Origin of the sequence: Mesorhizobium sp. M0243 (genome assembly GCF_040321775.1) — a bacterium.
Classification (GTDB): Bacteria; Pseudomonadota; Alphaproteobacteria; order Rhizobiales; family Rhizobiaceae; genus Mesorhizobium.
In genome coordinates, this window is the sequence record NZ_JAMYSF010000030.1 from 1 (window position 1) to 88,558 (window position 88,558).

General features: G+C 63.7%; 78 protein-coding genes, 1 other RNA gene and 1 pseudogene. 51 read left to right on the plus strand and 29 right to left on the minus strand.

Features of this window, described 5'->3' with window-relative positions:
• Positions 1 to 112: 112 nt before the first annotated feature.
• From NKJ11_RS28065 to NKJ11_RS28085, 5 genes are all read right to left on the minus strand, one after another.
• A complete protein-coding gene (locus tag NKJ11_RS28065; RefSeq protein WP_023813159.1) occupies positions 113 to 421 on the minus strand; it encodes a HigA family addiction module antitoxin in 309 nt (102 codons plus the stop codon).
• A gap of 9 nt (positions 422 to 430) precedes the next feature.
• A complete protein-coding gene (locus tag NKJ11_RS28070; protein WP_127267190.1) occupies positions 431 to 727 on the minus strand; it encodes a type II toxin-antitoxin system RelE/ParE family toxin in 297 nt (98 codons plus the stop codon).
• A gap of 109 nt (positions 728 to 836) precedes the next feature.
• Positions 837 to 1,520, minus strand: a complete 684-nt coding sequence (locus NKJ11_RS28075) for a class I SAM-dependent methyltransferase (RefSeq protein WP_352630881.1) — start codon at positions 1,518 to 1,520, stop codon at positions 837 to 839.
• A complete protein-coding gene (locus NKJ11_RS28080) occupies positions 1,517 to 2,815 on the minus strand; it encodes a BtaA family protein (RefSeq protein ID WP_352630880.1) in 1,299 nt (432 codons plus the stop codon). The genes NKJ11_RS28075 and NKJ11_RS28080 overlap by 4 nt, the downstream gene beginning before the upstream one ends.
• Positions 2,816 to 2,848: 33 nt before the next feature.
• Positions 2,849 to 6,676, minus strand: coding sequence for a hydantoinase B/oxoprolinase family protein (locus NKJ11_RS28085; protein ID WP_352630879.1), 3,828 nt, complete (start codon positions 6,674 to 6,676; stop codon positions 2,849 to 2,851).
• A gap of 195 nt (positions 6,677 to 6,871) precedes the next feature.
• Between NKJ11_RS28085 and NKJ11_RS28090 the strand changes: the two genes are divergently transcribed.
• From NKJ11_RS28090 to NKJ11_RS28120, 7 genes and pseudogenes are all read left to right on the plus strand, one after another.
• Complete coding sequence (locus tag NKJ11_RS28090) at positions 6,872 to 7,132, plus strand: hypothetical protein (RefSeq protein ID WP_081734943.1); 261 nt, start codon at positions 6,872 to 6,874, stop codon at positions 7,130 to 7,132.
• A gap of 157 nt (positions 7,133 to 7,289) precedes the next feature.
• Entirely contained in the window at positions 7,290 to 8,009 is a 720-nt protein-coding gene (locus NKJ11_RS28095; RefSeq protein ID WP_023813154.1) for a J domain-containing protein, read from the plus strand.
• Positions 8,006 to 8,761: an N-acetylmuramoyl-L-alanine amidase gene (locus tag NKJ11_RS28100; RefSeq protein WP_128303484.1), complete on the plus strand. Its 756-nt coding sequence runs from the start codon at positions 8,006 to 8,008 to the stop codon at positions 8,759 to 8,761. The genes NKJ11_RS28095 and NKJ11_RS28100 overlap by 4 nt, the downstream gene beginning before the upstream one ends.
• A 208-nt stretch (positions 8,762 to 8,969) precedes the next feature.
• Positions 8,970 to 9,695, plus strand: coding sequence for a lytic transglycosylase domain-containing protein (locus NKJ11_RS28105; protein WP_023813152.1), 726 nt, complete (start codon positions 8,970 to 8,972; stop codon positions 9,693 to 9,695).
• A 50-nt stretch (positions 9,696 to 9,745) separates the two neighbouring features.
• Positions 9,746 to 10,155, plus strand: an RNA gene (gene rnpB / locus NKJ11_RS28110) — RNase P RNA component class A.
• Between the two features lie 177 nt (positions 10,156 to 10,332).
• Positions 10,333 to 10,608, plus strand: coding sequence for a type II toxin-antitoxin system ParD family antitoxin (locus NKJ11_RS28115; RefSeq protein WP_023813151.1), 276 nt, complete (start codon positions 10,333 to 10,335; stop codon positions 10,606 to 10,608).
• Positions 10,605 to 10,905: pseudogene (locus NKJ11_RS28120) on the plus strand (type II toxin-antitoxin system RelE/ParE family toxin). Before NKJ11_RS28115 ends, NKJ11_RS28120 begins: the two are co-directional and overlap by 4 nt.
• 8 nt (positions 10,906 to 10,913) lie before the next feature.
• Here NKJ11_RS28120 and NKJ11_RS28125 read toward each other — a convergent pair.
• Positions 10,914 to 12,029, minus strand: a complete 1,116-nt coding sequence (locus NKJ11_RS28125) for a cystathionine gamma-lyase (RefSeq protein ID WP_023813150.1) — start codon at positions 12,027 to 12,029, stop codon at positions 10,914 to 10,916.
• A 410-nt stretch (positions 12,030 to 12,439) separates the two neighbouring features.
• On the opposite strand from NKJ11_RS28125, the gene mraZ reads away from it, so the two are divergent.
• The 23 genes from mraZ (at position 12,440) to NKJ11_RS28240 (ending at position 39,888) form a co-directional block, all read left to right on the plus strand.
• Positions 12,440 to 12,898: a division/cell wall cluster transcriptional repressor MraZ gene (gene mraZ, locus NKJ11_RS28130; protein ID WP_056582893.1), complete on the plus strand. Its 459-nt coding sequence runs from the start codon at positions 12,440 to 12,442 to the stop codon at positions 12,896 to 12,898.
• Positions 12,895 to 13,929 carry a 16S rRNA (cytosine(1402)-N(4))-methyltransferase RsmH gene (gene rsmH, locus NKJ11_RS28135; RefSeq protein ID WP_352775617.1) on the plus strand — a complete coding sequence of 345 codons (1,035 nt, stop codon included), beginning with the start codon at positions 12,895 to 12,897 and terminating at the stop codon, positions 13,927 to 13,929. Before mraZ ends, rsmH begins: the two co-directional genes overlap by 4 nt.
• 4 nt (positions 13,930 to 13,933) lie before the next feature.
• A complete protein-coding gene (gene ftsL, locus NKJ11_RS28140) occupies positions 13,934 to 14,332 on the plus strand; it encodes a cell division protein FtsL (RefSeq protein ID WP_128303489.1) in 399 nt (132 codons plus the stop codon).
• Positions 14,329 to 16,038: a peptidoglycan D,D-transpeptidase FtsI family protein gene (locus NKJ11_RS28145; protein WP_128303490.1), complete on the plus strand. Its 1,710-nt coding sequence runs from the start codon at positions 14,329 to 14,331 to the stop codon at positions 16,036 to 16,038. Before ftsL ends, NKJ11_RS28145 begins: the two co-directional genes overlap by 4 nt.
• 54 nt (positions 16,039 to 16,092) lie before the next feature.
• The gene (locus tag NKJ11_RS28150; RefSeq protein ID WP_128303491.1) at positions 16,093 to 17,547 is read left to right on the plus strand and encodes a UDP-N-acetylmuramoyl-L-alanyl-D-glutamate--2,6-diaminopimelate ligase; all 1,455 of its coding nucleotides are present in this window, start codon (positions 16,093 to 16,095) and stop codon (positions 17,545 to 17,547) included.
• Positions 17,544 to 19,001: a UDP-N-acetylmuramoylalanyl-D-glutamyl-2,6-diaminopimelate--D-alanyl-D-alanine ligase gene (locus tag NKJ11_RS28155; protein ID WP_352442236.1), complete on the plus strand. Its 1,458-nt coding sequence runs from the start codon at positions 17,544 to 17,546 to the stop codon at positions 18,999 to 19,001. Before NKJ11_RS28150 ends, NKJ11_RS28155 begins: the two co-directional genes overlap by 4 nt.
• Before the next feature lie 18 nt (positions 19,002 to 19,019).
• The gene (mraY, locus tag NKJ11_RS28160) at positions 19,020 to 20,102 is read left to right on the plus strand and encodes a phospho-N-acetylmuramoyl-pentapeptide-transferase (RefSeq protein ID WP_013530954.1); all 1,083 of its coding nucleotides are present in this window, start codon (positions 19,020 to 19,022) and stop codon (positions 20,100 to 20,102) included.
• 8 nt (positions 20,103 to 20,110) lie between these two features.
• Entirely contained in the window at positions 20,111 to 21,511 is a 1,401-nt protein-coding gene (gene murD / locus NKJ11_RS28165) for a UDP-N-acetylmuramoyl-L-alanine--D-glutamate ligase (RefSeq protein ID WP_128303493.1), read from the plus strand.
• Positions 21,511 to 22,662: a putative lipid II flippase FtsW gene (gene ftsW / locus NKJ11_RS28170; protein ID WP_128303494.1), complete on the plus strand. Its 1,152-nt coding sequence runs from the start codon at positions 21,511 to 21,513 to the stop codon at positions 22,660 to 22,662. The genes murD and ftsW overlap by 1 nt, the downstream gene beginning before the upstream one ends.
• Before the next feature lies 1 nt (position 22,663).
• Complete coding sequence (gene murG / locus NKJ11_RS28175) at positions 22,664 to 23,791, plus strand: undecaprenyldiphospho-muramoylpentapeptide beta-N-acetylglucosaminyltransferase (RefSeq protein ID WP_128303495.1); 1,128 nt, start codon at positions 22,664 to 22,666, stop codon at positions 23,789 to 23,791.
• On the plus strand, positions 23,788 to 25,194 hold the full coding sequence (gene murC, locus NKJ11_RS28180; protein ID WP_023813140.1) for a UDP-N-acetylmuramate--L-alanine ligase: 1,407 nt from the start codon (positions 23,788 to 23,790) through the stop codon (positions 25,192 to 25,194). The genes murG and murC overlap by 4 nt, the downstream gene beginning before the upstream one ends.
• Positions 25,191 to 26,156 (plus strand): UDP-N-acetylmuramate dehydrogenase, encoded by a 966-nt coding sequence (murB, locus tag NKJ11_RS28185; protein ID WP_031213597.1) that lies wholly within the window; start codon positions 25,191 to 25,193, stop codon positions 26,154 to 26,156. Before murC ends, murB begins: the two co-directional genes overlap by 4 nt.
• Positions 26,157 to 26,469: 313 nt before the next feature.
• A complete protein-coding gene (locus NKJ11_RS28190; protein WP_352442238.1) occupies positions 26,470 to 27,396 on the plus strand; it encodes a D-alanine--D-alanine ligase in 927 nt (308 codons plus the stop codon).
• Positions 27,384 to 28,325 (plus strand): cell division protein FtsQ/DivIB, encoded by a 942-nt coding sequence (locus NKJ11_RS28195; protein ID WP_352442239.1) that lies wholly within the window; start codon positions 27,384 to 27,386, stop codon positions 28,323 to 28,325. Before NKJ11_RS28190 ends, NKJ11_RS28195 begins: the two co-directional genes overlap by 13 nt.
• On the plus strand, positions 28,322 to 29,629 hold the full coding sequence (gene ftsA / locus NKJ11_RS28200) for a cell division protein FtsA (protein ID WP_352442240.1): 1,308 nt from the start codon (positions 28,322 to 28,324) through the stop codon (positions 29,627 to 29,629). Before NKJ11_RS28195 ends, ftsA begins: the two co-directional genes overlap by 4 nt.
• Before the next feature lie 68 nt (positions 29,630 to 29,697).
• Positions 29,698 to 31,380: a cell division protein FtsZ gene (gene ftsZ, locus NKJ11_RS28205; protein WP_352611270.1), complete on the plus strand. Its 1,683-nt coding sequence runs from the start codon at positions 29,698 to 29,700 to the stop codon at positions 31,378 to 31,380.
• A 281-nt stretch (positions 31,381 to 31,661) separates the two neighbouring features.
• The gene (gene lpxC / locus NKJ11_RS28210) at positions 31,662 to 32,612 is read left to right on the plus strand and encodes a UDP-3-O-acyl-N-acetylglucosamine deacetylase (RefSeq protein ID WP_023813134.1); all 951 of its coding nucleotides are present in this window, start codon (positions 31,662 to 31,664) and stop codon (positions 32,610 to 32,612) included.
• 262 nt (positions 32,613 to 32,874) lie between these two features.
• A complete protein-coding gene (locus NKJ11_RS28215; protein ID WP_023813133.1) occupies positions 32,875 to 33,744 on the plus strand; it encodes an outer membrane protein assembly factor BamD in 870 nt (289 codons plus the stop codon).
• A gap of 219 nt (positions 33,745 to 33,963) precedes the next feature.
• Positions 33,964 to 35,637 (plus strand): DNA repair protein RecN, encoded by a 1,674-nt coding sequence (recN, locus tag NKJ11_RS28220; protein WP_352442242.1) that lies wholly within the window; start codon positions 33,964 to 33,966, stop codon positions 35,635 to 35,637.
• A 170-nt stretch (positions 35,638 to 35,807) separates the two neighbouring features.
• On the plus strand, positions 35,808 to 38,012 hold the full coding sequence (ligA, locus tag NKJ11_RS28225; protein ID WP_352794792.1) for an NAD-dependent DNA ligase LigA: 2,205 nt from the start codon (positions 35,808 to 35,810) through the stop codon (positions 38,010 to 38,012).
• The gene (locus NKJ11_RS28230; protein WP_352630875.1) at positions 38,009 to 38,701 is read left to right on the plus strand and encodes a DUF2461 domain-containing protein; all 693 of its coding nucleotides are present in this window, start codon (positions 38,009 to 38,011) and stop codon (positions 38,699 to 38,701) included. The genes ligA and NKJ11_RS28230 overlap by 4 nt, the downstream gene beginning before the upstream one ends.
• A 165-nt stretch (positions 38,702 to 38,866) precedes the next feature.
• Positions 38,867 to 39,595, plus strand: a complete 729-nt coding sequence (locus NKJ11_RS28235) for an AzlC family ABC transporter permease (protein ID WP_128303502.1) — start codon at positions 38,867 to 38,869, stop codon at positions 39,593 to 39,595.
• Positions 39,592 to 39,888, plus strand: a complete 297-nt coding sequence (locus NKJ11_RS28240; protein WP_057142891.1) for an AzlD family protein — start codon at positions 39,592 to 39,594, stop codon at positions 39,886 to 39,888. The genes NKJ11_RS28235 and NKJ11_RS28240 overlap by 4 nt, the downstream gene beginning before the upstream one ends.
• Before the next feature lie 325 nt (positions 39,889 to 40,213).
• Here the strand turns inward: NKJ11_RS28240 and NKJ11_RS28245 are convergent, their stop codons facing one another.
• The 3 genes from NKJ11_RS28245 to NKJ11_RS28255 form a co-directional block, all read right to left on the minus strand.
• Positions 40,214 to 42,058 (minus strand): aminopeptidase P family protein, encoded by a 1,845-nt coding sequence (locus NKJ11_RS28245; protein WP_352794793.1) that lies wholly within the window; start codon positions 42,056 to 42,058, stop codon positions 40,214 to 40,216.
• A gap of 146 nt (positions 42,059 to 42,204) precedes the next feature.
• Positions 42,205 to 43,077 (minus strand): 50S ribosomal protein L11 methyltransferase, encoded by an 873-nt coding sequence (locus tag NKJ11_RS28250; protein ID WP_352794794.1) that lies wholly within the window; start codon positions 43,075 to 43,077, stop codon positions 42,205 to 42,207.
• A gap of 10 nt (positions 43,078 to 43,087) precedes the next feature.
• Positions 43,088 to 43,666: an SCO family protein gene (locus NKJ11_RS28255; RefSeq protein WP_128303538.1), complete on the minus strand. Its 579-nt coding sequence runs from the start codon at positions 43,664 to 43,666 to the stop codon at positions 43,088 to 43,090.
• Between the two features lie 189 nt (positions 43,667 to 43,855).
• On the opposite strand from NKJ11_RS28255, the gene NKJ11_RS28260 reads away from it, so the two are divergent.
• The 3 genes from NKJ11_RS28260 (at position 43,856) to NKJ11_RS28270 (ending at position 45,810) form a co-directional block, all read left to right on the plus strand.
• A complete protein-coding gene (locus tag NKJ11_RS28260; protein WP_031213595.1) occupies positions 43,856 to 44,371 on the plus strand; it encodes a CreA family protein in 516 nt (171 codons plus the stop codon).
• A 68-nt stretch (positions 44,372 to 44,439) separates the two neighbouring features.
• Positions 44,440 to 45,081, plus strand: a complete 642-nt coding sequence (locus tag NKJ11_RS28265) for a transferase hexapeptide repeat family protein (RefSeq protein ID WP_023813124.1) — start codon at positions 44,440 to 44,442, stop codon at positions 45,079 to 45,081.
• A 303-nt stretch (positions 45,082 to 45,384) separates the two neighbouring features.
• Positions 45,385 to 45,810: a low affinity iron permease family protein gene (locus NKJ11_RS28270; protein ID WP_127320442.1), complete on the plus strand. Its 426-nt coding sequence runs from the start codon at positions 45,385 to 45,387 to the stop codon at positions 45,808 to 45,810.
• A 3-nt stretch (positions 45,811 to 45,813) separates the two neighbouring features.
• Here NKJ11_RS28270 and NKJ11_RS28275 read toward each other — a convergent pair whose 3' ends face one another.
• Positions 45,814 to 46,680: an SDR family NAD(P)-dependent oxidoreductase gene (locus NKJ11_RS28275; protein WP_352442249.1), complete on the minus strand. Its 867-nt coding sequence runs from the start codon at positions 46,678 to 46,680 to the stop codon at positions 45,814 to 45,816.
• A 187-nt stretch (positions 46,681 to 46,867) separates the two neighbouring features.
• Between NKJ11_RS28275 and NKJ11_RS28280 the strand changes: the two genes are divergently transcribed.
• Positions 46,868 to 47,149 carry a hypothetical protein gene (locus NKJ11_RS28280; protein ID WP_352794795.1) on the plus strand — a complete coding sequence of 94 codons (282 nt, stop codon included), beginning with the start codon at positions 46,868 to 46,870 and terminating at the stop codon, positions 47,147 to 47,149.
• A gap of 53 nt (positions 47,150 to 47,202) precedes the next feature.
• On the opposite strand, the gene NKJ11_RS28285 is transcribed toward NKJ11_RS28280, so the two are convergent.
• Entirely contained in the window at positions 47,203 to 47,778 is a 576-nt protein-coding gene (locus NKJ11_RS28285) for a TMEM175 family protein (RefSeq protein ID WP_127293041.1), read from the minus strand.
• Between the two features lie 242 nt (positions 47,779 to 48,020).
• Between NKJ11_RS28285 and NKJ11_RS28290 the strand changes: the two genes are divergently transcribed.
• Together NKJ11_RS28290 and NKJ11_RS28295 are read left to right on the plus strand one after the other, a co-directional pair.
• Complete coding sequence (locus tag NKJ11_RS28290; RefSeq protein ID WP_023813119.1) at positions 48,021 to 48,422, plus strand: SH3 domain-containing protein; 402 nt, start codon at positions 48,021 to 48,023, stop codon at positions 48,420 to 48,422.
• 184 nt (positions 48,423 to 48,606) lie between these two features.
• Positions 48,607 to 49,818: an MFS transporter gene (locus tag NKJ11_RS28295; RefSeq protein ID WP_352794796.1), complete on the plus strand. Its 1,212-nt coding sequence runs from the start codon at positions 48,607 to 48,609 to the stop codon at positions 49,816 to 49,818.
• Between the two features lie 33 nt (positions 49,819 to 49,851).
• On the opposite strand, the gene NKJ11_RS28300 is transcribed toward NKJ11_RS28295, so the two are convergent.
• A complete protein-coding gene (locus NKJ11_RS28300) occupies positions 49,852 to 51,324 on the minus strand; it encodes an MATE family efflux transporter (RefSeq protein ID WP_502905821.1) in 1,473 nt (490 codons plus the stop codon).
• Between the two features lie 170 nt (positions 51,325 to 51,494).
• Complete coding sequence (locus NKJ11_RS28305) at positions 51,495 to 52,973, minus strand: esterase-like activity of phytase family protein (protein ID WP_352794798.1); 1,479 nt, start codon at positions 52,971 to 52,973, stop codon at positions 51,495 to 51,497.
• Positions 52,974 to 53,191: 218 nt separating this feature from the next.
• Between NKJ11_RS28305 and NKJ11_RS28310 the strand changes: the two genes are divergently transcribed.
• A complete protein-coding gene (locus NKJ11_RS28310) occupies positions 53,192 to 55,603 on the plus strand; it encodes a GcvT family protein (protein WP_352794799.1) in 2,412 nt (803 codons plus the stop codon).
• A 12-nt stretch (positions 55,604 to 55,615) separates the two neighbouring features.
• Positions 55,616 to 57,169 carry a trimethylamine methyltransferase family protein gene (locus tag NKJ11_RS28315; protein ID WP_352794800.1) on the plus strand — a complete coding sequence of 518 codons (1,554 nt, stop codon included), beginning with the start codon at positions 55,616 to 55,618 and terminating at the stop codon, positions 57,167 to 57,169.
• Between the two features lie 142 nt (positions 57,170 to 57,311).
• Here the strand turns inward: NKJ11_RS28315 and NKJ11_RS28320 are convergent, their stop codons facing one another.
• A complete protein-coding gene (locus NKJ11_RS28320) occupies positions 57,312 to 58,337 on the minus strand; it encodes a LacI family DNA-binding transcriptional regulator (RefSeq protein WP_128303515.1) in 1,026 nt (341 codons plus the stop codon).
• Between the two features lie 196 nt (positions 58,338 to 58,533).
• Between NKJ11_RS28320 and NKJ11_RS28325 the strand changes: the two genes are divergently transcribed.
• From NKJ11_RS28325 to NKJ11_RS28345, 5 genes are all read left to right on the plus strand, one after another.
• Positions 58,534 to 59,565 (plus strand): Gfo/Idh/MocA family protein, encoded by a 1,032-nt coding sequence (locus tag NKJ11_RS28325; RefSeq protein ID WP_128303516.1) that lies wholly within the window; start codon positions 58,534 to 58,536, stop codon positions 59,563 to 59,565.
• Positions 59,562 to 60,470 (plus strand): sugar phosphate isomerase/epimerase family protein, encoded by a 909-nt coding sequence (locus NKJ11_RS28330; RefSeq protein ID WP_128303517.1) that lies wholly within the window; start codon positions 59,562 to 59,564, stop codon positions 60,468 to 60,470. The genes NKJ11_RS28325 and NKJ11_RS28330 overlap by 4 nt, the downstream gene beginning before the upstream one ends.
• Positions 60,471 to 60,573: 103 nt before the next feature.
• A complete protein-coding gene (locus tag NKJ11_RS28335; RefSeq protein ID WP_128303518.1) occupies positions 60,574 to 61,587 on the plus strand; it encodes a substrate-binding domain-containing protein in 1,014 nt (337 codons plus the stop codon).
• Between the two features lie 89 nt (positions 61,588 to 61,676).
• Positions 61,677 to 62,474: an ATP-binding cassette domain-containing protein gene (locus tag NKJ11_RS28340; protein ID WP_023813110.1), complete on the plus strand. Its 798-nt coding sequence runs from the start codon at positions 61,677 to 61,679 to the stop codon at positions 62,472 to 62,474.
• A complete protein-coding gene (locus NKJ11_RS28345; RefSeq protein WP_128303519.1) occupies positions 62,471 to 63,520 on the plus strand; it encodes an ABC transporter permease in 1,050 nt (349 codons plus the stop codon). Before NKJ11_RS28340 ends, NKJ11_RS28345 begins: the two co-directional genes overlap by 4 nt.
• A gap of 282 nt (positions 63,521 to 63,802) precedes the next feature.
• On the opposite strand, the gene NKJ11_RS28350 is transcribed toward NKJ11_RS28345, so the two are convergent.
• Entirely contained in the window at positions 63,803 to 66,472 is a 2,670-nt protein-coding gene (locus NKJ11_RS28350; RefSeq protein WP_352794801.1) for an ATP-dependent helicase, read from the minus strand.
• A 252-nt stretch (positions 66,473 to 66,724) separates the two neighbouring features.
• Here NKJ11_RS28350 and NKJ11_RS28355 point away from each other — a divergent pair, with 252 nt between their 5' ends.
• Entirely contained in the window at positions 66,725 to 69,040 is a 2,316-nt protein-coding gene (locus tag NKJ11_RS28355; protein WP_352794802.1) for a glucose/quinate/shikimate family membrane-bound PQQ-dependent dehydrogenase, read from the plus strand.
• 137 nt (positions 69,041 to 69,177) lie between these two features.
• Here NKJ11_RS28355 and NKJ11_RS28360 read toward each other — a convergent pair whose 3' ends face one another.
• The gene (locus tag NKJ11_RS28360) at positions 69,178 to 69,612 is read right to left on the minus strand and encodes a hypothetical protein (protein ID WP_128303522.1); all 435 of its coding nucleotides are present in this window, start codon (positions 69,610 to 69,612) and stop codon (positions 69,178 to 69,180) included.
• Positions 69,613 to 69,621: 9 nt separating this feature from the next.
• Positions 69,622 to 69,777: a hypothetical protein gene (locus NKJ11_RS28365; RefSeq protein ID WP_164892894.1), complete on the minus strand. Its 156-nt coding sequence runs from the start codon at positions 69,775 to 69,777 to the stop codon at positions 69,622 to 69,624.
• Positions 69,778 to 70,046: 269 nt separating this feature from the next.
• Here NKJ11_RS28365 and NKJ11_RS28370 point away from each other — a divergent pair, with 269 nt between their 5' ends.
• Positions 70,047 to 70,934: a dienelactone hydrolase family protein gene (locus NKJ11_RS28370; protein WP_128303523.1), complete on the plus strand. Its 888-nt coding sequence runs from the start codon at positions 70,047 to 70,049 to the stop codon at positions 70,932 to 70,934.
• 10 nt (positions 70,935 to 70,944) lie between these two features.
• Here the strand turns inward: NKJ11_RS28370 and NKJ11_RS28375 are convergent, their stop codons facing one another.
• Positions 70,945 to 71,853, minus strand: coding sequence for an EamA family transporter (locus tag NKJ11_RS28375; RefSeq protein WP_352794803.1), 909 nt, complete (start codon positions 71,851 to 71,853; stop codon positions 70,945 to 70,947).
• 89 nt (positions 71,854 to 71,942) lie between these two features.
• On the opposite strand from NKJ11_RS28375, the gene NKJ11_RS28380 reads away from it, so the two are divergent.
• Complete coding sequence (locus NKJ11_RS28380) at positions 71,943 to 72,422, plus strand: Lrp/AsnC family transcriptional regulator (protein ID WP_128303525.1); 480 nt, start codon at positions 71,943 to 71,945, stop codon at positions 72,420 to 72,422.
• Between the two features lie 15 nt (positions 72,423 to 72,437).
• On the opposite strand, the gene NKJ11_RS28385 is transcribed toward NKJ11_RS28380, so the two are convergent.
• The 3 genes from NKJ11_RS28385 to NKJ11_RS28395 form a co-directional block, all read right to left on the minus strand.
• Positions 72,438 to 72,635, minus strand: coding sequence for a hypothetical protein (locus NKJ11_RS28385; RefSeq protein ID WP_013531006.1), 198 nt, complete (start codon positions 72,633 to 72,635; stop codon positions 72,438 to 72,440).
• Positions 72,636 to 72,870: 235 nt separating this feature from the next.
• The gene (locus NKJ11_RS28390; RefSeq protein WP_023813101.1) at positions 72,871 to 73,350 is read right to left on the minus strand and encodes a thioesterase family protein; all 480 of its coding nucleotides are present in this window, start codon (positions 73,348 to 73,350) and stop codon (positions 72,871 to 72,873) included.
• Between the two features lie 140 nt (positions 73,351 to 73,490).
• A complete protein-coding gene (locus NKJ11_RS28395) occupies positions 73,491 to 74,267 on the minus strand; it encodes a hypothetical protein (RefSeq protein WP_128303526.1) in 777 nt (258 codons plus the stop codon).
• Between the two features lie 97 nt (positions 74,268 to 74,364).
• Between NKJ11_RS28395 and NKJ11_RS28400 the strand changes: the two genes are divergently transcribed.
• The gene (locus tag NKJ11_RS28400) at positions 74,365 to 75,777 is read left to right on the plus strand and encodes an FAD-binding oxidoreductase (protein WP_128303527.1); all 1,413 of its coding nucleotides are present in this window, start codon (positions 74,365 to 74,367) and stop codon (positions 75,775 to 75,777) included.
• Positions 75,778 to 75,898: 121 nt separating this feature from the next.
• Positions 75,899 to 76,420, plus strand: coding sequence for a hypothetical protein (locus NKJ11_RS28405; protein ID WP_128303528.1), 522 nt, complete (start codon positions 75,899 to 75,901; stop codon positions 76,418 to 76,420).
• Between the two features lie 30 nt (positions 76,421 to 76,450).
• On the opposite strand, the gene NKJ11_RS28410 is transcribed toward NKJ11_RS28405, so the two are convergent.
• Complete coding sequence (locus tag NKJ11_RS28410) at positions 76,451 to 77,437, minus strand: Dyp-type peroxidase (RefSeq protein ID WP_128303529.1); 987 nt, start codon at positions 77,435 to 77,437, stop codon at positions 76,451 to 76,453.
• A 131-nt stretch (positions 77,438 to 77,568) separates the two neighbouring features.
• On the opposite strand from NKJ11_RS28410, the gene NKJ11_RS28415 reads away from it, so the two are divergent.
• Positions 77,569 to 81,501: an AsmA family protein gene (locus NKJ11_RS28415; protein ID WP_352611231.1), complete on the plus strand. Its 3,933-nt coding sequence runs from the start codon at positions 77,569 to 77,571 to the stop codon at positions 81,499 to 81,501.
• Between the two features lie 34 nt (positions 81,502 to 81,535).
• Here NKJ11_RS28415 and NKJ11_RS28420 read toward each other — a convergent pair whose 3' ends face one another.
• From NKJ11_RS28420 to NKJ11_RS28430, 3 genes are all read right to left on the minus strand, one after another.
• Positions 81,536 to 82,417 (minus strand): RNA polymerase sigma factor, encoded by an 882-nt coding sequence (locus tag NKJ11_RS28420; protein WP_128303531.1) that lies wholly within the window; start codon positions 82,415 to 82,417, stop codon positions 81,536 to 81,538.
• A 16-nt stretch (positions 82,418 to 82,433) separates the two neighbouring features.
• On the minus strand, positions 82,434 to 82,739 hold the full coding sequence (locus NKJ11_RS28425) for a hypothetical protein (RefSeq protein ID WP_128303532.1): 306 nt from the start codon (positions 82,737 to 82,739) through the stop codon (positions 82,434 to 82,436).
• A gap of 126 nt (positions 82,740 to 82,865) precedes the next feature.
• Positions 82,866 to 83,303, minus strand: coding sequence for a MarR family winged helix-turn-helix transcriptional regulator (locus NKJ11_RS28430; RefSeq protein ID WP_352611230.1), 438 nt, complete (start codon positions 83,301 to 83,303; stop codon positions 82,866 to 82,868).
• 156 nt (positions 83,304 to 83,459) lie between these two features.
• Here NKJ11_RS28430 and NKJ11_RS28435 point away from each other — a divergent pair, with 156 nt between their 5' ends.
• A complete protein-coding gene (locus tag NKJ11_RS28435) occupies positions 83,460 to 85,262 on the plus strand; it encodes a chloride channel protein (RefSeq protein ID WP_023813095.1) in 1,803 nt (600 codons plus the stop codon).
• Here the strand turns inward: NKJ11_RS28435 and NKJ11_RS28440 are convergent.
• The 4 genes from NKJ11_RS28440 to NKJ11_RS28455 form a co-directional block, all read right to left on the minus strand.
• Positions 85,259 to 85,483, minus strand: a complete 225-nt coding sequence (locus NKJ11_RS28440) for a ribbon-helix-helix domain-containing protein (RefSeq protein WP_128306086.1) — start codon at positions 85,481 to 85,483, stop codon at positions 85,259 to 85,261. The genes NKJ11_RS28435 and NKJ11_RS28440 overlap by 4 nt on opposite strands.
• 10 nt (positions 85,484 to 85,493) lie before the next feature.
• On the minus strand, positions 85,494 to 85,691 hold the full coding sequence (locus NKJ11_RS28445) for a DUF4169 family protein (RefSeq protein WP_127260259.1): 198 nt from the start codon (positions 85,689 to 85,691) through the stop codon (positions 85,494 to 85,496).
• Positions 85,692 to 85,707: 16 nt separating this feature from the next.
• The gene (locus NKJ11_RS28450; RefSeq protein ID WP_128306087.1) at positions 85,708 to 86,250 is read right to left on the minus strand and encodes an SspB family protein; all 543 of its coding nucleotides are present in this window, start codon (positions 86,248 to 86,250) and stop codon (positions 85,708 to 85,710) included.
• Positions 86,251 to 86,368: 118 nt separating this feature from the next.
• A complete protein-coding gene (locus NKJ11_RS28455) occupies positions 86,369 to 87,058 on the minus strand; it encodes a TetR/AcrR family transcriptional regulator (RefSeq protein WP_128306088.1) in 690 nt (229 codons plus the stop codon).
• A gap of 187 nt (positions 87,059 to 87,245) precedes the next feature.
• Between NKJ11_RS28455 and NKJ11_RS28460 the strand changes: the two genes are divergently transcribed.
• Positions 87,246 to 88,451 (plus strand): multidrug effflux MFS transporter, encoded by a 1,206-nt coding sequence (locus NKJ11_RS28460; protein WP_352611229.1) that lies wholly within the window; start codon positions 87,246 to 87,248, stop codon positions 88,449 to 88,451.
• Positions 88,452 to 88,558: the final 107 nt, after the last annotated feature.

Genomic DNA, 88,558 nt, shown 5'->3' on the forward strand with positions numbered 1-88,558 from the left:
CATCAGATGCTGGCCTCCAATCCAGCCAGCATCTTGAATCACAAACATCCGGCTTTGGGAATCCTACGATTCTCTCAAAATAGGAATCGCTCTAGCGCGCCGTAACTCTTGTCTATGCAGCTGTCGCCAAAGGCTTGGCGCGATCAACCCGCGCCCGCTCGTCGGGCGAGTTCATGACCTGCCAAAGATCGCTGCGGCGCTGTACGTTCAACCAGAAATCCGGGCTGTTGCCGAACACCCGTGCCAGAATGAGCGCGGTCGCCGCCGTCACGTTGCGGCGGTCGTTGCACAATTCGTTCACATGTTTGCGCTGGACCCCCATCGCCTCGGCCAAAGCCGCCTGCGTAAGGCCAAGCGGTTGCATGAATTCTTCCGTGAGAATTTCGCCAACCGTTGCTGGCTTGCGTGCGGTCATCAACATGTTCTCACCTCATCTATAGCTGTGGTCGTCGAGATAGATGTCCGACGCCTCACCGCGGCCGCCGTCCCAGCGGAAGATCAGCCGCCATTGCTTGTTGACGCGTATTGAATGGAAGCCTTCGAGAATGCCACGCAGCTTCTCGAAATGATTGCTGGGCGGCACACGCAAATCCTGATCGATCATCGCGTCGTCAATCATCTGGAGCTTGCGGAACAAACGGCTTTCGAGATCGGACGGAATGTTGCGAGAATGGGTGTCTTCCACGAAGAAGGCCCGCAGCCATTCATCCCTGAAGCCGATGATCACCACATGCTTCATGCATGTGAGATAGTGTACCGCTCTCGGGGTCATAAGGCAACGTTTATCCAACGGATCGTGGCTGCTTCGCCTTTATGTGCCTTTCCCACGGCAATATTCAGGAAGTTATCTTGATAACCGCCAGCCAGGCATAGCCGCGATAAAGCGTGCGGAAACGGAAGCTTGCGCTGGTTCGCCGAGATTCCGATTCCAGCACTTCGCGCAACGATTCACGCGGCGCGACGTGGAATTTTTTCAGCCAGCCGCGCAGCAAGGTCCGGAACCAGCCGGGTAGGCCTTCCTGCTGGCCGAAATCGACGATGTGCAGCGAACCGTTCGGCGACAGGGCGGCAAGCGCTGCCGACACAGTTTTTTCCCAACCGGGGATCATCGACAGCGAATAGGACACGAAGACGCGATCGAAGCCGTTGCGCCCGAACAGCGCCTTGGCATCGAATCCCGTGGCGTCGCCCTGGGCGAGCGTGACACGATCGACCAGGCCCTCGCGGGCAATCGCGGCGCTGGCCGTCTCCAGCATTTCGGCTGAAATGTCGAGGCCGAAGAAGCCGGCGTCGGGGTAGCGACGCGCGGCCAGGATGATGTTGCGGCCGGTGCCGCAGCCGAGCTCCAGCACGGTGCCACCGACAGGCACGTCGAGCCCCGAGATCATTAGGTCGCGGCCGAGCAGGTAGTATTTGCGGGTCAGGTCGTAGATATGGCGCTGCCAGCGGTAGACGCGGTCCATCAGTTCGGCATGGTTGGCCTTGAATTCGGGGCTGGCCGGCAACTCGCTGGTGCTCATGCCGCACGCTTCACGTAGAGGTGGAAGCCGCCATAGATGGCCGAGCGGTCGCGGGCCAAAAATTCGCGCGAAGCCTGGTCCTGATAGTCCCACTGGTCGAGCAGCGAGCTGGAGACTCGGCCCGGCAACAGGCTGGGTTCGGCGGCGGTGCGGAAGATGACGCGGGCGTCGGCCGATGCGGTGCGGGTGATTTCCGCCCACAGCGCGTTGAGCTGATCGTCGGTCATCCAGTCCTGCGCATCGAGCAAGACGAAACGGTCGACCGCGCCGGCGTCCTTGCCGGTGAGAAATTCGATCAGATTGGCGTGGTGGATGGCGACGCGGTCGACATTGCCGCGGATGGTCTGGTAATTCTGTTTTTCGAGATAGGCGGGCAGGGCGGCCTCGCCGGGGTTCGGATAGCGCCGAGCGAAGGCCTGCCAGGCGAAGTAGTTGTTCTCCAGCGGAAAATCGCAAGCGAGCTTTTCCAGCCGGGCTTTCAGCACGCTGGCCATGGTGCCGTCGCCAGAAGTGATCAGCGAATCGTACTGCGCCGGTGGAATGCCGAGGCCGAACAGCGAAGCCTTGCGCGACGTCGCCCATTTCAAAAGCTTCTTGTCGAAGACCGGCGCCAGTTCCTCGTTGAAGAAGCGGCGCTGCTCGCCGATGTTGCGGGCCTGCATGATGCCGGCGGGGTCGACGCCGAAGAATTTTGCCGTGCGGTGGCCCATGGCGATGAACAGGCCGAGCAGGCCGGTCTGGTAGAAATTGCGGTCGAACACAGTGACGCGACGGCGGCCACGCCAGTTGCGGCGCTCCCAGTAGTGACGGCTTACCGGATCGAGATGCGGTGCGATGAAGCGGTCGTAGGCCGCCGAATTGTGGCTGGTGTCGGCGGCACCGAAGAAGCGGAACAGGTCGCCCTGTGAAGGCAAATGGCGCACCGCCTCCAGCTTCATGCGGTTCAGCGCGATGTGCGCGGCGTTGAGATCGACGGCGTCGACCCGGGCCGGCGAGCGCGTGAGGTAGGCCAGGATGTTGCAGCCGCCGGAGGCGATGGTGACGACGCGGTGGCCCTGGCCAAGCTGCATCGCCTCCATGTCGACATCGGGGTCCTCCCAGATCTGCGGATAGACGAGGCCGGAAAACAGGAAGGCGAACAGCCGCTCCGAAATGCCTGCCTTCGACAGCGGGCGGTTCTGGTAGACGGCCTTTCCAACTTCCTTGCCGCGGCGAAAAACCAGATCAGCGGAAACGTCCGTCATGGCAAGATGATTCCCCATTTGCTTTGCCGCAAGAGGGTAGCTCAGGGTCATGACAGGCCGGTGACAGCCTGTTGACGCATCTTTTCACGGCTTGCCAAATCCGCCCGGCGTCGGCGTCGTCAGGATGACGGCGTCGCCGGCCTGCAGCACTGTCTGGTCGCAGGCTTTCAGCATGTCGATCGTGCCATCCTTGCGGCGGACCTTGGTCGAGCCGACCTCGCCATCGCCGCCACCATCCAGCCCTTGCGGCGGGCGGTTGCGGTGCGAGGACAGGATCGCGCATTCCATCTTTTCGAGGAAGCGGATGGTGCGTTTGGTGCCGTCGCCGGCGCTCCATTTGCCCTTGCCGCCGGAGTTTTCCCGAATGTGGAAATCCTCGAGCAGCACGGGAAAGCGCAATTCCAGCACTTCCGGGTCGGTGAGGCGCGAGTTGGTCATGTGGGTATGGACGCCGGAGGTGCCGGCAAAGCCGCGGCCCGAGTTCATCTGGCCGGCGGGCGAGCCGGAACAGATCGTCTCGTAGTATTGGTAGGTCTTGTTGCCGAAGGTCAGGTTGTTCATCGTGCCTTGCGCGTTGGCCATGGCGCCCATGGCGCCGAACAGCGCATTGGTGACATGCTGCGAGGTCTCCACATTGCCGGCGACGACGGCGGCGGGGTAGGCGGGTTTCAGCATGCAGCCGTCGGGAATGATGATGTTGATTGGCCGCAGACAGCCGGCATTCATCGGGATCATGTCCTCGACCATGACGCGGAAAGCATAGAGCACGGCCGCTCGGGCGACGGGTTCGGGCGCGTTGAAATTGTTCTTCATGACCGGCGACGTGCCGGTGAAGTCAACGGTCGCCTCGCGCTTTTGCCGGTTGACCGTGATCTTCACCTTGATGATTTGGCCGGTGTCGGTCGGGTATTCGTACTGCGAACTATCGGGCAGCCGCTCCAGCACGCGGCGCACGCTTTCAGCCGCATTGTCCTGGACATGGCCCATATAGGCCTCGACGACATCGAGGCCGAAATGCGCGACCATCTTGCGCAGTTCCGCGACGCCCTTCTCGTTGGCGGCGATCTGCGCTTTGAGGTCGGCGATGTTCTGGTGCGGATTGCGGGCCGGGTAGCGGTGGTCGGTGAGCAGCGTTTCCAGCTCCTTCTCGCGGAATTTTCCACGATCGACGATGCGGAAATTGTCGAACAGCACGCCTTCCTCGTCGACCGTGGTGGCAAGCGGCGTCATCGAGCCGGGTGCCGTGCCACCGATATCCGCATGATGGCCGCGAGAGGCTGCCCAGAACAGGATTTCGCGTTGGGCGTCGTCGAACACCGGCGTCACCACGGTGATGTCGGGCAGATGCGTGCCGCCATTGTAGGGCGCGTTGAGGGCAAAGACGTCGCCGGGGTGGATGTCGCCGGAATTCAGCCGGATGATGGTTTCGACCGAGCGGTCCATCGAGCCCAGATGCACCGGCATATGCGGCGCATTGGCGACCAGCGCGCCAGTGCGATCGAAGACGGCACAGGAGAAATCCAGCCGTTCCTTGATGTTGACCGAATAGGCGGTGTTCTGCAGCGTCACGCCCATCTGCTCGGCGATCGACATGAAGAGGTTGTTGAAGACCTCCAGCATGACCGGATCGGCCTCGGTGCCGAGCGCTGCCTGCCGGCGCTTTTTCTCGACACGGCGCAGGAGCACATGGTTCCTGGCGGTGATTTCGGCCTGCCAGCCCGGCTCGATGACGATTGTCTGGTTCGGCTCGATAATCAAGGCAGGTCCCGCAACCCTGTTTCCCGGCTTCAGCGCCTCGCGGCGGAAGATGGGTGAAGTGCGCCACTCTCCTTCGGTGAAGATTTCGCGGGTTTGCGAAGGGCTTACGGCAAGGTCTTCGGTTCGCGATTCAGTTTCGTCGCGCCCGGTGCCGCCGGTGTCCGCGCCTTCGACGCCGACGGTCTCGACGATCATCGGCTTGTCGTCATAAACGAAACCGAACTGCGCCTTGTGGGCGATTTCAAAATCGCGCCTGGCCTGGAAAATCGAATCCGCCTCGAAATTCACCGGCAGTGTCGTGTCGGTGCCGTCATAGCGAATGTGCAGCACGGGCTTTGTGGCGACCGTATCCTCGCCGATGCCTTGCGCCGCGAGTTCGGCGATGACGGCTTTTCTCAAGATGGCGATGAGGTTGCCGATCTCCGTTCTGGACTCTTCGGCAAGCGGTTTCAGCAGCGCCTGCTGGCGTGAGGCAAAGACCGAGGACAGGCCGATGCCATAAGCCGACAGCAGGCCAGAGAAGGGATGGATCAGCACCGCTTCCATGCCGAGCGCATCGGCGACTAGGCACGCGTGCTGGCCGCCGGCGCCGCCAAAACAGTTCAGGAGATATTCGGTGACGTCGTAGCCGCGCTGCACGGAGATCTTCTTGATGGCGTTGGCCATGTTCTCCACGGCGATGGTGACGAACCCTTCGGCGACAGTCTCAGGCGACCGGCCATCGCCGATTTCGGCGGCGAGTGTTGCAAATTTTGCTCGCACCGTCTCGACGTCGAGCGGTTCGTCCTGGCCGGGTCCGAATATTGCCGGAAAGAAATCGGGCTGCAGCTTGCCCAGCATGACGTTGGCGTCGGTGACGGCGAGCGGGCCGCCGCGCCGGTAGGCTGCCGGGCCGGGATTGGCGCCGGCCGAGTCAGGTCCGGCGCGAAAACGGCCGGCCTCATAGTGCAGAATCGAGCCGCCGCCGGCGGCGACGGTATGGATGCGCATCATCGGCGCGCGGATGCGCACGCCGGCGACCTCGGTGTCGAAGGCGCGCTCATATTCGCCGTCATAATGGGCGACGTCGGTGGAGGTGCCGCCCATGTCGAAGCCGATGACCTTGTCGAAGCCGGCGAGCCTGGCCGTCTCGACCATGCCGACGACGCCACCGGCGGGCCCCGACAGCAGTGCGTCCTTGCCCTGGAACATGTCGGCGGCGGTGAGACCGCCCGACGACATCATGAACATGAGGCGAGGCGATTGGCCGATCTCCCCCCTTGTGGGGGAGATGCCCGGCACGGCAAAGGGGGGCGTGACAGAATAAGGCGTTGGCGGGACAGCGCCCCCCTCTGTCGGCTTCGCCGACTGCCCTTCGCTATGGCTCCGGGCGTTCGTCGCTGAAAAAGCCAAATCGTTGGTTTTTTCTCGGCCTTCGGCCGATCGCTCCTCACCTCCCACAAGGGGGGAGATTGGCGCCACGCCCAGCTCGCCCGCCACCCTTTGCACATAGCGCGACAGGATCGGCGACAGATAGGCGTCGACCACGGTGGTGTCGCCTCGGCCGACCAGCTTGATCAGCGGCGAGACCTCATGGCTGACCGAAACCTGGCTGAAACCAAGCTTTCGGCAGACCTTTGCCACGGCCTTCTCGTGGTCGGGGTATTTCCACGCATGCATGAAGACGATGGCGACGGCGTCGATGCCGTCGGCCCTGGCCTGTTCGATCGCCGGCCGGCAGGCGGCGATGTCGAGCAATTGTTCGACGCGGCCATCGGCGCGCACACGCTCGTTGATTTCGATGACGCGCTCGTAGAGCTGTTCGGGAAGGACGATCTCCTTGGCGAAGATGTCGGGGCGCGCCTGGTAGGCGATCTTCAGCGCATCGCGAAAGCCCTTGGTGATGAGCAAAAGCACGCGGTCGCCCTTGCGCTCCAGCAGCGCATTGGTGGCGACCGTGGTGCCCATCTTGATGTCGCCGATCAGGCCGCTTGGGATCGTGTCTCCGGACGACAAGCCAAGGAGGTCGCGAATGCCCTGGATGGCGGCATCGTTATAGGCTTCGGGATTTTCGGAGAGAAGCTTGCGCGGGTGCAGCCCGCCTTCCGGATCTCGGCCGATGATATCGGTGAATGTGCCGCCGCGGTCGATCCAGAAATCCCATTTTTCGGTCATGACAGCCCCTGTCGCTCTTCTGTTCGATCGGTGGTTCGGCACATTCTGTTAGTTGGCCACGGCCCGAGCGGCAATCGCAAATGAACCAGACGATGTTACATGCGGAAACGCAACGTTACGAAACTCATGGTCGTCTGACGCATTTGTCCTTCGACCGCTCACGGCAACGTGAGCGTGTGTTGAAGGAGAGACAAAATGAAAAAGCTCATTCTCGCGTCCGTTTCCGCTCTGGCCTTGCTTGGCGTCGCCGCCTGCAGTGACAGCGGTACGGACAATACCACCACCCAGAGCACCAATCCGCCGGCCGCCGAGGAACCGATGAAGCCGGCTACCCCGGAAGCCACGCCGCCGGCCGCGACGCCTCCGGCAACGGATAATTCGACCACGAAGAGCATCACACCCGAGAAGCCTGCCGAGCCGGCTCCGGCAACACCAGCTCCTGCGCCCGCGCAGTAGTGAGCAAGCAGTACTTCGTGTGATGAAGGCCGGCTCGCGCCGGCCTTTTTCATATTGTCCGAGCGCCGTGGCGTTCGAGTCCGATCTATTTGTCGCGCAAAGCCTGCGGCACTGTCCCGGCTTGATAGGAGCGGGCGGTGGCTCTAAGAAGCAGGCCATGTCGATTTGGGATCGCCTCGGCGAATTCATCACCCGCGTTTCATCCTCAGCCTCGTCGGGTGTCGCCGACGTGGTCGAGGCCGTGCGCACGGTTTTCGCCGGCGATGCGGATTTGCGCCGGCGTGTCGCCTTTTCGGTGGCGATGATCGCGCTGTCGGCCAAGATGGCCAAGGCCGATGGCATCGTCACCCAGGACGAGGTGCGCGCGTTCCAGGAAATCTTCGAAGTGCCGCCGAAGGAGACGCGCAATGTGGCGCGTCTGTTCGATCTCGCCCAACGCGACGTGGCCGGTTTCGAGACCTATGCCGAGCGGATGGCGCAGATGTGCGGTTCCGGGCATTCCAATTGCGTGATGCTGGAAGACATACTCGACGGTCTGTTCCACATCGCCAAGGCCGACGGGCTGGTGCACGAGCGCGAAGGCCACTTCCTGCACCGCATCGCCGAGATTTTCCGCATCGACGAAGCGCATTACGAGGCCATCATGGCGCGGCACGTCAATCTCGGCGCCGGGGATCCCTATGTCGTGCTTGGCATCGAGCGCGGCAAGCCGTTCGAAGAGGTCAGGAAACGCTATCGCAAGCTGGTTTCCGACAATCATCCGGACCGGCTGATCGCGCGCGGCCTGCCTCAGGAATTCATCAAGATCGCGACCACCAGGGTGGCGGCGATCAACGCCGCCTACGAGATGATCGAGCGGGGCCTGCGCCACGCATGAGCGGCTTTCTGCCCGACGAGCCACGTGCCGAAGTCAGGGTATCGCCGAATTTCGGCCCGCGGCGCGAGACGCCCAGGCCTGACATGATCGTGCTGCACTACACCGGTATGGCGACCGGCGCCGGGGCCGAGGCTTGGCTTTGCGACCCGGCCAGCGAGGTCTCGTCGCATTATCTCGTCCACGAGAATGGCCATATCGTGCAGATGGTCAGGGAAAGCGACCGCGCCTGGCATGCCGGCAAGAGTTCGTGGTTCGGACGAGCCGACATCAATTCCTGTTCGGTCGGCATCGAGATCGTCAATCCGGGGCATTCGCTGGGTTATCCCGGTTTTCCCCGGCGGCAGATCGATGCGGTGATCGGGCTGTGCCGTGGGATCGCCGGTCGGCATTCGATCGCCGCCGAGCGGGTACTCGCGCATTCCGATATTGCGCCGGGGCGCAAGATCGATCCCGGCGAGAGGTTTCCGTGGCGGACGCTGTTCGAAGCCGGTGTCGGTCATCTCGTGGCGGCCGCACCCGTCAGGCGAGGCGCCACTCTGACAACCGGCGACACCGGCGGCGACGTCGAAGCGTTGCAGTCGATGCTGGCGCTCTACGGTTATGGCGTTGAAATATCCGGCGTTTTCGACCGGCAGACCGAGGCGGTGGTCGAGGCCTTCCAGCGTCATTTCCGGCCGCGCAAGGTGGACGGCGTTGCCGACGGCTCGACGCTGCGGACGCTGCAAAGGCTGCTTGCTTCCGTGAGGCGCTGACCCCCGGGAAGCCTCTTCCAAGCAATTCTTTCCAATCCTTAAGTTACAAGCTGTCACTCAAAGTGACTTGCCTGGCCTTGTTTGACACCAATTCGGGCGTCAAACGGCTGACGTGTAGATGTCGGACCCCAAGCCCCCGGGTTGTTCCGACGTTGGTTAGGCGTTGCTGCGCGAACATCTTCGCGCGGTTCAGACAGAACAGGATCACATGCAGAAATTTACCGTTTTAACGGCAGCTCTTGCTGCCGGCGTAATGACTTTTGCCTTCAGTGCCGCAGATGCCGCGCCCCTCAGCCCGCGAGCCGATCAAGGGCCTGTCGTGGCATCCGCGAAAGGCGGCAAGGCCCCACAGGCCAGAAGCGGCAAGGCAGGCCAGGACGCCAAGGCGACGAAGCGGGCTTCCGCGAAAATGGAAAAAGCAAGCTGGTCCAAGCCGAAGAAGTCCGCCAGAAAGCAGACGAAGCGTGGCCGAAAAACCGTCGACATGACGGCAACGGCGTCGATCGGTGTCCGGAACGCGGCAGCCTCGGCGGCCACGGTGGCCAGCAGCGGGCAGTATTCCGCAATCGTTGCCCGCTATGCGGCGATCGAAGGCGTTCCGGTATCGCTCGCCTCGGCGGTTATCCAGATCGAAAGCAACTATCGGCCCAACATCGTCGGCGGCGCCGGCGAGATCGGCCTGATGCAGATCAAGCCGGCCACGGCTCGGATGATGGGCTATAGCGGCTCCGCCAAGGGTCTGTTCGATCCCGACACCAACATCAAATACGGGATGAAATACCTTGCCATGGCGCGGAGCCTCGGCGGCGGCACGACCTGCGGCACGATTTTGAAATACAATGCCGGCCACGCCGCAACGCGGATGAACCCGGTGTCGGCAGCCTATTGCGGCAAGGTGAAGGTGCAGATGGCTGCGCTGGGATCGCCCGCATAAGTCTGCTTTTTCGTTTGCGTTTTCGGGCGTGAACCCCTTTATACGCTCTGCCAGCTGGCTGGGCGGCCGCACCCGCAAACGCCGAAAGGTCGTGGGTGAGGAAAGTCCGGGCTCCATGGAAACACGGTGCCGGTTAATGGCCGGCGGGGGCGACCCCAGGGAAAGTGCCACAGAAAGCAAACCGCCACGATCCGGCTTGCCGGATTCGGGGTAAGGGTGAAAGGGTGGGGTAAGAGCCCACCGCGCGACTGGCAACAGGAGCGGCACGGTAAACCCCACCGGGAGCAAGACCGAATAGGGACGGTGCGAGGGGAAACTCTCGAGGGCTGTTTCCGGCTCACCGTCCGGGTAGGTTGCGTGAGGCGCATGGCAACATGCGCCCAAGATGAATGGCCGCCACGTTCTCGCCTCGCAAGGGGCGAGGGCCATACAGAACCCGGCTTACAGGCCAGCTGGCAATTTTTTCTCCCGCGATATCGAAGAGAAGTCTCTTGATATCAACAGGTTGCGCCCTCGGGCGCGCCTGCTGATTCAAGTTTGTTCACCGATCCATCCATGCGAGCGAGGGCCGGCTATTGCTTGAAACTGGTGCGATTAAATCGTACCATGGATCAGCTGATAGCATCGGGAGCCTCTCATGGGACAGGTCGACAAACGCAGCATCACGCTGTCGCCGGAACTGGCGGCGGCGGTGGACGATGTAGTCGCCGCCGGCGAATATGCATCGGCCAGCGAAGTGATCCGCGACGCGCTCAGACAGTGGAAAGACCGGCGCGACCTGCATGGCTACACGGTCGAGGAATTGCGCAAGCTGGTGCAGGAAGGGATCGACAGCGGGCCTGGTCGATTTGCGTCAATGGATGACATCAAGGCTGAAGCGAGGAGACGCCTGCGATCTGACGACGCGGCATGAATCTGCTGCCCATCGTCCGGAATGCGCGCGCAGAAGACGATTTGATCGCGATCTGGCTTCATGTTGCACGCGACAGCGAGGCTGCGGCCGATCGGTTGCTCGATCGCATCGAGGCGCGGTGGCGGCAACTGCACCTATCCCTTCTTAGGCGCACCGCGCGACGACATCGCGCCAGGCATCCGTCATCTGGTCGTTGGCGACTATCTCACCTTGTACCGGGTCGATGACGATGCGATCGAAATAATCCGCGTGCTGCATGGCAAGCGCAACATCGAGGCCGATGACGTCGGCGCGTAGCCGTTTCGTCAGCCGCCGATCTTGTCCAGTGACGCCTCGATCGCCTTCCAGAGCTCGTCCACCGGCTCGCAGCCGACCGAGAGGCGAACGAAGCCGGCGGCAACGGCATCGCCTCGCTTCAAGCGCCGCTCGGCGGAGGTGTGGACGCCGCCGAAGGATGTCGCGGCCTGCATCAAGGCGCAATTGTTGATGAAATCCTCGGCCTTGTCCTCCGAGGCGAGCTCGAAAGAAATGAGAAAGCCAAAGCGCTCCATCTGGGCGCGGGCAAGGTTGTGCGACGGATCGCCTTCCAGTCCGGGATAACGCAGACCGCTGATTGCCCGATGGCCCTGCAGCCGCCGCGCGATGACTTCCGCCGAGGAACACATGCGATCGAAGCGCACATCCAGTGTCTCCAGGCCGCGGTGCACCAGCCAGGCTTCGAATGGTCCGGGAATGCTGCCGGAAACTTCGCGCCAGCCGGTCACGGCGGCGATGATATCGGCATTGCGGCTGGCCACATGGCCGAACAGCACGTCGGAGTGGCCATTGGGTGCCTTGGTGTCGGCGGCAACGACGATATCGGCGCCATGGTCGAGCGGCCGCTGGCCGAAGGGTGTCATGGTCGTGTTGTCGACGACAAGGATCGCGCCGGCTTTGTGAACAGCATCGGCAACGGCGGCGATATCGCAGATATCCAGCCCCGGATTGGCAGGGGTTTCGACAAACGCCAGCCGATAGCCATCGAAGCCGCCATCGAGGAAGGTCGAGGTCGGCCTGACATCGTAGGTGATGCCGAGCGGCTTGAGAAAGCGATCGGCCAAAGCCCGCGTCGTGTGATAGCCGTCTGAAGGCAGCAGGATACGGTCGCCGGCCTTGAGCATGGCAAAAAACGCCGCCGAGATTGCCGCCATTCCTGAAGGGAAGGCAACGCACGGCGCACTCTCCAGATGAGCCAGCATATGTTCGACCGCGTCCCAGGTCGGGTTGCTGAAGCGGCCATACTGATTGAAGCCGGTGGCGTCGCCGGGCGCATGAAAAATGGCGGCCATGGTCAGGGGCAGGGGAATGGAATCGCCCATGGCAAGCCCGCTGCGACGCAGATGAGGAAGTGCTGCAGCGCGTGACTTTGCTGTTTCAGACATCGAATTTCCAACCCTGTTTGCGACCGACGAGATGTGGCGAGACGCTATGCCCGGCAGCGGCGCGCGGCAAGGCGCGTCCGGTTGGGCCAAGCGGCTCTAAACGCTTCGTTAGGCTTAATAGACGATAAAGACGAGACGTGTCGTCGAGGCTGTTCTCATTGGTCGCGGCGCGCGTGTTTGTGAAGCCTATTCCCGTTGACGCCCATAGTGCCCCATGATATCCCATCCAGACATCAAAGCCTTCGTTCCGCGTCAGGGTAAAGCGTACGCCAATCGGGCAGCCGCGGCGGCTGCGCGTTTGCCGGTCTTTGCCCGCGTGGACGAGGCTGATACGGGGCAGGGAACGCGCCGCGGCGGCGCGGGCGACAAGATGGAGAGGGGTGCGGCGGCGAAAGCGGCTGTAGCGTTTAATGGACCGGTTTCTGTCAAACACGGTGAGCAGGATCGATGCGAAGGGACGGGTGTCCGTTCCCGCGCATTTCCGTGCCGTCGTGCAGAAGCGCGGCTATTCGGAACTCTACGCGCTGCGCTGCCTCGACCTGCCGGCGATGGATGTCGGCGGGCTCGACCTGCTCGACCGCTACGAGCAGCGCATTGCGCTCGAGGATCCCTTCCTGCAGACGGCGGACGACATGTCGTTCTTCTGCCATGGCGATGGCACCTTCTTGAAACTCGACCAGGACGGCCGCATCACGATGAGCGATTTCATTCGCGAACACACCGGCATTTCGGCGGAAGTGGCCTTTGTCGGACGCGGCAATTTCTTTCAGATCTGGGAGCCGGGACGGCTTGCCGCCTATGGGGCGCAGGCGCGAGCCCGGCTTTTGCAGCTTCGGCAGGGGACGAAGCCTGGGGAGCGACCGGAATGACGGCGAGCCACGGCGATGACCTTCCTCACGCCGTTGGCGGATCGGCCCGCCACATTCCGGTCCTCCTTGGCGAAGTGCTCGAAGCGCTGGCGCCGGCGCAGGGCGACGTCATCATCGATGGCACATTCGGTGCCGGCGGCTACACCAGGGCCATTCTGGCGACGGGCGCCTCGGTTGTGGCGATCGATCGCGATCCGGATGCAATCGATGCCGGGCGCGATCTGGAAGCGCAGTCCGGCGGCCGGCTGCGGCTGGTGCAGGCGCCGTTCTCGACGCTGGACGAACATGTCGAGAGCGCCGAGGGCGTCGTGCTCGACATCGGCGTGTCCTCGATGCAGCTCGACCAGGCCGAGCGCGGGTTTTCGTTCCGCGCCGACGGGCCACTCGACATGCGCATGGCGCAATCGGGCCTCAGCGCCGCCGATGTCGTCAATTCCTTCAAGCCGGGCGACCTTGCCCGTATCTTCGGCTTTCTCGGCGAGGAGCGCCATGCCGGACGCATCGCCCGCATGATCGAGGCGCGCCGCGAAAAGCGCCCGTTCGAACGCACGCTGGAACTGGCCGACGCCATCGAGACGCATATCGGCCGGGCGCCGAAGGACAAGATCCATCCGGCGACGCGCGTCTTCCAGGCGCTGCGCATCTTCGTCAATGACGAGCTTGGCGAACTGGCCAAGGCGCTGTTCGCGGCCGAACGCGCGCTGAAGCCGGGCGGTCGGCTCGCCGTGGTGACGTTCCATTCGCTGGAAGACCGCATCGTCAAGCGCTTCATCGCCGACCGGGCCGATGTTGCGACCGGCTCACGTCACCTGCCCGAGGCTCATGCGCGCACCGCGACGTTCCGCAAGGCGGGCGGCGGCGTGACTGCCGGCGACGCCGAGGTGGCGGCCAATCCGCGCGCCCGTTCGGCCAGGCTGCGCGCGGCGATCCGCACCGAGGCGCCGGCGCGCAGCAGCGACTTTTCGATTTTCGGCCTTCCAAAGCTTCCCGGCCCAACACTTCCCGGCACAGGCCGACCGGGGGAGAGGTAGCTAAGTGTTTCGTACCAGCGACATTGTCCTGATCGCCGTCATGGTTGCGGTCGCGGCCCTTACCTACAAGGCCAAGCGCGAGGCCGAGGAACAATTGGCCGCGGTGCAGAAGATCCATGCGCAGATACGCTATGAGGAGGATACGATCGACCTGCTCAAGGCCGACTGGAGCCTGCTTACCCAGCCGTCGCGGCTGCAGAAGCTCGCCGAACTCTACAAATCGCAGCTCGAACTCGAGCCGGTCAGCGCTCGCCAGATCGGCGGCATCGGCGACCTGCCGGCCAAATCCCTTGACATCCAGGACATCCTGTCGGGACGCCAGGGAGGCATGGCCGACAATTCGGGTGGCAACGCGCCGCCGGACGGCAGGGATCCCGTGGTGACCGGAGGCATCGCCCAATGATCGGCAAACTGCTGAAGCGTCGCGCCAGGACGAGTGAAGATGGATCGATCGTGGTCGAGGGCGCCCGCAAGACGACCGGCGGCAAGGGCAGGACGCGCATCGTCATGACCATGGCGGTGTTCTTCGGTATCTTCTCGACCATATCAGGGCGGCTGGTCTATCTCGGCTTCCAGACCCCCGACATGTCGGGCGGTCCGCAGAGCCGGGTGACGGCATCGCGGCCCGACATCGTCGACCGCAACGGCGAAGTGCTGGCCACGGATATCAAGACGGCGTCGCTGTTTGCAGAACCGCGCCGCATTGTCGACGCCGACGAGGCGATCGAGAAGCTGTCGACGGTGCTTCCGGACATCGACTATGAGCAGACCTACCATAAGCTGAAGAGCGGCGCCGGTTTCGTCTGGCTGCAGCGGCAGCTGACGCCCAAGCAACAGTCCGACATCATGCAACTCGGCATTCCCGGTTTCGGCTTCCGCACCGAAAAGCGCCGCTTCTATCCGAGCGGCGAGACCTCGTCCTACATTGTCGGCCTCACCAACATCGACAACCAGGGCATCTCCGGAATGGAGAAATATGTCGACGAGCAGGGGCTGAGCGATCTGCAGGCATCGGGCCTTGCCATTGCCAAGGATCTCAAGCCGGTAAAGCTTTCGATCGATCTGCGCGTGCAGCATGTGGTGCGCGACGAGATCGCCGCCGGCCTGGAGCGCTATCGTGCCATGGGGGCCGGCGCCGTCGTGCTCAACGTCAAGACCGGCGAAGTGGTGGCCATGGCCTCGGTGCCGGATTTCGATCCGAACAATCCCTACAATGCACAGGACAAGGACCGGCTGAATCGCATGTCGGCGGGCCTCTACGAGATGGGCTCGACCTTCAAGAGCTTCACCTCAGCCATGGCGCTCGATTCCGGCAAGGCGACGATGGCGAGCCGCTTCGATGCTTCGCATCCAATCCGGGTCGGCCATCAGGCCATTCACGATTTCCACGGCAAGAACCGTGTGCTGTCGTTGCCGGAGGTGTTCCTCTACTCGTCCAACATCGGGTCGGCCAGGGAAGCCGAGATGGTCGGCATCGAGGGGCATCGCGAATTCCTGCATCGCCTTGGCCTTCTGGACAGGATGCAGACCGAATTGCCGGAGACTGCCCGTCCAACTGAACCGAAGGTCTGGAAACAGGTCAATTCATTCACCATCGCCTTCGGCCATGGCGTGTCGACGACGCCGTTGCAAGCGGCTGTGGGCTGCGCGGCGTTGATGAATGGCGGCTTCCTGATGAACCCTACCTTTCTGGTGCGTACGCAGGCGGAAGCGATGGCCACGGCCAAGAAGGTGGTCAGCGAAAAGACCGTTGAAGGCATGCGCTACCTCTATTCGCTCAACGCGGAGAAGGGCTCGGCCAGAAATGCCAGGGTCCCCGGCTACCGCGTTGGCGGCAAGACCGGAACGGCCGAGAAGGTCGTCAATGGCCGCTACTCCAAGGACTTGAATTTCAACACTTTCGTCGCCGCCTTCCCGATGGACGATCCACAGTATCTGGTGTTTACCATTGCCGATGCCCCGCACCCGGAAAAGCCTGGCATGACGGATGTCGCGGCCGCAAATGCGGGGGTCATGGCCGGCAATATCATCAGGCGTTCAGCTGCCATGCTTGGCGTGAAGCCAGATTTCAGCCATGAAAATGGTGCAACGCTGGTTTCCTATCAGTGATTCTTAGGGCGCGCCGGCAACAGCGCGCTATTTTGTTGCGGTGAACGGGACTCGATGAAGCTCAGAGATCTAGCCGGTATCCTGCCCGTCGAGGGAATAGCTTCCGTCGATCTGGAGGTTACAGGGATTTCTTCGGATTCCCGCCAGGTGAAACCGGGCGTTGTCTTTTTTGCGCTCGCCGGAACCAAGGCCGATGGTGCCGTTTATGCCGCCGACGCCGCCGCGCGCGGTGCGGCCGCGATCGTGGCGGGCAAGGGCAGCACCATTGCCGGGCTGTCGGTTCCGTTATTGGCGGTCGACGATCCCCGCCTGGCGCTGGCGCTGAGTGCCGCCCGTTATTCCGGCAAGCAGCCTGAGATCATGGTCGCGGTGACCGGCACCAGCGGCAAAACGTCGGTCGCCGCCTTCACCAGGCAGATCTGGGAGCAGGCCGGTTATGCCGCCGCTTCGATCGGCACCACCGGCGTGGTGGCGCCTGGACGCAACGACTATGGCTCGCTGACGACACCCGATCCGGTCGCCCTGCACCAATTGCTGCGGGAATTGGCGGATGCCGGCGTCACCCACGCTTCGATGGAAGCCTCCAGCCATGGGCTCGACCAGCGCCGCCTCGACGGCGTGAAGCTGGCCGCCGGCGGCTTCACCAATCTCGGCCGCGACCATATGGACTATCATCCGACCATCGAGGACTATCACCGCGCCAAACTGCGTCTGTTCGACACGCTGCTGCCGAAGGGCGCACCGGCCGTGATCTTCGCCGACGATCCATGGTCGGCGCCGACGATCGAGGCCGCACAGGCTGCCGGGCTCAATGTGCTGACGGTCGGCCGCCATGGCGATTTCCTCAGGCTGAAGCGGGTCGAGCACGAGCGCCACCGCCAACGCGCCGAAGTCGAGGCCGATGGCGTGCTCTACGAGATCGACCTGCCGTTGGCCGGTGATTTCCAGATTTCGAACGCGCTGGTTTCGGCGGGTCTTGCCATCTCCACGGGAACACCTGTCGCCAAGGCCTTGATGGCGTTGGAGAAACTGAAGGGCGCGCCGGGCCGGCTCGACCTCGTCGGCACCACCGCCAGCGGCGCGCCGGTCTATGTCGATTATGCCCACAAGCCGGACGCGCTGGAAAACGTTCTGGCCTCGGTCCGGCCGTTCACCACCGGCCGCGTCATCGTCGTGTTCGGCTGCGGCGGCGACCGCGACCGCGGCAAGCGACCGATCATGGGCGAGATTGCGACGCGACTTGCAGATGTCGTCATCGTCACCGACGACAATCCGCGCTCCGAAGTGCCGGAAACGATCCGCGCCGCTATTTTGGCCGCCGCTCCCGGTGCCATCGAGATCGGCGACCGGCGCCAGGCGATTCATGAGGCGGTCGCCATGCTGCATGCCGGCGACACGCTGATCGTGGCCGGCAAGGGGCACGAGGAGGGCCAGACGATCGGCTCCGAGACCTTGCATTTTTCCGATCACGAGGAGGTTCGCGCGGCACTCGTGGAGCGTGCCGCATGAGCTTGCTGTGGACCTCCGAGGCGCTGGTTGCCGCCATGGACGGGCGGCCGCTCGGGCCGATGCCGGAAGGCATTTCAGGCATTTCGATCGACAGCCGCAGCCTGCAGCCGGGCGACGCCTTCTTCGCTATCAAGGGCGAGGCGATGGACGGCCATGACTTCGCAACCGCCGCCATCAAGGCTGGCGCCGGCGTGCTGGTGGTGGCCGAAGGCAAGCTGCCGTCGCTCGGCCGGCTGACGGCGCCGATCATCGTCGTCGAGGACGTGCTGGTCGCGCTGGAAAAGCTTGGAGTTGCGTCGCGCGCCCGCTCGAGCGCGAAAATCATCGCTGTGACCGGTTCGGCCGGCAAGACCACCACCAAGGAAGCGCTGCGCCATGTGCTGCAAGCCGCCGGCAAGGTGCATGCCTCGGCGCAGTCCTTCAACAATCACTGGGGCGTGCCGCTGACTTTGGCACGCATGCCCGATGATTGCGACTATGCCGTGTTCGAGATCGGCATGAACCATCCCGACGAGATCCGTCCGCTGGTCAAGATGGTGAGGCCGCATGTCGCCATCGTCACCATGATCGCGGCCGCCCACCTAGGTTTCTTCCGCAATCTGGACGAGATCGCCAAGGCCAAGGCCGAGATTTTCGAGGGGCTGGAGCCCGAGGGGGCCGCCGTCCTCAACCGCGACGATACGCGCTTCAAGCTGCTCGACAAGATGGCCCATGCTGCCGGTGTCGAGCACGTCTACGGCTTCGGCGAGAATGCGCGCTCTACCTTCAAGCTCACCAAATGCGAACTGCATGCGGATCATTCCGATATCATCGCCAGGATCGGCGGCCACGAAGTGACGGCGCGGATCGGCGCGCCCGGCCGCCATATGGTGCAGAACGTGCTGGCGGTGCTGGGGGCGGCACATCTGGTCGGGGCCGATCTCGACAAGGTGACACTCGCACTGGCCGATCTTTCGGCCGAGCGCGGGCGCGGCAAGCGCCATGTGCTGCGCCATCCCGGTGGCTCGACTTCGAGCCACCCAGGTGGACCGATCACGCTGATCGACGAAAGCTACAACGCCAATCCGGCATCGATGGCTGCTGCCATGGCATTGCTCAACGCGACGCCTGTGACGGGCGAGGGCCGCCGCATCGCCGTGCTCGGCGACATGCTCGAACTCGGCGACCATTCGGCCAAGCTGCATGCAGCCCTTGCCGAACTCATCGTCGGCACCGGGACACAGACCGTCTTCCTCGGCGGCCCGGAAATGCGGGCGCTGGCCGAAGCGCTGCCGGCTGAGATCAAGACGGAATACCGCGCTGGTGTCGAGGAGCTGAAGCCGGTGCTGCTTGCCGCGCTTAAGCCGGGTGACGTGGTGATGATCAAATCGTCGAAGGGCATCGGTTTTGCAAAACTGGTCGATGCGCTGCTGGGCAAATTCCCGGCTGAATCGACAGCTAGAAAACAGACCTAGGTCGGGGGACGAAAACGCATGTTTACACTGCTCGTCGATTTTGCGGACAAGGTCTCGGTCTTCAATGTCTTCCGCTACATCACCTTCCGCACCGGCGGGGCGCTGATCACGTCGGCGCTGATCGTCTTCATCTTCGGACCGACCATCATCAATTCGCTGCGGCTGCGGCAAGGCAAGGGTCAGCCGATCCGCGCCGATGGGCCGCAGACACATTTCAAGAAGGCCGGCACGCCGACCATGGGCGGCCTGATGATCCTGTCGGGCATCATCGGCTCGTCGCTTTTGTGGGCGAACCTGTCGAGCATCTATGTCTGGGTGGTGCTGCTGGTGACGCTGGGCTTCGGGTCGATCGGCTTCTACGACGACTATCTCAAGGTAACCAAGCAGTCGCATCTCGGCTTTTCCGGCAAGGCACGCCTTGCGCTTGAATTTGTCATTGCCGGCATCGCCGCCTGGGTGATCATGCACAATGGCCAGGCGCCGTTCTCTTCGTCGCTGACATTTCCCTTCGCCAAGGAATTCATCGTCAATCTCGGCTGGTTCTTCATTCCGTTCTCCTGCTTCGTCATCGTCGGCGCCGGCAATGCTGTGAACCTCACCGACGGTCTGGACGGACTGGCGATCGTGCCGATCATGATCGCGGCGGCTTCCTTCGGTGTCATCGCCTATCTCTCCGGCAACGCCGTGTTCGCCGAATATCTGCAGATCCATTTCGTGCCCGGCACCGGTGAACTGGCGGTCGTGCTCGGCGCGGTCATCGGCGCTGGTCTGGGCTTCCTCTGGTTCAATGCGCCGCCTGCGGCGATCTTCATGGGCGACACCGGCTCGCTGGCCATGGGCGGCCTGATCGGCACCGTTGCGGTCGCCACCAAGCACGAGATCGTTCTGGTCATCGTCGGCGGATTGTTCGTCGTGGAAATCCTGTCGGTCATCATCCAGGTCGGCTACTTCAAGATGACCGGCAAGCGGGTGTTCCTGATGGCGCCGATCCACCATCATTTCGAAAAGCTCGGCTGGACCGAAAGCCAGGTGGTGATCCGCTTCTGGATCATCGCCGTCATCCTGGCGCTGGTCGGCCTGTCGACCCTCAAGCTGAGATAGGAAGCCCCTTGATCCCCGCCGCATCCTTTTCAGGCAAGCGCGTTTCGCTCTTCGGGCTCGGTGGCTCGGGGATCGCGACGGCGCGCGCACTGATCGAGGGCGGCGCGGACGTGCTGGCTTGGGACGACAATCCCGAAAGCGTGGCCAAGGCAACGGCTGCCGGCATCGCAACCGCCGATCTCCGCGGCGCCGACTGGGCGAAATTCTCGGCCTTCGTGCTGTCGCCAGGTGTGCCGCTGACGCATCCCAAGCCGCATTGGACGGTGGAGCTGGCGCGCGGTTCGGGCGTCGAGATCATCGGCGACATCGAGCTTTTCTGCCGCGAGCGGATGCTGAGCGCGCCAAATTCGCCTTTCATCGCCATCACCGGCACCAACGGCAAGTCGACGACGACCGCGCTGACCGCGCATATCCTGAAAGCCGCGGGACGCGACACCCAGATGGGCGGCAATATCGGCCGCGCGGTAATGACGCTCGATCCACCCGAGCCCGATCGGCACTATGTGGTCGAATGCTCGTCCTACCAGATCGACCTCGCGCCCTCGATCAATCCGACGGCAGGCATCCTGCTTAACCTGACGCCCGATCATCTCGACCGCCACGGCACCATGCAGCACTACGCCGCGATCAAGGAGCGGCTGGTGGCCGGCAGCGAGACGGCGATCGTCGGCATCGACGATTCCTGGTGCGCGCAGATCGCCGAGCGGTTGGAGCGGGCGGGCCGGCCTGTCATCCGCATTTCCAAGCGCCTGCCGCTGACCGATGGCTATTTCGCCGATGGCAGCAATCTGATGGAAGCCGTGCACGGCCGTTACAGCCGTGTCGCCTTCCTCGAAGGCATCGGCTCGCTGCGTGGCCAGCACAATGCCCAGAACGCTCTGGCGGCGGTCGCCGCTTGCCTCAAGGTCGGGCTGGAGCTTGGCGAGATCCAGTCGGGGCTGGAAAGCTTTCCCGGCCTCGCGCACCGCATGGAGCAGGTCGGCCGCAAGGACCATGTGCTGTTCATCAACGATTCCAAGGCGACCAATGCCGATGCGGCGGCGCCGGCGCTGTCCAGCTTCGCGCGCATCTACTGGATCGCCGGCGGCCTGCCCAAGGAAGGCGGCATCGAACCCTTGCGCGGCTTCTTCCCGCGCATCGCCAAGGCCTATCTTATCGGCGAGGCGGCGCCGGCTTTTTCGGCGACGCTGGGCGAGGCAGTTCCCTACGAGATTTCAGGCACGCTGGCCGCGGCGGTCGAGCACGCCGCGCATGATGCGGCCAAGGACGACAGCGGTGAGGCGGTGGTGCTGCTGTCGCCGGCCTGCGCCAGCTTCGACCAGTTCAAGAATTTCGAAGTCCGCGGCGAAGCCTTCAGGCAAGCTGCGAATGCTATCGAGGGTGTGAAACCCATCGGAGGGGCACGATAATGCAGAGCCGTCTCGACAAAAGTCCGGTTGCGACCTGGTGGTGGACGATCGATCGCTGGTTCCTGGCGGCGTTCCTGTCGCTGATGGGGCTTGGCATCGTCTTGTCCTTCGCTGCCAGCCCGGCGGTGGCCGAACGCATCGGCCTCGACAGTTTCCACTTTGCCACCAGGCAGATCATCTTCACCGTGCCGGCGCTCGGCGTGATGCTGGCCGTTTCCTTCCTCGATTCCAGGCAGATCCGGCGCATGGCGCTGGTCATCCTGTGCCTGATGCTGGTGCTGATGGTGGCGGTGCTCTACATCGGCGTCGAGGTGAAGGGTGCGCGCCGCTGGGTGTCGCTTGCAGGCCTGTCGATCCAGCCGTCGGAATTCCTGAAGCCGGCCTTCGTCATCATGTGCGCCTGGCTGTTCGCCGAGCACAAGCGCCAGCCTGACATTCCGGGCAATCTGTTTGCCATGCTGCTGCTGGTGCTGGTCGTATCGCTGCTGGTGGCGCAACCGGACCTCGGCCAGACCATGCTGACGACCGGCACCTGGGGCATCATGTTCTTCATGGCCGGGCTGCCCTGGCTGTGGATCGTCGCGCTCGGCGCGGCCGGCGTCGGTGGCGTCTTTGCCGCCTATACGGTGTTCCCGCACGTTGCCTTGCGCATCGACAAGTTCCTCACCGGCGAGGGCGACACGTTCCAGGTCGACATGGGGCGCGAAGCGCTGATCAATGGCGGCTGGTTCGGTGTCGGGCCGGGCGAGGGCACAGTCAAGCGCGTCATTCCCGATAGCCATGCCGACTTCGTCTTCTCGGTCGCGGGCGAAGAGTTCGGGCTGATCATGTGCTTCTTCATCATGTCGATCTTCGCCTTCATCGTGCTGCGCGGCCTCAACACGGCGCTGAAGGAGCATGACGATTTCACCCGCTATGCGGTCGGCGGCCTCGTCACCGTGTTTGGCCTGCAAGCGGTCATCAACATGTGCGTCAATCTCCAGCTTGTGCCGGCCAAAGGTATGACGCTGCCGTTCATCTCCTATGGCGGCTCCTCGCAGATCGCCATCGCCATCTCGATGGGCATGGTGCTGGCGCTGACACGCAAGCGGCCGGAAAAGCGCAAGCAGATGGGCTTTGGCCTGTCGCAACGCGCCCTGCCGGCGGAGTGATATGGCCAGAGGCGTCATCCTTCTCGCGGCAGGCGGCACCGGTGGGCATCTTTTCCCGGCCGAAGCGCTGGCGCATGAGCTGAACGAGCGCGGCTGGTCAGTGCATCTGGCGACCGACGACCGTGCAGAGCGTTTCGCCGGCCATTTCCCGGCCGCAGCCGTCCATCCGATCCAGTCGGCGACGATGGGCTCGAAAAACCCCTTTGCCCTGCTTGGTGCCTTCTGGAAAATCTGGCGCGGCGTGCGCCAGGCTTCCGCCGTCATCGCCAGGATCAAGCCGGATGCGGTCGTCGGCTTTGGCGGCTATCCGACCTTGCCGCCGCTCTACGCGGCGACACGGCGCAAGGTGCCGACCCTGATCCATGAGCAGAACGCGGTGATGGGGCGCGCCAACCGGGCGCTGGCCGGCCGTGTCGATGCCATCGCCGGCGGCTTCCTGCCGCAGGACACCAGTGCTGCCGGGGTCAAGACGGTGACGACAGGCAATCCGGTCAGGCCGGCCGTGCTGGAAGCTGCCAGGACGAATTATGCGGCATCGACCGGGGAACAGCCGTTCCGCCTGCTGGTGTTCGGCGGCAGCCAGGGCGCTCAGTTCTTTTCCGATGCCGTGCCGGGGGCGATCGCGCTGCTTTCCGATGCTCAGCGCAAGCGGCTGGTCATTACCCAACAAGCTCGCGCCGATGATGTGGCGCGGGTCAAGGCGGCCTATGCGGCACTGGGCGTTGCTGCCGAGGTCTCACCCTTCTTCACCGACATGGCGCAGCGCATGGCGGCTGCGCACCTGGTGATCTCGCGCTCCGGCGCCTCGACCGTTTCGGAGATCGCCGTCATCGGCCGGCCGGCGCTGCTGGTGCCTTACCCCTACGCGCTCGACCACGACCAGGCGGCGAACGCGGCGGCCCTTGCCGCTGCCGGCGGCGGCGAAGTGCACCCGCAATCCTCGCTCTCGCCCGAACGCATCGCAGTGCTCCTCGGCGGGCTGATCGACCAGCCTGAGCGGCTTGTGGCGATGGCGGCGGGCGCGAAATCGGCCGGCCGGCCGAACGCGGCACGGTTGCTCGCTGATCTTACAGAGGCTATTGCGTCCAAAAAAACCATTTCGGATTTCAGGAAGGGGACGCAAGCATGAAGATGCCGCAGACCATCGGCCTTGTGCATTTCATCGGCATTGGCGGCATCGGCATGAGCGGCATTGCCGAAGTGCTGCACAATCTCGGCTACAAGGTGCAAGGGTCCGATCAGGCCGAAAGCGCCAATGTGCAGCGGCTGCGCGACAAGGGCATCGAATGCTTCGTCGGCCATAGGGCCGAGAATCTCGGCGATGCCGAGGTTGTCGTCGTCTCGACGGCGATCAAGAAATCCAACCCTGAGCTCAAGGCCGCGCGCGAAAAGCTGCTGCCGATCGTGCGCCGGGCCGAAATGCTGGCCGAGCTGATGCGCTTTCGCCAGGCGGTGGCGATCGGCGGCACGCATGGCAAGACGACCACGACCTCGATGGTGGCGACCTTGCTCGATGCCGGTGGGCTCGATCCGACCGTCATCAATGGCGGCATCATCAATGCCTACGGCACCAACGCGCGCATGGGCGACGGCGAATGGATGGTGGTCGAGGCCGACGAAAGCGACGGCACTTTCCTGAAACTCCCGGCCGAGATCGCGGTCGTCACCAACATCGATCCCGAGCATCTCGATCACTATGGCAGCTTCGACAAGGTGCGGGAGGCGTTCCGCCAGTTTGTCGAGAACGTGCCGTTCTACGGTTTTGGCGTGATGTGCACCGACCATCCCGAGGTGCAGGCGCTGGTCAGCCGCATCGAGGACCGCCGGGTCATCACCTATGGCGAGAATGCGCAGGCCGACGTGCGCTTTACCAATCACCGCATGGCAGGTGCCATTTCGGAATTCGACGTGGTGATCCGCGACCGCAAGACAGGCGGCCAGACTGTCATAGCAGGCCTGCGCCTGCCGATGCCCGGCCGCCACAACGTCTCCAACGCGACGGCAGCGATCGCGGTCGCGCATGAGCTCGGCCTGTCGGCCGAGGCGATCAAGAAGGGCCTGTCGTCCTTCGCCGGCGTCAAGCGCCGCTTCACCCATACCGGTTCGTGGGACGGCGTCGAAATATTCGACGATTACGGCCACCATCCGGTCGAGATCTCGGCGGTGCTGAAGGCGGCGCGCAGCGCCACCCAGGGTCGCGTCATCGCCATTGCCCAGCCGCATCGCTTCACCCGGCTGCATGATCTGTTCAACGAGTTTTCCACTTGCTTCAACGACGCCGACACAGTGATGGTGGCGCCGGTCTACGCGGCCGGCGAAGAGCCGATCGACGGCGTCAGCTCGGACGCGCTGGTGTCGCGCATCCGCGCCGGCGGCCATCGCGACGCGCGCTACATCGAGGGTCCGGCGGCGATCGCGCCCGTCATCCGTGATCTGGCCAAGCCGGGTGACTTCGTCGTCTTCCTGGGCGCCGGCAACATCACCCAATGGGCCTATGCGTTGCCCAAGGAGCTTGGCGGGACCGTCTCATGATGCACGGCCAGGCCCTGATCGACAGACTTGGCGACCGGCTTGCCGGCCTGCGCGGCCGCCTCACGCCGAACGCCGAGATGGACAAGATCACCTGGTTCCGTGCCGGGGGCCTGGCTGAAGCGTTGTTCCAGCCGGCTGATGAGGAGGATCTTGCGGTGTTCCTCAAAGCCGTTCCTGAAGAAATACCTCTTACCGTCGTTGGCGTCGGCTCGAACCTTTTGGTCCGCGACGGCGGCATCGAGGGCTTTGTCATCCGCCTTTCGGCCAAGGGCTTCGGCGAGGCCGAGGTGATTTCGCCGATCAGGATCAAGGCGGGAGCTGCGACCCCCGACAAGCGTGTCGCAGCGGTGGCGCTCGAGGCCGGCATTGGCGGCTTTCATTTCTACCACGGCATTCCGGGTGCAATCGGCGGTGCGCTGCGGATGAATGCCGGCGCCAATGGTGTCGAGACGCGCGAGCGCGTCGTCGAAGTGCGGGCGCTCGACCGCAAGGGCAATGTGCAGACGCTGAGCAATGCCGATATGGGATACGCCTATCGCCATTCAGCGGCGCCCTCCGGGCTGATCTTCACCTCGGCCGTGTTCGAAGGCTTTGCCGAGGAGAAAACGGCGATCAAGGCGGCGATGGAGGCCGTGCAGAACCATCGCGAGACCGTGCAGCCGATCCGCGAGAAGACCGGTGGCTCGACCTTCAAGAATCCGGAAGGCACGTCGGCCTGGAAGGAGATCGACAGAGCGGGCTGCCGCGGCCTGATGATCGGCGGGGCCCAGATGTCGCCGATGCATTGCAACTTCATGATCAACACGGGAACCGCGACCGGCTACGACCTTGAATATCTCGGCGAGACGGTGCGCACGCGGGTGCTGGAGAATTCCGGTATCCGGTTGCAATGGGAAATCAAGCGAATCGGCAATTTCCGGCCGGGGCATGCCGTGCAGGAGTTTCTCGGGCAGCTCCTTTAAGGTGCACTTTGGCGCGCGTTGAAGTTCATGTGATGCATGAACTTCAACGAGGCCGAAACGGTCCGCGACCGTTGCCGCAAAGACTCAACGACACGCTTTTCGCATCCATTTTCTCAGAAAGTGAATCTCTCGGAATCGTAAGCACTTGCCAGTGAATCAACTCTCTGATTCTCTGCTCGAAAGCGTTTCCTGATTTGAGTCGTTCGACGCGTTTTCAGCGTTTTCCGTCTGGGGGGCAACCTGCCGGGAGACTCTGACTCAATGTTGCGGAAAATCTGGTTTTGGTCCGCCGTGAGAGAGGGGATGCCGGGGAATGAAAAACAAGCATGTGGCCGTCCTGCTGGGTGGTTTTTCGTCCGAGCGGCCCGTGTCTCTTTCGTCGGGAAGGGCTTGTGCCGATGAGCTCGAGAAGGAAGGCTACCAGGTCACCCGTGTCGATGTCGGGCGCGATGTCGGCTCCGTGCTTGCCGAGCTCAAGCCGGATGTCGCCTTCAATGCGCTGCACGGCCCTTTTGGCGAGGACGGCACCATTCAGGGCATCCTTGAATATCTCGGCATTCCCTACACCCATTCTGGCGTGCTCGCCTCGGCTCTGGCCATGAACAAGGAGCAGGCCAAGCGGGTTGCCAAGTCGGTCGGCATCGTGGTCGCCGAATCGAAGGTCGCCAGCCGCTTTGCCATCCAGAACAAGCATCCGATGAAGCCGCCCTATGTGGTCAAGCCGGTCAATGAGGGTTCGAGCTTCGGTGTCGTCATCGTGCATGAGGGCCAGTCGCATCCGCCGCAGGTTCTTGGCTCGTCGGAGTGGAAATATGGCGATACCGTCATGGTCGAGCGCTACATCCACGGCAGGGAGCTGACCTGCGCGGTGATGGGCGATGTGGCGCTGGGGGTCTGCGAGATCATCCCGACCGGCCATTCCTTCTACGACTATGATTCAAAATATGTCGCCGGGGGATCAAAGCACGAATGCCCCGCAAAAGTTTCACCGAATATTTACCAAAAAATACAAACACTGGCGCTCAAGGCTCACCAAGCGATCGGCTGTCGAGGCGTTTCCCGTTCGGACTTCCGTTATGACGATCGTCATTCCGAAAACGGCGAGATTGTCTGGCTCGAGGTCAACACCCAGCCGGGTATGACGCCGACGTCTTTGGTGCCTGAAATCGCCGCCCAAGCCGGGCACTCGTTTGGCGATTTGTTGAGTTGGATGGTGGAGGACGCTTCGTGTCTGCGTTGAAATGGGGACAAGGTAGGGAGAGGGGCGCGGCCGGGCCGGCGCTGTTCGGCCTGTCATTGTCGTTGGACCATTTCGTACTGCCGCGCATGCTTCGCCGCCCGGTGCGCATTCTGGCGCGCCTGGGCGTTGGGGAATTCCAGGCGCCGCGCTTTTCCGCGGCCATGATGTCGGCCGTGCTGATTTTCTCGAGCAGTGCCTATGGTGCCTACCTTGGCGGTCACGTCGACGGTATCGTGCAGAGCATCACCGCCCGTACCGGCTTTGCCGTCGATCAGGTCAAGGTGGTCGGCAATCGCCAGACCTCGGAAATCGATATACTCGACAGGCTTGAACTTGATGGCTGGACGTCGCTGATCGGCTTTAATGCCGAGGCAGCGCGCGAACGGATCTCCGGCCTGCCGTGGATCGAGGTTGCGGCGGTGCGCAAGGTCTACCCGCATACGCTGGAAGTACGTGTCGAGGAGCGCGAGGCTTTCGCGCTCTGGCAGCAGGGCGACGAGCTTTCGGTCATCGAGAGGAATGGTGCCATGATCGCGCCGTTCTCGGGCGGCAAGCAGGTGCTTCTGCCGCTGCTGATCGGCGCCGGCGCGCCGGCGAGCGCGCCCGATTTCCTGGCCAAGGTCGAAAAATATCCCGAGCTCGCGAGCCGGATCAAAGGGTATATCCGCGTAGGCGAGCGGCGCTGGGACCTGAAGCTGGACAATGGCATCACCATCAAGCTTCCCGAGGATGACGAGGAACAGGCGCTCGCCGAACTCGTGAAGATGGATCATGACAGCGGCTTGCTGTCGCGCGACATCGCCGCCGTCGACATGCGCCTGACGGACCGGCTGGTCGTGCAGTTGACGGCGGAAGCGGCGACGCAGCGCGAAGCCGCCCTCAACGAGAAACCCAAGAGCCTGAAGCGCAAGCCGGAGACGAAGATATGAACTGGCTTGGCGGTCCTGGCGATGCCGCGTCGCGCCGGTCCGGCACCCTGACGGTGCTGGATGTCGGTTCGAGCAAGGTCTGCTGCATGGTGGCCAAGCTGAAGCCGTGCGATGACGGCAAGCTGCTGCGCGGCCGCTCGCACCGGATCCAGGTGATCGGCATCGGTCACCAGAAGTCGCAAGGCGTGAAGTCGGGTGTCATCGTCGATCTCGACCGCGCCGAGCACGCCATCCGCCTTTCCGTCGACGCGGCCGAGCGCATGGCCGGGCTGACGGTCGATTCTCTGATCGTCAACATGACGGCCGGCCGGCTCAAGAGCGAAGCCTTCTCCGCCACCATCAATCTTGGCGGCCATGAGGCCGACGAGGCCGACATCAAGCGCGTTCTCGGTGCTGGCGCCAAGCAGGCGCTGAAGGCCGAGCGCGAGGTGATCCATTCGCTTCCCGTCGGCTTCTCGCTGGATGCCGAACGCGGCGTGCGCGATCCGCGCGGCATGGTCGGTGACGCACTCGGCGTCGACATGCATGTGCTGACCGGCGACGCCGCGCCGATGCGCAATCTGGAGCTTTCCATCAACCGCTCGCATCTGTCGGTCGAGCGCATGGTGGCGACGCCCTATGCCAGCGGTTTGGCGGCCCTGGTCGACGACGAGCTGGAAATGGGTGCGGCCTGCATCGACATGGGCGGCGGCACGACAACGATTTCGGTGTTTTCGGAAGGCAAGTTCGTCCATGGCGACGCCATCGCCATCGGCGGCAACCACGTCACGCTGGACATGGCCAAGGGGCTGTCGACCTCGCTCGATGCCGCGGAACGGCTGAAGGTGATGCATGGCTCGGCGCTGCCGGGCAGCGCAGACGACCGCGACCTGGTCTCGGTCCAGCCGATCGGCGACGATGGCGACGTGCCCTTGCAGATCCCGCGCTCGGTGATGACGCGCATCGTGCGCGCCCGCATCGACGAGACGCTCGAACTGCTGCGCGACCGGCTCAACAGGTCCGGCTATGGCAATGCAGTGGGCAAGCGTGTGGTTCTTACCGGCGGTGCCAGCCAGCTTGCCGGCCTGCCGGAGGCGGCGCGCCGCATCCTGGGACGCAATGTGCGCATCGGCCGCCCGCTCGGCGTGGCCGGCCTGCCGGAAGCGGCGAAGGGGCCGGCCTTCTCGGCCGCGGTGGGGCTTCTGATCTATCCGCAGATGGCGAGCTTCGAGAGCCATCCTGCGAAAGGAATTTCCGGTCTCAAAATGACCGGAACGGGCGGAAAACTGCATCGCATGAGTCAGTGGTTGAGAGACAGTTTCTAAAATTGACGGGGACAGCCCCATAGGCGGCCGCGGCGGCGAAGCGGCGTGAAAGGCAAAGGACGGAGACAATGACCATCAATCTGCAGAAGCCGGACATCACCGAGCTTAAGCCGCGCATCACCGTGTTCGGTGTCGGCGGCGGCGGCGGCAATGCCGTCAACAACATGATCACCGCCGGTTTGCGCGGTGTCGAGTTCGTGGTGGCCAACACCGACGCGCAGGCGCTGACCATGTCGAAGGCGGGCCGCCTGATCCAGCTCGGCGCGCATGTCACCGAAGGCCTTGGCGCCGGCTCGCAGCCGGAAGTCGGCCGTGCGGCGGCGGAAGAGTGCATCGATGAAATCCTCGATCACCTGACCAACACCCATATGTGCTTCGTCACCGCCGGCATGGGCGGCGGCACCGGCACCGGTGCTGCTCCCGTCGTTGCCCGCGCGGCGCGCGAAAAGGGCATCCTCACCGTCGGCGTCGTCACCAAGCCGTTCCACTTCGAAGGCCAGCGCCGCATGAAGACCGCGGATTTCGGCATCGAGGAATTGCAGAAATGCGTCGATACGCTGATCGTCATCCCCAACCAGAACCTGTTCCGGCTGGCCAATGACAAGACCACCTTCGCCGACGCCTTCGCCATGGCCGACCAGGTGCTCTATTCCGGTGTCGCCTGCATCACCGACCTGATGGTCAAGGAAGGCCTGATCAATCTCGACTTCGCCGACGTCCGTTCCGTCATGCGCGAGATGGGCAAGGCGATGATGGGCACCGGCGAGGCTTCCGGAGAGGGCCGTGCGATGGCCGCCGCCGAAGCGGCGATCGCCAACCCGCTGCTCGACGAGACCTCGATGAAGGGCGCCAAGGGCCTGCTGATCTCGATCACCGGCGGCCGCGACCTGACGCTGTTCGAAGTCGACGAAGCCGCGACCCGTATCCGCGAGGAAGTCGACCAGGACGCCAACATCATCCTGGGCGCCACTTTCGACGAGGAACTCGAAGGCGTCATTCGCGTCTCGGTGGTTGCCACCGGCATCGACAAGTCGGCGGCTGAAATCGCCGCCGCGCCGATCTCGATCCGCACGGCGCCTCCGAAGCCGGCCAGCCGCCCGGCGGCTCAGATCGCGGAGGTTCGTCCGGCGCCTGTCCAGCAGGCGGCATACGAGCCACGCGCTGTCGACCCGGTCGCGGAAGCCATCCATCTGGCCGAAGCTAATGCCGCGGCTATGGCGCAGGCGCGCCCGGCCCCGGTCGCCCACGCTGAAGATTTCCGCCCGCAGAGCAAGATCTTCCAGGCACCGCCCGCCCAGCCGATGCCGCAGCCGGTGGTCCAGCAGATGCAGCCGGCCCCGCAGCCGCGCGAGATGCTGCAGCGCGAAGCGCCGCAGCCGGTTGCCATGGCGCCGCAGCGTATGCCGCGCGTCGAGGACTTTCCGCCGGTCGTCAAGGCCGAGGTGGACGCCAAGAGCCGCCCGGTCGACCACGAGAACAACAGCGGACCGATGGGCCTGCTGAAGCGCCTGACCAATGGCCTGACCCGCCGCGAGGAGGAACCCGCAAGGCTGCAGCCGGCGCAGCCGCGCGAGCCCAAGCTGCGCCAGGCAGCGCCCGAAGTACGCCGTCTCGCCAGTCAGGATGCGCAGCTGTATGCGCCGCGCCGTGGCCAGCTCGATGATCAGGGCCGCCTGACGCCGCAGGTGAGGACGACTCAGGAAGACGATCAGCTGGAGATTCCGGCGTTCCTGCGCCGCCAGGCCAACTGATTGGTAAACGGACTGTAACATTTGTTAACAGGCAAGCGAGGAATCGCTTGCCTGTTAACGTTTTAAATGGTGGGATTTCAACGACTTACCAATTCGTACTCATTCCATTTCGCGGTTACACAGAGTAAGAAACCGTGATTTGGAGTCTCCCTGACGGGACATTATCTTCGCTGCCTACCATCATCGGTTTGCCGGGATTTCGGGGGAAGTCACCCTGCCAGCCGATTCACACAAGAGCCGCGCCCTCGGGCTGGAGAAGCGGACCTAGGCATTACGGGCTTATGGGGATTGTCTTGCACGACTATCAGACGACATTGAAGACGCGCGCGTCGCTTACCGGCACCGGCGTCCACAGCGGCAAGGAAGTGTCCATCAGCTTCGTGCCCGCGGATGCTGACACCGGCATCGTTTTCCAGCTTTTCAACGGTGCGGAGCAGGGCCGCGAGTTTCGTGCCCTGGTTTCGGAAGTCGGCGCTACCGACCTGTGCACCATGCTTGGTGATCCCGCCGGCGAGCATATCGCCACGGTCGAGCACATCATGGCGGCGCTGTTTGGGCTCGGCATCGATAATGTCGCTGTCGAGATCGATGGTTCCGAGGTTCCTATCTTCGATGGCAGCGCCATGGCGTTCGTCGAAGCCATCGATCAGGCGGGCATCGAGACGCTTTCGGTCAAGCGCCGCTATATCAGGGTCATCAAGCCGGTCCGCATCGAGAACGGCGCCTCGTGGGCGGAGTTTCGCCCCTATGACGGGACCCGTTTCGAGATCGAGATCGACTTCGAAAGTCCGGCGATCGGCCGTCAGCTGTTTGCCTCCGACCTCAATGCCGATATTTTCCGTCGCGACATCGCGCGCGCCCGCACCTTCGGCTTCATGAAGGATGTCGAGCGGCTGTGGGCTGCAGGCTATGCGCTCGGCTCCTCGCTGGAGAACTCGCTGGTCATCGGCGACGACAACCGCGTCATCAATATGGGCGGCCTGCGCTATCCCAACGAATTCGTGCGCCATAAAACGCTGGACGCCATGGGCGACCTGGCGCTGGCCGGCGCCCGCTTCATCGGCTGCTTCCGCTCCTATCGCGGCGGCCACAGGATGAATGCCGCGGCCCTGCGCCGTCTGCTCTCGGACCGCACGGCATTCGAAATCGTCGAGACGACACGCCGCGAGCGTGGCCGCAGCGCCGAGATGAACGCCGTCAATGCGCCACTCTACGCGCCCTGGATGATCTGATTTCCCGGGTTTTTCGGGTTCCATGGGCGATAGCGCATGTGGCAGGAATGCACCACTCGCCAGTGAAATTGCATTGACGTCCAAGCTGCGTCCGGCCGCCACAAAAATGTGCGATTGGCCGGAGATAGCGTTGTCGGGCAAGGCGGTTATGGTTTATGGCTGCTGCCGTCGATTAATGCATGTCGTTCAAAAGTGGGGACCAGTTTTGAAACAATGGCATGCAACTGGCATTGAAATGGCGCCGAAAGGGCGAGATCCAATCATGTTCTTCAAGCGAGTTGGTCAATTGAAAGCACCGCAGAGGGCTGTTTTCCTGGCGCTTTCAGTAGTTGTTCCATCGCTCTTTCTGTCGGCCTGCATGTCGTCGGAGAAAGATATCGACCTGTCGACCTATGTCGACCAGACCGAGCCGGCCGATGTTCTCTACAATCAGGGCCTTGCCAATCTCAATGCCGGGCGCCTGCAGGAGGCGAGCAAGAAGTTCGACGCCGTCGACCGCCAGCATCCCTATTCAGAATGGGCCCGCAAATCGATGGTGATGGGCGCTTTCGCCGACTATCGCCAGGGCAATTACGATGAGGCGATCGGCTCGGCCAAGCGCTATCTCACGCTTTACCCGTCGACCGATGACGCCGCCTATGCGCAGTACATCATCGGCTTGAGCTACTACCGTCAGATCAAGGACGTGACGCAGGACCAGAAGGAAGCGCGTCAGACCGTCCAGACGATGCAGGATCTGGTCACGCGCTGGCCGACATCGGAATATGTCGACGACGCCAAGGAAAAGATCCGCTTCGCCAACGATCAGCTGGCCGGTAAGGAAATGCAGATCGGCCGCTACTATCTCGAGCGGCGTGAATACATCGCCGCCGTCAAGCGCTTCCGCACCGTGGTCGAGAACTATTCCAACACCCGCCATGTCGAGGAGGCGCTCGCCCGCCTGACCGAAAGCTATTACGCGATGGGTCTGACCTCGGAGGCGCAGACCGCCGCCGCCGTGCTCGGCACCAATTACCCTGACAGTTCATGGTACAAGGATTCATACAAGCTCTTGCAGAGCAATGGGCTTGCACCGCGCGAAAATGCCGGGTCGTGGATATCCAAGGCCGGAAAGATGATCACCGGCGCCTGATCCCAAGCAGACGTTGCAGGCTTCACCAACGCGCCGTCTGCCTGGTTTTGTTGCTTGTCGCGGGTTCTAGCCGCAAAACCGCACGACACTTTTGCGGAACCTGCCTGGAGCACTCGGATCGAAGCGTGCGCTTTTTCGGATTGATCCGGTGCTCAAACAAAAAGATAGTGCGGCGCTGCGACTCCAAACCGTCGCGTGCCGTTCTAGATTTGGGTTCTGATGCTTTCCAGACTGTCGATCCGCGATATCGTCCTGATCGAGAAGCTGGATATCGACTTCCAGCCGGGTCTTTCGGTGCTGACCGGCGAAACCGGTGCCGGAAAATCCATCCTGCTCGATGCCTTGTCGCTGGCGCTCGGAGCGCGCGGCGATGCTTCGCTGGTGCGCCATGGCGCGGCGCAGGGGCAGGTCATCGCCGTCTTCGACGTGCCGCGTAACCATCCGGCGCGTACGCTGCTTGCCGACAATGCGATCGAGGATGACGGCGACATCATCCTGCGCCGCCTGCAGACGGCGGACGGCCGCACCCGCGTCTTCGTCAACGATCAGCCTTCAAGCGTCACCCTGATGCGCGATGTCGGGCGCGCGCTGGTCGAGATCCACGGCCAGCATGACGAGCGCGCGCTGGTCGATCCCGGAGCGCACCGCGAGGTGCTCGACGCTTTCGGTGGCCATCTCGGCGCCGTCCGCTCGACCGGCGAGGCATGGCGGCACTGGCGCGCCTGCGAGCAGGAGCTGTCGCGACACCGCGCCAAGGTGGCGGCGGCGGCGCGCGAGGCTGATTATTTGCGCGCGGCGGTGGCGGAACTGACCAAGCTCGATCCGCAGCCGGGCGAGGAGACTGATCTCGCCGAACTGCGGGCGTCGATGATGCGAGCGGAGAAGATCGCTTCCGAAATCCATGATGCGCAGGATGTGCTATCCGGCCCGTCCTCGCCCTTGCCGCAACTGGCCAGCCTGCTGCGGCGGCTGCAGCGCAAGGTGACGGAGGCGCCCGGCCTGCTCGACGATGTCGTCAAATCGCTCGATGAGGCGATGCTGTCGCTCGACGCGGCGCAATCGGGCGTCGAGGCAGCATTGCGCGCCACCGAATATGATCCGCAACGGCTGGAGAAAGCGGAGGAGCGGCTGTTTTCGCTGCGCGCGGCCTCGCGCAAGCACAGCGTCGCCGTCGACGATTTGGCGCAGCTGCGCGACACGATGTCGGCCGATCTCGCCGATCTCGATGCCGGCGAGGAGCGCCTGCACGGGTTGGAAAAGCAGGCCACCGCCGCGCGCGAGACCTATGACATTGCCGCCGCGCAGCTGTCCTCGCTTCGTCATGCGGCGGCGGTCGGCCTGACCAAGGCGGTGATGGCGGAATTGCCGGCTCTGAAGCTCGAACGCGCCGCCTTTATCGTGGAAATGAAGAGCGAGGTCGAAAGCCGCATGGAAGAGGGGATCGATCAGATCGAATTCTGGGTGCGGACCAATCCAGGCACGCGGCCCGGGCCGATGATGAAAGTGGCCTCCGGCGGGGAGCTTTCGCGCTTCCTTCTGGCGCTGAAGGTGGCGCTGGCTGACCGCGGCTCGGCACCGACGCTGGTGTTCGACGAAATCGACACCGGTGTGGGCGGCGCTGTCGCCGACGCTATCGGCCAGCGGCTGGCGCGGCTGTCGAAGCGCGTGCAGGTGCTGTCGGTGACGCACGCACCACAGGTGGCGGCGCGCGCGGCGACGCATTTCCTGATCTCCAAATCCGGCACCACCGACCGTGTCGCCACGGGCATTGCCGAGATGGACCGGCCGGCGCGGCAGGAAGAGATCGCGCGGATGCTGGCCGGCGCCACCATCACCGACGAGGCGCGCGCCGCCGCCGAGCGATTGCTGCGTGAGAATACCGCCGTTTCCTGATGGCGCTGCTTCCCGATCGGGGGTGCCTCTAACTGGTGAAATTCGACGCACGAACAGAGTCAGCATATGGCTCCATCCTGCTGTTTCGGCGTGGTTTTGTCAGAATTCAGCTCCCTTCCATCCGAATCCTGATCTATTGTCCCGGGCCAACAGCAGCCAGGTGCAAAACCATGTCCGAAAAACCAGTCGATGCCCTGACCGAAAGCGAGGCCGAAGCCGAGCTGAAACGGCTGGCGGAAGAGATCGCCGAGCACGACCGGCGTTACCATACCGAAGATGCGCCTGTTATCACCGATGCGGAGTATGATGCGCTGGCGCGGCGCAACCTTGCCATCGAGGAGCGCTTTCCAGCGCTGGTTCGCGAGGACTCGCCATCGCTGAGGGTTGGTGCAGCACCCGCGGAAGGCTTTACCAAGGTGCGCCATGCGGTGCCGATGCTCAGCCTTGCCAAGGCCTATACCGACGATGACGTCACGGATTTCATCGAACGCGGGCGGCGATTCTTCGATCGCGACAAGGAGCTCGACATCGCCTTCACCGCCGAACCGAAGATCGACGGGCTGTCGGCTTCGCTGCGCTACGAGAACGGTGTGTTCGTGCAGGGCGCAACGCGTGGCAACGGCGCCGTCGGCGAGGACATCACCGCCAATTTGAAGACTATCGCCGACATTCCTTCGAAGTTGAAAGGCTCGGGCTGGCCCGAAACCATCGAGATCCGCGGCGAGGTTTATATGACCTATGCGGAATTCGAGGCGCTGAAGCAACGCTCGGCAGCGGCCGGCGGCCAGGACTATGTCAATCCGCGCAATACGGCGGCCGGGTCGCTGCGCCAGAAGGATCCGTCCGTCACCGCCAGCCGCAATCTCAAATTCTTCGCCTATGCCTGGGGTTACACGACGGCGGATCCCGCTCCGACCCAATATGATTCGGTGCAGAAATTCGCCGAGTGGGGTTTCAAGATCAGTCCGTTGATGGTGCGGGCGAAATCGGCCGAGGAGTTGATCGCGCATTATCATCGGATCGAGGAGCAGCGCTCGGCGCTCGGCTACGATATCGACGGTGTCGTCTACAAGGTCGACCAGCTGGAATTGCAACGCCGATGGGGCTTCGTCACCGGCGAACCGCGCTGGGCGGTCGCGCACAAATTCCCGGCCGAACAGGCGATGACGACCGTGCAGAAGATCGACATCCAGGTCGGTCGTACCGGTACGCTGGCGCCGGTTGCGCGGCTGGCGCCGGTCACTGTCGGCGGCGTCGTGGTCGAGAACGTCACGCTGCACAATGAGGACTACATCAAGGGCCTGGACAGTACCGGCGAGCCGATCCGAGATGGCATCGATGTGCGCATCGGCGATACGGTCGTGATCCAGCGGGCAGGCGATGTCATTCCGCAGATCGTCAGCGTCGTCATCGACAAGCGGCCTGCTGATGCGGTGCCTTACGAGTTCCCTCACACTTGCCCGATCTGCGGCTCGCCGGCGACGCGCGAGATCAACGAAAAGACCGGCAAGGAAGATTCCCGCCGGCGCTGCACCGGCGAACTGATCTGCCCGGCGCAGGCGGTGGAGGGATTGCGCCACTTCGTGTCACGCGGCGCCCTGGACATCGAAGGGCTCGGCGCGGAAAACATAGACACGTTCTTCAATGCGGGATTGATCAAGACCGCCGCCGATATCTTCACGCTCAGGGACCGCCGTCCGGCTGTCACCAGGGCGCTGGCCGAGCGCCGTGAGGAGCAGGCAAGGCAGCGCGAGGCCGCATCGGGCAAGACACGCAAGAATGTGCGCAGCGTCGAGGATCGCAACTATGAGGGCCTCGACAAGCTGTTCGCCGCCATCGATTCGCGCCGCGAGCCGGAGCTGGACCGCTTCATCTTCGCGCTCGGCATCCGCCATATCGGTGAAACGACGGCCGCCGTGCTTGCCCGCACCTTCTCGACCATCGAGGAGCTGATCCGCGTCGGCAAGGAGACAGCGGCAGCGGAGAATCCACATACGGTTTTCCCCTCGGTCAACGGCATCGGCGATACCGTGATCGATGCTTTGCGCGACTTCTTCGGCAATGAGCGCAATGACGACGTGCTTGACGCGTTGCTCCGCCAAGTCAAGCCGAAGCCGTATATCGTCAACGTCTCGGCCGACAGCGAGGTCGCCGGCAAGACGGTCGTGTTCACGGGCTCGCTGGAGAAGATGACACGCTCCGAAGCCAAGGCGATGGCGGAGCGCCTCGGCGCCAAGGTCGCGGGCTCGGTTTCGGCGAAGACCGATCTTGTCGTGGCCGGGCCAGGTGCCGGCTCCAAGCTGAAGCTCGCCAGCGAACTCGGCATCGAGGTGATCGACGAGGATGCCTGGCTGGTGCGGATCGGCAAGGCATGACCGGACCGTTCAGCGGCTTCGGCCCCAAAGCCATTCCGTTCCTCAAGGCGCTGGATTTCCACCAGAGCCGCGAGTGGTTCCTGGAGAATCGCGACCTCTTCGAAAAGGATTTGCGCGATCCATTCGGTGATCTCGTCGAGACGCTGACCGCGCGCTTCGCGGAGGCAGGTCTCGGCCTGCGCGGCGACCGCAAGAAGTCGCTGTTCCGGATCAATCGCGACGTGCGTTTCGCCAAGGACAAGCGGCCCTACAACAGGCATTTGTCGGCCATCCTGTCGCCCGACGGCACCAAGATGGAGCAGGGCGTGTTCTACGTGCATATCGGGCTTGAGCGCTGCTTTGCCGACATTGCCTGGTGGCAGCCGGAGCCTGCGCTGCTGCTGGCGATGCGCAAAGCCGTCGCGACGAAGCCGGACAAGTTTCGCGCCCTGGTGGCGGCGCTGAAGAAGAACCGGCTTGAACTCGAGACCGAAGGCCGTATGAAGCGTACGCCACGCGGCTTCGAGGAAATCAGCGATCCCGATCTGGTCGCCGCCATCCGCCACCGGCATTTCTATGTCCAGCATGTCATCGATCCGGCCGGAATCCATACGGCTGATCTGGTCGATGAACTCGTCGATTTCACCTTGCGCGCCAAGCCGCTGCTCGACTGGGGCAGGGCGATTGAGGGCAAGATCCCGAAGGAATAAGCGTCTAACTCAGCCGATCCAGCGATCATTTCCGCTGATCGTTTGGCTCAAGCGAATTCGTGTGACACGGCGAGGCGCGCCACCTACATACCGCGCTTCCCTTGTTGTTGTGCATGTCGTTATCCCTGCTACGCACTTTTGGGCGACATGTATCAGGAGTGGTTGATGGCGACGGACGCAATTTCGGAGAGCAGCGAAAGAAGCGATTTCTGGCAGGGCGTGCGGCTGTCGATGCCTGTCGTGGTGGCGTCGGCGCCGTTTGCGGTGCTGTTCGGTGCGCTCGCCGTCGACAATGGTTTCTCGGTCCTGGAAGCCTTCCTGATGAGCGCGCTGGTCTATGGCGGCGCCAGCCAGATGGTCGGCATCCAGCTGTTCGGCCAGCATGTGGCGCCGTGGCTGATCGTGCTGTCGATCTTCGCCGTCAATTTCCGCCACGTGCTCTATTCCGCAGGCATCGGCCGGCGCATCGCGCACTGGCCTGTCACCCAGCAGGCACTTGGTTATTTCATCCTCACCGATCCGCAATTCGCGGTAGCCGAAGCGCGGGCGCAATCGGGCCAGACGGTCGGCTTTGCCTGGTATCTGGGGCTTGGCTTGCCGGTCTATCTGTTCTGGATCGTCGAAAGCGCGCTTGGCGCACTGTTCGGCAAGCTGATCCCCGACACGCATGCGCTCGGCATCGATTTCCTGCTGCCGATCTATTTCCTCGGTCTCGTGCTGGGCTTTCGCAAGCGGCCGCTGTGGCTGCCGGTGGTCGTCGCCAGCGCCGCCGCCTCGATCATCGCCTACAAGACGGTCGGCTCGCCTTGGCATGTCTCGATTGGCGCTGTTGCCGGTGTGCTGCTGGCGGTCATCCTGCCTCCCCATCACAGCGGCGTAAAGGCACGGCCATGAGCACGACCTTCTGGATCATCATCGCCGGCGCAATCGCGACCTATCTGACGCGCATCGGTGGGCATCTGGTCATCTCCCGCTTCGACACCATCCACCCGCGCGTTGAGGCCGGCCTCAATGCCGTGCCGGCCGCGGTGCTGACGACGCTGGTGGCGCCGGAACTGTTGAATGCCGGGCCGGCGGAATGGGCGGCTCTGGTGGTCACCGCGGTCGTCTCGCTGCGCGGTGGGTTGATGGCGATGTTTCTGGCGGGTGCGGCAGTGCTGATTTTGGCGCGGCAGTTCGTGGGGTAAAATTCTAAGCGCGAATCGGTTTGGACGTTAGCGCCGCCTTTATTGCCCTGCCGGGCACTTCTCCCCGTAAACGGCCGGGCTGTCACGTATGGATTCTTGCGAAGAAGAACCCCCACCCTAACCCTCCCCACAAGGGGGAGGGAACGCTGCCGCGTGCCTTTAATTCTTCTTGGCGCCGAAAAGACAGGCGATTCTCCTGGGTCAGCGCCAACGGAAGTCTCCCTCCCCTTGTGGGGAGGGGTTAGGGGTGGGGGTCCGTGCCGGGCAGCCATCTCAAGAATCCATACGCGATAGTCCTGCCGTAAACGGGAGAAAGAAGCTCACCTCAAATCTTCGCGTCGTGCGGCAGCGGCGCTGTCGCCTTCTCCAGCCAGGCCAGCGTTTCGCCGTCGAGCATCGGGCCGATCTCGGTCAGCACGCGCGCATGGTACGTGTCCAGCCAGTGCAACTCGTCGCGCGTCAGGAGGTCCGACTGCACCAGTCTTGTGTCGATCGGCGCCAGCGTCAGCGTCTCGAAGCCGTGCATGGCGATATCGCCGCCCTCGATCTCTTGCGCCGGCGTCACCAGGATCAGGTTCTCGATGCGGATGCCGTAGGCGCCTTCCTTGTAGTAGCCCGGCTCGTTGGACAGCATCATGCCTTCGAGCAGCTTTTCGGTGCCGGTGCGGGCGATACGCTGCGGCCCTTCATGCACGGCCAGATACGAGCCGACGCCATGGCCGGTGCCGTGGGCGAAGTCGCAGCCGTGCTTCCACAGCGCCATGCGCGCGACGGCATCGATCTCGGAGCCGCGCGTGCCGGCGGGAAAGCGCAAGGTGGAAATGCCGATCATGCCTTTCAGCACCAGGGTGAAGCGTTCGCGCATCTCCTGCGTCGGCTCGCCGATAGGCACGGTGCGGGTGATGTCGGTGGTGCCGTCCTGATACTGCGCGCCGGAATCGAGCAGGAACAGCTCGCCGGCCTGCAGCTTGCGGCTGGTGGCGCGAGATACGCGATAATGCATGATGGCGCCGTTCGGGCCGGCGCCCGAAATGGTGTCGAAGGAGACATCGCGCAGCGGCATCTGCGTTTCCTCGCCGGTCTGCCGGCGCTGTTCCTCCAGCCGGGTGACCACCGATATCTCGTCGAGCGATCCGGGTTTTTGCCGCTCCAGCCAGCACAGAAGCTTCGCCACGGCGGCACCGTCACGCCGATGCGCGGCGCGCGAGCCGTTGATTTCGGCCTGGTTCTTGGTGGCGCGCGGGATGCGCGCGGGGTCGGCTGCGGCGATCACGGTGCCGCAATTGGCCTCGACCAGCATGCGCAGCCTGTCGGCCGCCAGCACCGGATCGAGCGCGATTTTTGCGCCACTCTTGGCAAGTGCCGCAATCGCCGCTTCGAATTCGCCGGGCTCATGCGGCTCGGCGAGCTGGGTGAGGTAGGCCGCGACCTGGCGCGAGAACTTGCGCTTATCCATGAAAAGCTGGTGCGACCCATCGGCGGCGAGGATGGCGAAGCCGAGCGCCAGCGGCGTGTGCGGCACGTCACCGCCACGGATGTTTAAGGCCCAGGCGATGGAGGAGGAGTCGGTCAGCACGGCATGGGTGGCGCCTTCCTTTGCGATCGCCGCCGCCAGCCGCGCCAGCTTGTCCTTGGCAAGCTCGCCGGCAAAGCCGATCGGGTGAAGCTCGACGGGAGCCACCGGCGCGTCGGGCTGTTCCTTCCAGATGATGTCGATCGGGTTCTTGTCGAGCGGCACCAGCACCGCACCTGATTTGTCGGCCGAGGCCTGCAGCGCCTTGACCTCGCTGATCGTGTGCAGCCATGGATCGAAGCCGAGCCGTGCGCCCTTGCCAAGATTGTCTTTGAGCCAGACAGCCGGGGGATTGTCGACCAGGCTTTCGATCGAAAAGACATCGAGATCGACCTCGCTGCGCACCTGCAGCGTGTAGCGCCCGTCGACAAAGACGAAGACGCGATCGCGCAGGACGATGGCGACACCGGCCGAGCCGCTGAAGCCGGTCAGCCATTTCAGCCGCGCCGAGCGGTCGGCGACATACTCGCCCTGATGCTCGTCGGCACGCGGCACGATGAAGCCGTCCAGCCCGTTGGCTTCAAGCCATTGGCGCAGCAACGCCACACGCGGTTTGCCGACGGCCGGGTCGCCCGCGGAATCGAAGGTCTGGAACATTGTGGGCCTCCTGCGATCAGCGCAACCGTAGCGTAAGGTCGCGGAAATCGGAATCGATTTCCGGCTGGGCGCAACCTGCTACAGCATCGCTTGGCTGACAACCGGTGGAACTTGGTCCAAGCTCGGTCGTTGCCGGCCTGCATGCCTCAATGCTTCAGATGGATCGTCACCCAGCCTTCGCGGTGCAAGGTGCGCACGTGGCGAAAATTCTGGCCGACATAGGCCGAGATGACGGCGTCCCGCTGGCGCTCGAGGATACCCGACAGCACGATCGAACCGCCAAGTGCGATGTGACCAGCCATTTGCGGCGCCAGCCGCATCAGCGGCCGTGCCAATATGTTGGCGACGATGAGATCGAAGGGCGCGCGCTTGCCGAAGATCGGATGGTGAAAACCAGGCGCGGTTGCTGTTTCCACCAGTGCCTTGACGTGGTTGAGCCGCGCATTGGCGGCAGCCACCCGCACCGCCACCGGATCGATGTCGGTGGCCAGCACAGGAATATGCGCCAGCTTGGCGACGGCGATCGCCAGCACCGCACTGCCGGTGCCGAGGTCGAGCGCATTGCGCGGATGCTCGCGCCGAACCACTCTTTCAAGCATTTCCAAGCAGCCGGCTGTGGTGCCGTGGTGACCGGTGCCGAAGGCGAGGCCGGCCTCGATCTCGATGGCGAGTTCGCCGCTGTGGCGTTTCCTGCGGTCATGCGCGCCGTGGACGAAGAAACGGCCGGCACGCACCGGCTTCAGCTCTTCCAGCGAATGCGCCACCCAGTCGATGTCGGGCAGGGCCTCGCGCTCGATCGGCTTCGACAGGGAAAGGCCGGCAAGGATGTCCTTCAAGCGGGTCTCGACCGCATCGACGTCGCCATCGGCATAGAGCGACACTTCGTGGATGTCCTTGTCCTCGTCGACCTCCAGGACGGCGATAGGCAGCCCTTCTTCCTCGAAGGCCGCCTCGAGCGCCGCGAAAATGCTGACGGACTCGGTCTTTCCGGTGGTGAAGTAAAGGCGCGTCTGGGTCATGAAATGGTAATCAGCCTTTCGCCGCCAGCCGCTTCAGCTTGGCGATGGCCGTATCGGCGCTTTCGCCGTAGGCGATGGTGCCGGCAAAGTCGCCATTGGCGTTGAGCAGCAGCACCGAGGCGGTGTGGTCCATCGTGTAGTCGCCGTCGCCGGTGTCGACCTTCTTCCAGTAGATGCCGAACGACTTGGCCATGGCATGGACCTTGTCCGGAGCGCCCGTGATGCCGACGATGCGGTCGGAGAAATTGCTGACATAGGCGTTCATCACTTCCGGCGTGTCGCGCTCGGGATCGACCGAGACGAAATAGGCGTGCAGGTTCTTGCCGTCGTCGCCGAGCGTCTTCAGCCAGCCGGCCAGTTCGAACAGCGTGGTCGGGCAGACCTCGGGGCAATGGGTGAAGCCGAAGAAGACGACGCTGGGCTGCCCCCTGAAGGCGGCTTCGGTGATCGGCGTGCCTTTCTGGTCGACCAGGGTGAAGGCGGCACCGAAAGGTTCGCCGCCATAGTGGCCGCGGTACCAGTCGAAGGTCAGCCAGCCGATGCCGGCCGCCATCAGGACGAGAATGCCGACCAGGATAGAACGCATCATCATCAAAAGTCCGTCTGCAGAAATCGCCGCGCCGGCTCAATGCCGCGCCTGTGCGACAGTCTTAGCGGTTCGGCCTCGCACAGGCAAAGTGCCGCGTTGCCGCAACCGCAGTGGTGTTGACCTATCTGCTTGCAAAGCCGGGCTGCTCGCCCCACCTGTGACCGGCAACTCGAACCGCAGGAGGCTAGTTTGCGACGACTGATTGGGCGACGACTGATTGGGCGAAAACTGATCGGCGGCGCGTTGGCCGCGTGCGTTGTCCTAGGCGCCGGTGCTGCTGTCGCCGAGGAAGTCGGCAAGGTCGGCGTCGACTGGCTTGGCAACGACATCATCGTCGAGGCGATCAAGGATCCGAAAGTGGAAGGCGTGACCTGCCATGTCTCCTATTTCGATCGCGGCATCATCGATCGCCTGCACAAGGGCAACTGGTTCGAGGATCCGTCCGATTCCTCGATCTCCTGCCGCCAGACCGGTCCGATCACCATCGGTGACATCGACATGAGCGAGGGCGGCGAGGAGGTGTTCAAGCAAGGCATCAGCCTGATCTGGAAGAAGCAGGTGGTGAACCGCATCTACGACAAGCCCAATGAGACGCTGATCTATCTCTCGCATTCGCGCCAGGTGCAGAACGGCTCGGCCAAAATGTCGGTCACCACCGTGCCGCTCTACGGCCAGAACGTGGTGTGGAGCAAAGGCAAGCCGTAACAGGCGGCCGACCTTCGGACGATTAGTCCCGCTTGCGGGACCAATCGCTCGGGGGTAAAGCCGCCGGCATGGACCGTTCCGAAAACCTCGTCCCGAAAGACCCCGAGCCACGCATCCATCCGACCGCGGAGCTGAAGGCGTGCAAGCTCGGTCGCTATGCCTCGATCGGCGAGCGAGTGGTGCTGCGCGAGGTGAATGTCGGCGACTTCTCTTATTTTGAACGCCACTGTGAAGCGATCTACACGACGATCGGGAAATTCTGCTCGATCGCCGCCAACAGCCGCATCAATGCGCTGGAGCATCCCATAGAGCGGCTGACCCAGCACAAGCTCAGCTACCGGCCGAACGAGTATTTTCGCTGGCTGGGCGTCGATGCCGCCTTCCGCGAGCGGCGGCGGGCGAAAGCGGTGACCATCGGCCATGATGTCTGGATCGGCCACGGCGCGGTGATCATGCCTGGGGTCGCCATCGGCAACGGTGCCGTCATCGGCGCCAACGCCGTGGTGACGCGTGACGTGCCGTCCTATGCGATCGTCGCCGGCGTGCCGGCGAAGGCACTCCGGCCACGCTTCGCTCCGGATATGGCGGCGCGGATCGAAGCTCTCGCCTGGTGGGACTGGCCGGTCGAAAAGCTCGCCAGAGCGGTTCCCGACATGCAGGCAATGCCGATCGAAGCGTTCCTCGACCGCTGGGAAAACGACGCCGTCTGACCAGTTCAAGTGCGTAGCGTTGAGACGGAGTCGGGCGACGCGCTTCAAGGCCCGCCGGACTGAAACCCCTTCCGCCATGCGGGGGTGGCGCAGCGGAAGGGGCTGGAGTTGAACCGCTGTGAAGCGGAAGGAACAGGCACTCTCGCCTGCAGGGTCATTGTGACATTGAACCCATAAGGCGTGTTTTCCAGGCTATTCTCCCTATGCGTGTAGGCAATTGTACCTGAGGTATTTGCTTGCATCGGGAACCTGAAACGGTCGCTGATTGTTCTCATCGCGCCGCAGCGTTGAGGATTTCGATAGATGGAAAAGCATTTCACCAAGGTCGCCAACTGGGTCGCCCGCATAGCCGGCCTGCCGCCGACATTCGCCCTCTGTTGCCTGATCGTCATCGTCTGGGCGGTGAGCGGTCCGTTCTTCGGCTTTTCGGACACCTGGCAGCTCGTCATCAACACGGGCACGACCATCATCACCTTCCTGATGGTCTTCCTGATCCAGAACACTCAGAACCGCGACGGCGCGGCGATCCAGGCCAAGCTCGACGAACTGATCCGGGTCGGCAAGGGCCACAACCACTTCATCGGCATCGAGCATCTGACCGAATCCGAAGTCGAGGAAATCCGCGCCAAATGCGAGCGTGCTGCAAAGCGGCATGACGAACAGATCGCCGACATGGCGGCGAAGAAGGTTGTGGCGAAAAAGCGCGGGTCGAAAAAGCAGGCGGCCTGAAAATCAGCCCTTCATGAACGCCGCGAAACTGTCCTTGTGGTCCGGATGCCAGCGCGACAGGGCTGGGCGGTTCTCAATGATATCGCCGATCGCCCAGGCCATGCGCTTTTCATCCAGCGGGCGGGCCGCCTCATTGTCCGGGCACAGGATGTAGAAATCGCCTCTGGTCAGGGATTCCAGCATGAAATCCACAACCTGTTCGCCGGTCCAGGCGCCGGCCGGTTTTTCCGTCGCGCCCTCGGTCAGGCCGGTAAAGGTGAAGCCGGGGATCAGCAGATGGGCAGCGACATGGGCGCCGGGTTCGTTGCGTAACGCATGCGCCAGGCCCTCGGTGAAGGTTTTCACCCCTGCCTTGGAGACATTGTAGGCAAGATTGCCGGGCGGCGTGGTGATGCCTTGCTTGGAGCCGGTGTTGACGATCAGACCCGGCCCGGCCGAGGCCAGCATGCGCGGCGCGAAGGCCTCCACGCCATGCACGACGCCCCAGAAATTGATGTCCAGCAGCCGTTTCCAGGCGTCGCGGTTTTCCCATGGCTTTCCGGGATTGTCGCCGACGCCGGCATTGTTCATCAGCAGCGACACGCCGTCGAAGGCGCCGAACGCCCTCTCGGCGAGGCGGTCCACCTCATCCGCCTTCGAAACGTCGGCGGCGACGGCAAGCACGGCATCGTCGCCGGCAATCGCAGAAACGGCGCGCGAGGCGTCGTCAAGCCGCGCGCCGCCAATGTCGGCCAGCACGATCTTCATGCCCATCAGTGCAAGCCGCTTGGCGGCCGCCAGACCGATGCCGCTGGCGGCGCCGGTGATCACGGCGGCATTGCCTGGGGCAAGCGCGGGCAGGGCGGTCTGGATCTCGGCGTCGGTGATCATGAGCGATGGGTTCCTTGTTCGATGCGCCGAACTTAGCGCCGGAACCGGTCGGTGCAAGCCTCTGCTCGCCTTGTCGGGTTGACCAGTTCGGTCGAGGCTGCGCATGTTGCCCTTTGCCTCCGCAAAAGAGATTTTGCCCTGGGGACAAAACAAACTTTAGCCCTGGGGACAAACGGAGATTTCCTGATTGACGGCCTGGGTTGCAATCCTGAAAGAACAGACCGCCATTGGCGACCAGATGGGCCGCGAGGTGCCGCAGATGCTGGCCAATCCCGACATCAGCGAAACGCAGGTGAAGACGCTCTTTTCCGCCCTGGAGAAACAAGCCGAGTTCGTCGAGAAGCTGCGCATGGCGCTGGAAAAGTTCGGCCATGATTTCTCGATCATCAAGGCCGCGGAACGGCTGGAGGAGCGCTATGCCGACCTTGCCGCATCGGTGGCGGAAAAACTGAAAGCGATGCGCAAGTAGCGCAACTCTGGGAAAGACGTGCAACGCTTTGCCTTGAAAATGCGTGAAGACAGCTACTTTTCAATCACCCGCGCAAAGCGCGTATCCGGTACGAGCCATATCATCGCGACCAGCACATAGAGCGCGACGCCGATCCACTGGCTGACGAAGGTCAGCACGACGGCTGCGATGTAGACAGCCAGGGAGAGCTTCCCCTTGCGGTCAGTACCCAGCGCCTTGGCAAAAGCGGTATCATTGCCGTGCAGGCGATGCAGCGCGGCGGCGAGTATGGTGTAGGCGATGGCGCATAGCGCGAGGTCGGTGCCATAGACCGCGACCGGCACCGGCGCAAAGTGGTTCTCGCCCATGAAGGCTGTGGTCACCGGCATCAGCGACAGCCAGAACAGCAGATTGAGGTTGGCCCACAGCACGCGCCCGTCGACCCGCTGCACGGCGTGGAACATGTTGTGCAGGTTGTTCCAGTAGATGCCGACATTGATGAAGGACAGCACGTAGCAGAAGAAGATCGGCCACAACGGCACCAGGGCGGAGAAGTCCTCGCCGTGCGGCACTTTCAACTCAAGCACCATGATGGTGATGATGATGGCCACGACACCATCGGTGAATGCCTCGACCCTGCCTTTGCCCATGGATCCCACCTTTGCCCGCGATGAATTGTCGAAAGAGAGAGTAAACGCTAGCGGATGTTGGGGAGCCAATAAATGGCAACCGGGGAATTCCTCAACCATGTCCAAGGAAAATCCGGCATCAGTCCCGCTGGTCAGGACGATTACGGCCGCCCACCGTTGACTTTTCTTGGCTTGGCCGCTCCTCTTGCAGGGCAGTCTTGGCCGAAGCAGATGTACGGCTGGGATTCGAATGGAGGGGACTGATGAGATTTCGTTTTCTGCTTGTGGTCGCGACCATCCTGGCCGCGGTCTTCGGGACGTCGGCCGCGGCCTTCGCCTACAGCGCCCACACCTCGACCAACCTCAACGTCCGCAGCGGGCCGGGAGCGGGATACGCCAGGGTGGGAACGCTGCCCGCCGGCTTCAGGGTCAATGTCACCGGCTGCCAGCCGGGCTGGTGTAGAATCCACGGCGGCGGCGTGAGCGGCTGGGCCAGCGCCGGTTATCTCGAACGCTCCCAAATCGTTCGCCCGCCGATCATCATCGTGCGCCCGCCGCATCGGCCGCACTGGCAGCACAGGCCGCACCGTCCTCCGCACCATCGCCCGCCGCACAAGCCGCGCCCCGGCAAGTGCAAGATCGCGCCCGGCTTCCCCTGCAGGTGAGGCCGACCGGTTGAGCGATAGATGACGGATCGGAGCCGCTGGCCCCGATCCGAGCCTGTTCAGCCGGCAGATATCCCGCTCAAGCAATGTCCACGGTGCTGTCAGGAGCCTCCCTGTCGGCTGGAACGTCGTGGATGAAACCGCGTTAAATCCTCGATCCCCGAAATTGGTGACGAGGTTGGCCATGGCCATTCGCAATTTTGCGCATACGCACGAAGGAGCAGGTGGCGACGCTCTTGCAATCCCCACCGTCGCCGCGATGATTGCGGTGCTGTTTGCCGGCAGCACGGTGCTGACGCCGCTCTATATCGTGTACAAGCAGCAATTCGGCTTTTCACAAATCACCCTGACGCTGATCTACGCCGTGTATGTCGTCGGCAATCTGGCGGCATTGGTGATGTTCGGCGGGGTGTCCGATGTCGTCGGGCGCCGGCCCGCGAGCCTGGCGGCGATGCTTGTCGCCATCGTCAGTGCGCTTGTCTTCCTGTTTGCCGGAAACGTCGTCTCGCTCGACGTCGCCCGCATCCTGAGCGGGCTTGGCATCGGCGTCGGCGCGGGGACCGGAACCGCGTGGATTGCCGAGCTTCTTCCCGGCGCGGACAAGTCGCGCGCCAGTGTGATCGCCACCAGCACCAATTTCCTCGGCCTCGGCTTCGGCGCACTGATTTCGGGACTTCTGGCTGAATATGAGCCATGGCCGTTGCGGCTGATCTTCATCGTCTATCTGGCAGCACTTTTGGTGGTAACGGTCCTGGTCTGGCGCACTCGCGAAACGATGGCGAAGCCGGGCGGCCTGCGGCGGCTTTCCTTGCGGCCGCAACTTTCCGTCCCGGAGGAAATCCGTGCGCGCTTCGTCGCGCCGGCGGTGACCGGCTTCGGCGCGATGGCGCTGGTCGGGTTCTACGCCGCGTTGGCGCCGAGCATCCTGGCGCAGCAACTGCATGTGACCAACCACGCCGTCGCCGGCGCGCTGTTCTTCGAACTGGCGATCGTCACCGCGATCAGCATTGTCGTTCTGATGCACATGAAGAGCAACAAAGCGATGCTGGCTGCGCTGGCATTGATGATCCCAAGCGTCTCGTTGGTGGTGGCGGCGCAGATACTGGCCTCGATGGCACTGATGGTTGCTGCGACGGCCTGTTGCGGCGTTGCGGCGGCGCTTGGTTACCGTGGCGGGCTGCAAGTAGTGAACGAGATCGCGCCGAAGGCTCGTCGCGCCGAAGTGGTGTCCAGCTTCTTCATCTGCTGCTTTGTCGGCAACGCCTTGCCCGTCATCGGCATTGGCATCGTTTCGACCTATGCCAGTCCCATCGCCGCCAGCCTGGCATTCGCCGGCGTGATCGTGGCGTTTGCGTTGGTGGCACTGGCTTTTGAGCTGAAACAACACGGGCGTTGAGCCCTGGAGCTGTCCAGCGGAACCGGGTTGGCTTCAGCCGTTCGGTGTTTCAGGCGAAAGATGCGCGCGTCCGCGTGGCACGCCAAGACCGGTGTCCGGCGGCTCGCCGGCTGCCGGTCTGTTCTCGATCATGTGCGTGGTGCGCCAGCGGCCGAAACGGTAGTAGGCAGAGGCCAGTACAAGCGAGCTGATCGAACCCACCGGGAAACTCCACCACAGCGCTTCCTCGCCGATCACGCCACGCATGAAATAGGCAAAGCCGGTGCGCACGATCAGCACCGAAATGACCAGGATGATCAGCGGCGGCATCACGGCACCCGTGGCTCGTACGGTGGCAAACAGCACGATGGTTATGCCGAACAGGATGAACGACCACGAGGCGACATTGTTGATGTGGACGGCGATGTCGATCGCAGCACTATCGCTGCTCAGGAACAGGCTCAGCACCGAACGGTCGAAAACCGACAGCACGGCAACCAGCGCGCCGGTCAGGACCAGGTTGAAGCCGACGCCGGAGGCGGCGATGCGGCCGATCCGGTCCCAGCGCCCGGCGCCGACATTTTGTGCCGCCATCGAGGACACCGCGGCGCCGATGGCGAGCGCCGGCATCTGGATGTAGGTCCACAGTTGGGCGGCGATGCCGTAAGCGGCCGCGACCTGCGAGCCGTTGGAGTTGACCATGCCCATCACTGTCAATGCAGCCGCGGAGATGACGATCATCTGCAGACCCATCGGCACGCCCTTGAAGACGACGATGCGCAGCAAGGTGGGATCGGGCCGCAGCAGAGCGAGGTTGGCGCCGGCCAGCCGCAGCGGATGCTTGCGCACATAGAGCACGATCAGGATGGCGATCACGCTTACCGTCTGGCCGATCAGCGTCGACGTGGCGGAGCCGGCGATACCGAGTTCGGGAAACGGCCCGATGCCGGCGATGAGCAATGGGTTGAGCACGATGTCGAGGACGACGGCCAGCGCCATGAAGAAGAAGGGCGTGCGTGAATCGCCGGCACCGCGCAGCACGGTCATGACGAAGGACAGAAGGTTCATCATCGGCACGGCGACGAAGATGATGCGCAGATAGGAGCGCGCCAGCGGCAAGGCATCGGCCGGTGTGCCGAGCGTGTTGAGAATGGCGTCGACCCAGATCCAGCCGCAGACCGCGAAGACAACCGAGACGAGGAAGAAGAACGTCGCGCTGGTGCCGACGATGCGGCGCGCCTCGGGCAGGTCGCGGGCACCGACCGACTGGGCCACCAGAATGGTGGCCGCCATGCCGATGCCGAACACAGTGCCGAGGATCAGGAACAGGACGAGGTTGGCGTTGGAGGTGGCGGTCAGCGCCGATTCGCCGAGGAAACGGCCGACCCAGACGGCGTTGATCGAACCGTTGAGCGACTGCAGCACGTTGGAGCCGAGCACCGGCAGGGCGAACAGCAGAAGCGTGCGCGGGATCGGGCCGCTGGTCAGGTCGCCGGTGCGCCGGCGCGCGGGCATTTTTTCGTCCATGGCGGGCAGCTCGGCGGATGGTGATTTGGATCCAGTCCACGATGATATCGCAGGCGGGACCGAGATGCACCCTTGCGAACGCGCCGCACGGTTGAAAGGCCGCTGCCCCGTTCATGCCCAGCCGCGAGCCCCAGCGGACGCGCCAAGCGCGCCCGCCCGGGCAGTGGTGGTTACTTCTTGGTCAGACCCGGCAGCGTGACCTGATAGACCAGGAACATGGTGTCGACATTGGCGCCGTCTTCGGCCTTGTAGGGCGCGCCGACCTGAAAACCGTCCTGGGCGAGGAAGTCGTTGTCGTTGGCGACGAACAGGAAGTAGTCGTCGGGCAGCTTCGGATCCAGAACGCTGACCACTGACATCGCCTCCCACTTCTCGGACAGGTTATCCTGGTCGTTGGGCGCGCCATTGTGCAGGCCGAAGCGGCCGAGCTCGGCACTGTCGTTGATGTCGATGAATGGCGTCAGCTTGGCCGGTGTCACCGATGGGTCGACGACGCCCTTGGGGGCGACCGGCTTGTCAGCGGCGTCGAAGGCGCCGCCGGCGATGTCGGTCGCGACCGAGACGTCGACGACGAAGATCTGGCGCACAAGCGAGGTGTCGCCCTTCAGCCCCTGGCCGTTGCCGCTGTCGCGCGCCAGCATCAGGAAAGTCTGATCCGACAGTGCCACGATCTCGCTCTGCGCGGCGACCTTGGTCTTGCCCTTGGCATCCTTGAACACCGGCAGCGGCACGACATACTCATGCGCCAGCTTGAGATGGCCGAGGTCGGATGCGTCGTAGACGAGGGCGCGGGTGTTCTGGCGCGTGGCGGGCGAATCGCCGCCGTCCTGCCGGGGCGCCGACTGCAGCACGGCGATCAGGAACTTGCCGTCTGGCGTCATTGCCATGCCTTCGAGGCCTTGGTTGTTCTGGCGGCCGGTTTCGGGATCCTTCGGATCGGGCTCGGCGGCACCGGGTCCCGGATTGTCCGAGGCGAAGTTCGGCGTGCCGTGGCGCATCGGCACGAGGGCGGCCGGTGGCTGGGTTGCCGACAGCAGATGCCCGTCGGCGGAAAACCGATAGATGTTCGGGCCGTATTCGTCGGAGATGAACATCGAACCATCGGGCAGCCGCACGATCGCCTCGTTGTCGAGCGCCAGCTTGCCATTGTCGGCTTGCGGCAGGATCGGCATGTCGCCGCTTGCCGCGCGCACGCCGTTGAGCGGGTCGAGGCCGGTGGCATCAGCGCCCTTGTCGTCGGTGAGCAGCATGGTGTCGGCGAGCGTCGCCTTGACGCCCGTCTGCTCCTGGCCGGCAGCGGGTGCGGCACCCAATGCGGTCGGCATGAATTCTATGCCGATGGTGTTGAGGCGCGGCCGGTAGTCGGTGGTGCCGACGACATTGTAGCCGCGGTCGGGCAGCAGCCAGAGCGAACCCTTGTAACCATCGGCGCCGTGCGTCCAGCCTGATGTGTCGATCGCCATGCCGGAGCCCGAGCCGAAGGTCTCGCCGAACTTGTCGCGCTGAGCGGCCGGGATGCGGCCGACACCGACCAGCCCCTTGTTGACGAGGCCGCCGACGGTCGCGGTGCTGTCGGCGAGCGCCGGCGTCAAGGCGGTGAACAAGGCCAGCGCGACGCCGAGCGACGCGGTTCGGTACAGGTGTTTCATGGATAATCCTCTTTGTGACGGATGTGCCGCGAGGCGCGACATCGATGATGCCGCGCAGGCCTCCCCGAAACGCGGTCTACGGCGCGAACATGATGCTTACGTGACAGCGCGCGGTGCATGCCGGCGGTCGACGAAAAACGATGCGCGCGCGCGGCACTAGACACTTATGTCCAGTAAATATATGCTCCAGCCTTCGGACTAACCGTGGAGGGGAAGCCTTGAAGTCGCACTACCGCGCAGTCGTCATCGGAGGTGGCGTGGTTGGAGCCTCGGTGCTCTATCACCTGACGCGGTTCGGCTGGAGGGATGTGGCGCTGATCGAGCGCGCCGAACTGACGGCCGGTTCGACGTGGCACGCGGCGGCAGGCTTCCATTCGCTCAACGCGGATCCCAACGTGGCGGCGCTGCAGGACTACACCATCAATCTCTACCGGGAGATCGAGGCCGAATCCGGCTGGGATATCGGCCTGCACATGACGGGCGGCGTCAACATCGCCAGCGATCCCGCGCGCTGGGAGTGGCTGAAATCGGCCTGGGCGGTGTTCCAGTCGGTCGGCATCGAGACCGCTAGGTTGGTAACGCCCGATGAGATCAAGACGATCTGCCCGATCGTCGACGTCACCGGTGTGCTTGGCGGGCTGCATGATTCCAACGAAGGCCATCTCGACCCGTACGGCACGACGCATGCCTATGCGGGTGCTGCGAAGAAGCGCGGCGCCGACATCATCCTGCGCAACCGGGTCGTCGAGTTGAAGCCGCGCGCCGACGGTCGCTGGGATGTCATCACGGAGCAGGGCACCATCATCGCCGAGCATGTCGTCAATGCCGGCGGGCTGTGGGCAAAGCAGCTCGGCCGCATGGCCGGCGTCGACCTGCCGGTGACGCCGATGGAGCACCATTATTTCATCACTGAGGACATTCCCGAGATCGCGGCGCTGGACAGGGAAATCGGCATCGCCGTCGATCTCGATGGCTTTTCGTATCTCCGGCAGGAGCGCAAGGGCGTGCTGCTGGGCGTTTACGAGCAGAATCCGAAGCACTGGAACATGGATGGTGCGCCATGGGACTACGGCATCGAGCTGATCCCGGAAGACATCGATCGCATCAGCCCGGAACTCGCCAAGGCGCATGAGCGCTTCCCCTGCCTGGCGACTGCCGGCATCCGCAAATGGGTCAACGGTGCCTTCACCTTCACCCCGGACGGCAATCCGATTGTCGGGCCGGTGCGGGGGCTGAAGAATTACTGGGTCGCCTGCGGCGTCATGGCCGGTTTCAGCCAGGGCGGCGGCGTCGGCAAGTCGCTGGCCGAATGGATGATTTACGGCGAACCGCAGGCCGACATTTTTGGCATGGACATCGCCCGCTACGGCGCCTTCGCCGCCAACCGGGAATATCTCAAGCAGACCACGCGCCAGTTCTATTCGCGCCGCTTCGTCATGACCTTTCCCAATGAACGGCTGCCCGCCGGCCGGCCGCTGAAACGCCCCGGTGCCTATGACGGCATGACGGCCGCGGGATGCGAATGGACGGCTTCCTGGGGGCTGGAAATCCCGGCCTATTTCGCGCCGATGGGATTTGCCGAGAACACGACGCTGCGGCGCTCCAACGCCTTCGACATCGTCGGCGACGAGGCGCTGCAGGTGCGGCGCGCCGCCGGTCTCGTCGATATCTCGGCCTATTCGCGCTATGCGGTGGCGGGGCCAGGTGCGGAAGCCTGGCTCGACCGGCTGCTCGCCTGCAGGCTGCCGAAGCCGGGGCGGGCCGGCCTGGCGCCGATGCTCGGTCTTGACGGACGGCTGAAGGGCGACCTCACCGTCTTCAACTGGGGCGGCGGCAGCTATTGGCTGATGGGCTCCTACTATCTCCGGGAATTCCACATGCGCTGGTTCGAGAGCCATGCGGCTGAAGGCGTCACCGTCGACGACCTTTCCGACACGATGAGCGGCTTTCTGCTGACGGGGCCGAACGCGCGCAAAATACTGGAGCGAACGACGCATCAGGATGTTTCCGGCGCAGCGCTGCCGTTCATGGCCTGCGGCGCATTTGATATCGGCATGGTGCAGGCACGTGTGGCGCGGCTGTCGATATCAGGCGAACTCGGCTTCGAAATCAGTTGCCCCGTGACCATGCATGCCACTCTGCGCGACACGCTGCTGGGCGCTGGCGAGGATCTGGGCCTTGCCGAAATCGGCTACTATGCGCTCAATGCGCTGCGGCTGGAGAAGAGCTTTGGCATCTGGTCGCGCGAATTCACGCAAGGCTACACGCCGGGCCAGACCGGTCTCGACCGGTTCATCGCTTTCGGCAAGGGTGACTTCATCGGCCGCGAAGCGGCGTTGAAGGAGCGCGACGCCGGTGCCTCGCAGCGGATCGTGACGCTGGAGATCGACGCTATTGATGCCGATGCCAGCGGTTTCGAGCCGGTCTGGCATGACAGTCGGCGCGTCGGTTTCGTCACCTCGGGCGGATTTGGTTACACGATCGGCAAGAGCGTCGCACTGGCGTTGGTGGACGACGATTTTGCCGAGGAGGGGACGGCGCTTTCGGTGCACATTGTAGGCGTCAAGCGGCCGGCACGCGTCATCGCGGCCTCGCCCTACGATCCCGAGGGCAAGGCGATGCGGCAATGAGGAGAATACACCATGGTCGATGACGCGGCACGGGACAGCAGGCGCGAGCGCCGGCGTGGACGCACGGGCGAGGCAGGCAGCGAAAGCAGCCGCCGGCCCAATTATCATTCGCTGAAGAATCCGTTCCTGCCGCAGCCGATCTTCTCGGATGATCAGGTCGTCGCCATCCATGACACGGCGTTGCGCGTGCTGGAAGAGCTCGGCATCAAGGTGCTGCTGCCGCAGGCGCGTGAGCTTTTCGCCAATGCCGGCGCCCTGGTCGATCCGGACACCGACATGGTGCGCATCGGGCGCGACATGGTGACGGCGGCACTCGCCTCGGCGCCGAGATCGATCCACGCTCATGCCGGTTCGCGCGCCCGCGATCTGATGCTGGAGCTCGGCTCGATGACCTTCCTGGCCGGGAGCGGAGCACCGAACGTCACCGATCTCGAGCGCGGCCGGCGGCCGGGAACACTGGGGGATTTCGAGGATCTCATGCGGCTGGTGCAGCATTTCGACGTGCTGCATATGCTGGGGCCCTGCATCGAACCGCAGGATGTCGACAACCGCTTTCGCCACTATGCCGTCAACCGCGCGCAGCTGACGCTGTCGGACAAGTTTCCATTCGTCTTCGCGCGCGGTACGCCGCAGGTCGAGGACGGGTTCGAGATGCTGCGGCTGGCGCGCGGCCTGTCGCAGGACGAGTTTCTGGCAAATGCATATTGCTACACCGTCATCAACACCAACTCGCCGCGCCAGCTCGACACCCCGATGGCGCAAGGCATCATCGATTTCGCCCGCGCGGGCCAAATCTCCGTCATCACGCCGTTCTGCCTGGCAGGCGCCATGGCGCCGATCACGGTGGCCGGCGCGTTGACGCTGCAGCACGCCGAAGCGCTGGCCGGGCTGACGCTGGCGCAGCTCGTGCGGCCGGGTGCGCCGGTCGTCTATGGCTCGTTCTCCTCCAATGTCGACATGAAATCCGGCGCGCCAGCCTTCGGTACGCCCGAGCATGTCAAGGCGACGCTGGGCGCCGGCCAGCTGGCGCGCTTCACCGGGCTGCCGTGGCGGTCCGGCGGCGGCAGTGCGGCCAACATCTCCGACGCGCAGGCCGCGCACGAGACGCAGTTCGCGCTGTGGGGTTCGGTGCTGGCTGGGGCGACGATGTGCATCCATGCCGCCGGCTGGCTGGAGGGCGGCCTCAGTGTCTCCTTCGAGAAGCTGATCACCGACATCGAGGCGCTGCAGACGGTGGCTGAACTTTGTGCCGCGACGCCCGGCGACACCGATACGATCGGCTTCGAGGCGATCGCCGAGGTGCAGCCGGGCGGCCACTTCTTCTCGGCCGGCCACACCATGGCGCGCTACCGCACCGCCTTCTACGAACCGCTGGTGGCCGACTGGTCGAATTTCGGCAACTGGACGCAGAGCGGCTCGAAGACGGCGAGCGAGCGCGCCACCGGTGTCTGGAGGCGGGTGCTTGCCGATTTCGCGCCGCCGGCAACGGCTGCCGCCACCGCCGGCGTGCTGGATGAGTTTATCGCGCGGCGCACGGCAGAGGGCGGAGCGGCGCCGGTGTCTTAAGGCCGGCTCTCGCTGATCGCCCTGGTTGTGGCGCGATCCGGAGCCTACAGCGCCTCCCGCGCATTCAAGGTTGCGGCCGGTGCACTGCGGCACCGGTGTGCTGTTTGAGGGGAGGACGACATCGGCGGTCCTGCTGCCACCATCAATCGCTGTCGCGTGCGACCAGCTCCAGCGGCCAGACCTCGCGGATGATCCGCGGCCCCTCCGGGCCGGCGAAGGCGGGAAGCGACGCCAGCAGCATTTCGGCGAGGCGTTGTCCCATTGGCTCCAGCGCCGGGCGGAAGGCGGTCAGCGCCGGGGAAAAATAGCGGCAGAGCGGCGTGTCGACGATGACGGTCACCGCCATGTCTTGACCCGGCCTGATGCCCATCTCGGCCAGCGCCTTGCAGCCGCCCAGCGCCATTGCGTCATTGTTGAAGATGATGGCGGTCGGCGGGGCCTTGGAGCGCATCACCTGAGGCGTCACCTCGTAGCCGCCGGCCTCGTTGATGAAGCCGGAGGCGATCAGCTCGGGGTCGATCTCGATGCCGTGCCGCTTTAGGGCCTTGCGGTAGCCGGCCAGGAACAAATAGCCGAAGTTGAGGTCGAGCGACGGACGGACGGCTGCGATGCGGCGGTGGCCGCGCGCCACCAGGCGGTCGACGGCGTCGGCGCCGGCCTTCTCGAAATCGAGGTCGAGGGAAGGATAGGACTTGGCCCCGGAGCGACTGCGGCCGAGCGTGGCGAAGGGAAAGCCGGCTTGCGTGAGATAGTCGATGCGCTCGTCCTCGCGCCGCGTCCAGGCCAGCAGCACCGCGTCGGCGCGGCGCGTTTCGACGACACGGCGCAGGCGCTCCTGCTGGTAGTCGCCCGGCGCCCCCATGACCACGGTCAGGTCGAGCCCGCTTTCGGCAAGCCTGGCCTGCAGCCCGATCAGGAATGGAATGAAGAACGGCTCGCCATATTGCTGGTCACCGGGATGCGGCTGCAGCATGAAGGCGATCGAATGGGTGGCGCCTTGCCTCAGGCTGCGGCCGGACTGGTTCGGCGAATAGTTGAGCGTCCTGGCCGCCTCGAGCACGCGCTGGCGCGTGTCGGCATTGACGTCGGCGCGGCCGTTCAGCGCTCGCGACACCGTGCCGATCGAAATGTTCAGGTGACGGGCAAGGTCGTGAATGCTGGATGCCAAGTGACTGTACTCCCCTTGCTTGGCTAGCACCGGTGGCCGCTGAGGCCAAGGCGACAGGACGATTTTCGCCAACGGCCAATTGACATTCTACGCCTTCGGGTGTGTTCTCGTAAACGTTTACGGAAAAACGTTTACGGTCCTGCCGTGAATGCCGTGACGATCGGTCTGGAGGGACCGAGCGGAGGAGGAGCGCTGGATGATCGATGTCGTCCTGGTCGGCTGCGGAGCGATGAGCAAGGCCTGGCTCGATGCCATCAGGCAGATACACGGGCTCACCCTTGTCGGCCTCGTGGATATCGATGCCGAGAGGGCACGGGCGAGGGCGCGCGAATACGATCTCACCAATGCCGTCATCGGCAGCAATCTCGACGCCGTGCTCGACCAGACCAAACCGCAAGCGGTGTTCGACGTGGTGGTTCCAGCCGCCCGGCGCGAAGTCGCTTTTTCCGCTTTTGCCCACAATTGCCATCTGCTGACGGAAAAGCCGCTCGCCGACAGTCGGGAAAATGCGCGCGCCATCGTCGAGGCCGCGCGCCGCGCCGCGCGCATCCATGCGGTCGTGCAGAACCGCCGCTATGTCGCCGATGTCAGGCGCATCCGCAGGTTCCTGGATTCCGGCGCCATTGGTACGCCGACCAGCATCCACGCCGACTTCTTCGTCGCGCCGCATTTCGGCGGCTTTCGCGAGGAGATGGCGCATGTGCTGCTGCTCGACATGGCGATCCACACCTTCGACGCCGCCCGCTACATGGTCGCCGGCGAGCCGGCCAATGTCTATTGCCAGGAATGGGAGCCGGCCAATTCCTGGTACCGGCAGGGATCGTCGGCCAGCGCCGTCTTCGATCTCGGCCGCGGCAAGGTCTTCACCTATGCCGGCAGCTGGTGCGCCGCCGGCTTCCGCACCAGTTGGGAAAGTACATGGCGCATCGTCGCCGAGCGCGGCAGCCTCATCTGGGACGGTCATGACGACCTGAGGGCAGAAGCAGTGATGCCGGGCCGCGACGGAATGTTCGACAAAACCCAGCCGATCGCGGTGCCGCCGCTCGATGCGTCCGATCGCGTCGGCGGCCATCTCGGCATTCTCCAGGATTTCGTGGACGCCATCGAGACCGGCACCGAGCCGGAAACGCGCGGCGCCGACAACATCAAGAGCCTGGCCATGGTTTTCGGCGCCATCGAAAGCGCCGAGACCGGCCGCCGCGTGACAATCGCAGAGGACGCACAATGACGCCGAACCCGCTTCTCGACATCCGGATCGGCACCATGGTGCGGGCCAATCTCGACGACCCGGCGGCTTACGTCAAACAGATCCTGCCGCTCGGCTTCGAGAGCATCCAACCCTTCTTCTGGCAGACGCTTGGCGGCAAGGACCTGCCGCTTCTCGCCGGCCAGATCCGCGAGGCGATCGGCGATGCCGACGTCACCGTGTCCTCGCTCGGCGTGTTCGGCAATCCGCTGGAAGACGGCGAGGTCGACCGCGGCGTGCTCAAGGCCTGGGAGACGGTGATCGACAACGCGCATCTGTTCGGCACCTCGATGGTCAGCGGCTTCACCGGCCGCCTGCGCGGCAAACCTCTGCCGGACAGCCTGCCGCGCTTCAAGGAGGTCTGGGGACCGCTGGCCAAGCGCGCCGCCGACAAGGGCGTCCGCATCGCCTTCGAGAACTGCGCCATGGACGGCAACTGGGCCGCCGGCGACTGGAATATCGCCCACAATCCGGACGCCTGGGAGATGATGTTCAACGAAGTGCCGGACGACAATCTGGGCCTCGAATGGGAGCCCTGCCACCAGCTCGTCTATCTGATCGATCCGATGCCGCAGATCCGCAAATGGGCGCCGCGCATCTTCCATGTGCACGGCAAGGACGCGACGGTGCGTTGGGACGTGATCCGCGAGCATGGCGTGTTCGGCCGGCTGCCCTTCGTGCAGATGCGCACGCCTGGTTTCGGCGACAGCGACTGGACCCGGGTGATCAGCGAATTGCGACTGGCCGGCTACAAGGGGGCCATCGATATCGAAGGCTGGCACGACCCGGTCTATCGCGGCGACCTCGAGATCACCGGCCAGGTGCGGGCGCTGGAATATCTCAAGCAATGCCGGGGAGGGGCCAGCTACCTGCCGAACCCGATGTGAGGATCGGCCGGCGGGAGGAGCCGGCCGGGATGTCTGTAGCGCGCATTGCCGAAGCGAATGTCGAAACCCCTCGCTTGCGAGGACAAAAAGGGAGGATAAGTGCATGAGCATGACGATGAGAAGGACAGTTCTGCGCTCGACCGTCGTGGCCGCCGCCACGGTGCTTGCCGCTGCGATCTCCACCTTGCCCGCGCAGGCGCTCGACGCCAAATGGTGCAAGGATGTCCACATCCGCTTCTTCGTCGGCGGCGCCGAGGGCGACGCTTTCGGCACCATCGTCTATAATGGCGCCAAGCAGGCAGAGACCGATCTCGGGCCGAAGGTCGACTACATCTTCTCCCAGTGGGACATCGAAAAGATGGTGCAGCAACTGCGCGAGGCCGTCGCGGTCAAGCCCAACGGCATCGCCATGATGGGCCATCCGGGCGACGCGTCGATCATGCCGCTCGCCGAACAGGCGCACAAGGACGGCATCAAGATGATGTATCAGAACGTGCCGGTGCCGAAGGTGATGGCGGCATTTGGCGGCGGCTATGTCGGCGCCCAGCAGGAACAGCAGGGCCGCGCGCTCGGCGCCGAGGCGTTCAAGCTCGGCAAGCTGAAGGCCGGCGACAAGGCGATCATGATCGGTCCGTTCGAAAACGAAAGTCGCGGCGCGCGCGAGCGCGGCACGGTGGCGGCGCTCAAGGAGGCCGGCGTCGAGGTCATCCAGTTGTCCTCACCGCCGAGCGGCGAATGGGCGTCCGATCCCAATCTGGCCATTCCGGTGATCACCGCGGCACTGCTCAACAATCCCGACGTCAAGGCGGTCGGCTATCCCGGCGGGCAGATGCTCGGCAATGTCTCGACCTACATGCAGGCGGCCGGACGCAAGGCGGGCGAGATCTTCAACTTCGGCTTCGACACCAGCCCGCAGATCGTCGAGGGTTTTAAGGGCGGCTGGGTGCAATTGACCGCCGACCAGCAGCCGTTCCTGCAGGGCTATTTGCCGATCCTCAGCCTCTGCCAGCAGGTGGTGCTGGGGCTGGCGCCGGTGAATGTCGACACCGGCGCCGGCTTCGTCACGCCCGAAAATTACGAGATCGTCGCCGAGCTCGCCAAGCAGGCGCTGCGCTGACCTCCCAAGCCGCCGGCCGGGATCTCAGGCCCCGGCCGGTGGGACCGCTGGCGACGAAGCCGGCAAGCGACAATCAAAGCGAGGATCCGATGGCAGAACGCCTCATCGAACTGCGCGACATCAGCAAATCCTATGGCCAGGTCTATGCACTGGGCGGGGTCAATCTCAGCGTCGACCGCGGCGAGGTCGTCGGCCTGCTCGGCGACAATGGCGCCGGCAAGTCGACGCTGATCAAGATCCTCTCCGGCGTGGTCAAGCCGACCAGTGGCGAAATCCTCGTGCGCGGCAAGCCGGTGACCGGGTGGAGCGCCGCGCGTTCCCGCGAGGCCGGCATCGAGACGGTGTTCCAGGACCGGGCGCTGGCCGTGCAGCAGACCATCGTTCGCAACATCTTCATGGGCCGCGAGCTGACCGGATTCCTGGGCTTTCTCAGGGTCAACAAGGAGATCGAGGAGGCAAGCCGGCTGATGCGCGAGATCGGCTTCACCTCGAAAGTGTTCACGCCGCAGTCGATCGTCGGCCAGCTTTCGGGTGGCGAGCGCCAGGGCGTGGCGATCGCCCGCGCCATCTACAAGCAGGCGGAGTTGATCGTCCTCGACGAGCCGACGACGGCGTTGTCGCTGACCGAAACCGCCAAGGTGTTCCATTTCGTGCGCCAGGTGCGGGCGAGCGGCCGCTCGATCCTGTTCATCGGCCACAACATCCATCATGTCTTCGACATCGCCGACCGCTTCGTCGTGCTCGACCGCGGCAAGGTCGCACTGACGACCGACCGCAGCGAGGTCAAGTCGGCCGAAGATCTCATCAACTTCATGGAAGAGGTCGCGCATCCCGGCGGATTGGCCGGGCTGCACGATGCCGGCGACGCGGAGCAGAGAGCACGATGAGCAAGACCATGGAGCCCGATCTGCACGAGCCGTCCGCCGGCATTCCCCGCCCCAGTGCCCAGAAAGAGTGGAAACACCCATCCGATCACTGGATGCGCGGCTTCATCCTCGACAACCGTGCCGCGCTCGGCACGCTCGCCGTGTTCATCGTCATGATGACGGTGTTCCTGATCGCCAACCCGACCGTCTTCACCACCTGGTATCTCTACCGCTCGGTGCTGACGACGCTCCCCGTTGCGCTGTTCGTGGTGGTGCCGCTGGTCTTCGTCGTCACCTGCGGTGAGATCGACCTGTCGTTTCCGGCAACAATGGGTTTTGCCTCATGGGTCTTCGCGCTGGTCGTGCAGGCCGGCTACGATCCGTTCCTCGGCATCGCCGCGGCGCTCGTCACCGGCATGCTGCTCGGCTTCCTGGTAGGCTCGCTGGTCGTCTATGGCGGACTGTCATCGCTGATCGCCACGCTCGGCATGAATTTCCTGCTGCGCGGCCTGATCCAGATCATCAACGAAGGCAAGTCGATGGCGCTGACCAGCCTCAGCGACAGCTGGGCCTACACGATCTTCTCAAGCCAGCTCCTGGGCATTCCGGTGCAGATCTTCTGGGCCATCGGCTTCGTCGTACTGTCGGCGATGCTCTATAACAGGCATCGCTTCGGCGCGCAGGTGAGGGTGGTGGGCGACAATCCCGACAGCGCCCAGCAAATGGGCATCGACGTCAAGCGCGTGCGGGTGAAAGTGTTCGTCTTCGTCGGCATCGGTGCGGCGCTCGCCGGCACCTTCTCGGTGATGATCAACTTCACCTGGTGGCCGACCGCCGGCGATGGCTATCTCTTGCCGGTGCTGGCCTCGGTGTTCGTCGGCGGCACGCCGACCTGGGGCGGCATCGGCACCGTGGTCGGCGGCGCCATCGGCGCCGTCACCGTGTCGTTCATCCAGACCGGCGTCGTCGCGGCGGGCCTCAGCGGTTTCTACGTCCAGTTCTTCAACGGCCTGATCATCATCCTGTCGCTGCTCGGGCATAAGTGGAACCAGGCAAGGTATCGGTGAGGGCTGTTTCGTTGGCGAACCGCATGCCTTGCGCGGACGCCCATCATTTCGTCATCCACGGGCGAAGCAAGGAGCGTAGCGACGCGGCGCAGACCCGAGGATCCATGCCGCGACTTAAAAGTACCGCTCCGGTTGTGGAATTCTGCTCCGCTGCATTTCTGGGCGAAGGTCGCGGCATGGATCCTCGGGTCTCCGCGACGTCGCTTCGCTCCTGCTCCGCCCGTGGATGACGAAGGTGGGGGCTTCCGCCAGAGAATGGTCGCTTGTAGGGCAAGCAACCGCTCACACCGCCGCGACGAACCCGTCCAGCACGCGCTTCTGGCCGGCCTTGTCGAAGTCGATGGTCAGCTTGTTGCCTTCGATGGCCGAGATGTTGCCGTTGCCGAATTTCTGGTGGAAGACGCGGTCGCCGACGTTGAAGGCGGATGGCGTGTCGGAGACGGATTTGGCGACCAGTTCGCCGTCGATGGTGCGGCCTTTGACCGAGGTGCGGCCGGCGCCGTAGCCGGAGTCGGTTTCGCCATAGCCGATGCGCTCGACCTGGTGGCCGGAGCGCGAGCCCCAGTTGCGGTCGGTCGCCTCGGTGCGGTTGGCCTGCGCGCGCTGCCAGCCCGGCGTCGCATAGGTGTTGGAGAAGGCGCCGGATTTTTCGGTGTCGGCGCCGACATTGTCGAAGCGCGAGGCGCCATAGGGGTTCTGCCGTCCTGCCCCCTGGCCGCCACGGCCGGAGGCAAAAGAACCGCCGCCGTAGGAATTGCCGTAGCCGCCGTAGCTGTTGCCGCTTTCGGCGACCTCGACATGGGCTTCCGGCAGTTCGTCGAGAAAGCGCGACGGGATGGTCGACTGCCACAGGCCGTGGATGCGGCGGTTGGAGACGAACCACAGATGCAGGTTCTTCTTGGCGCGGGTCAGGCCGACATAGGCGAGCCGGCGCTCTTCCTCCAGTCCGGAGCGGCCGCCTTCGTCCAGCGCGCGCTGATGCGGGAACAGGCCTTCTTCCCAGCCGGGCAGGAAGACGGTCTCGAATTCGAGGCCCTTGGCCGAATGCAGCGTCATGATCGAGACGGCGTCGAGCCCGGCGTTCTGCTCAGCGTCCATGACGAGTGCGACATGCTCGAGTAAGGAGCGCAGCGATTCGTACTCCTCCATCGAGCGGATCAGCTCTTTCAGGTTCTCCAGCCGGCCGGGCGCTTCGACCGAGCGGTCGTTCTTCCACATGTCGGTGTAGCCGCTCTCTTCGAGAATGGTCTCGGCGAGTTCGGTATGCGGCGTGGTTTCCAGCGCCTTCTGCCAGCGCTCGAAATTGGCCGCGACCTCGCGCAGTGCCGCGCGCGGCTTCGGTTTCAACTCGTCGCTTTCGGCGAGCTTGGCGGCGGCTTCCAGCATCGGGATGCGCAGCGCGCGCGCCGTGTCGTGGATCTGGCGGATGGTGGCTTCACCAAGGCCGCGCTTGGGCACATTGACGATGCGCTCGAAGGCGAGGTCGTCGGCGCCTTGGGCGACGACGCGGAAGAAGGCGAGCGCATCGCGGATTTCCATGCGCTCGTAGAAGCGGGGGCCGCCGATGACGCGGTAGTTGAGGCCGAGCGTGACGAAGCGGTCCTCGAACTCGCGCATCTGGAAGGAGGCGCGGACCAGGATCGCCATGTCGTTGAGATTGTGCTTTTGCCGCTGGTAGGTCTCGATCGTCTCGCCGACGGCGCGGGCTTCCTCCTCGGAATCCCAAGCGGCGTGGACATGCACCTTGCCGTCCTCCGGCTCGTTGCGGTCGGTGAACAGCGTCTTGCCGAAGCGGCCCTCATTGTGGGCGATGAGGTGGGAGGCCGCGCCAAGGATGTGCGCGGTCGAGCGGTAGTTGCGCTCCAGCCGGATGATGGTGGCGCCGGGAAAATCCTTGTCGAAGCGCAGGATGTTGTCGATCTCGGCGCCGCGCCAGCCATAGATGGATTGGTCGTCGTCGCCGACGCAGCAGATGTTTACTTTGTTGTCGCTCACGGCCGCGCGCTCGCTTCGCTCGCTGGCCTCCGCGGGGGCGGCCTGGCCGGCCGACGCCCGGTCGGGCTTGCGGCCTTCGGCCGATCGCAGGTCCGTCGATGTCGACGCGCGCCCGGAATCGGGCCTCTGCGCCAAAAGCCGCAGCCACATGTACTGGGCGGTGTTGGTGTCCTGGTACTCGTCGACGAGGATGTATTTGAAGCGCTTATGGTATTCCTTGAGCACGTCCGGATTGGCGCGGAAGATGCGGATCGGGTGGCAGAGCAGGTCGCCGAAATCGCAGGCGTTCAGCGTCTTCAGCCTCTCCTGATAGGCCTTGTAGAGCTCGCGGCCCTTGCCGTTGGCGAAGGCGCGGGCGTCGCCCTCGGCGATGTCGGCCGGGCCTTGCCCCTTGTTCTTCCAGCCGTCGATCATCTGGGCGAATTGCTTGGCCGGCCAGCGCTTGTCGTCCAAACCCTCGGCCTGGATCAGCTGCTTGATCAGCCGCACGACGTCGTCGGTGTCGAGGATGGTGAAGTCGGAGCGCAAACCGGCGAGTTCGGCATGTCTGCGAAGCAGCTTCACTCCAATCGAGTGGAAGGTGCCGAGCCATGGCATGCCCTCGACATTGCCTTCGCCGATCAGCACGCCAATGCGGATCTTCATTTCACGCGCGGCCTTGTTGGTGAAGGTCACCGCGAGGATCTGCGACGGGAACGCCTTGCCGGTGGCGAGGATGTGGGCGATGCGCGTGGTCAGCACGCGGGTCTTGCCGGTGCCGGCTCCAGCCAGCACCAGAACCGGGCCTTCCGTTGTTTCAACCGCTAGCCGCTGCTCCGGGTTGAGGCCCTTCAGATAGTCGGGCGCGTTGTTGTGTCCGCTGCGGGCAGCCATGGCGCGCGCGGCAATGCCCGACGGGGCCGTGGGCCGCGCATTGGGTTCGTCGAAAAAGGGCATGTCTTCGGAAAAGCCGGACATCGCCCCGAATGTAGTGATTCGGTGGGGAAAGACCAGAACTGTCTACGTTTTGTTCCGCTAAAGTGCCCGATTGCTGCCCCGCGCTCCCACCGCGGTCGATGTTATTCCAATTGCGATGGACCATTACCGCCTGCGCTTGAGGCCCGTGCTTGACAGGCGGGACCGTCAGGAGAAAGTTGTGCTTCGGGCAGCGACGCAATGCCGGGTTGCCATGGCCGCGCCGCGAAGCGCAACAGTCGAAGGAGTATCATCTTGGCTGTCACCATCACCTCCCTCATTCTTTTCCTCATCGGCCTGGCACTCGGCGGCGGCGGCATCCGCCTGGCGATGCTGGGCGGCAGCTGGTACTATGTCGTTGCCGGCCTTGCCTTCCTGATCGCCGCCTGGCTGCTCTACCGGCGCCGGTCCACCGCACTGTGGCTCTACGCGGTGATCGTGCTCGGCACGTTGGCCTGGGCGGTCTGGGAAACCGGCTTCGACTGGTGGGAACTTGGACCGCGCGGCGGCATCATCGTGCTTCTCGCTTTGTGGCTGCTGACGCCGTGGGCGAGGCGGGGTCTTGTCGGCCCTGACGCACGCGCGCCGCTGATCCTGGCCGTGCTGGCCTCGCTGGCCGTCGCCGGTTATTCGATGACTTCAGATCCGAAGGACATTGCCGGCGAACTCGGCACCGACAAGGTGGTCGCCAACGCCAATCTTGGCAATGATGTGCCGGCCGGCGAGTGGCACTATTACGGACGTACGCAGTTCGGCCAGCGCTATTCGCCGCTCGACCAGATCACACCGGACAATGTGGCCAAGCTGCAGCCGGCGTGGACCTACCAGACCGGCGACGTGAAGGGTCCGGACGACGTCGGCGAGACCACCTATCAGGTGACGCCGCTGAAGATCGGCGACACGCTCTACATCTGCACGCCGCACAATTTCGCCATCGCCATCGATGCCGCGAGCGGCAAGGAGAAATGGCGCTTCGATCCCAAGGTCAAGCTCGACAAGGACCGCCAGCACCAGACCTGCCGCGGCGTGGCCTATTATGCCGATGCCGCCGGCGCCGCCGGGCAGCCCTGTGCGACCCGCGTCTACCTGCCGACCTCGGACGCGCGGCTGATCGCGCTCGACGCCGCCAACGGGCAGGTCTGTCCGGCTTTCGCCGAGGGCGGTACGCTGAACCTTCTGACCAACATGCCCTATCCGAAGTCGGGCTATTATTACTCGACCTCGGCCCCGATGATCTCAGGCGGCAAGATCATTGTCGGCGGCGCGGTCAACGACAATTATTCGACGCAGGAGCCGTCCGGCGTCATCCGCGCCTACGACGCTGCCACCGGCGCGCTGGTGTGGAACTGGGATTCCGGCAATCCGGACCAGACGACGCCGCTGCCGGCGGGCCAAACCTATACCGCCAACTCGCCCAACATGTGGTCGACGCCGAGCGCCGACGAGAAGCTCGGCCTGCTCTACGTGCCGCTCGGCAACCAGACGCCGGACCAGCTCGGCGCCGGGCGCAGTGCCAATGTCGAGAAGTTCTCGTCGTCGATCACCGCGCTCGACCTCAACACCGGTCAGGTGCGATGGGTGCGCCAGACCGTGCACCACGATCTCTGGGACATGGACGTACCGGCGCAGCCGAGCCTGATCGACATCAGCAAACCCGACGGCACGGTGGTGCCGGCGCTGGTCGGACCGACCAAGCAGGGCGATCTCTATGTGCTCGACCGCCGCACCGGCGAGCCGGTCATTGCGGTCAACGAAGTGCCGGCGCCCGGCGGCGCGATCGAAGGCGACCACACATCACCGACGCAGCCGGTCTCCGATCTCACCTTCATGCCGAAGCCGCTGACCGGCGCCGACATGTGGGGCCTAACCATGTTCGACCAGTTGGCCTGCCGGATCGAATTCCAGGGCCTGCGCTATGAGGGTCGCTATACGCCGCCTTCCGTCCAGGGGTCGCTGATCTACCCCGGCAACTTCGGCACCTTCAACTGGGGCGGCGTCGCCGTCGATCCGGTCCGGCAGGTGCTGTTCGGCATGCCGACCTATCTGGCGTTCAAGTCGCAGTTGATCCCGCGCGATCAGGTGCCGCCGCCGGACGAAGGGCGCGGCAGCGAGCAGGGGCTGAACCGCAACGAGGGCGCGCCCTATGCGGTGGTGATGGGGCCGTTCCTGTCGCCGCTCGGCATTCCTTGCCAGGCGCCGCCCTGGGGCTATGTCGCCGGCGCCGATCTCAGGACCGGCAAGATCGCCTACAAGCACCGCAACGGCACCGTCTACGACATGACGCCGCTGCCGCTGCCGCTGAAAGTCGGGGTACCGGGCATCGGCGGGCCGATGATCACGGCTGGCGGCGTCGCCTTCCTGGGGGCCGCGGTCGACGACTATCTGCGCGCCTACGACCTGACATCGGGCAAGCAGCTGTGGCAGGCGCGGCTGCCGGCCGGCGGGCAATCGACGCCGATGACCTATACGGTCGCCGACGGCCGCCAGTTCGTGGTCATCGTCGCCGGCGGCCACGGTTCGGTCGGCACCAAGCCTGGGGACTATGTGATGGCCTACGCGCTGCCGAAGTAGGGCGGCAGGGTAACGCGATCTTTCAGAGGTCGCGCCGCCCCTCGTCTGTGCCGGTGTCTTTTCCCCGCATAGTGACGGGGAGAAGTGCCCGATTGGGCGATGAGAGGCGGGAAATCTTCCGATCAACCCGTTGTCGATCAGCCAATCCCCAGATCACCCTTCAGGCTGGGCACCGAGCCGAGCACCTTGTTGGTCAGGTCGGGACCGGCGGCGGCTTCGGCCTGCTGGATCAGCGTCGCGCCGGCCTTCTGGATCTGCGCCATGTCGAGCCCGGATGCCTTGAGCGCGGCGACGCCGTTGATCAGCGCGCCGGCCTTCTCGCCGAGAACGCCGCCAAGCGCGCCCTGCAACGACGACAGAAAACCGCCACCGCCGGCCGAAGCGGCGGCCATGACGTCATATTGATGGGCGAGGTCGTCGGCGCCGGCGATCCTGGCGAAGAACGCCGAGGCGCTTGTGCCTTCCGCCTCGTGTTCGAGCACCGAGAAAATAGTGCCGACGACTTTCTCCGTCGTCGCCTGGTCGAGGCCCGCCTTCTGCGAAACGGTATTGACGATGTCCTGGACGTTCATGGCGTCACCTCAACCCTGGGTTTTCGTGTTGCGGTTCCCCTCAGCGCGGACCGTGATCAACGATCGTCTGCCTGCGTTCAGAACCATCGAGCACCGGGCCAAAGCGGCGGCCGCCGCAAGGACGAGCGCGCTGGCGAGGATCGGGGAAGGCATGGTCATGGTCATCGCTTCCTTCTGGGTCTGACGTGTGGGCACACGGCCAAGATACTGGTCGATAGCCACCTTCCCTCACGATTGTGGCAGCGCCAGCAGGATTTGTCGCCAATGACCAAAAAGTGATGACACGGCCGCGCATGGCACCGGCTTTACTGCCCGGCCGCGGCTGGCTGCATACCCTGAAGCGATCGACGGCCGCGATGAGTGGTCGACTGGATCATGCCGGCTTGGTCCCTATGTAGCTGGGGAATTGAAGCCCGAAGCAGAGGAACTCTTCCATGACGAAACCCGACGCCAAACCCGCCATCACCCAGGCGATGATCGATGCCTATGACGAATATACGCATCTGACGCTCGATCGCCGCCGGTTCATGGAGCAGTTGACCCGGCTTGCCGGATCGGGTGCGGCGGCGGCCGCGATCGCGCCGCTTCTGGCGGCAAATTCGGCGCAAGCGGCTGTTGTCGCCGACAACGATCCGCGGGTGAAGGGCGAGGACATCAGCTATCCCGGCGGCAGCGGCGAAATGAAGGGCTATCTGGTCAAGCCGGTGGACAAGGCGGGCAAGCTCGGCGCGGTGATCGTCGTGCATGAGAACAGGGGGCTCAACCCGCATATCCGCGATGTGACGCGACGCGTGGCGCTGGAGGGGTTCGTGGCGCTGGCGCCGGATTTTCTGTCGCCGCTCGGCGGAACGCCAACCGATGAAGACAAGGCGCGCGACATGTTCGCCAAGCTCGATCCGGCGCAGACCATCGCCGACGGTGTTGCGACCGTCGCTTTCCTCAAGAGCGACAAGGACGGCAACGGCAAGGTCGGCGCCATCGGCTTCTGCTGGGGTGGCGGCACGGTCAATATGCTGGCCGTCAACGCGCCCGATCTCAGTGCCGGCGTTGCCTATTACGGCATGCAGCCGAAGGCCGCCGATATGTCCAAGATCAAGGCGGCCTTGCTGCTGCACTATGGCGGACTGGACGAGCGCATCAATGCCGGCATCGACGCCTTCAAGAAGGAACTCGACGCGGCGCATGTCGAATACACGGTCTATGTCTATGAAGGCGCCAACCATGCCTTCAACAACGACACGTCGGCAGCGCGCTACGACAAGAAGGCGGCCGACCTGGCCTGGGGCAGAACGATCGCCTTCCTCAAGCAGAAACTGGCATAGGGGCGTCCGTCTAATCCGTGTTCGCCGGCTTGTGGAAGGCGACGCCGGCGGCCACAAGCGCAATGCCGAGGCAATCGGTAAAGCTTGGAATCTGGCGCAGCACGACGACGCCGATCAGCGTCGCGGTGACGGGCAGCAGCGACAGCATCAGCGCGAAGCTCGCGCGTGGCAGCCGCGACATGGCGAGCTGGTCGCAGATGTAGGGGATAACCGACGAGCAGATGCCGACGCCGATGGCGGCGAGCAGCAGCGGCGGCGAGAAAAAGGCCGGCAGCGCATCGGTGAAGCCGATCGGCAGCACGACCACGAAAGCGATCGCCATGGCGGCACCCAGGCCGGCAATGCCGCTGCCTGCGCCCGAAGCGGCGACGCGGTGGCCGAGCACGATGTAGCCGACAAACAGCGCGCCGTTGAGGAAGGCCCAGAACAACCCGATGCGATCATCGGACCACTTGACGTCGATGAGCAGCAAGGTGCCGGTCACGGCAACGGCAAGGGCGGCGAGATTGCGCGGGCTCCTGAGGCCGATCGCCGCGACGCCGATGGTGCCGACGAATTCGATCGCCGCCACCAGCGAGATCGGCAGGCGGTCGAGCGCCAGGTAGAACGAACAGTTCATCACCGCCAGACAGGCCCCGAAGGCCAGCAAAAGCAGCCTTGTCGAGCGATCGGCGCGGGCGAAGGTTCGCCATGGGCGGGTCAGGGGTGCGAAGATGAGTGCTGCCGTGGCGATGCGCAGCCACGCCATGCCGAGCACGCCGACATGCGGGAAAAGCAGGACGGCGAATGCCGGCCCGAGATAGTGGAAGACGGCGCTGACGCCGAACCAGACATGCGGCGGCAATTTTTCCGTCAGCCTGCCGACGGTGGAGTTGGCAGGGGCAGGGTCTGCTGTAAGAGCATGCGTTTGATCATCCATCGGATCAGTATCGCAGGCATATTTGCCGGTTTATATGAGTGATGATGGGCTGGTCTGGCGAGATCTCCCTCGGAAGCAAGGAATTTCCTATGAAGCGCCTTCGAACTGAAAGTGCCGACCTCGATGTCGCGGACATGAAGATCCTGCGTCTGCTGGAGAAGGACGCGCGCACCAGCACGGCGGAGCTGGCACGCTCGGTTGGCCTGTCGGCGCCGAGCGTGGCAGAGCGCATCAAGCGGCTGCAGGAAAGTGGCGTCATCGAGGCCTATTCGGTCAGGATCAACCCGGCGGCACTCGGCCTGCCGCTGTCGGCATGGCTGCGCATCCGGCCGGTGCCGGGGCAACTGGCCGTCGTGGCCGAGATCATCCGCGAACTGCCGGAGATCGTGCAATGCGACCGGGTGACCGGAGAGGATTGTTTCGTCGCGCTGGCGCATGTCGGCTCGGTGGTTGAACTTGAGCGGGTGATCGACCGCATCATCCCCTACGCGATGACCAACACGGCGATTATCCAGTCGTCGCCGGTGGTGGCGCGCTCGGCTCTGGCGGCGTTGCGGCGCCAGGCTTGACGTACAGGGAGAGACCTATGCGTGGCCGCGCTTCATGCGCGCCTGCTTCAGGATGGCGCGCCAGCGGATCATGTCGAACGGGATCGGCTCGTTGTTGTTGGCGATGTGGAAGATCTCGTTGTTGACGTTCTTGAGCGAGCGCCAGAAATCATAGTCGGTGATGCGCGGATCGGCGGCCAGCCTGTCCACCTCGACCTTGATGTCGGTTTTCATGCACTTTCCTCGAACCGGCGCCGCGCCGCCCGTGTCGCTACCTCGATGCGGATCGTTTTCGACCGACCCGCTGAGTCGCGCAACGGCTCAAATGGCTTGTTCCCGTTAAAACCTTGGTAAGGTTAACGTGGCCACGGCGCCGCTTCAAGCGTCGCCGCCGGCCGATGGGAGGGTTCCGCGATTTTAGATTGCCGGTGTGGCTTTGAAGCCGGAAACGAGAAGTATCGGCTTCGCCCTATTTGCGTTTGATGCCGATCGAGCGGCCGGCCCGTTCCGGCATCGGCAGTGCCGAATGGGCGGCGCGCATGGCTTCGACCCTGGCCAGCACATCGGCGGGGAAGGGCGCCACCTTCGGCCCGGACATGTCGACATGCAGCGACAGCGATTCGGACGTCGCGGCCAGCCAGCCGTCGACATGGCGGATTTCCTGATAGGCCCGCAGCCGCTTGTCGTCGTGGTCGATGAGCTGGAATGAGACCGTGACCTTATGCTCGAGGTGCAGCTCCTGCACGTAGCAGACATGGACTTCGGCCGTGTAGATGGTGAGGCGACGATCCCTGGCATAGTTCGGTCCCATGCCCATTGCCTCGAAGGCATCGTCCGAGCAGCGGTCGAACAGCACGTTGTAATAGGCCATGTTGAGATGGCCGTTGTAGTCGATCCAGTCCTTCTCGATGTCCATGGGTTTTGAGACGAAGGGAGTGGGGATGGGCATCGAAACTTCCTTGTTGGACCGAGCGTGGCGGGTAAGACTACGCATCCATAATCGCATAACAAGCGTGGACACTGGTCCATTCGCCGAGGAATTCATGGCTCTGAGCGACCTCAACCCGGTCGAACGCTCGGACCGGCTTGTTAATTTTCTGGCAGAGTGCGACGAGCAACCAACATCGCAAGACCGCCCAGCGGGAAGAAAAACATCATCACTATTTTTCCAACCGCAGCCCAGAAGAGTGTCAAATCATCACCTGCGGTATAGCAAGCAGCATTTAGCCAGCAGTGTTCAGTTTTTGTTTGAAATTCGTCGATACCAAAATAGGCGCTCAGACTCGTAAGAATGCCGAAAATAACACCAGCGAAAGCGGTCAAAGTATTTGGTCTTTTGCGCCCGCCAGCATTGAGTCTTTCGGTTATCTCATTTTTTGGCATAGCGACATAGTATATAAAAATCGAAATAGAAGATATGAAACCTGCAAAAAGAAAGCAAGTTATTATGGATTGAGCTCTGAAGATCGATTTATCGGAAAGAGGCGGTTGAATGGAATTCGCGTATTTGGCAACAACGGGGAAAAGATATGATCCCAGGGCAGATAATATCGAACCTATCTCGCCTATGAAGCCTTGATCGGGCTCGCCGTAGGTAAGCGCGATGGCAAGCGACTCGCCGGACAAGAAAGTGGCAAAGATAAAGACACAAAGATATCCGCCATAACGCCGAGCGAAAGGACCGGGCTTTCGATCAGTGCCCGGGTATGCTCGAGTGCTTAACACAGCGAATAGCCCTATGAAGCCAAAGAAGATGACCGCACCAAACCAGCCGACGCGACTTTGGGTGGCCGCTGTATGCACCGCCCATCCAGGCAAGAGCGCCAGGAAAAAAAGTATGTATCCTGCCAGTACCGAATTTTTCATTTCCGACCCGAGGTCACGGCAACCATTTGACTAGCCGAATGGACATCTATGCGGCAAGTGGCTTAGACCTCCTGCAGAAAAGTTGGGATAGAAAAATATGGCTCTGAGCGACCTCAACCCGGTCGAACGCAACGAGGAAGGCATCGCAGCGGTGCTCGGCATCCTCAAGCAGCAGCTTGGCGAGCGATTCCAGACCGGCCAGGCCATCCGCTCCCAGCACGCCCACACCACCACCTACATCCCGACGCAGGCGCCTGACGGCGTCGCGTTTCCGGAGACGACCGCGGAGGTGCAGGACATCGTGCGCGCCTGTGCCGCGCATCATGTGCCGGTGATCGCCTTTGGCGTCGGCTCCTCGCTGGAGGGTCACACCAACGCACCGGGCGGCGGCATATCGGTCGACACCTCGCGCATGAACCGCATCCTGGCGGTCAATCCGCAGGATCTCGACTGCACGGTCGAACCTGGTGTGACGCGCGAGGATCTGAACCGGCACCTGCGCGACACCGGCCTGTTCTTCCCAATTGATCCGGGCGCCAACGCCTCGCTCGGCGGCATGGCGGCGACGCGGGCGTCCGGCACCAATGCCGTGCGCTACGGCACGATGCGCGAGAACGTGCTGTCACTGACCGCCGTCATGGCCGACGGCGAAACGGTGACCACCGGCAAGCGGGCGAAAAAGAGTTCGGCCGGCTATGATCTGACGCGGCTGCTGGTCGGCTCGGAAGGCACGCTCGGCATCATCACCTCGCTGACCTTGAAGCTGCAAGGCATCCCGCAGGCGATCTCCGGCGGCGTCTGCCCGTTTCCGAGCGTCGAGGCGGCCTGCAATGCTGTCATCGCGACGATCCAGATGGGCATCCCCGTGGCGCGCATCGAACTGGTCAACGCGTTGCAGATGCGGGCGATGAAGAACTATTCGAAGCTCGACTATCCCGAAAGCCCGTGCCTGTTCGTCGAGTTTCACGGCAGCGATGCCGGCGTTGCCGAACAGGCCGAGACCTTTGGCATGATCGCGGAAGAGAATGGCGGCGGGCCGTTCCTGTGGACCAGCGTCGCCGAGGAGCGCACAAAACTGTGGAAGGCCAGGCACGACGCCTACTGGTCGTCGCTGACGTTGCGGCCGGGCGCCAAGGGGCTGTCGACCGATGTCTGCGTGCCGATCTCGCGCTTTGCCGAATGCGTCATGGAAACCGAAGCCGACATAGCGGAGATGGGTCTGATCGCGCCGATCGTCGGCCACGCCGGCGACGGCAATTTTCACGTGCTGGTGCTGATGGATGTCAACGATCCCAAGGAGATCGCATTGTCGGAAAAGTTCGTCTCGCGGCTCAACATGCGGGCGATCGCCATGGACGGCACCTGCACCGGCGAGCACGGCATAGGCCAGGGAAAGATCGGCTTCCTGCGCCATGAACTCGGCCACGGCGTCGACATCATGCGCACGATCAAGCAGGCCCTGGATCCGCTTGATATCATGAACCCGGGCAAGATTTTGCCGGGGGACTAGGCGAGTCCTCCAGCGCAAGGCCGCAGGCGGCTCGTCTTGACCATGCCACCATTTTCGGGCCGAGACTTCGGCGAGCAGCGAGGCCTGAAACAGACAGGCGTGCCAGCGGAGGAAAAGTGTCATGGCGATTTCACGCAAGGAAGAGGCGCGTGCGCTGAGCGCCGACGAACAGGAACTGGTGGAGAAATCGCACCATCCTTCGGTGCAGGAGCTTTCCGACGCCGATGTTGCCGGTCTGGTCAAGCTGTTGCGGGACCGGCGCGACAAGGCGCAGACCGAGGCGCATCGGCGCCGCCGCGAAATGCGGGGCAAGGGAGCGCCGAAAGGTGCTTCGCCCTCAAAGTCCGATGGCGGTTCGCAGGTAAAGCTGGCGGTGCTAGCCATGGCGATGCGGCGGCTGAATGGCGAGGCCGAGCGGCGCCGGCAACTGGCGGCCAGCGTTTCGCTGGTTGGGAATGCGCGCAAGGTGCTGGCCATGAAGCAAAATGCGCCGGCGGACGGTCCCGCGCTCAATTCGCGGACGGCTCACAAGGGCATGCGCGCCGTGGCTAGCAAGCGGGCGCCGAAGCTGGTCCGGCCAGCGGAATTCGGCCGGCAGCGCAAGGCGGGCAAGGTGGCACAAGCGAAGCGCGACGCACGCTGATCTTCGCCGATAGAGGCCGTCAGCCGTTCTTTACCGGGCGGCGGGAAGCTTCTCCTGCGCGCCCTCGACAAGCGCCTGCAGCATGGGGCGGGTTGGCGCGAAGAACGTTGTGCCGGTCTGCGGCGTCGAGAAATCGAGCAGGCGGTCGTAGGCGCCCGGCGGGTCGCCGATATACATGCGCTGCAGCATTTTTTCGATGACCCAAAGATATCTGGAATAGCCGATGAAGTAGGTCCCGAACTCGTTTTGTCCGGGCCTGCCGAACGGCATGTTGTCGCGCAATATGTCGTACTCGTTGCCATCGGCATCCTCGATGGTGGCCAGCGACTTGTGTGATTTGCGCGGCGCGTCGTCATCGTCGATTTCGATGTTGTCGATCTTGGTGCGGCCGATGATCGCTTCCTGCTCGGGCGTCGGAATGCGCGCCCAGGCCTGCATGTCGTGCAGATATTTCTGGACGACGACATAGCTGCCGCCAGCGAAGTCGGCGTCTTCATCGCCGACGAGCGCAGAGGCGGGCAAATCGAGGCCGGTCGGGTTGGCGGTGCCGTCGATGAAGCCGAGCAGGTCGCGCGCATCGAAATAGCGAAAGCCGGAAACCTCGTCGACGACGCTCACGCCGTCGCCGAGATTGTCGAGCAGAATGCGCTCGAACTCGAAGCACATGTCGGGGCGTTCGGAGCGGATGTGGAAGAGAAGATCGCCAGCGGTCGAGGGCGCCGAATGAACGGATCCCTTGATCGGCGCAAACGGTTTCAGTTCCAGCGGCCGCCGATCTGGAGAAAGACGATCCCAGAGATCGCGGCCGATGCCGGCAATGCACGAAAGCCGCCCGGAAAGATCGCGGAACCCGACGGTTTTGACGAGATCGTCGAGCCCACCAAGCACGGAGGCCACCTTGGCGAGCGCGGTCTGCTCGCCGGCGACGGTGACGACAAGAAAGACCGCCGAAAGCGACAGCGGAGCGTCGACGCTTTGCGCGTCGATCGGCACGCGATCCCAGTTCTTCCCAGACATCCGAATTCTCCGCTTTGCGAGGATTTGTTTCAGATCATCCGGGATCGCGCAACACTGGATGAATTGCCTCTTTATCGACACGCGGATGCGGGTAGAGTGCGGCAGAATTTCAATCAACCCATTCGGAGCTGATGCTCGCACGCCTGTTCGTGATCTTTGGTGGCCTGTTCGTGCTGGTGCTATGTGCGGCGCTGGTGGTGCCGTATTTTGTCGACTGGACCGGCTACCGCGCCCAATTCGAGCGCGAGGCGAGCGCCATTCTCGGCCGCAAGGTGACCGTGCAGGGCGACGCCACGGCAAGGTTGTTGCCGTTCCCCTCGGTGACCTTCTCGAACGTCGCTGTCGCCGGCGGCCCCAATGGCCAGCCGGCCATGACCGTCGAGACGTTTTCGATGGATGCGGAACTGGCGCCCTTCCTGCGCGGCGAAGTGCTGATCTTCGACATGCGGCTGGTGCGGCCGAAAGCGACCATCGACATCGCCAACAATGGCACGGTCGACTGGGCGATGCGGCCGTCCTCGCCCTTCGACCTCGATCAGATCTCGATCGAGAAGCTGACGGTGACGGAAGGGCAGATCGAACTGCGCCATGCCGCCGGCGGGCGCAGCCATTTGTTTTCCGAGATCAATTCGACCATCTCGGCCAAGTCGCTGGCCGGGCCATGGCGCATGGACGGCACGCTGCGGCTGGACGGGTTGCGCACCGCGGTCACCGCGTCCACCGGCAAGGCTGAAGGCAACGGGCAGATGCGGCTGCGGCTGAAGGCCGATCCGGACGCCTATCCGCTGGTCATCGAAGCCGACGGCAATGCTGGCATTGTCAATGGCGCTGCCGTCTATTCCGGCCAATTCAAAATCTCCGGTGCGGACAAGAACAGCGCCGAGCTGCGCAGCACCGACGGTGAGACGGTGAAGGTTTCCGCCGGCAAGCCCGATCCGGGCTTTCGGCTGAACGGCAAGTTTTCGCTCGACCACCAGAAGTTGGGCGTCGACGAATTCCGCTTCGAGACCGGGCCGCTCGACAACCCCTACACCGCCGATGGCGAGGCTTCTGTCGATCTCGGGCTGAAACCGAGTTTCGCCATCGAGGCCAATGGCGCGCAGGTGCAGTTCGACGAGGCGGTGGGCGCCGAGGCCGGCGCCGGCCTGACGCTGGACCAGCGCATCGCGGCGTTTGAGCAGGCGCTGCTCGACATGCCGAAGCCGACTATCCCCGGCACCGTCGAGGTCAAGCTGCCGGCGGTGGTGGCCGGCGACACCACGGTGCGCGACGTGCATCTTTCCGCCGAGCCGGTCGATGGCGGCTGGTCGGTGAAATCGCTTGCCGCGACCTTGCCCGGCCGCACCACGCTGGAAGCCGATGGCATGCTCGTGCTCAATTTGGAGGGTCATTTCGGCTTCAACGGCTCGCTGCTGCTGGCCGTGGCGCAACCCTCCGGCTTTGCCGCCTGGCTGTCGAAGGATGTCGACGAGGCGATCCGCCGTCTGCCTGCCGCCGGCTTCAAGGCCAAGGTCGACCTCTCGCAGAAGCGGCAGGCCTTCAGCGATCTCGAATTGATCCTGGGCAAGGCTAGGTTTTCCGGCCGCATCGATTCCACCCAGCCCGACGATGCCAAGCCCTCAGTGCTGATGCGTCTCGAAGGGGGCGACCTCGATATCGACGGGCTGGCGGCCTTCGCCTCGATCTTCGTCAGCGACAAGGGGGCCAATCGCTTTGCCGACCGCGACCTCGATTTCCAGATCAAGGCCGGGCCGGTCAATGCCGGAGGGTTGACCGCCGATACGATCGACACGGCGCTCAGGCTGCGCGATGGGCTGCTCGAAATCGACCGGCTGTCGGTGGGCGGACTGGCCGGCGCCTCGATCAGCGCCACCGGCCGGGTCAAGGATTTCCCGGCGAGCCCGACCGGCAAGCTCGATGCATCGGTGGTTGCCGTCGACCTGAAGCCGCTGGTCGACGTCGCCGCCCAGCACTATCCCGACAGTGCCGTGCTGAAAGGGCTGGCGAGCCGTGCCGCTGCCTATCCCGAGCTGTTCCAGGATGCGCGCATCGACCTGGTGGCGAGTGCGGCCGACAATGGCGACGGCACCACGGGGCTGGCGGTGAGCGGGCAAGGCAAGGCGGGCGGCTCGGCCTTTTCCGCATCGCTGTCGGGGAAGGGGGCGGTGGACAAGCTTCTTGAAGCGCCGGTGGCGCTTACCTTCAATGCCAAAAACCCTGACGCCACCACGCTGCTGGCCCTCTACGGCCTGCCGGCGCTGCCGCTCGGCATGCTGGGCGAGGCAAGCACCGATATTCAGGCCAAGGGAACGCTTGGTGGCGGCCTGACGACGAATTTCAGCCTTGCCGGCAACGACTTCAAGGCTGGTTTCGAGGGAACGATCGCCGATACGCCGCAAGGCTTCGCCGCCAAGGGCAAGCTCAGCCTCGACGCCGCCGACATCGAGCCATGGCTGATGACGACAGGTATCGGCCTGCCGGGCATGGGGGCGGGCATGTCGACGTCGCTCTCGGCGCAGGGCGATTATGGCAACGGTCTGCTGGTGCTGGACGAACTCAACGGCGCTATCAACGAAGCGGCGGTGTCCGGCGACGTCAATATCGATGTAAAGGAGGGGGTCGACGGAAAGGCCGGCGTGCCGCATCTGGCCGGGGCGCTGGCGCTCGACGAACTCGACCTCGATCCGATGGCGGTGGCGCTGTTCGGCGATTCCGCCTTTCTTGCCGACAAAGACGGGGCCGACAAGGAAGGGGCAGGCAAGGGTGGCGTGTGGCCGGCGACACCGTTCAGCCAGAAGTCCAACCTGCCGTTCACCGCCGACCTAGACCTGACGACGGCAGCGCTCGCCGCCGGTCGGTTCGCCACCGCGTATGATGCCGCCTTTTCGCTCAAGCTGGACCAGGAAGGCATCCGCGTTTCGGATTTGAAGGCGAAATTGCTGGGCGGGGCGCTCACCGGCCTGTTCGAACTGAAGAACAATGACGGCACCGGCCTGTTCTCTGGCCAGATGAAACTGGCGGGCGCCGATCTGGCGACCGTGCTGCCGGATGCCGGCATCAACGGCATCGGCGACTTCTCGACAGCGCTGTCAAGCAGCGGCAAATCGGTCGAAGGGATGGTGGCCGCCTTATCAGGCTCCGGCACTGCGGCGTTGAAGGGCGTGAAAGTTGCTGGCGTCAATCCAGATGCGTTCAGTGCGTTCCTCGTCAAGGCGGATGCGATCGGGCGTGACATCGATGCGGCCAAGACTGCCGGCTTCGCGCCTGACATCGCCGCTGATGGCAGTCTAGCCGCCAAGGACACCGACATAGCCTTCACGGTTGCCGGCGGCACGCTGCGGGCGCCGCCGGTCAGCCTGGAAAATCCGGCGGCGACCTTGTCCGCCGACGTCACGGCGGATCTCAACGCGGTCACGGTGTCGGCCAAGGGTGCGATCACCTATCGGCCGGGCGACGAGGCGCTGGTCGGCTCCGAGCCGGTCGTGAATTTCACCGCCGAGGGGCCGTTCGGCGCGGTGAAACGAGCATTCGACAGTGAGCCGCTGGCGCAGTTCCTGACCCAACGCGCGCTGGAAAAGGAACAGCAGCGCGTCGAGGCGATGCAGGCCGCGCTGCTCGAAAAGCAGCGGCTTCGGCGCGAGGTCCGCTACTACGCGGCGCTGCAGGATGCTCGCGACAAGGCGGCCGAAGAACTGCGCAAGCAGCAGGAAGCGGCGCGGCTGAAAGCCGAGGCGGACGCCAAGGCAAAGGCGGAAGCGGATGCCCAGGCCAAGGCTGAGGCGGACGCAAAGGCCAAGGCCGATGCCGATGCGAAGGCGGCTGCCGAAAAGCAGGCCGCCGACGAGGCGGCCAAAGCGCAGGCCGAGCAGGAGCGGCAGAAGGCGGAAGAGGCGGTGCGCATCGCGGCGCAGGAAAAGGCAAGGCTCGAGGCCGAGCGCAAGGCCGCGCAGCAGGCTCCCAAGGTGGAGCGTGCCCCGCCACCGGAAGCCAATGACAATCCGCCGCCGGCCAAGCCGAAGTCCAATCCGTTCACGATCGACAATCTGCTGAAGTCGCTGCAGTAGGCAGTAGGGGAGGCCTTTCCGCCCCGAGACCGTTTCAAAGAACGAACAGTTCGGCACCGTCGGTGGTGTAGCGGGCGTGGCGAAAATCGCGGATGGCGGCAAGCCTGCCGTCCTGCCAGGCCAGCAGGATGAAATAGGTGGGGCGCCCTGTTGGGTCATTGGGATCGCGGACGAGGACTGCTGGCCTGTCTTCGACGAAGCCGAGCATAAGATGCCAATCCTGCACGCGGGAATAGTTGCTGAAGTAGGTGGCGACCTCCTTGCGGCCATTCAGCCGCGCCCTGGCCACCAGTTCCAGCCGCACCTCATCGGCCAGCATGTCGCGCACCGCATCGAAGTCGCGGGCGTTGAAGCGGTCGATGTAAGCGTCGAGCAGCAGACGTTGCGCGGCGCTCAGTCTCGGAACAGGACGGTCGTCCGGTTCGTCCGCAAGATTGCGCAGTCGGTGGCGGCCACGATGCAGCGCCGCCTTGATGGCGGGGATGCTGGTATCGAGCGTGGCGCTGATTTCCTGCAGCGAATAGCCCAGAACGTCCATCATGATGACGCTGCTTCGCTGCGTGACGGGAAGGCGCATGAAAGTGTGCAGGCTGGCCGCGGCGGCCTGACGATCGGCGGTGGGATTGGCCGGGTCGACGATCATATCCGGGTCCTCATCGGAAAAGGCCTTTTCGCGGGCTCGCCGGCGCAGAAAGTCGAGCGCAGCATTGTGGGCAATGCGAAACAGCCAGCCCTCCGGGTTGGCGATCGGGCCGGCATCCGGCAGCGCCTCGAACGCCTTGGCCAGGGCTTCCTGCAGCACGTCCTCGCCGTCGATGACCGAGCCGGCCATGCGGGCGCAGTAGCGGTGCAGTTTGGGACGCATTTCGCCGAACAGGCGGTCAAAAGGCTCGCGGATCTCGCCAGGAATGTTCATGCACCTCTGTTTGCCGTTACTGGTCCAGCATCCGGTAGTGGCCCACCACGGTCATTTCCTCGCGCTGCGGACGCTCGATCAAGCGATCCCTGATGCCGCTCTGGAAGGCCTCGAATGCCGCCAGCCCGGTGATGATGTCGGCATGGGCCTCGGTTTCCGTCTCGACCAGATGGACAAAGGTCCCGTCGTCGGACCGCCATGTCATGTAGCGAACACCTTCCGGCGACTTTTCCCGCAGCTCCTGGAACACGGCCTTGACCAGCCGTTCATTCTCATCGGTCCGTTCCGGTTTCGTCTTGTAGCGTATCAGGTGGCGTTTCATCGCGTTTTTTCCTCTTCGTGCCCTGCGCTTTGCGGGCCGCTTACGTCCGAGACGTTGTGGCGAAGCCAAAGGATTCGGGAGGCCGGGAAAATAATTCGGTGCCGTTTTCGTGCAAGGTCTGGAGCCTTACGCATGGTCCCGATCGAGCAGCCGGCGCAGCATCGGTTCGATGCGTGAAAGCTCGTCGAGATGTGCCGCCGACAGCTCGGCCAGGCAATCGTCGGCGCGCTCGGTCAGTTGCAGCAGCACGCGGCGGTGGTCGTCCTTGTCCTGATTTCTGGCGACCAGCCCTGTTTCGCAAAGGCGGTTGACCAGTTCGACGGCGCTGTGGTGGCGGATGCGCAGGCGTTCCGCGAGATCGCCAACCGTCACCGGGCCGCCGCCGGGGAATCCCTTGATCGCCAGCAGCGCCTGATGCTGGCGCGGGGTCAGGCCGGCGTCTTCCGCCTGGACCTGGCTGAATTCGAGGAAGCGGCGGATCAGGTAGCGAAACTCCGATAGCCGCTGGTAATCGGCTTGGCTGATGGCGGGGCGTGATTTTTGTGGCTGCGACATATCAGACATGTGTTCGTTTTCCGGCGAAAGCTCAAACGGATTTCGGGCGAAACCGGCTTGAATATTTATATCGTGTTACGATACATATCCACCAACAAGCCCGGCTGGCCGCTTCGACCGTGCCGCATCTCAGACGTACGGCGCGCCGCCAGGAAGCAAACTGCCATGAAGACCCCTCACTCGAACCCGGAGCATCTGCGCGATTTCACCACGGATGCCAGGGTGCTGTTCGTCGCCGCCATTGCCGTGGTGGTGGCGACAGCTGGACTGGTTGCCGGCATCGCGCTTTTGAAGCTGATCCGGCTGGCCACCAACATCGCCTATTTTGGCCAGTTCACGCTCGCCGATCTGAAGCTCGAGGACACGCCGCTGGGCTATGCCTCCGTCATCGTCCCTGTGATCGGTGCGCTGATCATCGGCCTGATGGCGCGCTTCGGCAGCGAGAAGATCCGCGGTCACGGCATTCCCGAAGCCATAGAGGCCATCCTGCTCGGGCGTTCCAGACTCGACGCCAAGGTGGCGATCCTGAAGCCGCTGTCGTCGGCGATCTCGATCGGCTCCGGCGGACCGTTCGGCGCCGAGGGCCCGATCATCATGACCGGCGGCGCGATCGGTTCGCTGATCGCGCAGATGCTGCCGGTCAGCGACAACGAACGCAAGACGCTGCTGGTGGCCGGTGCTGCGGCGGGCATGACCACGGTGTTCGGAACCCCGATCGCCGCCATCATGCTTGCGGTCGAACTGCTGCTTTTCGAATGGACTCCGCGCAGCTTCATCCCGGTGGCGGTCGCGGCTGTTATCGCCGAGGTGGAGCGCACCATGCTGCATCTGCCCGGACCGATCTTTCCGTTTCAGGGCGGCATGGAGGTGTCCTTTGTCGGCCTTGCCGGCTGGGTGGCGATCGGCGTTTGTGCAGGACTTTTGTCGGGGCTGCTGACGCAGATGGTCTATGCCTGCGAGGACGGTTTTCAGAAGCTGCCGATCCACTGGATGTGGTGGCCGATGCTTGGCGGACTGGTGGTCGGCATCGGCGGGCTGATCGAGCCGCACGCGCTCGGCGTCGGCTATGACAACATCACTGACATGCTGGACGGCCGCACCGTCGCGACGGCAGCACTCCTCCTGCTGGTGGTGAAGGCGATCATCTGGTCGGTAGCGCTCGGCTCGGGAACGTCGGGAGGTGTGCTGGCGCCGCTGTTGATCATGGGCGGGGCCATGGGCGCTGTGCTCGCCGGCGTTCTGCCTGCCGCGGATCCGGGTTTCTGGGCGCTGCTGGCGATGGCCGCCACCATGGGCGGCACGATGCGTGCGCCGCTGACCGCCACGTTCTTCGCCGTCGAACTGACCGGCAACACGCATATGCTGGTGCCGCTGATTGCTGCCTGCGCTGCGGCGCACGCCGTCACCGTGCTTCTGATGAAGCGATCGATCCTGACCGAAAAGATCGCCAGAAGGGGACATCATCTGGTTCGCGAATACCGCGTCGACCCTTTCGCCCTGACCAGGGTGCGCGAGGTGATGACGTCACAAGTCGAAAGCGTGCCGGCGACGATGACGCTGCATGGCGCGGCAGCGTTCCTGACAGCGCCGGAAACACGGCATCCGAGTTTCCCGGTGGTCGATGAGCGCGGCCATGTGCTGGGCCTCATCGATCCGCCGGCGATATTGCGCTGGAGACGCGCCGGCACGCACCGCACCACCACGCTTGGCGAACTGCTGGCCGGCAGCAAGGTGACGCTGGCCTATCCGGACGAATATCTCGAAGGCCTCTCCGACAAACTGCTGCTGGCCAACGTCTCTCATCTGCCCGTCGTCACTCGCGAAGGCTCGTTGCTGGTCGGCTATGTCGGCTGGAAGGATTTGATGCGCGTGCGGTCCAGGAAACAGGCCGAGGAGCGCGAGCGTTCGACCTTGCTTGGCTTCGGCACCAGACACACGAAAAAGAACGACGCCGTCGAAAGCCTTTAGATTCTCTCTGCGTGCTTCGCCCACTCCAGCACATAGAGCCTCAGCGCCGAGGACAGGTTGGTGTCGCGGGGCCGCGTCTCGTCGACTTCGGCGACAAGCGCAGCGAGCGTCAGCTCCCTGGTCGCCGCGATCGCGACGAGGTCCTCATAGAAGGGCTTTTCAAGCGAGTAGCTGGTGCGGTGACCACGAATGGTCACCGAGCGCTTTTCGACCGCGCTCACTGGTGACAGCTCACTGGTCGTCTTCGGCGCCGGATGGCTCGCGGCGGTGCCCAGCGACGAAGTTTTCGGCCTTGTCGGCGACTATGCGGTCGCGTTGCTTCTCTGCCTTGGAGCGACCGTACAGTGCCCGGTTCTGTTCGGCGACGCGCACTTTCTCGTCCCGCGCCTTCTGCTTGCGAGCCTGGCGGAGATTGACGATGTCAGCCATGGCGTGAACCGCAGGCCTATTTCTTGCGGAAGGCGTCGAGCGAGACCACTTCGGCGCCCTTGGTGCTGGCGTCCGCCGCTGCGGGCTTCTTCTCCGCCTCGGCGGCAGCTGCCTTCTTCTCCGCCTTCGGCTTTTTCTCGGAGACGATGGTCAACGGCTCAGGCGAGGCTGGAGCGGCTGGTTCCTCGGCTGCCGCGCCATCCGTCTTGACGTCGAATTCGAGTTCGAAATTGACCGACGGATCATAGAAGCCGCGTACGGCCGAAAACGGGATTTCGAGCTTTTCCGGCACATCGGAGAAGGACAGGCCAACCTCGAAGCCGGTATCGGTCACCTTCAGGTCCCAATACTGGAACTGAATGACGATGGTCATCTGCTCGGGATAGCGCTCGCGCAGCCGCGAAGACACGCGTACGCCCGGCGCGCCGGTCAGGAAGGTGATGAAGAAGTGGTGGTTGCCGGGGAGGCCGGTGCGCGCGACCTCGGCCAGGACCTTGCGCATGACGCCGCGCAACGCCTCCTGGGCCAGAATGTCGTAGCGGATGTGGTCGTCGGCCATGTGGCGGTCGGGTTCCGTTGAATCGTCCGCATAGCTGTAATCAAGCTTGAGGGCGGCGTAAACCGCATATAGATCACCCTCGCGCGGAAGCGAAGACTATTGCCAGCGATTTGATCGCTCAGGCGCTGGCGAGCGCGCTTTGCTTTTCGGACGATGCCGCGGACCGGCGCTTGCCGAAGGCGCGCAGGAATGTGCGCACGCCATTGGTCGCGGATTGCAGCACCTCGTCCTCGCGCGGCGAGCCGCCAAGCATGAAGGTGGTCTGCAGTTCGGCATTGACGAGGCCAAGGAACTGGCGTGCCGCCACATCCGGGTCCTCGATCGTGAGATAGCCGCCATAGGCGAGGCGGGCCAAGCGGGCGGCGATTGCCGGCCATGTTCTGCCCGGTCCCTGTTCGCGCCATTCGGCAAACAGTTCGGGATAGCGCTCGCCTTCGGTCTGGATCAGCTTGCGCAGGAATTTTCCGTCGCGGTTGCAGATGCAATTCTGGTTCAAGCGCACGGCAAAGCCGATCAGATCGGCTTCGAGATCCTTGGGCTGGTCGGGGAAGGTGGCAATGGTGGCGAAGATGCCGGCATTGCAGCGTTCGGTGAGGTCGCGGACCACGGCGACGAACAGTTTCTGCTTGTCGCCATGATGGTTGTAGATCGTCTGGCGCGAAACGCCGGCTTCGGCCGCGATCAGATCGATGTTGGCGCCGGCGAAACCTTCGCGGCAAAACACGGCAGCCGCGGAATCGACGATCGAGAGGCGCTTGGCCTCATGGCCGCGTGGCGGGAAAATGTCAGGAGAAACGTGCAGCTTCATAAAAAACTATATAGAGGTGATTGACGATTTAGACAAGAGTGTCTAAATTTGTGGACACAAGATAAAGAGATTTCGCGTGAGAGAGACGGATAGAATTCGCTCTCGAGCTGTCGGAAGCTCACGGGATGGAACGTCCTAGGTTAGACGTCGCCTAGCGGCGGCAACCAGATTTGAAAGAGCCTTTATCATGAGTCCCAAATTCCTCCGCATCGCGGTCGTGCTCGGCTTGTTGTCCGCCATCGGCCCGTTCGCCATCGACATGTATCTGCCCGCGCTGCCGTCGATCGGCGCGGATCTGCATGCCAGCACCGCTGCGGTGCAGATGAGCCTGTTGATCTTCTTCCTGTCGATGGGGTTTGGCCAGATCGTCGTCGGGCCGATTTCCGACATGATCGGCCGCAAGCTGCCGCTTTATGGCGGTCTTGCGCTGTTCATGGTTGGCGGCATCGGTTCGGCAATGGCGCCGACCATCGAATGGCTGATCGCTTTCCGTTTCCTGCAAGGGCTTGGCGCCAGCGCCGGCATGGCCGTTCCGCGCGCCATCGTGCGCGACCTGCACACCGGTAATGAGGCCGCCAAGCTGATGTCCTTGCTGATGCTGGTGTTCTCGGTGTCGCCGATCCTGGCGCCGCTGACCGGCAGCGTGATCATCGAGAATTTCGGCTGGCGCGCCGTGTTCTGGACGGTGACGGGCGCGGCTCTGCTGGCCACCATCCTTCTGGCGACTTCGCTCAAGGAGACGCGGCCGGTGGAAGATCGCGCCGGGTCCTCCTTCGGCACCGCGCTGTCGGCCTACCGCTTCCTGATGGGTGATCGCAACTTCCTCGGTCTGACGGCGATCGCCGGCTTCGGCATTGCCAGCTTCTTCGTCTATCTGTCGAGTTCGTCGTTCATCCTGATCGACCATTACGGGCTGTCGCCTTCGGTCTACAGCGTGTTCTTCTCGATCAACGCGGTCGCCTTCATCGGCATGTCGCAGATGACGGGGCTGCTGGCCGAGCGCTTCGGCCTGAGGCGCGTGGTGCGCGTCGCGGTGACCGGCTATGCGACGACGATGGTGGTGCTGTTCGCGGTGATGGCGACGGGCATCGACCGGCTCGATATGATGGCGGCGCTGCTGTTCGTCGGCTACGGCTTTCTCGGCCTAGTCATTCCGACCACCTCGGTGCTGGCCATGGAAGAACATGGCGAGATTGCCGGCACCGCTTCAGCGCTGATGGGCACGCTGCATTTCGCCATCGGCGCACTCGCCATGGGTGTCGCCGGCGTGTTCTTCGACGGTACGCCGCTGCCGATGGTGGCCGGGATCACGCTGTGTGCGGTGATTTCCTTCACGCTGGCCAAGATCACGCTCGGCCGCTCGCGCGAGGTTGCCGAGGCACCGGCGGAATAAGCAACCAAAACAAATGAAAAAAGCCCCGTTTTGAACTGACCCCCGAAAGTTGGACACAACCTTCGGGGGTTTTGCATGTCCAAATACAGCGAGAGTTTCAAGCGCTC

Coding starts and splice junctions, on each gene's coding strand:
- NKJ11_RS28065 (WP_023813159.1), bottom strand. CDS start 421: ATGTTGATGACCGCACGCAAGCCAGCAACGGTTGGCGAAATTCTCACG.
- NKJ11_RS28075 (WP_352630881.1), bottom strand. CDS start 1,520: ATGAGCACCAGCGAGTTGCCGGCCAGCCCCGAATTCAAGGCCAACCAT.
- NKJ11_RS28080 (WP_352630880.1), bottom strand. CDS start 2,815: ATGACCCTGAGCTACCCTCTTGCGGCAAAGCAAATGGGGAATCATCTT.
- NKJ11_RS28085 (WP_352630879.1), bottom strand. CDS start 6,676: ATGACCGAAAAATGGGATTTCTGGATCGACCGCGGCGGCACATTCACC.
- NKJ11_RS28090 (WP_081734943.1), top strand. CDS start 6,872: ATGAAAAAGCTCATTCTCGCGTCCGTTTCCGCTCTGGCCTTGCTTGGC.
- NKJ11_RS28095 (WP_023813154.1), top strand. CDS start 7,290: ATGTCGATTTGGGATCGCCTCGGCGAATTCATCACCCGCGTTTCATCC.
- NKJ11_RS28100 (WP_128303484.1), top strand. CDS start 8,006: ATGAGCGGCTTTCTGCCCGACGAGCCACGTGCCGAAGTCAGGGTATCG.
- NKJ11_RS28105 (WP_023813152.1), top strand. CDS start 8,970: ATGCAGAAATTTACCGTTTTAACGGCAGCTCTTGCTGCCGGCGTAATG.
- NKJ11_RS28115 (WP_023813151.1), top strand. CDS start 10,333: ATGGGACAGGTCGACAAACGCAGCATCACGCTGTCGCCGGAACTGGCG.
- NKJ11_RS28125 (WP_023813150.1), bottom strand. CDS start 12,029: ATGTCTGAAACAGCAAAGTCACGCGCTGCAGCACTTCCTCATCTGCGT.
- mraZ (WP_056582893.1), top strand. CDS start 12,440: ATGGACCGGTTTCTGTCAAACACGGTGAGCAGGATCGATGCGAAGGGA.
- rsmH (WP_352775617.1), top strand. CDS start 12,895: ATGACGGCGAGCCACGGCGATGACCTTCCTCACGCCGTTGGCGGATCG.
- NKJ11_RS28145 (WP_128303490.1), top strand. CDS start 14,329: ATGATCGGCAAACTGCTGAAGCGTCGCGCCAGGACGAGTGAAGATGGA.
- NKJ11_RS28150 (WP_128303491.1), top strand. CDS start 16,093: ATGAAGCTCAGAGATCTAGCCGGTATCCTGCCCGTCGAGGGAATAGCT.
- NKJ11_RS28155 (WP_352442236.1), top strand. CDS start 17,544: ATGAGCTTGCTGTGGACCTCCGAGGCGCTGGTTGCCGCCATGGACGGG.
- mraY (WP_013530954.1), top strand. CDS start 19,020: ATGTTTACACTGCTCGTCGATTTTGCGGACAAGGTCTCGGTCTTCAAT.
- ftsW (WP_128303494.1), top strand. CDS start 21,511: ATGCAGAGCCGTCTCGACAAAAGTCCGGTTGCGACCTGGTGGTGGACG.
- murG (WP_128303495.1), top strand. CDS start 22,664: ATGGCCAGAGGCGTCATCCTTCTCGCGGCAGGCGGCACCGGTGGGCAT.
- murC (WP_023813140.1), top strand. CDS start 23,788: ATGAAGATGCCGCAGACCATCGGCCTTGTGCATTTCATCGGCATTGGC.
- murB (WP_031213597.1), top strand. CDS start 25,191: ATGATGCACGGCCAGGCCCTGATCGACAGACTTGGCGACCGGCTTGCC.
- NKJ11_RS28190 (WP_352442238.1), top strand. CDS start 26,470: ATGAAAAACAAGCATGTGGCCGTCCTGCTGGGTGGTTTTTCGTCCGAG.
- ftsA (WP_352442240.1), top strand. CDS start 28,322: ATGAACTGGCTTGGCGGTCCTGGCGATGCCGCGTCGCGCCGGTCCGGC.
- ftsZ (WP_352611270.1), top strand. CDS start 29,698: ATGACCATCAATCTGCAGAAGCCGGACATCACCGAGCTTAAGCCGCGC.
- lpxC (WP_023813134.1), top strand. CDS start 31,662: ATGGGGATTGTCTTGCACGACTATCAGACGACATTGAAGACGCGCGCG.
- NKJ11_RS28215 (WP_023813133.1), top strand. CDS start 32,875: ATGTTCTTCAAGCGAGTTGGTCAATTGAAAGCACCGCAGAGGGCTGTT.
- recN (WP_352442242.1), top strand. CDS start 33,964: ATGCTTTCCAGACTGTCGATCCGCGATATCGTCCTGATCGAGAAGCTG.
- ligA (WP_352794792.1), top strand. CDS start 35,808: ATGTCCGAAAAACCAGTCGATGCCCTGACCGAAAGCGAGGCCGAAGCC.
- NKJ11_RS28230 (WP_352630875.1), top strand. CDS start 38,009: ATGACCGGACCGTTCAGCGGCTTCGGCCCCAAAGCCATTCCGTTCCTC.
- NKJ11_RS28235 (WP_128303502.1), top strand. CDS start 38,867: ATGGCGACGGACGCAATTTCGGAGAGCAGCGAAAGAAGCGATTTCTGG.
- NKJ11_RS28240 (WP_057142891.1), top strand. CDS start 39,592: ATGAGCACGACCTTCTGGATCATCATCGCCGGCGCAATCGCGACCTAT.
- NKJ11_RS28245 (WP_352794793.1), bottom strand. CDS start 42,058: ATGTTCCAGACCTTCGATTCCGCGGGCGACCCGGCCGTCGGCAAACCG.
- NKJ11_RS28250 (WP_352794794.1), bottom strand. CDS start 43,077: ATGACCCAGACGCGCCTTTACTTCACCACCGGAAAGACCGAGTCCGTC.
- NKJ11_RS28255 (WP_128303538.1), bottom strand. CDS start 43,666: ATGATGCGTTCTATCCTGGTCGGCATTCTCGTCCTGATGGCGGCCGGC.
- NKJ11_RS28265 (WP_023813124.1), top strand. CDS start 44,440: ATGGACCGTTCCGAAAACCTCGTCCCGAAAGACCCCGAGCCACGCATC.
- NKJ11_RS28270 (WP_127320442.1), top strand. CDS start 45,385: ATGGAAAAGCATTTCACCAAGGTCGCCAACTGGGTCGCCCGCATAGCC.
- NKJ11_RS28275 (WP_352442249.1), bottom strand. CDS start 46,680: ATGATCACCGACGCCGAGATCCAGACCGCCCTGCCCGCGCTTGCCCCA.
- NKJ11_RS28285 (WP_127293041.1), bottom strand. CDS start 47,778: ATGGGCAAAGGCAGGGTCGAGGCATTCACCGATGGTGTCGTGGCCATC.
- NKJ11_RS28290 (WP_023813119.1), top strand. CDS start 48,021: ATGAGATTTCGTTTTCTGCTTGTGGTCGCGACCATCCTGGCCGCGGTC.
- NKJ11_RS28295 (WP_352794796.1), top strand. CDS start 48,607: ATGGCCATTCGCAATTTTGCGCATACGCACGAAGGAGCAGGTGGCGAC.
- NKJ11_RS28300 (WP_502905821.1), bottom strand. CDS start 51,324: ATGGACGAAAAAATGCCCGCGCGCCGGCGCACCGGCGACCTGACCAGC.
- NKJ11_RS28305 (WP_352794798.1), bottom strand. CDS start 52,973: ATGAAACACCTGTACCGAACCGCGTCGCTCGGCGTCGCGCTGGCCTTG.
- NKJ11_RS28315 (WP_352794800.1), top strand. CDS start 55,616: ATGGTCGATGACGCGGCACGGGACAGCAGGCGCGAGCGCCGGCGTGGA.
- NKJ11_RS28325 (WP_128303516.1), top strand. CDS start 58,534: ATGATCGATGTCGTCCTGGTCGGCTGCGGAGCGATGAGCAAGGCCTGG.
- NKJ11_RS28330 (WP_128303517.1), top strand. CDS start 59,562: ATGACGCCGAACCCGCTTCTCGACATCCGGATCGGCACCATGGTGCGG.
- NKJ11_RS28335 (WP_128303518.1), top strand. CDS start 60,574: ATGAGCATGACGATGAGAAGGACAGTTCTGCGCTCGACCGTCGTGGCC.
- NKJ11_RS28340 (WP_023813110.1), top strand. CDS start 61,677: ATGGCAGAACGCCTCATCGAACTGCGCGACATCAGCAAATCCTATGGC.
- NKJ11_RS28345 (WP_128303519.1), top strand. CDS start 62,471: ATGAGCAAGACCATGGAGCCCGATCTGCACGAGCCGTCCGCCGGCATT.
- NKJ11_RS28350 (WP_352794801.1), bottom strand. CDS start 66,472: ATGTCCGGCTTTTCCGAAGACATGCCCTTTTTCGACGAACCCAATGCG.
- NKJ11_RS28360 (WP_128303522.1), bottom strand. CDS start 69,612: ATGAACGTCCAGGACATCGTCAATACCGTTTCGCAGAAGGCGGGCCTC.
- NKJ11_RS28365 (WP_164892894.1), bottom strand. CDS start 69,777: ATGACCATGACCATGCCTTCCCCGATCCTCGCCAGCGCGCTCGTCCTT.
- NKJ11_RS28370 (WP_128303523.1), top strand. CDS start 70,047: ATGACGAAACCCGACGCCAAACCCGCCATCACCCAGGCGATGATCGAT.
- NKJ11_RS28375 (WP_352794803.1), bottom strand. CDS start 71,853: ATGGATGATCAAACGCATGCTCTTACAGCAGACCCTGCCCCTGCCAAC.
- NKJ11_RS28380 (WP_128303525.1), top strand. CDS start 71,943: ATGAAGCGCCTTCGAACTGAAAGTGCCGACCTCGATGTCGCGGACATG.
- NKJ11_RS28385 (WP_013531006.1), bottom strand. CDS start 72,635: ATGAAAACCGACATCAAGGTCGAGGTGGACAGGCTGGCCGCCGATCCG.
- NKJ11_RS28390 (WP_023813101.1), bottom strand. CDS start 73,350: ATGCCCATCCCCACTCCCTTCGTCTCAAAACCCATGGACATCGAGAAG.
- NKJ11_RS28395 (WP_128303526.1), bottom strand. CDS start 74,267: ATGAAAAATTCGGTACTGGCAGGATACATACTTTTTTTCCTGGCGCTC.
- NKJ11_RS28400 (WP_128303527.1), top strand. CDS start 74,365: ATGGCTCTGAGCGACCTCAACCCGGTCGAACGCAACGAGGAAGGCATC.
- NKJ11_RS28405 (WP_128303528.1), top strand. CDS start 75,899: ATGGCGATTTCACGCAAGGAAGAGGCGCGTGCGCTGAGCGCCGACGAA.
- NKJ11_RS28410 (WP_128303529.1), bottom strand. CDS start 77,437: ATGTCTGGGAAGAACTGGGATCGCGTGCCGATCGACGCGCAAAGCGTC.
- NKJ11_RS28415 (WP_352611231.1), top strand. CDS start 77,569: ATGCTCGCACGCCTGTTCGTGATCTTTGGTGGCCTGTTCGTGCTGGTG.
- NKJ11_RS28420 (WP_128303531.1), bottom strand. CDS start 82,417: ATGAACATTCCTGGCGAGATCCGCGAGCCTTTTGACCGCCTGTTCGGC.
- NKJ11_RS28425 (WP_128303532.1), bottom strand. CDS start 82,739: ATGAAACGCCACCTGATACGCTACAAGACGAAACCGGAACGGACCGAT.
- NKJ11_RS28430 (WP_352611230.1), bottom strand. CDS start 83,303: ATGTCTGATATGTCGCAGCCACAAAAATCACGCCCCGCCATCAGCCAA.
- NKJ11_RS28435 (WP_023813095.1), top strand. CDS start 83,460: ATGAAGACCCCTCACTCGAACCCGGAGCATCTGCGCGATTTCACCACG.
- NKJ11_RS28445 (WP_127260259.1), bottom strand. CDS start 85,691: ATGGCTGACATCGTCAATCTCCGCCAGGCTCGCAAGCAGAAGGCGCGG.
- NKJ11_RS28450 (WP_128306087.1), bottom strand. CDS start 86,250: ATGGCCGACGACCACATCCGCTACGACATTCTGGCCCAGGAGGCGTTG.
- NKJ11_RS28455 (WP_128306088.1), bottom strand. CDS start 87,058: ATGAAGCTGCACGTTTCTCCTGACATTTTCCCGCCACGCGGCCATGAG.
- NKJ11_RS28460 (WP_352611229.1), top strand. CDS start 87,246: ATGAGTCCCAAATTCCTCCGCATCGCGGTCGTGCTCGGCTTGTTGTCC.